General features: G+C 54.9%; 83 protein-coding genes and 2 pseudogenes (2 of these 85 cut by a window edge). 45 read left to right on the forward strand and 40 right to left on the reverse strand.

Annotated features, from left to right (window positions below; genetic code table 11):
• From add to malX, 3 genes are all read right to left on the reverse strand, one after another.
• Positions 1 to 148 carry the beginning of an adenosine deaminase gene (gene add / locus EA20_RS0117155; RefSeq protein WP_024967997.1) on the reverse strand. 851 nt of this gene lie to the left of the window's left edge, so 148 of the gene's 999 nt are visible here — the first part of the coding sequence; the start codon lies at positions 146 to 148; the stop codon falls past the left edge of the window.
• Positions 149 to 1,195: 1,047 nt separating this feature from the next.
• Positions 1,196 to 2,374, reverse strand: a complete 1,179-nt coding sequence (locus EA20_RS0117160; RefSeq protein WP_024967998.1) for a MalY/PatB family protein — start codon at positions 2,372 to 2,374, stop codon at positions 1,196 to 1,198.
• 42 nt (positions 2,375 to 2,416) lie between these two features.
• Positions 2,417 to 4,006 (reverse strand): maltose/glucose-specific PTS transporter subunit IIBC, encoded by a 1,590-nt coding sequence (gene malX / locus EA20_RS0117165; protein WP_024967999.1) that lies wholly within the window; start codon positions 4,004 to 4,006, stop codon positions 2,417 to 2,419.
• Positions 4,007 to 4,198: 192 nt separating this feature from the next.
• Between malX and malI the strand changes: the two genes are divergently transcribed.
• Entirely contained in the window at positions 4,199 to 5,230 is a 1,032-nt protein-coding gene (gene malI / locus EA20_RS0117170) for a Mal regulon transcriptional regulator MalI (RefSeq protein WP_024968000.1), read from the forward strand.
• 44 nt (positions 5,231 to 5,274) lie between these two features.
• Here the strand turns inward: malI and EA20_RS0117175 are convergent, their stop codons facing one another.
• Together EA20_RS0117175 and manA are read right to left on the reverse strand one after the other, a co-directional pair.
• Positions 5,275 to 6,774, reverse strand: coding sequence for a YdgA family protein (locus EA20_RS0117175; RefSeq protein WP_024968001.1), 1,500 nt, complete (start codon positions 6,772 to 6,774; stop codon positions 5,275 to 5,277).
• Between the two features lie 132 nt (positions 6,775 to 6,906).
• A complete protein-coding gene (gene manA / locus EA20_RS0117180) occupies positions 6,907 to 8,091 on the reverse strand; it encodes a mannose-6-phosphate isomerase (RefSeq protein ID WP_024968002.1) in 1,185 nt (394 codons plus the stop codon).
• 196 nt (positions 8,092 to 8,287) lie between these two features.
• On the opposite strand from manA, the gene fumC reads away from it, so the two are divergent.
• Positions 8,288 to 9,685, forward strand: coding sequence for a class II fumarate hydratase (gene fumC / locus EA20_RS0117185; RefSeq protein ID WP_024968003.1), 1,398 nt, complete (start codon positions 8,288 to 8,290; stop codon positions 9,683 to 9,685).
• Positions 9,686 to 9,744: 59 nt separating this feature from the next.
• Here fumC and tus read toward each other — a convergent pair whose 3' ends face one another.
• Both tus and EA20_RS0117195 read right to left on the reverse strand, forming a co-directional pair.
• Positions 9,745 to 10,674, reverse strand: coding sequence for a DNA replication terminus site-binding protein (gene tus, locus EA20_RS0117190; protein WP_024968004.1), 930 nt, complete (start codon positions 10,672 to 10,674; stop codon positions 9,745 to 9,747).
• Between the two features lie 144 nt (positions 10,675 to 10,818).
• Entirely contained in the window at positions 10,819 to 11,220 is a 402-nt protein-coding gene (locus tag EA20_RS0117195; protein ID WP_024968005.1) for an H-NS family nucleoid-associated regulatory protein, read from the reverse strand.
• A gap of 627 nt (positions 11,221 to 11,847) precedes the next feature.
• Between EA20_RS0117195 and EA20_RS0117200 the strand changes: the two genes are divergently transcribed.
• Complete coding sequence (locus EA20_RS0117200) at positions 11,848 to 12,930, forward strand: AbrB family transcriptional regulator (protein WP_024968006.1); 1,083 nt, start codon at positions 11,848 to 11,850, stop codon at positions 12,928 to 12,930.
• Positions 12,931 to 13,011: 81 nt separating this feature from the next.
• Here EA20_RS0117200 and EA20_RS0117205 read toward each other — a convergent pair whose 3' ends face one another.
• Entirely contained in the window at positions 13,012 to 15,036 is a 2,025-nt protein-coding gene (locus EA20_RS0117205) for a choline transporter (RefSeq protein WP_369699797.1), read from the reverse strand.
• Between the two features lie 223 nt (positions 15,037 to 15,259).
• Between EA20_RS0117205 and EA20_RS21170 the strand changes: the two genes are divergently transcribed.
• Complete coding sequence (locus tag EA20_RS21170) at positions 15,260 to 15,484, forward strand: hypothetical protein (RefSeq protein ID WP_152540251.1); 225 nt, start codon at positions 15,260 to 15,262, stop codon at positions 15,482 to 15,484.
• A 152-nt stretch (positions 15,485 to 15,636) separates the two neighbouring features.
• Here EA20_RS21170 and EA20_RS0117210 read toward each other — a convergent pair whose 3' ends face one another.
• On the reverse strand, positions 15,637 to 15,894 hold the full coding sequence (locus tag EA20_RS0117210) for a DUF1471 domain-containing protein (RefSeq protein ID WP_024968008.1): 258 nt from the start codon (positions 15,892 to 15,894) through the stop codon (positions 15,637 to 15,639).
• A 288-nt stretch (positions 15,895 to 16,182) separates the two neighbouring features.
• Between EA20_RS0117210 and EA20_RS0117215 the strand changes: the two genes are divergently transcribed.
• Together EA20_RS0117215 and msrA are read left to right on the forward strand one after the other, a co-directional pair.
• Complete coding sequence (locus tag EA20_RS0117215) at positions 16,183 to 16,860, forward strand: TetR/AcrR family transcriptional regulator (RefSeq protein ID WP_024968009.1); 678 nt, start codon at positions 16,183 to 16,185, stop codon at positions 16,858 to 16,860.
• Entirely contained in the window at positions 16,857 to 17,387 is a 531-nt protein-coding gene (gene msrA / locus EA20_RS0117220; RefSeq protein ID WP_024968010.1) for a peptide-methionine (S)-S-oxide reductase MsrA, read from the forward strand. The genes EA20_RS0117215 and msrA overlap by 4 nt, the downstream gene beginning before the upstream one ends.
• Before the next feature lie 106 nt (positions 17,388 to 17,493).
• Here the strand turns inward: msrA and EA20_RS0117225 are convergent, their stop codons facing one another.
• Positions 17,494 to 18,720 (reverse strand): MFS transporter, encoded by a 1,227-nt coding sequence (locus EA20_RS0117225; protein ID WP_038381749.1) that lies wholly within the window; start codon positions 18,718 to 18,720, stop codon positions 17,494 to 17,496.
• A 124-nt stretch (positions 18,721 to 18,844) separates the two neighbouring features.
• Here EA20_RS0117225 and EA20_RS0117230 point away from each other — a divergent pair, with 124 nt between their 5' ends.
• The 3 genes from EA20_RS0117230 to bioD all read left to right on the forward strand — a co-directional run bounded on the left by EA20_RS0117230 (position 18,845) and on the right by bioD (position 21,914).
• On the forward strand, positions 18,845 to 19,738 hold the full coding sequence (locus tag EA20_RS0117230; RefSeq protein ID WP_024968012.1) for a LysR family transcriptional regulator: 894 nt from the start codon (positions 18,845 to 18,847) through the stop codon (positions 19,736 to 19,738).
• A 136-nt stretch (positions 19,739 to 19,874) separates the two neighbouring features.
• A complete protein-coding gene (locus EA20_RS0117235) occupies positions 19,875 to 21,092 on the forward strand; it encodes an ROK family protein (protein WP_024968013.1) in 1,218 nt (405 codons plus the stop codon).
• 150 nt (positions 21,093 to 21,242) lie between these two features.
• Complete coding sequence (gene bioD, locus EA20_RS0117240) at positions 21,243 to 21,914, forward strand: dethiobiotin synthase (RefSeq protein ID WP_024968014.1); 672 nt, start codon at positions 21,243 to 21,245, stop codon at positions 21,912 to 21,914.
• A 108-nt stretch (positions 21,915 to 22,022) separates the two neighbouring features.
• Here bioD and osmV read toward each other — a convergent pair whose 3' ends face one another.
• The 4 genes from osmV to osmY all read right to left on the reverse strand — a co-directional run bounded on the left by osmV (position 22,023) and on the right by osmY (position 25,466).
• Complete coding sequence (gene osmV / locus EA20_RS0117245; protein ID WP_024968015.1) at positions 22,023 to 23,159, reverse strand: osmoprotectant ABC transporter ATP-binding protein OsmV; 1,137 nt, start codon at positions 23,157 to 23,159, stop codon at positions 22,023 to 22,025.
• On the reverse strand, positions 23,159 to 23,806 hold the full coding sequence (osmW, locus tag EA20_RS0117250) for an osmoprotectant ABC transporter permease OsmW (protein WP_024968016.1): 648 nt from the start codon (positions 23,804 to 23,806) through the stop codon (positions 23,159 to 23,161). Before osmW ends, osmV begins: the two co-directional genes overlap by 1 nt.
• A 9-nt stretch (positions 23,807 to 23,815) precedes the next feature.
• Positions 23,816 to 24,676 (reverse strand): glycine betaine ABC transporter substrate-binding protein, encoded by an 861-nt coding sequence (locus EA20_RS0117255; protein ID WP_235192674.1) that lies wholly within the window; start codon positions 24,674 to 24,676, stop codon positions 23,816 to 23,818.
• Positions 24,677 to 24,749: 73 nt separating this feature from the next.
• A complete protein-coding gene (osmY, locus tag EA20_RS0117260; RefSeq protein ID WP_024968018.1) occupies positions 24,750 to 25,466 on the reverse strand; it encodes an osmoprotectant ABC transporter permease OsmY in 717 nt (238 codons plus the stop codon).
• 417 nt (positions 25,467 to 25,883) lie between these two features.
• Here osmY and EA20_RS0117265 point away from each other — a divergent pair, with 417 nt between their 5' ends.
• On the forward strand, positions 25,884 to 27,350 hold the full coding sequence (locus EA20_RS0117265; RefSeq protein ID WP_024968019.1) for an MDR family MFS transporter: 1,467 nt from the start codon (positions 25,884 to 25,886) through the stop codon (positions 27,348 to 27,350).
• Between the two features lie 56 nt (positions 27,351 to 27,406).
• Here the strand turns inward: EA20_RS0117265 and EA20_RS0117270 are convergent, their stop codons facing one another.
• Both EA20_RS0117270 and EA20_RS0117275 read right to left on the reverse strand, forming a co-directional pair.
• Positions 27,407 to 27,706 carry a DUF1161 domain-containing protein gene (locus tag EA20_RS0117270; protein WP_024968020.1) on the reverse strand — a complete coding sequence of 100 codons (300 nt, stop codon included), beginning with the start codon at positions 27,704 to 27,706 and terminating at the stop codon, positions 27,407 to 27,409.
• Positions 27,707 to 27,754: 48 nt separating this feature from the next.
• The gene (locus EA20_RS0117275; protein WP_024968021.1) at positions 27,755 to 28,102 is read right to left on the reverse strand and encodes a DUF1283 family protein; all 348 of its coding nucleotides are present in this window, start codon (positions 28,100 to 28,102) and stop codon (positions 27,755 to 27,757) included.
• A gap of 140 nt (positions 28,103 to 28,242) precedes the next feature.
• Between EA20_RS0117275 and EA20_RS0117280 the strand changes: the two genes are divergently transcribed.
• Positions 28,243 to 28,572 carry a YnfA family protein gene (locus tag EA20_RS0117280; RefSeq protein WP_161635084.1) on the forward strand — a complete coding sequence of 110 codons (330 nt, stop codon included), beginning with the start codon at positions 28,243 to 28,245 and terminating at the stop codon, positions 28,570 to 28,572.
• A gap of 73 nt (positions 28,573 to 28,645) precedes the next feature.
• Here EA20_RS0117280 and ydfG read toward each other — a convergent pair whose 3' ends face one another.
• On the reverse strand, positions 28,646 to 29,392 hold the full coding sequence (gene ydfG / locus EA20_RS0117285; RefSeq protein WP_024968023.1) for a bifunctional NADP-dependent 3-hydroxy acid dehydrogenase/3-hydroxypropionate dehydrogenase YdfG: 747 nt from the start codon (positions 29,390 to 29,392) through the stop codon (positions 28,646 to 28,648).
• Positions 29,393 to 29,818: 426 nt separating this feature from the next.
• Here ydfG and guaD point away from each other — a divergent pair, with 426 nt between their 5' ends.
• From guaD to xdhC, 4 genes are read left to right on the forward strand one after another with little or no spacing between them, the layout of a single operon-like run.
• Entirely contained in the window at positions 29,819 to 31,147 is a 1,329-nt protein-coding gene (gene guaD, locus EA20_RS0117290; RefSeq protein ID WP_024968024.1) for a guanine deaminase, read from the forward strand.
• Positions 31,147 to 32,592 (forward strand): xanthine dehydrogenase small subunit, encoded by a 1,446-nt coding sequence (gene xdhA, locus EA20_RS0117295; protein WP_024968025.1) that lies wholly within the window; start codon positions 31,147 to 31,149, stop codon positions 32,590 to 32,592. Before guaD ends, xdhA begins: the two co-directional genes overlap by 1 nt.
• Complete coding sequence (gene xdhB / locus EA20_RS0117300) at positions 32,582 to 34,948, forward strand: xanthine dehydrogenase molybdopterin binding subunit (protein ID WP_024968026.1); 2,367 nt, start codon at positions 32,582 to 32,584, stop codon at positions 34,946 to 34,948. The genes xdhA and xdhB overlap by 11 nt, the downstream gene beginning before the upstream one ends.
• Positions 34,938 to 35,720 (forward strand): xanthine dehydrogenase accessory protein XdhC, encoded by a 783-nt coding sequence (gene xdhC, locus EA20_RS0117305; protein WP_024968027.1) that lies wholly within the window; start codon positions 34,938 to 34,940, stop codon positions 35,718 to 35,720. Before xdhB ends, xdhC begins: the two co-directional genes overlap by 11 nt.
• Positions 35,721 to 35,868: 148 nt before the next feature.
• Here the strand turns inward: xdhC and EA20_RS0117310 are convergent, their stop codons facing one another.
• Both EA20_RS0117310 and yefM read right to left on the reverse strand, forming a co-directional pair.
• The gene (locus EA20_RS0117310; protein ID WP_024968028.1) at positions 35,869 to 36,123 is read right to left on the reverse strand and encodes a Txe/YoeB family addiction module toxin; all 255 of its coding nucleotides are present in this window, start codon (positions 36,121 to 36,123) and stop codon (positions 35,869 to 35,871) included.
• Positions 36,120 to 36,371: a YoeB-YefM toxin-antitoxin system antitoxin YefM gene (yefM, locus tag EA20_RS0117315; protein ID WP_024968029.1), complete on the reverse strand. Its 252-nt coding sequence runs from the start codon at positions 36,369 to 36,371 to the stop codon at positions 36,120 to 36,122. The genes EA20_RS0117310 and yefM overlap by 4 nt, the downstream gene beginning before the upstream one ends.
• Positions 36,372 to 36,617: 246 nt before the next feature.
• Here yefM and dcp point away from each other — a divergent pair, with 246 nt between their 5' ends.
• Entirely contained in the window at positions 36,618 to 38,666 is a 2,049-nt protein-coding gene (gene dcp, locus EA20_RS0117320) for a peptidyl-dipeptidase Dcp (RefSeq protein ID WP_024968030.1), read from the forward strand.
• Between the two features lie 32 nt (positions 38,667 to 38,698).
• Here dcp and hpxO read toward each other — a convergent pair whose 3' ends face one another.
• Positions 38,699 to 39,856: an FAD-dependent urate hydroxylase HpxO gene (gene hpxO, locus EA20_RS0117325; protein ID WP_024968031.1), complete on the reverse strand. Its 1,158-nt coding sequence runs from the start codon at positions 39,854 to 39,856 to the stop codon at positions 38,699 to 38,701.
• 258 nt (positions 39,857 to 40,114) lie between these two features.
• Here hpxO and EA20_RS0117330 point away from each other — a divergent pair, with 258 nt between their 5' ends.
• From EA20_RS0117330 to EA20_RS0117340, 3 genes are all read left to right on the forward strand, one after another.
• Complete coding sequence (locus EA20_RS0117330; protein ID WP_024968032.1) at positions 40,115 to 40,750, forward strand: hypothetical protein; 636 nt, start codon at positions 40,115 to 40,117, stop codon at positions 40,748 to 40,750.
• Between the two features lie 89 nt (positions 40,751 to 40,839).
• Positions 40,840 to 41,286 (forward strand): DUF441 domain-containing protein, encoded by a 447-nt coding sequence (locus EA20_RS0117335; protein WP_024968033.1) that lies wholly within the window; start codon positions 40,840 to 40,842, stop codon positions 41,284 to 41,286.
• 77 nt (positions 41,287 to 41,363) lie between these two features.
• Entirely contained in the window at positions 41,364 to 41,786 is a 423-nt protein-coding gene (locus EA20_RS0117340; protein WP_024968034.1) for a hypothetical protein, read from the forward strand.
• A gap of 66 nt (positions 41,787 to 41,852) precedes the next feature.
• Here EA20_RS0117340 and EA20_RS0117345 read toward each other — a convergent pair whose 3' ends face one another.
• The gene (locus tag EA20_RS0117345) at positions 41,853 to 43,127 is read right to left on the reverse strand and encodes a Glu/Leu/Phe/Val dehydrogenase (RefSeq protein ID WP_024968035.1); all 1,275 of its coding nucleotides are present in this window, start codon (positions 43,125 to 43,127) and stop codon (positions 41,853 to 41,855) included.
• A gap of 314 nt (positions 43,128 to 43,441) precedes the next feature.
• Here EA20_RS0117345 and EA20_RS0117350 point away from each other — a divergent pair, with 314 nt between their 5' ends.
• The 3 genes from EA20_RS0117350 to fabV all read left to right on the forward strand — a co-directional run bounded on the left by EA20_RS0117350 (position 43,442) and on the right by fabV (position 48,001).
• Positions 43,442 to 44,773 (forward strand): D-serine ammonia-lyase, encoded by a 1,332-nt coding sequence (locus EA20_RS0117350; RefSeq protein WP_024968036.1) that lies wholly within the window; start codon positions 43,442 to 43,444, stop codon positions 44,771 to 44,773.
• 206 nt (positions 44,774 to 44,979) lie between these two features.
• Positions 44,980 to 46,638: a kdo(2)-lipid A phosphoethanolamine 7''-transferase gene (gene eptB, locus EA20_RS0117360; protein WP_024968037.1), complete on the forward strand. Its 1,659-nt coding sequence runs from the start codon at positions 44,980 to 44,982 to the stop codon at positions 46,636 to 46,638.
• A 166-nt stretch (positions 46,639 to 46,804) separates the two neighbouring features.
• A complete protein-coding gene (gene fabV / locus EA20_RS0117365) occupies positions 46,805 to 48,001 on the forward strand; it encodes an enoyl-ACP reductase FabV (RefSeq protein ID WP_024968038.1) in 1,197 nt (398 codons plus the stop codon).
• A gap of 173 nt (positions 48,002 to 48,174) precedes the next feature.
• Here fabV and EA20_RS0117370 read toward each other — a convergent pair whose 3' ends face one another.
• Positions 48,175 to 49,074 carry a LysR family transcriptional regulator gene (locus tag EA20_RS0117370; RefSeq protein WP_024968039.1) on the reverse strand — a complete coding sequence of 300 codons (900 nt, stop codon included), beginning with the start codon at positions 49,072 to 49,074 and terminating at the stop codon, positions 48,175 to 48,177.
• A gap of 126 nt (positions 49,075 to 49,200) precedes the next feature.
• Here EA20_RS0117370 and EA20_RS0117375 point away from each other — a divergent pair, with 126 nt between their 5' ends.
• The 9 genes from EA20_RS0117375 to EA20_RS0117415 all read left to right on the forward strand — a co-directional run bounded on the left by EA20_RS0117375 (position 49,201) and on the right by EA20_RS0117415 (position 60,212).
• Positions 49,201 to 50,568, forward strand: a complete 1,368-nt coding sequence (locus EA20_RS0117375) for an NAD-dependent succinate-semialdehyde dehydrogenase (RefSeq protein ID WP_038381714.1) — start codon at positions 49,201 to 49,203, stop codon at positions 50,566 to 50,568.
• Between the two features lie 148 nt (positions 50,569 to 50,716).
• Positions 50,717 to 51,151: a thiol-disulfide oxidoreductase DCC family protein gene (locus tag EA20_RS0117380; RefSeq protein WP_024968041.1), complete on the forward strand. Its 435-nt coding sequence runs from the start codon at positions 50,717 to 50,719 to the stop codon at positions 51,149 to 51,151.
• Positions 51,152 to 51,311: 160 nt separating this feature from the next.
• Positions 51,312 to 51,974 carry a GNAT family N-acetyltransferase gene (locus EA20_RS19850; RefSeq protein WP_051516403.1) on the forward strand — a complete coding sequence of 221 codons (663 nt, stop codon included), beginning with the start codon at positions 51,312 to 51,314 and terminating at the stop codon, positions 51,972 to 51,974.
• A gap of 187 nt (positions 51,975 to 52,161) precedes the next feature.
• On the forward strand, positions 52,162 to 52,587 hold the full coding sequence (locus EA20_RS0117390; protein ID WP_024968042.1) for a DUF2231 domain-containing protein: 426 nt from the start codon (positions 52,162 to 52,164) through the stop codon (positions 52,585 to 52,587).
• Positions 52,588 to 52,599: 12 nt separating this feature from the next.
• Complete coding sequence (locus EA20_RS0117395; protein WP_024968043.1) at positions 52,600 to 53,919, forward strand: sorbosone dehydrogenase family protein; 1,320 nt, start codon at positions 52,600 to 52,602, stop codon at positions 53,917 to 53,919.
• A 386-nt stretch (positions 53,920 to 54,305) separates the two neighbouring features.
• Positions 54,306 to 55,139 carry a siderophore-interacting protein gene (locus EA20_RS0117400; protein ID WP_051516390.1) on the forward strand — a complete coding sequence of 278 codons (834 nt, stop codon included), beginning with the start codon at positions 54,306 to 54,308 and terminating at the stop codon, positions 55,137 to 55,139.
• 71 nt (positions 55,140 to 55,210) lie between these two features.
• Complete coding sequence (locus EA20_RS0117405) at positions 55,211 to 55,750, forward strand: PadR family transcriptional regulator (protein WP_024968045.1); 540 nt, start codon at positions 55,211 to 55,213, stop codon at positions 55,748 to 55,750.
• A 247-nt stretch (positions 55,751 to 55,997) separates the two neighbouring features.
• The gene (locus tag EA20_RS0117410) at positions 55,998 to 57,281 is read left to right on the forward strand and encodes a globin domain-containing protein (protein ID WP_024968046.1); all 1,284 of its coding nucleotides are present in this window, start codon (positions 55,998 to 56,000) and stop codon (positions 57,279 to 57,281) included.
• Positions 57,282 to 57,809: 528 nt separating this feature from the next.
• Positions 57,810 to 60,212, forward strand: a complete 2,403-nt coding sequence (locus EA20_RS0117415) for a membrane-bound PQQ-dependent dehydrogenase, glucose/quinate/shikimate family (RefSeq protein WP_024968047.1) — start codon at positions 57,810 to 57,812, stop codon at positions 60,210 to 60,212.
• A 105-nt stretch (positions 60,213 to 60,317) separates the two neighbouring features.
• On the opposite strand, the gene EA20_RS0117420 is transcribed toward EA20_RS0117415, so the two are convergent.
• From EA20_RS0117420 to EA20_RS0117430, 3 genes are all read right to left on the reverse strand, one after another.
• Positions 60,318 to 62,138 (reverse strand): glycoside hydrolase family 15 protein, encoded by a 1,821-nt coding sequence (locus EA20_RS0117420; protein WP_024968048.1) that lies wholly within the window; start codon positions 62,136 to 62,138, stop codon positions 60,318 to 60,320.
• Between the two features lie 120 nt (positions 62,139 to 62,258).
• Entirely contained in the window at positions 62,259 to 63,152 is an 894-nt protein-coding gene (locus EA20_RS0117425) for an SDR family oxidoreductase (RefSeq protein WP_024968049.1), read from the reverse strand.
• A 288-nt stretch (positions 63,153 to 63,440) separates the two neighbouring features.
• Entirely contained in the window at positions 63,441 to 64,988 is a 1,548-nt protein-coding gene (locus tag EA20_RS0117430; RefSeq protein ID WP_024968050.1) for a methyl-accepting chemotaxis protein, read from the reverse strand.
• Positions 64,989 to 65,719: 731 nt separating this feature from the next.
• Here EA20_RS0117430 and EA20_RS0117435 point away from each other — a divergent pair.
• Together EA20_RS0117435 and EA20_RS0117440 are read left to right on the forward strand one after the other, a co-directional pair.
• Entirely contained in the window at positions 65,720 to 69,505 is a 3,786-nt protein-coding gene (locus EA20_RS0117435) for an NAD(P)-binding protein (protein WP_024968051.1), read from the forward strand.
• Between the two features lie 149 nt (positions 69,506 to 69,654).
• Complete coding sequence (locus EA20_RS0117440; protein WP_024968052.1) at positions 69,655 to 70,041, forward strand: YgiW/YdeI family stress tolerance OB fold protein; 387 nt, start codon at positions 69,655 to 69,657, stop codon at positions 70,039 to 70,041.
• A gap of 71 nt (positions 70,042 to 70,112) precedes the next feature.
• Here the strand turns inward: EA20_RS0117440 and EA20_RS0117445 are convergent, their stop codons facing one another.
• The 3 genes from EA20_RS0117445 to EA20_RS0117455 form a co-directional block, all read right to left on the reverse strand.
• Positions 70,113 to 70,514, reverse strand: a complete 402-nt coding sequence (locus EA20_RS0117445) for a hypothetical protein (protein WP_024968053.1) — start codon at positions 70,512 to 70,514, stop codon at positions 70,113 to 70,115.
• Positions 70,515 to 70,779: 265 nt separating this feature from the next.
• Complete coding sequence (locus tag EA20_RS0117450) at positions 70,780 to 71,280, reverse strand: CinA family protein (RefSeq protein ID WP_024968054.1); 501 nt, start codon at positions 71,278 to 71,280, stop codon at positions 70,780 to 70,782.
• Positions 71,281 to 71,647: 367 nt separating this feature from the next.
• Complete coding sequence (locus EA20_RS0117455) at positions 71,648 to 72,439, reverse strand: MBL fold metallo-hydrolase (RefSeq protein WP_024968055.1); 792 nt, start codon at positions 72,437 to 72,439, stop codon at positions 71,648 to 71,650.
• Between the two features lie 399 nt (positions 72,440 to 72,838).
• On the opposite strand from EA20_RS0117455, the gene EA20_RS0117460 reads away from it, so the two are divergent.
• Positions 72,839 to 73,867 (forward strand): LLM class flavin-dependent oxidoreductase, encoded by a 1,029-nt coding sequence (locus EA20_RS0117460; RefSeq protein ID WP_024968056.1) that lies wholly within the window; start codon positions 72,839 to 72,841, stop codon positions 73,865 to 73,867.
• Between the two features lie 91 nt (positions 73,868 to 73,958).
• On the opposite strand, the gene EA20_RS0117465 is transcribed toward EA20_RS0117460, so the two are convergent.
• Entirely contained in the window at positions 73,959 to 74,363 is a 405-nt protein-coding gene (locus tag EA20_RS0117465) for a hypothetical protein (protein WP_024968057.1), read from the reverse strand.
• 136 nt (positions 74,364 to 74,499) lie between these two features.
• The gene (gene yddG / locus EA20_RS19855) at positions 74,500 to 75,381 is read right to left on the reverse strand and encodes an aromatic amino acid DMT transporter YddG (protein WP_038381716.1); all 882 of its coding nucleotides are present in this window, start codon (positions 75,379 to 75,381) and stop codon (positions 74,500 to 74,502) included.
• 379 nt (positions 75,382 to 75,760) lie between these two features.
• On the opposite strand from yddG, the gene treZ reads away from it, so the two are divergent.
• From treZ to glgX, 3 genes are all read left to right on the forward strand, one after another.
• Positions 75,761 to 77,548: a malto-oligosyltrehalose trehalohydrolase gene (treZ, locus tag EA20_RS0117475; protein WP_024968058.1), complete on the forward strand. Its 1,788-nt coding sequence runs from the start codon at positions 75,761 to 75,763 to the stop codon at positions 77,546 to 77,548.
• Complete coding sequence (treY, locus tag EA20_RS0117480) at positions 77,545 to 80,076, forward strand: malto-oligosyltrehalose synthase (RefSeq protein ID WP_024968059.1); 2,532 nt, start codon at positions 77,545 to 77,547, stop codon at positions 80,074 to 80,076. The genes treZ and treY overlap by 4 nt, the downstream gene beginning before the upstream one ends.
• 65 nt (positions 80,077 to 80,141) lie before the next feature.
• Complete coding sequence (gene glgX / locus EA20_RS0117485) at positions 80,142 to 82,217, forward strand: glycogen debranching protein GlgX (protein WP_024968060.1); 2,076 nt, start codon at positions 80,142 to 80,144, stop codon at positions 82,215 to 82,217.
• 114 nt (positions 82,218 to 82,331) lie between these two features.
• Here glgX and EA20_RS0117490 read toward each other — a convergent pair whose 3' ends face one another.
• Positions 82,332 to 83,030: a class I SAM-dependent methyltransferase gene (locus EA20_RS0117490; RefSeq protein ID WP_024968061.1), complete on the reverse strand. Its 699-nt coding sequence runs from the start codon at positions 83,028 to 83,030 to the stop codon at positions 82,332 to 82,334.
• Positions 83,031 to 83,241: 211 nt separating this feature from the next.
• Positions 83,242 to 84,129, reverse strand: coding sequence for a LysR family transcriptional regulator (locus EA20_RS0117495; protein WP_235192665.1), 888 nt, complete (start codon positions 84,127 to 84,129; stop codon positions 83,242 to 83,244).
• Positions 84,130 to 84,254: 125 nt separating this feature from the next.
• Between EA20_RS0117495 and EA20_RS0117500 the strand changes: the two genes are divergently transcribed.
• From EA20_RS0117500 to EA20_RS21175, 6 genes and pseudogenes are all read left to right on the forward strand, one after another.
• Positions 84,255 to 85,505: an alpha/beta fold hydrolase gene (locus EA20_RS0117500; protein WP_024968063.1), complete on the forward strand. Its 1,251-nt coding sequence runs from the start codon at positions 84,255 to 84,257 to the stop codon at positions 85,503 to 85,505.
• Positions 85,506 to 85,995: 490 nt separating this feature from the next.
• Positions 85,996 to 87,656 (forward strand): annotated as a pseudogene (locus EA20_RS19860) (ShlB/FhaC/HecB family hemolysin secretion/activation protein).
• 139 nt (positions 87,657 to 87,795) lie between these two features.
• Positions 87,796 to 98,826, forward strand: a complete 11,031-nt coding sequence (locus EA20_RS19865) for a hemagglutinin repeat-containing protein (protein ID WP_051516392.1) — start codon at positions 87,796 to 87,798, stop codon at positions 98,824 to 98,826.
• Positions 98,827 to 98,840: 14 nt separating this feature from the next.
• Positions 98,841 to 99,119 (forward strand): contact-dependent growth inhibition system immunity protein, encoded by a 279-nt coding sequence (locus tag EA20_RS20905; protein WP_152540252.1) that lies wholly within the window; start codon positions 98,841 to 98,843, stop codon positions 99,117 to 99,119.
• A gap of 526 nt (positions 99,120 to 99,645) precedes the next feature.
• Entirely contained in the window at positions 99,646 to 100,674 is a 1,029-nt protein-coding gene (locus EA20_RS19870; protein WP_235192666.1) for a VENN motif pre-toxin domain-containing protein, read from the forward strand.
• Positions 100,671 to 100,916 carry a hypothetical protein gene (locus tag EA20_RS21175; RefSeq protein WP_152540253.1) on the forward strand — a complete coding sequence of 82 codons (246 nt, stop codon included), beginning with the start codon at positions 100,671 to 100,673 and terminating at the stop codon, positions 100,914 to 100,916. The genes EA20_RS19870 and EA20_RS21175 overlap by 4 nt, the downstream gene beginning before the upstream one ends.
• 479 nt (positions 100,917 to 101,395) lie before the next feature.
• Here the strand turns inward: EA20_RS21175 and tyrP are convergent, their stop codons facing one another.
• The 3 genes from tyrP to EA20_RS19880 all read right to left on the reverse strand — a co-directional run bounded on the left by tyrP (position 101,396) and on the right by EA20_RS19880 (position 105,149).
• The gene (gene tyrP / locus EA20_RS0117525; RefSeq protein WP_235192667.1) at positions 101,396 to 102,547 is read right to left on the reverse strand and encodes a tyrosine transporter TyrP; all 1,152 of its coding nucleotides are present in this window, start codon (positions 102,545 to 102,547) and stop codon (positions 101,396 to 101,398) included.
• 262 nt (positions 102,548 to 102,809) lie between these two features.
• Positions 102,810 to 103,526: a two-component system response regulator DcuR gene (gene dcuR / locus EA20_RS0117530; protein WP_024968066.1), complete on the reverse strand. Its 717-nt coding sequence runs from the start codon at positions 103,524 to 103,526 to the stop codon at positions 102,810 to 102,812.
• Positions 103,527 to 103,532: 6 nt separating this feature from the next.
• Positions 103,533 to 105,149, reverse strand: a complete 1,617-nt coding sequence (locus EA20_RS19880; RefSeq protein ID WP_051516394.1) for a sensor histidine kinase — start codon at positions 105,147 to 105,149, stop codon at positions 103,533 to 103,535.
• 258 nt (positions 105,150 to 105,407) lie between these two features.
• Between EA20_RS19880 and mqo the strand changes: the two genes are divergently transcribed.
• Positions 105,408 to 107,057, forward strand: a complete 1,650-nt coding sequence (gene mqo / locus EA20_RS0117540) for a malate dehydrogenase (quinone) (RefSeq protein WP_024968067.1) — start codon at positions 105,408 to 105,410, stop codon at positions 107,055 to 107,057.
• 200 nt (positions 107,058 to 107,257) lie between these two features.
• Here mqo and EA20_RS21180 read toward each other — a convergent pair whose 3' ends face one another.
• The 3 genes from EA20_RS21180 to EA20_RS0117550 all read right to left on the reverse strand — a co-directional run bounded on the left by EA20_RS21180 (position 107,258) and on the right by EA20_RS0117550 (position 111,187).
• On the reverse strand, positions 107,258 to 107,401 hold the full coding sequence (locus EA20_RS21180) for a hypothetical protein (RefSeq protein ID WP_369699798.1): 144 nt from the start codon (positions 107,399 to 107,401) through the stop codon (positions 107,258 to 107,260).
• 384 nt (positions 107,402 to 107,785) lie between these two features.
• Entirely contained in the window at positions 107,786 to 109,072 is a 1,287-nt protein-coding gene (locus EA20_RS0117545; RefSeq protein WP_024968068.1) for a PAS domain-containing methyl-accepting chemotaxis protein, read from the reverse strand.
• Positions 109,073 to 109,531: 459 nt separating this feature from the next.
• On the reverse strand, positions 109,532 to 111,187 hold the full coding sequence (locus tag EA20_RS0117550) for a methyl-accepting chemotaxis protein (RefSeq protein WP_024968069.1): 1,656 nt from the start codon (positions 111,185 to 111,187) through the stop codon (positions 109,532 to 109,534).
• A gap of 947 nt (positions 111,188 to 112,134) precedes the next feature.
• Between EA20_RS0117550 and EA20_RS19885 the strand changes: the two are divergent.
• Positions 112,135 to 113,481: pseudogene (locus tag EA20_RS19885) on the forward strand (ISNCY family transposase).
• A 70-nt stretch (positions 113,482 to 113,551) separates the two neighbouring features.
• On the opposite strand, the gene EA20_RS20450 reads toward EA20_RS19885, so the two are convergent.
• Together EA20_RS20450 and EA20_RS20455 are read right to left on the reverse strand one after the other, a co-directional pair.
• A complete protein-coding gene (locus tag EA20_RS20450; protein WP_071995445.1) occupies positions 113,552 to 114,502 on the reverse strand; it encodes a toll/interleukin-1 receptor domain-containing protein in 951 nt (316 codons plus the stop codon).
• Positions 114,503 to 115,171: 669 nt separating this feature from the next.
• On the reverse strand, positions 115,172 to 115,343 hold the end of the coding sequence (locus EA20_RS20455; RefSeq protein ID WP_071995446.1) for a 4Fe-4S dicluster domain-containing protein. 368 nt of this gene lie beyond the right edge of the window; only the last 172 of its 540 coding nucleotides appear in the window; its start codon lies beyond the right edge, outside the window — the gene reads right to left on this strand; it ends in the stop codon at positions 115,172 to 115,174.

Here is a 115,343-nt window from a genome sequence, read left to right on the forward strand (position 1 = left end):
TCACCTGGACATGGGGGCGCAGCGTTTCCAGCGTGGTGGCGGGCAGCGTCAGGTTAAATTCACGGCCTAAATCAAGGATGGTTTGCGCACGGATATTGCCGTCAAGGTGGCGATGGATATCGGTGAGGGGAAGCTGGGAATCGATCATGTCGGCGCACTCATTTGTTTATTGTAAAGTGCATAACAGTATAAAAACAATTTGCGCAACTCCGCCAGCGAATTGCGCAATCGGCGCCTCAACTGCGGTTTATTTACGCGTACTGCCGCATCCCTGCGGCAGAGGCCCGGTTTATCTGTCCACTTACCGTCGCCCGTAGGGCGCTGGGTTGTCTGTGGGTTAAGTCCATGAGTGAGTTATCAGTAACATCGCCACACTCTTTCTGAACAGCGAACCCGATGCCTGATTGCCGGAGGTATTGCCCGGATAAACGGACTGTTGAGCGCAGGGATGCGCGAACCAAGCCTACATGGACGTATTCACGGCGTGTCCGTGTTACGGGCAATACCTCTTGCAATTGGTGCGAGCTGACAGCGACATGGTTGCAGGATGCCCTGCACACCGGCTGCTGAGTTGTCTGGATGAGTCATCTGCGGTAGCGGAGACCGGCTCCGGTATGTGGCAGAACACCGGGACACCGTAAATCCCTCCCTGGAGGCTTCGCTGCCGCATCCGTGCGGCAGAGACCCGGCTTATCTGTCCACTTGCCGTCGCCCGCTGGCTGCGGCGTTGTCTGGAGGAATCTGGCGGGGTAGCACTCTTCTCATTCGCAGTCAGTTTAAACAGCGACGCTGGAGCCCATCTGCGGAAGGCGTTGCCCGGATAAGCGGACTGTTGAGCGCAGGGACGCGCGAACCAAGCCTACATGGACGTATTTACGGCGTGTCCGTGTTACGGGCAACACCTTCAGCTTTTGCACGATCTTACAGCGACACGAAGATCTACTGAGTCAAGTCTGAAGGGAGGGATTCACAATGTGCCCGTGTTATAGGCATCGTCTTCAATTTTGCCACCACTCTGAAGCAACACGGCCTCAATTCAGCATCGTAAGATCTGCTCCGGAGAACGGCTCCGGTAAGTGGCAGAACACCGGAACGCCGTAAATCCCGCCCTGGAGTCTTCGCTGCCGCCTCCCTGCGGCAGAGACCCGGTTTATCTGTCCACTTGCCGTCGCCCGTGAGGTAATGAGTTATCTGCTCATGCCTTCAGGCAGGATCGGATTCCGGCAATCAGCCGGGTCAGCCCGTCATCCAGCTTGCTGCGAGGGCAACCCGCATTCAGCCGCAAATAGCCTTTGCCCTCTGGCCCATAGGTCAGCCCGGGCATCATCGCGACTTTTTGCTGTTCAATCAGTACCTTATGAAGTTGCGCATCATTAATGCCCAGCGGATTCAGATCGATCCAGGCCAGATAAGTGGCTTGTGGCGGCAGCCAGTTCAGCACGGGAAAGGCGTCATTCAGCCGGGCTGCTATATGCTGCAAATTAGCAGCAAGATAACGGAGCAGGGCATCAAGCCATTCGCCTCCTTCACGGTAGGCGGCGATATGGGCCGCGACCGCCATCACTGCTGGCGAAGAAAGGCCGTCAGTCTGCTTCAGCGCCTGAAACCAGGCTGCCCGATCCTCCTCATCGCTGATAAAACCATAAGCGCCGGTCAACGCGGGTACGTTAAAGCTTTTTGAGGCGGAGGTGAAAAGCGCGAAGCGATCTTTTGCCACGGCGAGCCAGGGCGTATGCTTCTGGTCGCCGAACACCATATCCATATGGATCTCGTCGCTGATCACCCGCACATTGTAACGCTGACAGATAGCGGCCATCTGTTCCAGCTCTTCACGCCGCCAGACTTTTCCGGTGGGGTTGTGGGGGCTGCACAGCAGCAGAATGCGGCATTCACCCTGTGCCAGCAGCGCTTCAAGTTCATGCATATTGCACTGCCATTCCGTACCCACTTTGCGTAAGGGTAACGAGAAACAGCGGCGATGGTTGCCCTCAATCGTTTTATAAAAAGCATCATAGGCTGGGGTATGCACGGCTACCCCTTCGCCGGGCTGCGACCAGTGCTGAATCAGCCGGGAGATCATGTAAATCACCGAGGGGCCGTAAACAATTTGCTGAGGCTCAACACTGAGTTGAAAACGCTGCTGATACCAGCCGGTAATGGCGGAGAGAAAATCGTCATGCTGCCAGCGGCTGTAGCCAAAAACGCCGTGTGCCAGGCGCTGCTGCAACGCGGTCAGGATGCAGGGGGCGGCGGGGAAATCCATATCGGAAATGGTGAAGGGCAATAAATCGTTCTGGCCGAAGCGATCGGCGACAAAATCCCACTGGGTACACCAGCTGCCGCGGCGATCGGTCACGCGATCGAAATCAAACATAACAACCTCAAGGCTGGCGGGAGCCGCAGCTCCCGGTCATTATCAGGACGATGCGGGCTGCATCATACTGCTTATCTCATCTTTAACTGACTGCACCTGCGGGCCAAAGACGACCTGCAAATTATGCTGGTTAAGATGGACTACCCCAATGGCGCGATTGGCTTTCAGGGCGGCATCATCGACCAGAGACATATCTTTTACCGAAAGGCGCAGGCGGGTCAGGCAGTTATCCAGAGAGGTAATATTCTCCATTCCGCCAAGCGCGGCCAGAATCGCAGGCGTGTTATAGCCGGACTTCCCTGTAACAGTGGTGGAAACGCTTTTCTCAACCGCGCCGGTTTCAATATCGCGGCCTGGCGTGCGGAGATTAAAACGGGTAATGGCAAACCGGAAAATCAGGTAATACCCGACGAACCAGATCGCCGCCACAACCGGCACCATATACCAGCGGGTGGCGAGGCCGTGCAGAATGCCGAAAACCACAAAGTCGATAATATTGCCGTCGGTATTACCGATAGTGACGCCAAGTACCGCCATAACGGTAAAACCGAGACCGGTTAACAGGGCGTGGATCAGGTAAAGCACCGGCGCCACGAAGAGGAAAAGGAACTCAACGGGTTCCGTGGTGCCGCCCACCACACAGGCTACGACGCCAGAAATCAGCAACCCTTTTATTTTATGGCGGTTTTCCGGGCGTGCGCAGTGATACATGGCCAGCGCAGCACCGGGCAGGCCACCCAGAAAGGCGGGCATTTTTCCCTGAGAGAGAAAACGGGTCGCGCTTTCGCTGAAGCCGCCGGAAGTTGGGCAGGAAAGCTGCGCCTGGAAAATCGTCAGCGCGCCGCTCACCGTATGGCCGCACACTTCCTGACTGCCACCCGCATCGGTAAAGCGGATAATCGCCACCAGAATATGCTGTAACCCGAAAGGCAGCAGCAGGCGCTCCCCGGTGCCAAACAGCATCGGCCCAAAATCACCTGCGCCGTTGATCACCCAGCCCAGACCGGTGATAGCGGCGGCGAAAACTGGCCAGATGAGTGGAATAACCAGCCCGACCAGGCCCATTACCAGCGTGGTGATAATAGGCACAAAGCGGGTGCCGCCAAAAAACGCCAGCGCGTCCGGCAGGCGGACAGTATGAAAGCGTTCGTGCAGATAAAAAACGATAATCCCGACAATGACCGCGCCCAGAATGCCGGTATCGATCGACTGAATACCGATAATATTCTGGATATTGTTGGCTTTCAGCACGGCAGCATCGGTGGTGGGCAGGATCGCTTTGGCGGTGAGCCAGAAATTGACCGCGAGATTCATGACCGCAAAGCCCACAAAACCCGAGAAGGCCGCCACGCCTTTATTCTCACGGGCCATCCCCAGCGGAATGGCGATCGCAAACATCACTGGCAGATAGCTAAAGGCGAAAGAGCCGATCTTACTCATCCAGGTAAAGATCAGCTGAAGAACGGGATTTCCCAGAAAGGGCAGCAGGGTAATCACGTCATGACTGCTTAACGAACTGCCGATACCCAGCATGATGCCGCAAAACGAGATCAGGGCAACGGGCAGCATAAACGTTTTTCCGAGGCCCTGGAAAAATTCCCAGAGCGTGATTTTGGGTTTGGCTGACGACATAGAGTCTCCTGGCAAAAATGCTCAGCCGCTGCTGAGGTGAAAAATGATAAAACGTTTTATCAAGTCTGAATGCGCGACAGATCACACTCTTAGTGGAGGTCACACCTGACAAAGTCCATAATGAGGATATAACGTTTTATCTGCGGCCAGGGTCATAAGACGACAGGCAAAAATTGCAACGAATGAGTAACGATGTCACATAAGAAAATCACGATTCATGATGTTGCCGGCGAAGCGGGTGTCTCTGTGACGACGGTGTCGCTGGTGCTCTCCGGCAAAGGCAGGATCTCATCAGGCACGGCCGACAAAGTTAACCGGGCGATTGAAACCCTGGGGTTTGTACGCAACCGCTCAGCTTCCATGCTTCGTGGCGGAGAGAGCGGCGTGGTGGGACTTATCGTCAGGGATATCTGCCATCCTTTTTATGCCGAAATGACTGCTGGCCTGAGCGAAAGCCTGGAGAAGCAGGGGAAAGTACTGGTGCTTACCCAGAGCGGTGCCCAGGGACAGAACATCGATCGTTGCTTCGATACGCTGGCTGCACAAGGGGTGGAAGGCATAATACTGGGCGGCGGGGCAGAAAAAGCGGGCCATCTGGCGAGCCGCGCCCGCGAACAGGGGATCGCGCTGATATGCGCATCGCGGGCCAGCCACCTGGAAGAGACTGACGCTGTCAGACCCGATAATCTGCAGGCGGCGCAGATAGCGACCGAGTATCTGATTAAACGCGGCCACCATTGTATCGCCTGGCTCGGCGGCTCCGGTTCATCTCTGACCCGCGCTGAGCAAATTGGCGGCTATTGCGCCACGCTGATGCAATACGGTTTACCGTTTCGTAGCGAATGGATTATTGAATGCGGACCCTCTCAGCGGGACGTGGCCACGCTGACCGAAACGCTGATCCATCATTATCCGACCATTACCGCGATCCTCTGCCATAACGCCTCAGTGGCACTGGGGTGCTATTTTGGGCTCCAGCGTACCGGCAGAAGCATCGGTAAAGGTGGCGTTGACAGTTACTACGGACAGACGATGGCGCTGGTGGGCTTTGGTGACGTGCCGGAAGCGGAGCTTACCGATCCTCCGCTCACCTTTGTCAGCAGTTCTGCGCGGGAGATAGGCCGCCGGGCGGCACAAAAACTGCTGCAGCGTATCGCCGACAGGGAAGGCGCCGTGGAAAGCATCATTCTGCCTCCGCTGTTGATTGAACGCGGATCCGCATAAAAAAAGGGCGCGAATGTCGCGCCCTCATGGAGTCAAAAAAAGGTTTACTGAGGCAGCCCCAGTGGCATGGTACTGCCCAGCATATAACGCGCCAGGAACTGATCCAGCGGCATTTGCTCACCGTTCATCGTTACCTGACCGGTAGCGTACTGCAAACTGGTAACGATATTATTATCCTGCTGCTTCGTCAGCTTAAACATCTGGCCCATTGCCGCAAGGCCTTTCACCTGCTGTTCTGCCAGCTTAGCGGCTTCATCCTGCTTGTAGCCTTCCGTCATCGCTACGCGGGTCATCAGCTCAGTTGCCATATCCATCGAGATATTCAGCTTCGCATCCAGCGTTTTCAGGACGTTATCCGCTGCCTGGCCGACATTTTGCGGCTGCGCGTTACCGGTTGCCGGATCTTTGAAGTGTACCGCAAGGTTGAAGCTGCTCTCGCCCTTATCATTTTTCCAGCTGATCGGCGCGATGTTCACCACCGGGTCTCCTTTAAGCAATAAAGGCAGATTATCGGTCAGCGCCTGACTCATACGCTGCTGATAAATCAATGGATTTTCAACGGCGGCAGGATCGTTCATCAACGCCTGCACCTGGCGGTTATAGCTTTCAGAGAACGCTTTCATCGCGTTGGCATCAAACTGAGAAAGCTTAACCGACACTTTCCCCTCGCCGAACGCCTGGTTCTGCACCTTCAGGGAGTCGAGCGTATAGTCGATGTTGCCGGAAATCAGGCTGTTTTCGGCGTTAAAGGCGGATTTACCGTTCAGCCCTTCCGCGGTGAAAGCCTGCTTACCGTTGACGGCGGCAGTCAGTTTATCCAGCTTAATAGTCTGGTCGCCAATGCGCATGCCTTCAGGCGACAAATGGGTATTACCGTCCATCTTCAGGCCGTTAACCGTGAACAGCACGGGCATATCGAGCTGGTTTTTGGTGGTCAGCAGCACGCTTTCAAGGTCGCCGTTAAACTTCACTTCATCGCCTTTCGCATCGGCGCTGACCATAAACGTACCGCCGTTAGAAGCGAAGCGTTCGCCCGTCTGGCCGTTGTGGTAATCCAGGGGAAGAAGATGAATGTCTGACGCCGTTGCGCCGCTATAGCCCACGCGGGTTTCAGCCTGCACAATCGATTTGCCTTTAGTCATTTCGAACAGCTTGCTCACCGCATCGGTGTTTTCCAGTTCGCTGTGCACTGAGGCCATACTTGGGATCAGGTTGAATTTTTTAAGCTGGGCCAGAGGGAAGGGGCCATGATCGATCTTTTCATTGAAAATGACGCTCTGACCCGGCTTAAGAAGACCGTTATCTTCGGTCTGAGAACTGGACTGCAGTACCAGACGCGTCGTGCTGCTGAAAATGCCGCGCTGAAAATCCTGCCAGCTCAGCCGCAGACGGCTTTCCGGAGACGCCGCATTGATGCGGGCGTTCGCGTCCTGAACCAGTTTGTCCATATTTTGTTCCAGCTGTTTGCCGGTAAACCAGGCTGCTCCTGTCCAGATTACGCCGAGGGCAATCACCACGCCGACTGCTATCTTGGTTTTTTTCATCTGTTATGTCGTCCTTTTTCATCACGGGTGCCGGCAAATCCATCCCGCTGGCAAATGCCCGGCGAATAAAAAACGCCCCTGAGGCGTTTTTGTTTAAAATCCGGTTAATCATAGCAATTGAGGCTGTTAACGTCAGCCGCATTCGCTTAAATCGGTGTAAACACGGGCCAGGCTTCCGCTGCCGCTCAGGCTCAGCGGTGCGTCATCCGCGGCCACAAAACAGGACTCGCCAGGCTGTAACATCAACTGAGTTTCTCCACAGGTCACACAGGCATGCCCCTCAACGCAGAACAGAATCGCTGCACCTTGCTGGCTGAGCGAAGAGGGCATTTCGTCCAGGCGGTGAAGCGAAAAAGCAAAATCGTCGACCGGAATCGGAAAGGTCACCGTATTACCCGCCTGTTCAGGTTGCGTTAACAGGCTCTCATAAGGCCTGGGCTCAAACTTGAGATTGGCCATCAACTCAGGAATATCAATGTACTTAGGCGTCAGTCCGGCGCGCAGTACGTTATCAGAGTTGGCCATTACCTCCAGCGCCACGCCTTTAAGGTAGGCATGCGGCGTTTCGGCGTAGAGAAACATCGCTTCGCCAGGCTGTAGCTCAATGACGTTCAGCAGGAGTGGAGAAAAGAGTCCGCAGTCGTCAGGGTAGAATTCGGCGATTTGCTTAACGGTATCCCAGGGTTCGCCGTGCTGAGTATGCAGCGTGGCTTTGAGCACATCCAGCGCCAGCGCTTTTTCTTCACCGCTGGCGGAAAGCAGCGCGGTAAAGAGCGTTTTCAGTGCCGCCATATCTGCCGACTGGAGGAAGTGCGCTATCGCAGGATGCGCGCCCGCCACTGGCTGCAGTAAGGAGACGGTTTCATGCAGCTCACGAAAGCCATTGATCGCTTTAAACGGCGTCAGTGCATAAACCAGTTCGGGTTTGTGATTGGCATCTTTGTAGTTACGGTTGGGGGCGCCAGGATCGATTCCTTGCGCATTTTCCCTCGCGTAACCCGCTTCAGCCGCGGATTTGCTGGGATGCACCTGAATCGACAGCGGCTGATCGGCGCAGAGCACTTTGAACAGAAACGGCAGCTCACCAAACCGATCGGCCACCGTTTTGCCGAGCCATTTTTCCTTATCAGCATCAATGACGTCACGCAGTGAGCGCGGCTCACCATCCATGTCGATAAGGGATGAGCTTTTAGGATGAGCACCCATCCACAGTTCAGCCATCGGCTGCTGCTGTGGATTGGCAATGCCGTAGAGGTCTGTCAGGGCTGTCCGGCTGCCCCATGTGTAATTTTGCAGCGTATTGATTAATTTTTGCATGATTACTCACAGTGAATTCGGGGTTACTGCCTGTATTAAAGCAGAAAATGACCGCAAAAAGACACCACGTCATGTAATAAGGACGAGCAGGTCGCATAATGTTAAATTATTGTATGTCACACTATGGCCCGCGCTAAACGCCCGGATGGGCGATGAAGGGTTTACTCACCATATTATTGTGCTAAAGGAGACAGTCATGGCCGCCAACCGCATTGAAAAAGACTCAATGGGTCCTATTGAAGTACCGGCAGATAAACTTTGGGGCGCGCAGACGCAGCGCTCGCTGGAACACTTTCGCATCTCCACTGAAAAAATGCCCGTCGAGCTCGTTCGCGCGCTGGCGCTGACCAAACGCGCCGCAGCAAAGGTCAACAGCGATCTCGGCCTGCTGCCCGCTGAGCGCGCAGAAGCGATCGTTAGTGCGGCAGACGAAGTGCTGGCAGACAAGCACAGCAGCGAGTTTCCGCTGGCGATCTGGCAGACCGGTTCCGGTACCCAGACCAACATGAATATGAATGAAGTGCTGGCCAACCGCGCAAGCGAGATTCTGGGTGGCGAACGCGGCATGTCACGCCTTGTACATCCAAACGATGACGTGAATAAAAGCCAAAGCTCCAATGACGTTTTCCCGACGGCGATGCACGTCGCGGCGGTGGTGGCGGTTAAGGAACATCTGATCCCGCAGCTGAAAACGCTGCATAAAACCCTGAGTGACAAAGCGGAAGCGTTTAAAGATATTGTTAAAATTGGCCGTACCCACCTTCAGGACGCCACGCCGCTGACGCTCGGGCAGGAGATTTCCGGCTGGGTGGCGATGCTGGAACATAACCTCAGGCATATTGAACAGAGCCTGCCGCATGTGGCGGAGCTGGCGCTGGGCGGTACGGCAGTCGGCACGGGCTTAAATACGCATCCGGAATATGCGGTGCGCGTGGCTGAAGAGCTGGCGCGTCTGACCAGCCAGCCTTTCGTTACCTCCCCTAACAAATTTGAGGCGCTGGCCACCTGTGACGCCCTGGTTCACGCCCACGGATCGCTGAAAGGACTGGCGGCGTCACTGATGAAAATCGCCAACGACGTGCGCTGGCTCTCCTCCGGCCCACGCTGCGGTATCGGTGAAATCGCTATTCCTGAGAACGAGCCAGGCAGTTCCATTATGCCCGGTAAAGTGAACCCAACACAGTGTGAAGCCATGACCATGTTATGTTGCCAGGTGATGGGCAATGATGTGGCGGTAAATATGGGCGGCGCTTCCGGTAACTTTGAACTTAACGTTTACCGTCCGATGATTATTCATAACTTCCTTCAGTCTGTCCGTATGCTGGCTGACGGCATGGACAGTTTTAATCATCATTGCGCTACCGGTATTGAACCCAATCGCGATCGTATTACTCAGTTGCTGAATGAATCGCTGATGCTGGTGACGGCACTGAATACCCATATTGGTTATGACAAAGCTGCAGAAATTGCCAAAAAGGCGCATAAAGAAGGGCTGACGCTGAAAGGCTCGGCACTGAAACTGGGGTATCTTACTGAAGAAGAGTTTGATGCCTGGGTGCGTCCGGAAGATATGGTTGGCAGTATGAAGTCCTGATATCACCCCAGGGAAAAGAGCGGACTATTCCGCTCTTTTTTTCGTTCTGATGTGGGTAATTAACCTAATCTGTCACTGAACAGGTGCAGCCGCGGGATAACCGGGTAAAGCACATTCGCCTGCGGCTTATAGCGATGAGACACTTTTTTCGCATCGTAATTGAGCAATTCACCTATTTTGGGTACCTCTGCGGCATTTGCGCAAATCACTATCAGAGGAGAAGGGCAGGCTAACTGAGTTTGTTTCTGGCTCTCTTTATTCCAGACGCGTGCGACGGGCTGGACCTTTACCGGGCGTTTTATTTTAAGTTCCGCCGAGGCAGGAAGGGAATTAACAGCCGCGGTTTCTTCCTCCAGCTTTTCTGCCCATTGTTCGCGGCTCCAGGGCGCCATCGCCCGGCCAGATTCCCTGCTTTTTTTCAGTTTTTCCAGAATCGCTTCCCGACTCACTTTCTGAATAATATGCTTATTTGCCCAGCCGAAACGAACGGAATCGGCAGCGTCGAGTAGTGTAATAGCGCGGTAGGCATTAAGCGTAATTAACCCGCGTTGATGGGTATGCACAAACTCAAACCTTTCCTCACTGGGTAATCCGGAATCGACGGTGATAATCTGCTCCAGACGACGCTTGAGCCTGTTTATATTATCAACGAGCTGACGCAACCGGTTTGCTTCATCTGTGGAGGCTTCCAGACATATAACGCCCGGCAGTCTGACGGCCGCTTTGGTACTGAGGGTTTCTGACTGATCCTGCATAAACAGGCGGCAATAATGCTGTAATGCACGCGTTAAAGCCGCCTTCGCGAGATGTTGCTGAACATTAATTTCCATTACCGGCTCATGCTCCTGACCTTTATAGACGGGCGGAAGCTCAAAGACTCTGGCCGCCAGCAGACGAAGGGCAGGCAGCTCTTGTGCCAGAACCGCAAGCGCTTCCTGCAAAGAAGCAACACAGCGATGCAGATTGTCAACGGCGTCATATTTGCTCATGGCAGACCCTAAGTAACAACATTTTTTCAAGGTTAACAGAATGCAAATAACTATGCGAAAGCAGGATAGACAGGGAAGGGGAAAAAATACAGGGCAGGAAAAAGTTAAAAAACCACGCCGGAATAAATCCAGCGTGGCGGGAGATTAAATCAGGAAATCTTCCAGCTTTTTACCCTGTTCCAGCGCCTGCTTAATCACTGCCGGGGTACGGCCCTGGCCAGTCCAGGATTTAGTTTCACCATTTTCATCGGTGTACTGGTATTTGGCCGGACGCGGTGCACGCTTAGCACGGGATTTGCCCGTGGTATTTTCGGCAGAGGTCAGCTCGCTTAAATCGATACCGTCATCGAGGAGCATCTGACGGTATTTCGCCAGCTTCTCTTCTTTTTCTTTGATTTCAGACGCGATAGCCGCTTCGGCTTCACGGCGCTCATTAACGACCGCTTCGAGTTTTTCCAGCATCTCTTCAAGCTCAGATAATGAAACTTCACGAGCCTGTGCACGAAGGGTTCGAATGTTATTTAATACTTTCAGCGTTTCGCTCATAAAGGAATCCGTAGCGTTGTGTGGTTTAAATTTAATCAACGTATGTTTCGGGAGATAGTGTACATAGAAATTGTAGAGTAAAAAACACCTGATTAAAAAAATGAAGGCTTATTTTTGTCTTTTTCATCTGTTTTTTGCAGTTGCTCACTCATCATTCCTGACTTTATATTTACGTTATTGAGACAAATCTTAACAAAAAAAAGTCGCCAGCAGCGACCCCTGTGCGGATTTGCAGAATTAATCGCCGTTAATAGCGCTAATCGCACGGATTGATAAATAATAAATTACGCTTACCATCGATGAATAGCGCTGTGCAATGGCAGGCAAGTTTCTTATAAAAGCCTTCTACACCTACCCGGTGAAGGTTATAAGAACGTGAACGACAGGCAGTTATTGAACAATAACGCCTCAACGTTGCACAGTTAATACGTTCGGACGTAGCGGTGTTTAAGCAGTAAGCCATAAATAAAGCCTGTTATTTTTAGTTACAACATACTGATGACAATCTGATTGGCTGTCGCTGATAAAATGTGGCACTTTGGTGGCACCCGATCGCGATAATATTTTCAGGCAGGGAAGACTGATACCGTGCCAGAATAACGTTAACTTCACTGAGCAGGAACCAGAATGCATCCAATGGTTGTCCGCTGGGCCGCTATGATTCTTTTCTCCGGCCTTATAGTTGCAGGTCTGGAAATTCTGCATCTGCCTGCCGCACTGCTGTTAGGACCAATGGCGGCAGGAATTTTATTTGCTATACGCGATAAGCCGGTCGTTATTCATCGTTCGCTACTCTATCTGGCTCAGGGGGTGGTCGGCTGTATGATCGCCAGATCGATACCGCTATCCATCTTTGCGGAAATAGGGAAAAGCTGGCCGCTGTTCGCGTTTACTATTTTGTCAGTTATCGCCACCAGTACGCTGCTGGGATGTCTGCTGGCCCGCTGGCAGATATTGCCCGGTTCAACAGCTATCTGGGGTGCTTCTCCAGGCGCGGCGACCGTGATGACGCTTATGTCTGAAAGCTACGGGGCGGATAGCCGACTTGTGGCGTTGATGCAATATATGCGGGTCATGGTGGTCGCTATTATTGCAACGCTGGTGGCACGCATAGGAACACCGCCAGACGTGGCAGAAACGAGTGCGGGTTTTGATATCCTTTCGCCCGTTATCTGGCCAGCATTCAGCGGAACACTCTTGCTGATTATCTGCAGCATTATGCTTAGCCTGCTGTTACGTATACCTGCCGGTCCTTTATTGCTCTCCCTGGCGGGTGGCGTAATAGCCCAGGATAGTGGGCTGCTGCAGATTGAATTACCGCCCGCGTTACTGATGAGCGCGTATGCCATTATTGGCTGGAGTATTGGCCTCCGGTTCAACCGCGCAATTTTGCTTTATGCGGCAAAAACAGTTCCCCGCTTGCTGATTTCCATTGCGGTACTGGTGGCAATCTGCGGCTTTTTTGCCTGGCTGCTGGTGCGATTTGCGGGAATTGATCCATTAACGGCTTATCTGGCTACCAGCCCAGGCGGTGCGGATTCGGTGGCGATTATCGCTTCCGCCAGCCAGGTGGATATGCCTTTTGTAATGGCGATGCAGACAGGGCGGTTTATTCTGGTACTGATTACCGGACCCGCGCTGGCGCGCTGGGTGACGAAAAGGATGTCATCACGCTGGGAAAAAAAGGAGAAGAGTCATTACAAGGAATAGCCTTGCGCTGTAGCCGGGCAAACTATCCTATAAAAAAGGCCACTCATCACAGAGTGGCCTGTCGATGATTTTATCAACCTGTCAGGTTTCAGGGAAAGGCATGGTATTTCCCGGCGCTTCCCGGTGAATATGCAGGAAGGTTAAATGACGCTCATACTGATCGAGGATGTCATTAATAATCTGTTCCCGGGTGAAATCCATCAGATCATTTCCCTGCGTGCCTTCCAGCAAAAACGTTTCCAGCCGGAAATAATCCGTTTTGCCGCTGCGCGCACGGTAGGTGAAGGCCGGTACTGAATAACGCTGAGGCCAGATCTGATAGATAAAACTCTGTTCTTTACCCAGGTTCACCAGCATCTCCAGATGATTAAGGCGTTCATCTTCAAGCGGGGGGCGTTCGCTAACCTGGACTTTTGCGCCGCGGCGCTCAAGCTCCGTTGCCACTTCTTCCATGGCGGGACGACAGACGGTATCGATCATTTTTTTCGTATGCGTGCTACCCGGATAATGCATTACGCGGGAAATGCGCTGCTTCCAGTTCAGCCGATCTTCGCGGGTTACCGGAATGGGCGGCGTGCTTACCGTCGTACTTGCCCGGCGGTGATCTTCGACCTTGAGCGACTTATAAAGCCCGGCCATTACAAAGAACATCACAAAACTGAAGGGCAGACCCATGATCACCGTGGTTTTCTGTAATGCGCTGATACCGTTGACCATCAGCATTCCCAGCGTCAGCAAACCAATCGCCAGCGACCAGAAAATACGTAACCAGTTAGGCGCATCATTATTAATATCGGCCAGGCGTGACGTGAAGTTGCCCAACACCAGCGAGCCTGAATCCGCTGAAGTCACATAAAACAGCAGGCCGGTAATAGTGGCAACCGAGGCGCTGAAGGTAAAGGCAGGATACTGCGCCAGCAGGCTATAGAAACCGCGCTCCGGGTGCGCCAGCGTTTCCTGGGCCAGCGCAGCGTTGCCATGGATAATCTCATGCAGGGCGCTGTTGCCAAAAATCGACAGCCACAGCAGGGTGAAGATAAAAGGGATTGTCAGGGTGCCGACCACAAACTGGCGGATGGTTCTGCCGCGTGAAATACGGGCGAGGAACAGCCCAACGAACGGTGACCAGGCGACCCACCATGCCCAGAAAAACAGCGTCCAGTTGTTCATCCATTCCGTGGGACGGTCAAAGGCAAAACTGTTGAGCGTCATGCCCATAAAGCGGTTGACGTAATCGCCAACGTTCAACACCAGCGCATTCAGCAGAAAGCTGGTATCGCCCATAAACAGTACAAACAGGATAAGGCCCAGCGCCAGCAGGACATTCAGCTCTGAAAGCAGACGAATGCCTTTATTCACCCCAGAGGTTACGGAAATTGTTGCCATAATAACTGACAGCGCGATCAGGGCGGCCTGAGCCGAAAGCCCTTCCGGGACATCAAAGAGCACGTTAAGCCCATAGTTCAGCTGAACCACCCCAATGCCCAGCGTTGTGGCGATGCCGAATATAGTGCCGATGACGGCCGCTATATCCACTGTATGGCCGATGGGACCATTAATCCGCTTACCGAAAATAGGGTATAACGCGGATCGAATGGTCAGCGGCAGCCCGTAACGATAGCTAAAGTAGCCGAGCGCTATTCCCATTAACGCATACATCGCCCAGCCGGTAAGCCCATAGTGAAACAGCGTCCAGACCATCGCCTGACGTGCCGCCTCCATCGTTTCTCCCTGGCCTTCTGGCGGCATCATATATTGCGTCACTGGCTCCGCAACCGAGAAGAACATCAAATCGATGCCGATGCCGGCGGCAAAAAGCATTGCCGTCCAGCTCATCAGGCTAAATTCCGGTTTTGACTGCTCGGGGCCAAGCTTGATTGATCCAAAGCGGGAGGCGGCAATAAATACCACGAAAACAATATAGAGCGTTGCCGCGAGCAGATAATACCAGCCGAACGTATTTGAAACCCATTCAAGCACATGATCGATACCGCGATCGGCATAATCGGTAAAAAAGATCGTGGTAAAAGAAAATAGCAGGATCAGCAATGCTGAAGAGTAAAAAACCACCGGGTTGATACGGTCTTTTTGAGGCGTTTCTTGCATGACAGTCAGGGGCATAGTTTCTCCAATAACATGCAAAAGAATTGACCTGACCTTCACAAAGCGTGCCTTAGCGCATACTGGGAAATCCGCCGCATATCCGCTAATTACACTGGGGAAGCCTTCAGGGTGACGTTTAACTGCTTGTTTTAACTGCTTTAACTATAAGATTTAACCATTTGTACATCTCTTTGCGGAAAATTGTTAACGACAAGCATAGTTTTTATTGATTGAGCATTCAATTAAAAATAACGCCAAAGTGAAAACAGGTCCTTATAAAGTCCTCTCTGAATACAAGGGTATTGATGATTTGAATTACTGCCTGAGCGGAACTCAAGGCTATATCGTTAACCTGCACGATCAAAGCGAAAAGAAGGGCGGGGATTTATTTCATAGTAGAGCAGGAGAGAATAATTTTTACTCAGAACGTTCTAAGTGGAATGACAAATAAAGGATTAGTTCTTTAGCCAGACGTTAAGTTTGGCGCGGGAGATAACAGGGTAACGTTGATGGTTATTCCAGGGTGAAAAAGAATCTATCAGGGAAAAGGAGAGAATGAAGCCGCCAGCGTTAACCTGCAGGCGGCTTTCAGGGAGGCGGGAATTAGTTATAAATGACGGCGGTGCCGTGTAAGTTGTTCTGTCCGGAAGTCGAGGTAATGCGGAAGGATTTAGCGCCAGCCTGTTCAGCTTTTTCTGCCAGCTGCGATTCTAGCGAGGTCAGATTAGCGCCAGCAGTGGCGCTAATTACGCCGGCTTTCTGCTGATCCGACGGCGCGCTATCGACCTGCACAACGGCGAAGCTGTTGAAAGATAGAGCGGTAAGTGCCAGAGCAGCCAGGGTCATTTTTACGTTTTTCATGATGCGATCTCTCTTCAATTCAGGTGAGTTATTCGTCTTATTTGCTATTTACTAGCAATCGTTAAGTAAATGCTATGCCTGATAGAAAGCGCCGTCAACAGTATTTTATTACTGATCGTTAATATAATTAGCAAGGGATTGATCTTGTTGATTTTAAATTTTAAAAATTTCTTACAAGTCAGGAGGGAGTGGACTGGAGCGCTATAAGAGAGGCCTCGACAGATGCCCATTAAGTTTTTATAGTGATCGGTAATATATTGCGGTAACGCATCTGCTAAGCGAGGGTGTATGACTGACCAACCACATGGTGCGCCGAAAAATCGGGGACGGCCAAAAACCTTCAACAGAGAAGCTGCGCTGGACAAAGCGCTTGAGCTTTTCTGGCGGCATGGCTATGAAGGAACATCGCTGTCAGACCTGGTTGAGGCGACGGGCGCCAAAGCGCCAACGCTCTACGCAGAGTTCACCAATAAAGAAGGGTTATTCCGCGCCGTCGTCGGGCGTTATACGGAAAAATTCTCCGGCCAGCGGAAATCGGTTCTTCATTGCCCGGAAAGCAGCGTGCAGCAAGGCGTGGAAAACTACTTCCGCGCCACAGCGGCCTGCTTTACTGACGGTCAGAATCCGGCAGGCTGCTTTTTTATCTGTACCTCGGCAGCACTCTCGGCAGAGTCGACCGGCGTTGCCGATATGCTGCGGGAGCGGCATCTCAGCCAGGAACATGAGCTGACAACTTTTCTGCTTGAACGTCAGCAGCGCGGTGAACTGGCTGCCGGCACGAATGTGCACAGGCTGGCAACTTTTCTGGTCTGTCTGCTCCAGGGGATGTCCGTGAGCGCGCGCGAAGGCGCCACCCGCGCAGAACTGGAGGAGATCGTCACGACACTTATGCAGCAATGGCCTACGCTTAGCCAGCTGGGCGCTGAAGTAAACGAAGCCGTAAGGCCAACACAGGAGTCATTATGACCTTAGAATATGCAACCATCGCCGGAGGCTGCTTCTGGTGTACCGAAGCCGTGTTCAAACAGATTAACGGCGTCGAGACCGTTGAAAGCGGCTACACGGGCGGGAAAATCGCTAATCCTACTTATCGCCAGGTTTGTAATGGCGATACCGGCCACGCAGAGGCGATCCGGCTTGGCTTCGATCCGGAGAAAATCAGCTACGGTGAGCTTCTTGATATCAGCTTTGCCACTCACGACCCTACGCAGCTTAACCGTCAGGGCAATGATGTCGGTACGCAGTATCGCTCCGCGATATTTCCAGCGAACGAGGCGCAGGCTGTCGAAGCCAAAGCCGCCATCGCGCGTGCTCAGGCCGATCACAGTGACCCGATTGTGACCACGATTGAAGCCGCCGCGGAATGGTATCCTGCTGAGGATTATCATCAGAACTACTGGGAAGGCGAAGGGCAGGAGAATCGCTACTGCATGGCGGTCATTCCACCGAAGCTGCAAAAACTCCATAAGCGTTACGCAGACAAAACGAAGTAACGATAACGTATGTTTCCACGCCAGCGCCGTTGCAGCGGCTGGCGTGATTTTACGCAGCTCTTTAATAAGGGACCCGCAAGCGTGCTCAGCATCGTTTCCCTGCCGCTTAAAGATACTTTCTTCTCAGCCTCAACCCCACCAGCAGCGCCATTACCAGCATGGCTGTGATAAAAAGCGTGATGCCGTTCCAGCCAAAGTGCATCCAGAAAACCCCGCCCGGCGTGCCAGCCAGGCTGGAACCCAGATAGTAGCTGAAAAGATAGAGCGAGGAGGCCTGGCCTCTGGCGCGTCTGGCCCTCGGGCCTATCCAGCCGCTGGCGACGGCATGAGCGGCGAAAAAGCCGGCGGTAAACAGCATCATTCCTGCCAGGATCACCCAGATATGGCTAAATAACGTCAGTAATACGCCAGCCAGCATCACGGTGGTGGAGAAAAGCAAAACCGGCGCCCGGCCATACCGGACCGTTAAGGCGCCTGCACGCGGAGAACTCCATGAGCCGGTCAGATAAACAACTGAGAGCAGACCCACAATCGCCTGGCTCAGCGACCACGGCGGCGCCATCAGCCGGTAGCCAATATAGTTAAACAGCGTGACAAAAGCGCCCATCAGCAGAAAACCTTCGGCAAAAAGGAGCGGCAGACCCGGATCGCGCCAGTGCAGGCGAAAGTTAAGCAGCAGGCTGCGCGGCTTCAGCGAAGCGGGCCGGAAGTGGCGAGACGGCGGCAAAATTTTCCAGAAGAGCAGGGCCGCCGCCAGCGCAAAGCAGCCGGTGACGGCCACGGCGGCCCGCCATGAACTGAAATCCGCAATAAGGCCGCTCAGTAACCGGCCGCTCATGCCGCCGATAGAATTCCCGCTGATATAAAGCCCCATCGAAAAGGCGAGCGCAGAGGGATGCACTTCTTCGCTAAGCCAGGTCATTGCCACAGCCGCTACGCCGCTCAGCGCCAGCCCGGTCAGCGCGCGGAGAATCAGTAAGCCGTGCCAGCTGCTCATGGTGGCGGCGATCAGCGTGAAAACGGCGGCCATCAGTAGCGCCGTCACCATGACCGACTTACGTCCGACGGCATCTGACAGCGGCCCGGTAATCAGCAAGCCCAGCGCCAGCAGGCCGGTGGATACCGAGAGCGAAAGACTGCTGGCGGTGGGCGATACGCCAAACTGCTCAGAGAGCGCGGGCATCAGAGGCTGAACGCAGTAGAGCAGCGCGAAGGTGGCGAGGCCAGCAGAAAAGAGTGCCAGCGTGGCGCGAAGCCAGACGCGCGTTCCACGTTTAATATACTCATCGCCGGAGACATCGTAACGACGCCAATGTTGGCCGAGATTTTTCAGGGCGACGAGTGGCGAAAGGAGATTCACGTCATTTCCTGATAACCAGACTGGGAATCCGGTCACTGTAATCAGCCACTAATATACTGTCTAATATATTAATACTCTTAATTGATATCTTTAATATATGAATATTGAGCTGCGTCATTTACGTTACTTTATCGCCGTGGCGGAAGAGCTCCATTTTGGGCGCGCGGCACAGCGACTGAATCTCTCACAGCCGCCGCTCAGCCAGCAGATCCAGATCCTTGAGCAACAGATCGGCGCACGGCTTTTTGCCAGAACTAACCGCAGCGTGCAACTTACCGCCGCCGGAGAGGCTTTTCTGACGGATGCCCGGCAGATTATGCACAGCGTTACCCTCGCCGCCGGTAAAGCCGCGCGCCTGCACCGGGGAGAGGAAGGGGAACTGAGAATCGGTTTTACCTCCTCAGCACCTTTCATTGCTGCTGTCTCCGATGCGCTATTTACTTTCCGGCAGCGGCATCCTCAGGTGCAAATCCAGATGCAGGAAATTAATACCCGCCAGCAGCTTGAGCCACTGATCGAAGGCCGGCTGGATTTGGGCGTGATGCGAAATACGCCGCTACCAACGTCTCTACAGCACCAGTTAATTCTGCGGGAACCGCTCTATGCGGTGGTGCACCGGGCACATCCTCTGGCGGAAAAAACGTCGCTTTCCATCACAGAGCTGAGCAGGGAACCCTTCGTTTTCTTCGATCCTGGCGTGGGAACGGCGCTCTACAGCGACACGCTGGCGCTGCTGGCGCGCTATCATATTGTGCCGGACATCGCACAGGAAGTGGGTGAAGCGATGACCATCCTTGGCCTCGTCGCCACTGGCCTTGGCGTTTCCATTCTTCCCGAGTCTTTCCGTCGCGTCCGGCTGGATGAGCTCTGCTGGATCCCACTCCGGGAAACAGACGCCTGGTCGGAAGTCTGGCTGGTCTGGTCGGCGAAACGTGAAATGCGGGCAGTCACAGGTATGATGAAAACCTTGCTTTTGCCCCGCTCCGCCTGATGATTTTTCGGGCATTACCACGATTTTATGTGCGGCTAATCACAATCCGAATCAAATATTTGACGCCGTGTCGCGAAGTGTTTCACCATGACAGAATGGTTTATTTTGAAGCGCGAAAATAAGTGGGAGCAGGGGTGTGATAACGGACGGTCAGCCTGGCCATATTGACCAGATCAAACAGACCAATGCGGGAGCCGTTTACCGGCTTATCGATCGGTTCGGTCCGATCTCACGCATTGACCTCTCCAAAAAAGCGCAGCTCGCGCCAGCCAGCATCACCAAAATCGTCCGCGAAATGCTGGAAGCTCACCTGGTGCAGGAGACCGAATTCCAGGATGCGGGAAGCCGCGGACGTCCGGCGGTCGGCCTGATCCTGGACACCGTCGCCTGGCACTATTTATCGGCCCGCATCGGCAATGGCGAGATTACTTATGCACTGCGCGATCTGAGCAGCGCGCTGGTGGTGGAAGAACGCTGCCCGCTGCCGGTGGAGGATGATGAGCCGCTGCTTGCCCGCATTGTCGCCGGTATCGACGCTTTCTTTATTCGCCATCAGCAGAAGCTTGAGCGTCTGACCGCCATCGCCATTACGCTGCCGGGGATCCTCAATACGGACAAAGGTATCGTTCACCGTATGCCGTTCTACCAGGTTGAGGATATGCCGCTTGGCCCCGAGCTGGAAAAGCGTACCGGCCTGCCGGTCTACATACAGCATGATATCTGCGCCTGGACCATGGCGGAAGCGCTGTTTGGCGCATCAAAAGATGTCAGAGACGTTATTCAGGTCGTTATCGATCACAATGTGGGCGCGGGAGTCATTACCGGCGGCAGGCTGCTGCACAGCGGAAGCAGCACGCTGGTCGAGATAGGCCACACGCAGGTCGATCCGCACGGCAAGCAGTGCTACTGCGGTAACCATGGCTGCCTGGAAACTGTCGCCAGTACGGAGAATCTGCTTGATCTTGCCGCGCAGCGCATGCGGACCACGGCAGAATCCAGTTTGCACAATTATCCGCTCAGCCTGGATACGCTTTGCGACGCGGCGATGAACGGTGACCGGCTGGCGAACGAGATTATCACCGGCGTAGGTCAGAGCGTCGGACGTGTGCTGGCGATCATGGTCAACCTGTTCAACCCACAAAAAATTCTGATAGGTTCGCCGCTCAACCGGGCGAAAGAAATTCTCCATCCGGCCATTACCGATGCAATTCACCGGCAGTCTCTGCCCGCTTACAGCGATCATATCGAGGTGACCGCAACTCACTTCTATAACCTCGGCACCATGCCCGGTGCGGCGCTGGTAAAAGATGCGCTCTACAATGGCACGCTGCTGGTGAAACTCCTTCAGGGCTGATTTCTCCCGCTGTTGCGGTTGCAGAACCGCACTTTGTGACAATATATTGCGCTAACGCAAGCTGCCTCGTTACGCACTGCCCTACTATTTCCCGCTAGGAATGTTAACCAGTGTTTATCAATGATGGTCAAAGCTGGCCTGGAGTGGAGCATGTTAAAGCGTTTATTTGTCACGGGCACCGATACTGAAGTCGGGAAAACGGTAGTCAGCCGGGCACTTTTACAGAAACTGGCTGAAGGGAATAAACGTACGGTGGGCTACAAGCCCGTCGCCAAAGGAAGCCAGCAGACCCAGCAGGGATTGCGTAATAAGGATGCGCTGGTTTTGCAGGCATCCTCCTCTCTTGAGCTGCCGTATTCCGCCATTAATCCTGTTACCCTGATCGAAGACGTTATCAGCGCCAGCCAGGACAGGCCGATCGATTATAAAGTGCTGAGCCAGGGGCTGGCATCGCTGCATGCTCAGGCAGATCACGTGGTGGTGGAAGGGACCGGCGGCTGGCGTAGCCTGATGAACGACCTGCGGCCCCTGTCAGAATGGGCAGTAGAAGAGCGGCTACCGGTAGTGCTGGTGGTCGGCATCAAGCTGGGTTGTATCAGCCATGCACTGCTGACGGCGCAGGCGATTCAGCAGGATGGCCTGCCGCTGTTGGGTTGGGTTGCCAACCGGATCAATCCGGGACTGGCGCATTACGCGGAAATCATTGAGGTTCTAAGCCAGAAAATAGGCGCGCCGTTGCTGGGCGAGCTTCCCTATCTGCCGAAAGCAGAAGGGCGGGAGCTGGGAAAATATCTCGATCTGAGTTTAGCAGCACAGGGCTGAAAAAGATCGGTGCAGGATATAAAGATTAAATAAGTACCAGGATAAAGCGCCCATGGGGCGCTTTTTCTTGGTTATGTAGCCGTGAATACTGGCCTGTTAACCGGAATTTCAGCCCTGATTCAGCGCACGGCGGGTTCGACCCGAACTCAGATAGCCAGCGATGTAGTCCTGAGAGATTTCACCGCTGTAGCGGCCTTCCTCATCGACGATCGGCATCCAGACGAGGTTATGCTCGTAGAGTTTGGAGAGCACCACGCGCAGATTCTCTTCAGCGCGGCCAGTGACGGTAAATTTATTCAGCATATCGGCACACTGGCCGGTCGCGCCGCGCGCCTCGCGTCGTTTAACAAAACCGAGCGGCTTACCATCATCGTCAACGACCGTGATAAAGCGTATATCGTTATCGTCCATCATGGTAAAAGCTTCGGCAAGTGGGGTAGATTTTCTCACCGTAAGGGTGGGCTGCTGGTCGGTGACGTCGCCAGCCTGCACCAGCAGCAGACGCTTCAGCGTGCGGTCCTGACCTACAAAGGATCCCACGAACTCATTAGTAGGTTTAGCCAGCAGCTCGTCCGGGCTGGCACACTGCACGATTTTGCCCTGGCCGAAAACGGCAATGCGATCGCCCAGCTTCAGCGCTTCGTCGATATCATGACTGACCAGCATCACGGTTTTCTTCAGCTGGCGCTGCATATCCAGAAACTCATTCTGAATCACTTCCCGGTTAATGGGATCCACCGCACCGAAGGGTTCATCCATCAGCAGGACCGGCGGATCCGCTGCCAGTGCCCGGATCACGCCAATACGCTGCTGCTGACCGCCGGACATTTCGCGGGGGTAGCGATGCAGGAATTTTTTTGGATCGAGCGCCACCATGCTCATCAGTTCAGTGGCGCGATCGCGACAGCGCTTTTTATCCCAGCCGAGCATACGCGGCACTACGGTAATATTTTCCTCAATGGTCATATTGGGAAAGAGGCCGACCTGCTGAATCACATAGCCGATATTACGGCGCAGCGTCACGGTATCCAGCCCGCTGGTATCTTCGCCATTGATAAAAATTTTGCCGCTGGTCGCAGGAATAAGGCGGTTAATCATCTTCAGCGTGGTGGTTTTCCCGCAGCCGGAAGGGCCGAGCAGCACGCACATTTCGCCTTCCGGCACGTTCAGGCTGACATTATCCACCGCGTTAAACGATGTCCCCTTCTGGGTAAAGGTTTTGGTGAGGTTTTCCAGCTTTATCATTATCGAATCCCCTTAGGAGTCAGCGCCAGCTGCAAACGGTGCAGCAGCCAGTCGAGAATTATCGCCAGCAGGCAAATCATTACGGCGCCTGCAACCAGCTTGCGGATATCACTGCCGCTGATGCCATCCAGAAGCAGCAGCCCAAGGCCGCCAGCACCGATGACGGCAGCAATCGCCATCACGCCCACATTCATGACCACGGCGGTGCGGATTCCGCCGAAAATGACCGGCAGCGCCATCGGAATTTCAACCCAGCGCAGACGCTGCCAGAAGGTCATGCCGATGCCGCGACCCGCTTCCCGCAGACCGTCAGGCAGGTTTTCCAGCGCCGTGTGGGTATTGCGTACGATGGGCAGCAGCGAGTAGAGGAAAACGGCGGACACCGCTGGCACCACACCAATTCCCTGACCGATCATCGAAAATAATGGAATCATCAATCCAAACAGGGCGATTGACGGGATAGTCAGCACGATGGTCGCAATGCCAAGCACTGGCGTTGCCAGCCATTTCGCCCGCACGATCAGAATACCCAGCGGAACGCCGATAAGAATTGCGAGGCCGACCGCCACGCCGACCAGCCAGAGATGGTGAAAGGCAAGGGCGGCGATATAGCCCCAGTTATCCATCATGTAATTAATCGTTTCCATACCCTCTCCTCAAAGCAGGCCGTTGGATTTCAGGAAATCGCTGGCCACCTTCTGAGCGGACTCATGGTCAACGTCGACGCGTTTATTCATTTCAGTAATGGCTTCGTTAGTGATCAGCGGTGTGAGCGCATTCAGCGCCTCGGCAAGGCCTGGATTCGCATCCAGCGTCTCCTGGGTAGCGACCGGCGTCGCGGCATAGCTGGGGAAAAAGCCTTTGTCATCCTCAAGGACCTTCAGATCGAAGCCGTTGATCCGGCCATCCGTGGTGTAGACCAATCCGGCCTGCACAAAGCCATCGCGAATGGCGTTGTAAACCAGGCCTGGGTCCATCTGCCGAATCTGTGGCCGGTCGAGCTGCATATTGTAGGTCTTCTGTAGCGGCTTCATGCCGTCAGAACGCCCGGAAAACTCCAGATCAAGTCCCAGCATCCAGTTCTTATCGGGATCGTTTTTGCGTACCTCATCCATTTTCGCCACCAGCTGAGAAATGGTTTCGATCTGCTCTTTCTCGGCGCGCTTTCGCTGCATGGCGAACGCGTAGGTATTATTCATCGGGGCGGGGTTGAGCCAGACCAGGCCGAGTTTGGCGTCCAGTTTTTTCACTGTTTGATAGGCTTCTTCCGCCGACATAGGTTTATTAATGTGGTTATAGATAATCAGCGAGGTGCCGGTATATTCCCAGGTCAGATCAACCTGTCGGTTTACCATCGCGTTACGGCCGATAATGGCGGCGATATTAGTACGGGGTTCGACGGCAAAGCCTTTTTTACGCAGATATTGTGTGGTCATCGCTGACAGGATGTGCTGTTCGGTGAAACTTTTTGTCGCGAACACGATAGGTTCGGCGGCAACGGCACTCCATGTCATCATGGCGCTCAGCGCAAAGGCGACAGGAGAGAACCAACGGGTTAGCAGGTTTCTGCTCATAGGTAACTCCTTCTCTTCAGGCGGCCGCATGCGGACTTAAAAGGCGGCCTAATCCCGCCAGCAGCAGATCCAGAACGAGCGCAAAAAGGGCCGTGGCGGCCGCGCCGAGGATAAGCGTCGGAAAATCGTTAAGGTAGATGCCGGGAAAAATCAGCTCCCCGTAGCTGCTGGCGCCAATCAGGAAGGCCAGCGGCGCCGTGCCGACATTAATTGCCGTCGCGATGCGGATACCGGAGAGCATCACCGGCCAGGCGTTGGGAAGCTCAACCTGCCACAGCCGCTGGCGTTTGGTCATGCCGATGCCATTGGCCGCTTCGATCAGCGAAGCGGGAACAGAGCTTAAGCCGGCATAGGTATTCCGTACGATAGGAAGTAATGAGGCGAGAAACAGCGCGATAATGGCAGGGCGGTCGCCAATGCCGATGATCACCATGGCCAGCGCAAGCACGGCTAGCGGCGGCAGGGTGTTGCCCACATTAAAAACCTGCATCACATATTCCGCCCAGCGGCGGGCGGCAGGACGGCTGAGAACAATACCGCTCGGAATGCCAACCAGTAGCGCAAACAGCATTGACCAGAACACCAGCAGCATGTGCTGCTTACCCAGATAGATAAGGTCAACACGTCGGGCCTTAATGGTTTCCAGACCCAGACCATAAACCAACAGGCCCAGCACCGCTGCGATAAACAGGATGGCAAGCGCGGCACGCCTGAGGAGCGTTGCGTTTTGCATGAATTTGACTCTCCCTGAAGATCGGATTATCAGGGCGTTTCTGCAACTGCGGGTCACATAAACGCCGTTGTTATAGGTTATAACGAAGCGGAACAGCCTGATTACAGACGCCTTTTTTTCCGCTCCGGTTTCATACTGACCAAAAAAACCGACACTTTTTCGCTATCCAGATGCACAGGGAGGAAGAAAGTGCCTTAAAATCTATAGCAGCCTCCACCGTCAGGTGCCAGTTTCTGGCGGAAAATCAGCAGGATAGTTTTTATTCATATCCCGTCTGAGCCGTTGCTGTTACAGGCCTCGCGCGGGATCGAATTATTTACCGCCTAATATGTGACAATGTCACATAGAGCAGAGCACAATTCGGAAACTTCCTCCTGAAAATCAGGCCAGGATGAAAGGAACAGAGGAAGGAATTCAATGACAGAACCAGGTAAAAATCAGGTGGCACATCGCCACTGGATACTGATTGCCGCCATGCTGGCGATGTTTATGGCCGCAATAGAAGTGACGATAGTCGCCACGGCAATGCCGACAATCGTCGCTGAATTAGGCGGGTTTTCGCAGTTTGGCTGGGTGTTTTCGATCTATCTGCTGACCCAAGCGGTCAGCGTACCTATTTATGGCAGGCTGGCCGATTTGTGGGGACGTAAACGCGTTTTCTTTATCGGCACCGCGCTCTTTCTGATCGGTTCGGTACTTTGTGGCTTCGCCACCAGTATGGCCTGGCTGATCCTGTTCCGCGCCTTTCAGGGGCTTGGGGCGGGCGCGATTATGCCGCTCACCGCAACCATTATTGCGGATGTGTATGAGCCTGAGGAGCGGGCGGGCATTCAGGGCTGGCTTTCCAGCGTCTGGGGGATTTCCGCCATCGTCGGGCCGCTCAGCGGCGCCTGGATCGTGCAGCATTTCAACTGGGCGCTGATTTTCTGGGTTAACGTACCGATCGGCATTATTTCGATGCTGATGCTGGCCCGCTGGTTCCCCGAGTCGCGTAATGAACAGGGCCAGAAGCTCAATCTGACGGGAAGCGGCCTGTTAATGCTGACCATCACCGCGCTGCTGGCGGCGCTGCTACAGGCAGAGTCGCTGGGTTACTGGGTTATCGTGCTGCTGGCGATCGCCGTGCTGTCGGGCATCGCGCTGTTGCGGCATGAGAAACGTTCAGCCGAGCCGCTGTTTCCGCTGGCGATCTGGCAGAGCCGTACCATTGTGGCTGGCAATGCAGGCAATCTGGTGATTGGCGCTGCGATGATGGGCATCAGTGCCTTTCTGCCCACGTGGATCCAGGGGGTGAATGGCGGTACGCCACTGCAGGCGGGAAGCGCGCTGGCGATGATGTCAATAGGCTGGCCACTGGCCAGTACCCTTAGCGGCAGGCTCATGCTCAGAACATCCTACCGTTTCACCGCACAGCTTGGATCGCTACTGCTGATTACCGGCACGGCGTTGCTGCTGACGCTAAACAGCAACAGTGGGATCTTACATGCGGGAGTTTCTGCCTTTGTGATCGGGACGGGAATGGGCATGACCAGTACCACCTTTCTTATCGCGGTCCAGAACAGCGCAGAATTTCATATTCGCGGTATCTGTACGGCCTCAATTATGTTCAGCCGGATGTTAGGTTCCGCGCTGGGAACGGCGGTAATGGGCGCGGTGCTGAATTACAATCTGATGATCCGTCTGCCGGAGCATAGCGATCCGGTTCAGCAACTTATGTCTCATACGCAGCGTGAGGCGCTGACGCAGGGAAGTCTGGGAGAGATGGTGACGGAAATTGCGGCGTCGCTGCACTGGGTCTTTGCGGTGTCGGTAGCAATCGCCATCTGTAGTTTGCTGATAGCCAGAATGATCCCGGCGCAGAAGCCCGCCCGCAGCGAGGCGTAATCAGCTGGATCTGACAAGGGTAATGAAAAAAGGGCCGCATCTGCGGCCCTTTTTGATCAGGATGTCGGGGTATCCTCTGAAGAACCCGCCGCAGCTGGAACGGACGCATCACTCTCCATGCTGCCACGCTTGTAGACGATTTTATGAGAGTCATTCTCACAGTGACCGACTACCTGACCGCCAGCCTGTTCAGCCTGATCGTTGGGCACAACCTCCAGCGTAAAGCCAGACTCAGGCACGCCGTTATTGATAATTTTCTGACTGATATCTGCCTTCACTGATTCGCATGATGCCTGCGCAGCCAGCGGAGCAACAACCAGCAGGACGGGGAAAATCCACTTTATACCTTTCATCATCTTATCCTGTGCAATGAACTAGTCATAACTATAGCAGTCCTGAGCGGATCAGGGCACCGCAGGGCGACCAGTACGGCGGTCAAGGCAGCGCAGCGTATTGGGTTCCCAGTAAAGGTTCACGTTCAGGCTTTTCTCACAGCCGTCGCGGGTATCAAAAGCACGATCGGTTTTATCGAACTCTTTTTCAACGCGGGTGTTCACTTTATTACGCAAACGGCGCGTTTCGTCCCACTGCTCTTTTTGCTGCCGGGCTTCTTCAGTGGTCAGGGCGTTATTGCCGTCCTGGATGATCAGCCGGTCAGTTTTCGCCTGTGCCGCGTGCTGAATGCTGAACAGGGCGCTAAAAAGCACCAGCGGCAGAGCCATCCTGGCCAGCGGTGCCTGCCAGTTTTTCATGGTCATTTTCATCTTGAGTTCCTTTATGGCAGAGAAATCGCTAACCGGAGCGGCTGCGATAAACGCTCTAAACAGTATATCATCACTGTAAAAGGGCTCACCAGTGACCGCCCACCCGTTTAGCATTCAGAGACTAATTCATGCTGTTGAAGACCACACTACTGTTTTTCCTGACCGCCCTGGCTGAGATCGTCGGCTGCTTTTTGCCCTGGCTCTGGCTGAAAAAAGGCGGCTCCATGCTGTTGCTGATTCCTGCGGCGTTCAGCCTCGCGGTTTTTGTCTGGCTGTTAACGCTTCATCCGGCGGCCAGCGGACGGGTATATGCGGCCTATGGCGGCGTCTATGTGGTTACTGCGCTTATCTGGTTACGTTTTGTCGATGGCGTGAAGCTGAGCCACTACGACTGGCTGGGCGCCGCGCTGGCGCTGGTCGGGATGATGGTTATTGTGGCGGGCTGGGGACGGGCGTAGCGGTGCGTGACAGTGAAAGCGGCATCTCTGCCGCTTACGAAAAGTCACTTGTGGCGGGCAGACGTTTGCCCGATCAGCCTTTATGCACCTTAAGGCCAGCCATTGTCTGTCCGACAGGCATCATCTCCAGCGTATTGATGTTCACATGTTTAGGCAGGGTCGCCACCCAGTAAACCGCTTCGGTCACATCTTCCGCCGTCAAAGGTTCCGCACCCTCATACACGCTTTCTGCTTTAGCGTCGTCACCCTTAAAGCGCACATTTGAAAATTCGGTGCCGCCCACCAGTCCCGGCTCAATATCGGTCACGCGCAGCGCGGTACCGTGCAGGTCGGTACGCAGATTCAGGCTGAACTGACGGACAAAGGCTTTAGTCGCGCCATAGACGTTGCCGCCCGCGTAGGGCCAGTTGCCGGCGATGGAACCCATATTGATGATATGGCCGACGTTACGTTCCACCATGGCGGGCAGCAGGGCGCGGGTCATATAAACCAGGCCCTTGTTATTGGTGTCAATCATCGACTCCCAGTCCTCAATGCTTGCCTTGTGGGCAGGCTCAACGCCGAGTGCCAGGCCCGCATTGTTGACCAGGATATCTACGTTGCGCCATTCAGCGGGCAGGCTCGCCACCGCTTCTTCAATCGCGGCACGGTTACGTACATCAAGCTGGAGCGTATAGAGACGGTCCCCCAGCTCCTCTTTCAGCGCCTGCAGACGTTCCTGACGGCGGCCAGTAGCGATAACCTGATGGCCCTCAGCGATAAAACGACGGGTGATACTTTCGCCAAAACCGGCGGTGGCACCAGTAACAAATACAATCATCTTATTGTTCCTCAACACATTTGGGTTTATTCCACCATAGCACTTCAAACGCGGAGTGATAAGTGGTCAACGCCATGCAACGCCAGGAAAAACAGCCACAGGCGAATCGGGGGAAATTTCGCACAGAATGAGGGCAGAATAAGCGCGCTACGCTTTATTATAGTGCGCAGCGTCTCGCTTAAAAGCGCATTAGGCAGGCCTGCGGGAGAGAATGGTTGCCAGGTAATCGTTTGCCTGGCAGCGCAACCGGTTGCGTTGCTCAGTGAATGACTTTCCGACGCCTTTGAGATCTTTTTGATTTTAACTCTCTGAATTTTATGTAAAAAATAAATAAATTTACACTGGCATAACTATTGCAACTGCTCACTCAGGGCATTACCTGCAACCACTTATCCGAAAGCCGGGGCTTTTGCACAAGGAATCGTTATGTCAGAACTCGTCAGCCGGGCAATCCGCGGCAGCTTTTTTGATTTTACCGGGACGGCAACACATCCACAGAAACCAGCGGATTATGCACGTTATGTTGAAGAGGGTCTGTTGCTGCTAAATGGCGGAAAAGTCGTCTCACTGCAGACATGGGAAGCGGGGCGACATCTGCTTACCGACAAGGTTGAAGTGACTGACTATCGCGGCAAGCTGATCGTGCCGGGTTTTGTGGACTGTCATATTCACTATCCGCAAACGGAAATGATTGGCGCATTTGGCGAGCAGTTACTCGAGTGGCTTCAGCAGTATACCTTTCCGGTCGAAAGCCAGTATCACTGCGAAGCCCATGCGGCTGAAATGTCGGCTTTTTTTCTCCACCAGCTGCTCAGCAACGGCACCACTACCGCACTGGTTTTTGGCACCGTCCATCCGCAGTCAGTTGATGCACTGTTCAGCGCCGCAGACCGGCTGGGCATGCGTCTGATTGCCGGTAAGGTCATGATGGATCGCAATGCGCCTGATTGCCTGCTCGAAACGCCAGAGGAGAGTTACAGCCAGACAAGGGCGCTGATTACGCGCTGGCACAATCGCGGACGCCTCAGCTATGCGCTGACGCCCCGCTTCGCGCCAACGTCATCTCCGGGGCTGCTGGCGAAGGTCGAGCAGCTGAGGGCGGAGTTTCCGGACACCTGGCTGCATACACACCTCAGCGAAAATCCGCAGGAGGTGGCGTGGGTAAAATCACTGTTCCCCGACCACCAGAGTTATCTGGATGTCTATCACCGTTACCGGCTCACCGGTAAACGCAGCGTGTTTGCTCACTGCATCCACCTTGAAGAGGGCGAATGGGCCTGTTTGCAGCAAACGGATTCCTCAATTGCTTTCTGTCCCACCTCAAATCTGTTTCTCGGCAGCGGGCTTTTCAATCTCAGAACCTGCGGCGAAAAGGGCATCAGGATGGGGATCGGTACGGACGTGGGCGCGGGAACCACGTTTAACATGCTGCAAACATTGGGTGAAGCCTACAAAGTGGGCCAGCTTCAGCAATACCGGCTGGCGGCCTGTGAGGCGTTCTATCACGCCACGCTTGGCGGCGCGCGGGCGCTGGATCTGGACGATCGTATTGGCAACTTTCTGCCGGGTAAGGAGGCCGATTTTGTGGTGCTCGATCCGGCCGTCTCGGCGCTTCAGCAAATGCGCCAGGCAAACAGTCGCGATATCTGGGAAAAACTCTTCGTGCTGATGACGCTTGGTGACGATCGCAATATCGCGCATACCTGGGTTAACGGGCAATGCGTCTGGCAGCCAGTCCCTGAGGAGAATACCTGATGATCCAGTTTTTACTGAACCAGACGCTGGTGAGCGAAGCGCACATTGATCCCAATCTCACCATCCTCAACTATCTGCGGCGCTATCATCACCGCAGCGGCACAAAAGAGGGCTGCGCGTCGGGAGATTGCGGGGCCTGTACCGTGACGCTTGGACGGGCAGACGCGGGCAAAATGATCTATGAAACGGTGAACAGCTGTATGACCTTTATCAGCACGTTACAGGGAAAGCAGCTGATTACGGTGGAAGACCTGCAGGAAAATGGCCGTTTGCATGCCGTTCAGCAGGCAATGGTCGACTGTCACGCCTCGCAGTGCGGATTCTGTACGCCGGGCTTTGTGATGTCGCTGTTCACACTGCAAAAAAACGCCTCTGGCTGGCAGCACGGACAGGCTGAACAGGCGCTGGCGGGGAATCTCTGCCGCTGTACCGGCTACCGGCCCATCCTGGACGCCGCCCGGCAGGCCTGTGAACAGCAGGAAGACGACAGCTTCAGCCGCCAGCAGGCCGCCACGGTACGCCGGCTGGACGCACTGAAAAACTATCCCGACAGGGCGATCGGCACCAGTGACCTCCGCTGCCTGATGCCGGAAACGCCTGAGCAACTGGCGGAACTTTACCTGTTAAATCCCGGAGCCCGGCTTCTGGCAGGCGGCACCGATCTGGCGCTCCAGGTCACCCAGCAGGGGAAAACGCTGCCGCTGATGATTGCGCTTGGCCAGATTGAAGAACTGAAGCGCTGCTATCAGCAGGGAAATGAACTGGTGCTGGGCGCAGGCGCCTCGCTGAGCCGCTGCCATGAAATGCTCGCCACTCGCATACCCACCTTTGCCCGGTTGCTTGAACGCTTTGCCTCACTGCAGATCCGTAATCAGGGCACGCTGGGCGGTAATATCGCCAATGCATCCCCGGTAGGCGATACGCCGCCGGTGCTGCTGGCGCTGGACGCTTTGCTGCTGCTACAGCGTGGAGAAAGGATCCGCCGCCTGCCGCTAAGCGAGTTTTTTCTCTCTTACCGTAAAACAGCGTTAGCGCAGGGGGAATTTATCCGCGCTGTGGTTATTCCAGACGTGACGGCGTCACAAAACCTTCGCGCCTGGAAGGTTTCAAAACGCTCGGAGGATGATATCTCCGCCGTACTTGGGGCCTTTTTGATTAAAACCGACGAAGCGGGAATCGTACGCCGGGCGAGGCTGGCTTATGGCGGTATGGCGGAAATTCCCAAACGGGCGGTGCGCTGTGAACAGCTTATAACGGGCAAAGCGCTTACGCCGGAAACGCTGACGCTTGCCTGCGCTGCGCTTGAGCAGGAATTTGTACCGCTAAGCGACTTCCGCGCCAGCGCCGGTTACCGGCTGCTGGTGGCGAAAAATCTCCTGCGGCGCTGTCACGCTTCGCTCACCGGTGAGCTTAACCTGCTGGAGGTATCAGACTATGTCCCATAATCGTCCCGTTGAAGCCGAAGAGATCCTCGCTGAACAGTCACGCACAGGCATACAGAGCGGCGTGGGCAGAAGCAATAAGCACGAAAGCGCTGTCGGCCATGTTACCGGCGAGGCGAACTATATTGATGACCGGCCAGCACTGCCCGGTATGCTGCATCTTGCGCCACGCCTCAGCGAACATGCTCATGCGCTAATCACCCGTCTTGATGTGACGCCCTGTTACGCCATTCCTGGCGTCATTCGCGCCATCAGCTGGCAGGATGTGCCGGGTGAGCTGGACATCGGTCCGCTTGAACCCGGCGACCCGTTACTGGCGAAGGATCGCGTGGAGTATGCCGGCCAGATCGTGCTGGTGGTGGCCGCTGAAACGCCTGAGGCCGCGCGGCTGGGGGCGGAGGCTGCCATCATTGACTACCAGCCGCTGCCACCGGTGCTTGACGTCAGGGACGCGCTGGAGAAGCAGCACTTTGTTCAGGCTCCTCATCAGCACCGGCGGGGCGATGCTGACGCAGCGCTGAAAAGCGCGGTACACCGGATCCAGGGCGAGTTCCATATTGGCGGCCAGGAACATTTTTATCTGGAAACCCAGATCGCCATGGTTATTCCTGGCGAGGCGCAGTCGCTACAGGTTTACTCTTCCACGCAGCATCCGACCGAAGTACAAAAGCTGGTGGCGTCTGTGCTGGGTATCAGCATGAACAAAGTCACCATCGATATGCGGCGTATGGGCGGTGGTTTTGGCGGTAAGGAGACGCAGGCCGCTGGCGTCGCCTGTCTCTGCGCGGTGGCGGCCCGTCTGACCAACAGGCCGGTGAAAATGCGGCTTTCCCGCCGGGATGACATGCGTATCACCGGCAAACGGCATCCGTTCTTTGTCCGTTATGATGTGGGAGTGGATGAAGATGGACGCTTCAGCGGCGTGAAAATCGATCTGGCGGCGAACTGTGGTTATTCGCTCGATCTCTCCGGTTCAATCGTCGACCGCGCGATGTTTCATGCCGATAACGCCTATTACCTCGGTGATGCCCTTATCACGGGCTATCGCTGCCGGACCAATATCGCGTCCAATACCGCCTATCGCGGATTTGGCGGGCCGCAGGGCATGGTGGCGATAGAGCAGATTATGGATCATATCGCCCGCACGCTGAGGCTCGATCCGCTTGAAGTGCGTAAGCGCAACTATTACGGCAAGTCCTGCCGCAACATCACGCATTATCATCAGCAGGTTGAGGATAACCTGCTGGAAGAGATGACGGCGGAGCTGGAAACCAGCGCCTCTTACGCGCAGCGCCGGGCAGAAATCGCCACCTTTAACCGCCACAGTCCCTGGCTGAAGCGGGGCCTCGCGCTGACGCCGGTAAAGTTCGGCATCTCCTTTACTTCAAGCTTTCTGAATCAGGCTGGCGCGCTGATCCTGATTTATACCGACGGCACGGTGCAGCTGAATCACGGCGGCACGGAAATGGGTCAGGGGCTTAACACTAAAGTGGCGCAGATAGTGGCGGAAGTGCTGCAAATCGATGTGGATCAGATAGCGATCACCGCGACCGATACGGGAAAAGTCCCCAATACTTCGCCGACCGCCGCCTCAAGCGGCACCGATCTGAACGGTAAAGCGGCGCAGAACGCGGCGCAAATTCTGCGTGACCGGCTGACGGAAATGCTCTGCACACGTTATCAGTGTACGGCGGAGGAGATCGTTTTCAGTAACGGTATCGTCAGGGTGAAAGAACAGGCCTTCACCTTTGCCGATGTTGCGCAGATGGCCTGGCTGAATCAGGTGCCGCTGTCAGCCACGGGCTACTACAAAGTGCCGGGCATCCATTACGATCGCGAGGCCGGTCGCGGCACGCCTTTTTACTATTACGCCTTTGGCGCGGCCTGTGTGGAGGTGATTGCCGACATGCTGACCGGCGAATACCGGTTGCTGCGGGCGGATATCCTGCACGATGTCGGGGCCTCGCTGAATCCAGCTATCGATACCGGCCAGGTCGAAGGGGGCTTTATTCAGGGCGTAGGCTGGCTGACCTGCGAAGAGCTGGTCTGGAACGCGCAGGGAAAACTGATGACGGATGGCCCTGCAAGCTACAAAATCCCGGCTATTGGTGACGTTCCGGCCGATCTGCGCGTCAGGCTGGTGGAGAACCGTAAAAACCCGAAGGAAACGGTATTTCACTCCAAAGCGGTGGGCGAACCGCCTTTTATGCTGGGCATTGCCGCCTGGTGTGCGTTGCAGGATGCCATCGCGAGCATCTGCGACTATGAGTGTCATCCGGGGCTGGATACGCCCGCCACGCCGGAAAGGGTGCTGCTGGGCGCGGAAAAGCTGAAGCGGGAGTGTGGCTATGTACCCTGATGAATGGATCACTTTGCTCGCCGCGCTAAAAGATAAACGGGAAGCCTGCGTATTACTGACAGTGCTGGAGGAGAAGGGCTCGGTGCCGCGCGATCGGGGAAGCAAAATGGTGGTGACCCTGTCACACAATTATCTCACCATTGGCGGCGGTAACCTCGAATATCAGTGCATCGCCAGCGCAAGAGAAATGCTGAGCAATCCGCAGGCGCGGCCTGAAATCCAGCGTTTTAATCTCGGCGCCTCGCTTGGGCAGTGCTGCGGTGGCATGACCAGCGTACTGTTTGAACCGCTGATTCAGCCTCAGCCGCAGATTGCCGTATTCGGTGCCGGACACGTCGGCGCGGCGCTGGTCGCTATTCTCTCTACGTTACCCTGTCACGTATACTGGGTGGATGAACGTCCTGAGCGCCTGACTGCCGTGCCGCCAGGCATCACGGCCTGCCTGCTGGAGGATCCCACCGAACAGGTGGAGCGGATGCCGCCGGAGAGCTATTTTGTGGTGATGACCCATCATCATCCGCGCGATCTGGCGCTGTGCGAAGCGATTCTCAGGCGGGGCGACCACCGTTATTTCGGCGTGATTGGGTCAATGACCAAGCGGCAGCGTTTCGACTACCGGCTGACGGGCAAAGGATTCAGTCCGGCACAGCTTGCGGGCATGCGCTGTCCTGTCGGACTGCCGGACGTGAGGGGCAAACTGCCTGCTGAAATCGCGGTGGCGATAGCAGGAGAGATCATCGCCACTTACTGCGTGCCGAAGCCGTTGGCCTGAGCCGCTTCACCTTTCAGTACCAATAGGGAATTTCTTAGCGAGTCTGAAACAACAACGCCATGAAATCCTCAGTCCTGATCTGAACAGACATGGTACCGGAATTGCCCCGGACGTGAAAAAGGCGCTTATAAGCGCCTTTCAGAAAGCATCAGTAGTGATAGCGACAGGAGGCTATAAGCAACGCATCATCACTGACGGCATAGACAAGGCGATGCTCTGAAGTGATTCTGCGTGACCAGAACCCCGCAAGGTTATGCTTCAGCGGTTCGGGCTTCCCCTTGCCTTCAAAGGGGGTTCTGCTGGCATCCTTAATAAGTTCGTTGATCTTCTTTACCGTTTTTTTGTCTGTGTCCTGCCAGTAAATATAGTCCTCCCAGGCTTCAGCGGACCATATAAGTTTCACTCTATGATATCCCTTTCCACACCCTTACCACTTTTCAGACTTTCCACGGAGTCCATAAGTCTGCGTGCGTTTTTCGGTGATCTCAGCAGGTAGGCCGTTTCTTCGAGTGAGTTATATTCTTCCAGAGACATCAGCACACATGCTTCGCCGTTCTGTCGGGTTATCAGCACGGGCGCTCTGTCTTCGATGGTCTGGATCATGGTGGCAGAAAGATTCTGTCTTGCTTCGCTATAACTTATTGCTCTCATAATAATGCCTCCAACTTAATGTACAACAAATTGTACAATGATTCAGTCTGGCTGTATATGCCGCTGTTCACCATAGCAGCCTCTTCAGAACAACTGGAAATTGTCATCAAACGCCTGTGCGGTAATCGCAACCTTTTCGCCCGGTTGGAGCGGGCGAGATCATCGCCACCTACAGCGTGCAGAAGCAGTTGGCCTGAAGCGCATCACGGCCTATGCTGAAGGTTTCGGGATAAGGAAACCGGCGCCATGCAAAATAACCCTTTTAGCCAGCCCTCCACGCTGCCGTATCAGGCTCCTCCTTTTGACCAGATCCTGGATGAACATTACCGGCCTGCGCTGGAAGAAGGGATACGGCAGAAACGGGAGGATATCCGCCGCATCGCAGAGAATCCTGCTGAACCCACCTTTGCCAATACTTACGAGGCGCTGGAGGAGGCCGGACAGATGTTACGACGGGTGGTCAATGTCTTCAGTGCCATGACCGCTGCCAACACCAGCGATTTTCTCCAGGCGCTTGATGAAGAGATGTCGCCCGCGCTGGCCGCGCTGGATGACGATATCAAACTTAACCCACGGCTCTTTTCACGACTGGATGCGGTCTATCAGCAGCGGCACCTTCTCGACCTGCGCCCGGAGTCGCTGCGGCTGGTGGACGTCACCTGGCAGACCTTTCAGCTGGCTGGCGCCAGCCTCAGCGAACAGCAGAAAACAGCACTCAGGGCGCTTAATCAGGAAGCTGCCACGCTGACGACCCGCTTCAGCAATCATCTTCTCGCGGCGGCAAAAGCAGCAGGTCTGCTGGTGGCCGACAAAACGCTGCTTGCTGGCCTGAGCGAGCCTGAACTTGCTGCCGCAGCCCAGGCCGCCCGCGAACGGGGTGTTGAGGGCTGGCTACTGGTATTGCAGAACACGACTCAGCAGCCCGCGCTGCAAAATCTCAGCAACCGTGTCACCCGAAAGGCGCTATTTACCGCCGCCCGCGATCGTGCCGAAAAGGGCGATGCCAGTGACACCCGGCAGCTGGTTTCCCGTCTTGCGCAACTGCGGGCGGCTCAGGCCGCGCTGCTGGGCTATGAAAGCTATGCGGCCTGGAAGCTTCAGGATCAGATGGCCAAAACGCCGCAGGCCGCGCTGGCGTTTATGCGTCAAATTGTACCTGCGGCGACCGCCAGAGCCAGGCGCGAGGCGGAGGCAATACAGGCCATTATCGATACTGAGCAGGACGGTTTTCCCCTGGCGCCCTGGGACTGGCTGCGGTATGCAAACCAAGTGCGACGCGAGCGCTATGATCTTGATGAAGATGAAATCAAACCCTACTTCAATGCCTGGAACGTACTGGAGAAGGGCGTTTTCCATGCCGCCAGCGAACTGTTTGGCCTCAGTTTCCGGGAATGTACCACTATCCCGGTTTACCATCCGGACATGCGCGTCTATGAAATCTGTGACCATGATGGCGCGGCGATGGCGCTGTTTTATATCGATCTGTTCAAGCGTGACAATAAAAGCGGTGGCGCATGGATGGGCAATTTTGTGGAGCAAAGCACGCTGCTGGAAACGCAGCCGGTTATTTATAACGTCTGTAATTTTGCCAAACCGGCTGCGGGTCAGCCCGCGCTGATTAGCTGGGACGAGGTGATCACGCTGTTTCATGAGTTTGGCCATACGCTGCATGGCTTGTTTGCCACTCAGCGCTATCCGGGCCTTTCCGGTACCGAAACGCCGCGTGATTTTGTTGAATTTCCTTCCCAGTGCAACGAACACTGGGCCAGCCACGATCGGGTCTTTGCGCATTACGCAACTCACTCTCAGACTGGCGAAGCGATGCCCGCAGCGCTGCGGGAAAAACTGACCCGATCCAGCCGCTTTAATAAAGGCTATGAGATGACTGAATTGCTGGCCGCTGCGCTGCTCGATCAGCACTGGCATGCCGTTGCGGCAGAGGCACCGCACCAGGAGGTGGCGCAGTTCGAGCAGACGGCGCTGGGACTGGAAAAGATCGATCTTGACGCCGTGCCACCGCGTTACCGTTCCAGCTACTTTCAGCATATCTGGGGTGGCGGTTATGCGGCAGGCTATTACGCCTACATCTGGACGCAAATGCTGGCCGATGACGGCTTCGCCTGGTTTACCGAGCGCGGCGGTCTCAGTCGGGGGAACGGGGAGTGCTTCCGTCAGGCGATCCTCTCCAGAGGTAACAGCGAGGATCTGGCTGCGCTTTACCGTAAATGGCGGGGAAGAGAACCGGTGATTGAACCGATGCTGGTTAACCGTGGACTGGCGGAGAGCGAAGAGTAAGAGACAACAGGGGGCCAGAACGGCCCCCTGTTTCAGGCGAGCGGGCCACCCTGAATGGTGTCACACATGCCGCGAATAATACGTTCGCCGGTTTCGCTCTCCAGTTCCTGATACCACTGCCGGGTTATGGTCATCTCTTTGCCGTGCGTGACGTCGCAGCGTTTTCGCGCTTTAAGCACCAGATCCCTGACGCGGCCCGCACGTTTTTCCTGATAGCGAAGCAGCGCGTCCTCAATCCCTAACGAGTTGGTTTGCAGCACGTTGGCCAGCACCACGGCATCTTCCATAGCAGCACAGCCGCCCTGACCGATATCCGGCGTGGTGCTGTGCGCGGCATCCCCCAGCAGCGCCACGCGACCTTTTACCAGCTGGCTGAAAGGATCGATATCGTGAATTTCAATGCGGTTGGTGGTTTCCGGAGTAATCTGGTCAATCAGCCGCTGCACTGGTGCAGCCCAGCCGCTGAAATAGCGCTTCAGATCGGCGCGCAGCGTGGTGCGATCTTCCGCCAGGCCCGCCGGTAGCGGAACGTCGAAAAAGAAATAGAAGCGGTTACCTGCCACCGGCATCAGCGAAACGCGTTTGCCCTCGCCGACAAAGGTCGTCCACTGCGCGGGTGGCGCGATAGCGGTGTCCATCTCAACCAGGCCGTTCCAGTTAACGTAGCCAGCATAACGGCGCTCGCTCTTTTTTCCCAGCACATAGGGGCGCACGACCGAATGGGTGCCATCGCAGGCGACCAGAAGATCGCCCCGGTCGCTGCTGCCGTCGTCAAACCAGGCGGTCACGCCGCTGTCATCCTGCTCAACCTGCACCACGCGCTTGCCGAAGCTGACCTGTTCACGACCGTAATGATCCAGCAGCATCGCCTGAAGTTCGGCACGTGCAACCGGGTAGGGCCGCTCACCGGTATTTGCCACCAGCGGATCGAGACTGAACTCGGTTAAGGTCGCGCCGGTCAGATGCGCTTTGTACGCCATCGTACGCATTGTGCCGCCCAGCGCGCGCAGCGGGGCTTTCAGTCCCAGAAAATTCAGGCACTTTACGCCGTTGGGCCAGACAGAGATCGCCGCGCCGGCAGGGCGGATCGTCCTCACCGCCTCGAAAACCGCCGTCTCAATTCCAAATCGCTTCAGGGCGATCGCCGTACACATTCCGCCGATGCCGGCGCCAATCACAATTGCTTTCATCCATTTCTCCTTTCAGGCCTGTCAGGAGTAAAGCAAGTTATGTACCAGGTCACGCGCCGGCCGCCTGGCGGGCAGTGAAGGGAAAAATAAGCAAAGACGGGGGGTACTGGAACAAAGGTTTCACCACGCTGAGGCATTCTTGCGGGGCACTGCACGATAATAGTGACAAAGTCATGAAACTTTCAGGTTATACCTGCGAGCAGTTGGCAGCGACGAGGATATTTGTCACAGTGGAGAAAACCCACAAGGAGATATCCCATGACCGTTATTGCCTGTCTGCATGCTGCGCGAAGTAATATCGCCGTGTTTGAAGCGGCGTTGCATGCGCTGGACTATGACGATATTGAACTTCTGCACCGTGTGGAAGAGGGACTGCTGACCAGCGCGATAGACGCTAACGAAGTTACGCCAGCCATTGCCGCCGCGACGCGCCAGGCGATAGACGAACTCTGCGAGTATGCCGACGCGGTGATCGTCACCTGCACCACCTTAGGCGTGGTGGCCTGGGAAGCGGACAGCTTCAGCAGACCGGTTTACCGGGTGGACGCGATGCTGGCGAAAGCGGCCTCCCGCTATCACGGCTCTATCCTGGTTCTCTGCACTGCGCACGCCACGCTAGAAGCCACCACCCATCTCTTTAACGCCTTTATTCCCGGCGACCGGCTGGCGGTTGAGCTTATTCCCCGCGCCTGGGCGTTGTTTAATGCTGGTGACCACGAGGGCTACCTGCGGGAAATCGCCCATTATCTTCAGCAGCGTCCTGAATGCGCGCTGGGCTGCATTGTGCTGGCCCAGGCCTCAATGTCCGGCGCTGAAAAATATATCAACACCACGCTGGCGGTACTCACCGCGCCAGGCGTTGCGCTGCAGGGCGCGATCGAAGCGCTGGCCTGACGGAAAGAGTTAAAAAGGTGGAGCGAAGGTGGAAAGCGTTTTATGCTGTAACGACAGTCACTTAGCTCTTATCTCCTTCAGGACACTCTATGTTTGATCTCACGCTGTTTATCTTAATCGTGCTGGCGGGGCTGAGCTGGTTCAGCCATAACATCACCGTTGCGCTGGCGCTGCTGGTGTTAATTGTGGTGAAAGTGACGCCGCTGAACGCCTTCTTCCCCTGGATTGAAAGACAGGGCGTGACGGTCGGCATCATTATTCTTACCATCGGCGTGATGGCACCCATTGCCAGCGGCGCGATCCCCACCAGCACGCTGATGCATACGTTTATGAGCTGGAAATCGCTGCTGGCGATTGCCGTGGGCGTTTTCGTCTCCTGGGTCGGAGGCCGTGGCGTGACCCTGATGAGTGGGCAGCCAACCATTGTAGCCGGCTTGCTGATTGGGACGCTGGTGGGCGTTTCCTTATTTCGCGGCGTGCCGGTCGGGCCGCTGATCGCCGCAGGCCTGGTCTCGCTGTTGATCGGTAAAACCTGAGTGCCGGCTCGTTCTGAGTCTGTTTTTCACCATCCGCTCTGCTATCATGGCGCTCTTTTTCAGAGGGGAGCGAGACGGTGAGTGGTAAACAGGATAAACGCAGCAAACGGGCAAAAATGAAAGCCAGACAGGCGAATAACGCCCGCGCCCGTGGACGCCAGCTGGATGCCGTCGGGCGTCAGCACTACGTGGCCACGCCGGAAATGGCGGCGCTTTTTGCCACGCTGCCCGCGCTGGATGACGAGGGGGCGATGCCTTTTGTCGCGGATATCTACCGCTGGGCGGCGGCAGAATATGGCTTCGAAGAAAGCAGCCGTGAAAACGATCGGCTCCAGGTGGCGGCACTCTGCGTGCTCTATATCCACTGGTGCACCAGCGATGGCGGTCTTTCCCTGATGCAGAATGAGATGATCGAAGCCGCCATCCGCTTAACGGATGAAAACGAAATCTTTAAAGCGGCGTTGCAGCAGGCCGAAGCCGGCGAGATCAAACCGGTATAACTCAGGATCGGAAAGAAAAAGGGCGGGTCGGTAATCGGGCCGCCCGTTGCGGGCGGCCATCCGGCATCAGCCAGGATAAATACCGCGATCCTTACGGGCCATCAAAATGCGTTCGCAGGCCACAATATAGGCCGCAGTGCGCAGGCTGCACGATTTTTCCTTCGCCTTCTCCCAGACGTGGACCATCGCTTCGGTCATCAGCTTATCCATGCGATCGTTGATTTCACTCTCGCTCCAGAAGAAGCTGGCCATATCCTGTACCCATTCGAAATAGCTGACCGTCACGCCGCCGGCGTTGCAGACGACGTCCGGCACCACGGTCACGCCGCGTGAGGTAAGCACATCATCTGCATCGGGATAGGTTGGACCGTTCGCGCCTTCCAGCACCAGCTTGCAGCTGAGTTTTTCGGCACGTTCACGGGTGATCTGGCCTTCCAGCGCCGCCGGAATCAGAATATCCATCTCCACCGTCCAGAAGGCTTCACTCTCAACCTCTTCTGCGCCAGGGAAGCCCGCGATATTTTTATGGCTGGTCTGCCACTCAGAGAGCGCGCTCAGATCGATACCTTGCGGATTGAACAGGGTGGCGGAGTGGTCCTGGATCACCACGACACGCGCGCCAGCGGCGACAAAGAGGCGCGCGGCTTCGCTGCCAACGTTACCGTAACCCTGCACGGCAATTTTCGCGCCTTCGATTTCTATGCCGGAACGACGGGCTACTTCACGGCCAGTAATAAAGACGCCGCGCCCGGTCGCTTTTTCGCGTCCCAGCGAACCGCCAAGATGAATCGGTTTGCCGGTGACCACGCCGGTCACGGTTGTGCCGTGATTCATCGAATAGGTATCCATCATCCAGGCCATCACGCGGGCGTTGGTGCCGACGTCCGGCGCTGGGATATCTTTCTGTGGGCCGATGATCAGTCCAATCTCGCTGGTATAGCGACGCGTCAGCCGCTCAAGCTCGCCTTCGGAGAGCTTAAAGGGGTCGACGCGAATGCCGCCTTTGGCACCGCCGTAGGGCAGGTTTACCGCCGCACATTTGATGGTCATCCATGCCGAAAGCGCCATCACTTCGTTAAGGTCAACGTCAGGGTGATAACGGACACCGCCTTTCCCCGGACCACGCGACAGATTGTGCTGTACGCGGAAGCCTTCGAAATGGCGAATGGAGCCGTCATCCATCTGCAACGGAATATCAACAATCAGCGCGCGCTTGGGATGGCGAAGCGTGTCGATCCAGCGCGTCAAATCACCCAGGTAAGGGGCCACGCGGTCGATCTGCTGCAGATAGGTTGACCAGGCCGTTGTGCTGCCTTCAGATACGTAAGAGAGCTTGTCCATAACAAACCTTTAAATTAGTTATATGTGCTGCGAAACCGGGGAAGTGTTAGTGCATATCACTTATGCGCGGCTAAATTTATCACTAATTCCTCTCGCTGAACTTTTTAAATTTATGTGAAAAATGTTGCGGGTGTGTTTTTATTAAGGGGTTAACGAATAATTAATTACTTCCCGGTCTGCGTTCATCACCAGAAGCGATTAATGGGTCATAATTATGCATAAAAAGTGCATAATGGCGTTTTTGGCGTTATTTTTCAGAACTTTGAATGCGATCAAATTTTGCCAGCAACGGCGGACCGTTATGGAGGCGATGGATGGATGAGGCAGCACGGCAACGTTTAAAAACGCAATTCCCGCTGGTCAACACGCTCTGTGACCTGGAGCCGGTCACCTGGATTAATACTAGTGCGACCTCTGCTGAAGAAGGGCTGAAGCATGTAGGTCTGTCAGCGGCCCAGGTAGAAGATGCCGCCAGGCGGCTGCAGCGCTTCGCGCCCTGGCTGATGAAAGCCTTCCCCGAGACTGCGCCGGCGAACGGCATCATTGAGTCGGCGCTGGTGGCACTGGCGCAGGCAGGCGCGGCGCTGGATGCCCGCTATGGCGCTGCGGCGGGAGGGCGGTTGCTGTTGAAAAAAGACAGTCACCTTCCGATTTCCGGCTCCATCAAGGCGCGGGGCGGAATTTATGAAGTGCTGACCCACGCAGAAAAGCTGGCGGTAGACGCTGGGCTGCTGAAAGAGAGCGATGATTACAGCCAACTTATTTCCGAAAGGTTCCGGACCTTTTTCTCGGGTTACCGCATCGCTGTTGGCTCTACCGGCAATCTGGGGCTGTCCATTGGCATCGTCAGCGCCAGGCTGGGCTTTTCGGTCAGCGTCCATATGTCGGCAGATGCCCGCAGTTGGAAGAAGCAGAAACTGCGCGAGCATGGCGTAAAGGTGATTGAATATGCGCAGGATTACGGTGTGGCGGTGGAGCAGGGCCGCCGTGAAGCGGCCAGCGATCCCCGCTGCTTTTTTATCGATGATGAAAATTCCCGTACACTTTTCCTGGGTTATGCGGTGGCGGGCGAACGCCTGAGGCAGCAGCTGATCCAGCAGCAGATCCGCGTTGACAGGACGCATCCGCTTTTTGTCTATCTGCCCTGTGGTGTGGGTGGTGGCCCTGGGGGAGTGGGCTTTGGCCTGAAACTGGCATTCGGTGACAGCGTGCATCTTTTTTTTGCTGAACCCACGCATTCGCCTTCAATGCTGCTTGGCGTGCATACGGGCCTGCACGAGGCTATTGCCGTGCAGGATCTGGGGATCGATAACCAGACTGCGGCGGATGGCCTGGCTGTTGGCCGCCCGTCGGGCTTCGTCGGCAGGGCAATGATGCGGCTGTTGTGCGGCTTCTTTACTGTGAGCGATCGGGAGATGTATGCGCTACTGGGAATAATGGCGCAGCAAGAGGGGCTGCTGCTTGAACCCTCCGCACTGGCAGGTCTGCCTGGTCCGTGGCGTTTGCGTCAGCAGACAGCAGCGCTCGCGGCCCAGGGGATCAGCGAAGAGATGCTCAGCAACGGCACGCATCTCATATGGGCCACCGGTGGCGGTATGGTACCGCCAGAAGAGTGGCAGAAATATCTTTTGCTGTCTGAAACATAACCCTCTGAAAGTGCCGGGAAATCCGTTTTACCCAGGCGCTGCCTGACTTCACATTTTTTGTTACAGTCTAACGTCATCTTTTCTGTTACAGGTGTAAACTCCTGCGGCTTTAGCCTGTCAGAGCATCTGCATCTTTACCAGAGGGCCTGACGCAGAAAGAAAAGCTGTTTCCAGCCCGCCATCCATTCGCGATAACGAAAATTTAAATGAAAAAACTGCACTTTCTGACCCAGAGCCGGGTCTGCTGCTTTATTGCCTTTTACATCGGTGTTCTGCTTAACCTGCCAATATTTCTTCGCCGCTTTCATCAGCTTCACGCTGACGCCGCGCTTTCTACCGGCATTGAAGTGCTTGCCGCCTTCGCGCTGGTGCTGTTTACCACGCTGCTCGCCTCACTGGCGGGGCGCCTGCTGTTTCGCATACTGACCACGCTGCTGGTGGTGTTTTCTGTCGCCGCCAGCTATTACATGATTTTCTTCAACATCACCATCGGCTACGGCATCGTGGCGGCGGCGATGGCGACGGACAGTCTGGATCTCTCCCGTGAATCCGTTGGCTGGCACTTTTCCTCCTGGCTGGTATTAGTGAGCCTGCTGCCGGTGCTGCTGATCTGGCTTGCGCCGATGCCGGAAGCCGCGCTGCGTCGCCGTAACGGCGGGGCCTTTTTACGCCGTAGCGGCGTGATGCTGGCGGCGGGCCTCTGCTGCTGGGTTCCCCTGAAAGTGATGGGCGATCATCAGGATGAGCAGGATCGCGTCAATAACCGCATGATGGCAAGCTATGGCGGCGTGGTGGCGGGAAGCTATTCGCCCTCTAACTGGCTGTCGGGCATGGGGCTGCTGGCCTACAGCAGCTGGAGCAAAGCCGAGGACAATCGCAATCTGTTCGATCCTGCGGCGCACTTCACCTATACGCCGCCGAAAGACGTTAACGATCTTTATATCGTGTTTGTCATTGGCGAGAGTGCCCGCCGCGACCATATGGGGATCTACGGCTACGATCGCGACAATACGCCGAATCTGGATAAAGAGAAAAACCTTGCCGCATTGCAGGGCTACTCGTGCGATACCTCCACCAAACTCTCGCTGCGCTGTATGTTCGTACGGGAAGGCGGCGCGTCGGAAGCACCGGAACGTACGCTGAAAGAGATGAATGTTTTTTCCGTGCTGAAAAAGCAGGGCTTCTCTTCAGCGCTTTTCTCCATGCAGAGCGAAGCGTGGTTCTATAATAAAACCCAGGCGGATTATTACGCCCTGCGTGAAACCATTCAGTCAGAGAAGCGCAATGTGGGCAAGCCTATCGACGATATGGCGCTGGTCAGTGAGCTTAAGGATTCCGTAGAGCGTCATCCTGAGGGCAAGCATCTGGTGATCCTGCACACTAAAGGGTCGCACTATCTTTATACAGAACGTTATCCGCGTGAATGGGCTCGCTATAAGCCGGAATGTCAGGGGATTGACGACAAGTGTTCGACGCAGGAGATGGTCAACTCTTATGACAACAGCCTGCTTTATACCGACCATGTGCTGAAGTCGGTCTTTGATCAGCTCAGAAACCGTAACGCTATCGTTTTTTATGCCTCCGATCACGGTGAATCCATCTCCGAAAATATGCATTTTCACGGCACGCCGCGCAACATTGCCCCAATGGCCCAGCGCACCATTCCGCTCATGGTATGGGCCTCGGATAAGTTTCTGCAAAAGCCGGATCACGCGGCCGCCTTTGCCGAACTGAAGCAGCTTCAGAAAGCGAAAACGCCGGTCTTTCATGAGAAGCTGTTTGACAGCATTCTGGGTTGTGCAGGCTTTACCTCACCGGATGGCGGTATCAATGAACTGCGCAACTGGTGTCATGCAAGTTCCTGATAACCTGAACAGCGCCGCCCGGGACGCTGTTTCGGGCGAAGAATAAGCAAACAAGGGCGGCAGATGCGTCGCCAGCAGTGATAAGCGGCTGTCGGCTTTGCCTGAATCGTCACAAGCAGGTATCCTACTGCCCGTATTTACTCAGACAGTTTCTATTGAGGTCAACATGATTATTAAACCACGCATTCGTGGCTTTATCTGTGTTACTGCCCATCCGGCGGGTTGCAAAGCTAACGTTGAAAAACAGATTGAGTTTGTTACCAGCCACGGCAAAATTGCCAATGGCCCGAAAAAAGTGCTGGTGATCGGCGCGTCTACCGGTTACGGACTGGCGGCCCGCATCTCTGCCGCTTTTGGCTGTGATGCCGCTACGCTGGGCGTCTTTTTCGAACGTCCGGGTGAAGAAACCAAACCTGCCACCGCAGGCTGGTATAACTCAGCGGCCTTTGAAGAGCTGGCGGAAGCGAAAGGCCTCTATGCGAAAAGCATCAACGGCGATGCTTACTCAGATGAAGTGAAACAGAAAACCATCGAGCTGATCAAAGAAGACCTGGGTCAGGTCGACCTGGTTGTTTACAGCCTGGCGGCACCGCGCCGTACCCATCCGAAAACAGGTGAAGTGTTCAACTCCACGCTGAAGCCGGTTGGCAAGTCCCTGACCACCCGTGGTCTGAACACCGATAAAGAAACCATCACCGACATCACGCTTGAGCCTGCTTCTCAGGAAGAGATTGACGGTACTGTGGCGGTCATGGGTGGTGAAGACTGGCAGATGTGGATTGACGATCTGAAAGCGGCCGGCGTGCTGGCAGACGGCGCAAAAACCACCGCCTTCACCTATCTTGGTGAGCAGATCACGCACGATATCTACTGGAACGGCTCCATCGGCGAAGCGAAAAAGGATCTGGACAAGCGCGTGCTGACCATCCGCGATACGCTGGCTGAGCAGGGCGGCGATGCGCGTGTTTCCGTGCTGAAAGCGGTGGTGACTCAGGCGAGCTCCGCGATCCCGGTAATGCCGCTTTACCTGTCGCTGCTGTTTAAAGTGATGAAGGAAAAAGGCACGCATGAAGGCTGCATCGAGCAGGTCTACGGCCTGTTTAAAGATAGCCTCTACGGCGCGTCACCGGTGATGGATGAGACGGGCCGCCTGCGTGCAGATTATAAAGAACTGGCGCCGGAAGTTCAGGATGAAGTGGTTAAGCTGTGGCCAATGGTTACAAATGAAAACCTCAATGAAATCAGCGATTTTGCTGGTTACAAGCGTGAGTTTATGCACCTGTTCGGTTTCGGTCTGGACGGCGTGGATTACGATGCTGACGTCAACCCGGATGTGAAAATCAAAAATCTGGTTCAGATGTAATTGTCTGCCGCCAGCCTGACGCTCGTCAGGCGGTAAACTGCACCCCAAAGGCGTTAATCCCGCTGAGTAAGGTGCAGTTTTTTTATGCACGCTGCACAGCCTCTGTGCGGTTAGCCGTTCGTGGCTTGCGATATTTTCCGTTACAGGAAACAGGGCGTACTCACTTTCTGCATTCACTCCTCCTGCGCTGCAAAAACAGTCGCGCCCTCAGTCGGTGACTGCCTGTTCAGCAGGCCGATCATCGCCCGCAGATTAGCCGTTTCGCCATTTTTCCGCCAGACCAGCCAGATAGCGAGCCTGCCCTGATCGTCTGCCAGCGGCCAGGCCTGCACGCTTTTTCTGCCGGGCATCGTCTCCAGCATACTCCGGGGGATCAGGGCCAGCCCGGCACCGGCGCTGACGCAGGCCAGGATGCCATGATAGGACTCCATCTCAAAAATTTTCCCCGGCGCGGCATCTTCGCGGGCAAACCAGTTTTCAAAGCGGCGGCGGTAGGCGCAGTTGGCCCGGAACGCGTAGATCCTTGCGCCGGAGATCTGGGCGGCATGCGTAACGGGTGGATGATTCAGCGAGGAGATAAGCACCAGCTCTTCATCAAATACCGCAACGCCCTCCAGCTGAGGGTGCCGGGGCGGCCCGTCGATAAAGATGGCGCTGTATCTTCCCCCCAGCAGCCCTTCGATCATCTCCCCCGACGGGCCGGTTGACAGATCGAGATCCACGGCAGGCCAGGTCTGGTGATAGCGGGCAATCAGAGGAGGGAGCCTCACGGCGGCGGTGCTTTCGATTGCGCCCAGCGTGAACACCCCGGACGGGTGCTGGCCGGAAACCCGCTCTTTCGCCTCACTGGCGAGGGCGAGCAGGCGGTCAGCGTAATCCAGCAGGGTCCTGCCCGCATCGGTGATGTGCAGCCGGAGCTTCTCCCGCCGGAACAGCTCAACGCCGAGTTCCTCTTCAAGCTGCCGCAGCCGGGTTGAAACATTAGAGGGTACACGGTGTAGCTTACCGGCTGCGGCGGTGACGCTTCCTTCCTGCGCAATGGCACGGAAGACTTCCAGCTGGGTCAGATCCATACATTCTCTTTTCAGGATAATAATCTTCTTAATTATTCATTTTTCAGAAAAGGGTGGCAAGTCTATCATTATCTCTGTCACCCAACCCGACTTTGCCAGGCACATCGCCTGCTAACAGGAGTCCAGATGTCAGCCACGCTTTCACGAAATCCTTTTACCGGCGAAGAAATCCGCCAGACCCCGCTTGCCACGGAAGCGGAGGTTGAAATCGCCCTCAATGCCACCAGCACCGCTTTTCAGCACTGGCGAAACAGCGAGATCGGTGAGCGCAGCCAGCTATTGCGCGCCATTGCCGGGGCACTGCGCGATGGGGCGCGCCCGCTGGCAGAGATGATGGCCGATGAGATGGGCAAACCCATCACCCAGGGGCTGGCTGAGGTGGAAAAAAGCGCGCATTTATGTGAGTGGTATGCGGCGAACGGCCCGGCGTTTCTGGCACCTGAACCTGCCATGGTTGAAGACAATAATGCCTGGGTTCAGTATCTGCCACTAGGCCCGGTGCTGGCCGTCATGCCGTGGAATTTTCCTGTCTGGCAGGTGCTACGCGGTGCGGTGCCCATTATCCTGGCGGGCAACAGCTACCTGCTGAAACCAGCTCCCAATGTGATGGGCTGTTCGCTGTTGCTGGCGGAAATACTCAGAAAAGCGGGCGTGCCGGAGGGGGTTTTTGCCGTAGTGAACGCGGATAACGACGCCGTGGCCAGCATGATCCGGGATCGCCGGATTGCTGCTGTCACGCTGACCGGCAGCGTGCGGGCCGGTGCGGCGATTGCCGCGCTGGCGGGGGCGGCAATCAAAAAGAGCGTGCTGGAGCTGGGCGGTGCTGACGCCTTTATCGTGCTGGCCGATGCGGATATGGATGCGGCAGTGAAGGGCGCCATCGCGGGCCGCTTTATGAACGGCGGACAGATCTGTATCGCCGCCAAGCGGATTATCGTTGAGGCGCCGGTTTATGAGGAATTCCGCGACAAATTCGTAGCCGCAGTGAAAGAGATGACGCTGGGCGACCCGCATGATGAAAATACTTATATTGGCCCGATGGCGCGCTACGATCTGCGCGATGAACTGGATGAGCAGGTGCAGGCAACCATTGCGGAAGGGGCCGAATGTCTCACCGGCGGTTTTGCCATGCAGGGCGAGGCGAACTTTTACGCGCCTACCGTGCTGAGCAACGTCAGGCCTGGCATGACCAGCTTCCGTCAGGAGCTGTTTGGTCCGGTAGCTTCATTGATTCGCGCAGAAGACGCCGATGAGGCTATCGCCATGGCCAATGACTCTGATTTTGGTCTCGGCGGCAGCCTCTGGAGTCGCGATCGGGAGAAAGCGGCGGCCCTGGCTGCGCGTCTGGAGACCGGCGGCGTGTTTATTAATTCCCCGAGTTTTTCCGATCCCCGCGTACCGATCGGCGGCGTGAAACAGAGCGGCTTTGGCCGTGAACTTTCCCATTTTGGTATCCGGGAGTTCACCAACGTTCAGACGGTCTGGAAGGCGTAAACCTTCTCTGCATATCCAATCCGGGCAGCGGAAACTGTTCATCCGCCGCCCGTCCTGCTTTCCTTATGCCACACCAGGCTAGACTTACCCTAAGTCGTTCAATAACGGCGGCAGGTCCTGCCGTTACTTACAACAGTCTGGTGATTTTATGGCATCTGTCTCTACCGATAATAAACGTATCCTCCTCTATGACGGCGTCTGCAAACTCTGCAACGGCTGGGTTCGCTTCCTGATCCGGCATGACCGTTATCACACCGTGCAGCTGGCGGCGGTACAGACGGAACCCGGCGCTGAACTGCTGAAAAAGGTGGGTATGACGCCTGAAAAGGTGAATACGCTGGTGCTGATGGAAGGGGATAAGACCTGGTATCGCGCACAGGCGATTTTCCGGGTGATGAACCGGCTGCCCTGTCCATGGCGGCTGTTCAGCGTGCTGCGCTGGTTTCCCGACGCTATCAGCAATCGCTGTTACGATCTTATCGCCAGCCGCCGCTACCGGTTGTTTGGGCGTTACGATGAACTTCAGCGCCCGGAAGCGGACTATCCCGGACGCTTTCTGGCCCGGGAGCCTGAGGGGAAGTGACAGCAGGCTGCATGACGTTAACGGCATCGTCCCTTAAGGCAGAATTGTTCAGCAAGTAGTAAGCCTGATACAGTGCCTTTACACCCAGGTGGTGTCTGACAACATTCAATGGAGGTCTCTTTTGCCGCTTAATGACTATCAGCAGCCTGTCGGCGAACCGATGGAAGGATGGTGCACCCGTCCCTGGCCGGAGCGCGTCACGATGCAGGGCCGTTTCTGCCGTCTTGAACCGCTGGATGGGGTGGCCCATGCGGAAGATCTCTGGCTGGCCTGGCAACACGCAGAAGATGGCCGTGACTGGACCTGGCTTCCGGTCGGCCCCTTTGAGGATGCAGAAGGGTTTCGCCAGCATCTCAATGCGGCGGCGGGGAGCAGCGATGCCAGGCACTATGCGGTCATCGATCTGGTCAGCAACCGCGCCGTCGGCTCGCTGGCGCTGATGCGCATCGATCCCGCGAATGGCGTAATGGAAGTGGGTTATGTGACGTTTTCACCCTTACTGAGGCGCAGCCCGCTTTCGACGGAAGCCCATTTCCTGCTGATGAAATATGCTTTCGATCAGCTTGGTTACCGGCGCTACGAGTGGAGGTGCGACAGCCTGAATGCGCCGTCACGCCGTGCAGCAGAACGGCTTGGCTTTCGCTTTGAGGGGATATTTCGTCAGGCGGTTGTCTACAAGGGACGTACGCGGGATACGGCGTGGTTCTCGCTTATTGATGCAGAATGGCCCGCTGTCCGCAGCGCGCTGGAACGCTGGCTTGCTGCCGATAATTTCGACCAGCAGGGCATACAACAGCAAAGCCTGGCCTCACTGCGTGGCTGAAACTGGCGAAAATTCAGGCGCCGAAACGGGCGTCTGAACCCGTTCGCTGGCGGCGCAACGCGCCTAACCATTCATTTTTATTCACATTAATCCACACAATGTCATTCCATTAACTAACCTTTTACAGGACCGCGTGACGGTTGCCGACGTTTTAGCTGACCTTTCACCCTTGTTAAGGAGCTTATGAATGACTGCCCAAGTTAACCCCCGGCATTCTGCTTTTGCTGTGGCCGTTTACTCCCTGCTTAATCCAGTGCCGTTAGGCTTTTTTGTCGCGGGCTGGATCTTCGACATCATCTATGTCTACAGCACGGAAATCAGCTGGATGCGGGGTGCAAGCTGGCTGATAACCCTGGGGCTGGTGCTCTCCATTATTCCACGCCTGATCAATCTCGTTCAGGTCTGGGTCGGGGCATCCTGGCCGCAGGGCTCCGCCGTTAAAGTTCACTTCTGGGCTTATCTGGTCGCCATCGTGCTGGCGATTTTAAATGCCTTTATCCATACCCGTGACGCTTACGGCGTTGTTCCTGAGGGCGCGATCCTCTCCACGCTGGTGGTGCTGCTGATGCTGTTCGCCAATGTCCAACTCGCCTTGCGCGATCGTACTGTTTAAGGAGGCGAACTGATGAAAACGCAAAATCTGCTCTCCCTGCTTGCCGTTTCTGTGGCGCTGGTGCTTGCCGGTTGTGACGACAGCACCCAGGAGAAGGCCGTTCGCCAGACCGGCCCTGACCCGGAACTGCCACCCGCCGAATCCTTTCTTATCCCGCCTATGAAGGTGCCATCCGGCACGCAGTGGAAAGAAGGTGAAACGCCGAAGGTGGCAGAAGGACTGAAAATTGAAAAAGTGGCGGGCGATTTTAAACATCCCCGTCAGCTTTATACGCTGCCCAATGGTGATGTGCTGGTAGTTGAAGCGGCCGGTCCTAAAACGCCGGTCAGCATGCCGAAACAACTGGTGACCGGCCTGGTGAAAAGCGCCTCCGGTAAGGGCGGCGAGGGCGGTAACCGTATCACGCTGCTGCGCAATACCAGCGGCGATGGGAAAACCTGGGAAAGGCATATCTTTCTGGAAAACCTGAGTTCGCCTTTTGGCGTTCAGCTGGTGGGCAACACGCTCTATGTGGCGAATGCCGACAGCCTGGTGACCTATCCCTATACGCCAGGCGCGACGCGTATCAGCGATCCCGGTACCGTGCTGACTGAACTGCCTGCCGGCATCAACCACCACTGGACCAAAGCGCTACTGGCCAGCCAGGACGGCAGTAAGCTCTATGTCGGCGTCGGTTCCAACAGTAATATTACTGAAAACGGCATCGGCATCGAGTACCGCCGTGCGGCGATTCTGGAAGTGGATGCGGCTTCTGGTGCCAGCCGCATTTATGCCAGCGGTCTGCGCAACCCAACCGGCATGCAGTGGGAGCCGCAAACCGGCAGGCTCTGGGCCATTGTGAACGAGCGGGATGAAATTGGGGCCGATCTGGTGCCGGATTATATGACGGCCGTTGAGGAAAATGGTTTCTATGGCTGGCCTTACAGCTATTTCGGTAAGCATCTGGATCCCCGGGTTCAGCCTCAGCGTCCCGATTTAGTAGAAAAAGCGATTAAGCCCGATTATGCGCTGGGTTCCCATGTCGCTCCGCTGGGCCTCTGGTTCTATACCGGCACCAATCTGCCCGAGAAATACCGCGGCGGTGCCTTTATCAGCGAGCACGGCAGCTGGAACCGTAATCCGCTGAACGGCTATCGCGTCTCCTGGGTGGCGTTTGAGAACGGCAGGCCGGTCGGCGAACCTGAGCCGGTGGTTACGGGGTTCCTCACGGATGACCATGAGCAGGTACGTGGCCTGCCGGTTGGCCTGACCATGGATAACCAGGGCGGCCTGATGATCGCGGATGATGCGGCCAACGTGGTCTGGCGCGTGACCAATGCCAGCGCACCCTGACAGGGCGGGTTTACAGGTTATAACAGCGTAAAAGTAGCAATTCTAAAGGATCCCTTGCGGATCCTTTTTTTTGCATTAAGCCCCGTTGTGTCGTGATTACTGCTTTAAATGATATCTTTTTGAATAAAAGTCACACGGGTAGCGTCATTAAGATCCATGTTAGCGGCCAGATTTAGCGGCTGTCTGCTTACGCTCCTGGTTGTAACTGATAGTAGTGATGAAAACATCGGCGGTTCCGGCATAAACCCTGTCTGGCAGAAACAGTCTGAATTTGCATTACTGCTTTCCCAGACGAGTTCTGTACCGCACAAATTCGCACATTCCCCGTTCGTTTCCGCTTGCGCTTAAGATATATCATAGATATATTTTCACCACCTGAAATGAGAATGATTCTTAGTTCTAGCTTATTTCCGTACAGCAGGAGATCCACCGTGTCAGAAACTCAACAATCTTCCCGCCTGCCGCACCGGGTGAGAAATGAACTCGCTATCCGCCCGGTCACCGTGATCAGCAAAGCCTTTATCGCTGGCCAGTTTTACCGCGTTGAAGTTGGGGGAGAAGCGTTAAAAGGCTTCAGCTCCGCAGGCTTCGACGACCACGTAAAACTCTTTTTCCCTGACGCCGAAACCGGGGAGCTGCAGCTGCCAACCATCACGCCGGAAGGGGTTGAATGGCCGGCGGGTGCCAGACCGGCCGCCCGTGACTATACGCCGCTCAGCTTTGATGCTGAAAAGGGCCTGCTGACGCTTGATTTTTACCTCCATGAAGCGGGCCTGGCCAGCGACTGGGCAGTGCAGGCGAAGCCTGGCGATAAGCTTGCCGTGGGTGGCCCTCGCGGATCGCTGGTGGTGCCTGAAGATTATGCTTTTCAGCTTTATGTCTGTGATGAAACGGGCCTGCCCGCTTTTCGCCGTCGCATGCAGACGATGTCGGGACAGACGCTCAAACTCTTTGCATGGGCCGATGAAGCGGCGGGCCAGGCTTACCTTGGCGATGTGGGAGCAGTTGAGGTGACCTGGCTCGGTAGCGGGAAGATAAACGCTGTTGCGGTAAAGGAGCTGATCGCCCGCTTCGATGAGATAACGCTGCCGGATGACGATTACTTTATCTGGCTGACGGGCGAGGGAGAGGCGGTGAAGACGCTGCGCGATTACTTTATCACTCTGCGCGAAAGAGAGGCGGAAAGGGTGCGCGCGGTGGCTTACTGGCATCAGAAGTAGCCTGGCGCTCATATTGAGCTTTCACCCCGGGAGGGTACGCTCACTCTCCCTTTCACTACGGCGGGCAGAAAATGAAACAACCCCATCACGACCGCGTTGATGTTCAGAATGACGGCGGGCAAAGTCACTGCGCTTTACGCCGGAAGCGCCGGGAAAAGATGCTGGACGCCGCAGATATCCGCCTGTTGATGCTCCATTTCATCTCGCAGGGCGCCGCGCACGGCTACGAGCTTATCAAATCGATTGAAGAACTCTCGAAGGGGGAATATACGCCAAGTCCGGGCCTGATCTACCCCAATCTGACGCTGCTTGAAGAGATGGAGTGCATCAGCGTGGTGGAACCGCAGGCCGTACGTAAAGCCTGTCGACTTGAAGAGAAAGGCAGGCAGCTGCTTGAACAAAACAGCGCCTTGCTGGCGGCCACGCTTGAACGCCTGAGCTCGCTGGCCGTGCTGGTCACCAATCGCCGCCGGCCCGAGGTGGAAAGGGCGATCGCAAATATGAAAACCGCCCTGAACAGCCGCCTTTCCGGCGCCACGCTTTCCACGCAGACGCTGCACGCCATTATTGATGCACTCGATGAGGCTACCCGGAAAATCGAACGCTGCTGAGGCGTTACTTCCCGTTTTCTCTCCTGAAACCAGACTTTCTTGCCCCTCATCATCAGGGGCTTTTTAATGACCCGCCTCTGTTACAGCTTCCGCTTTTTTTGCCTCTGAACCGCCCACTCAGACAACGCATAACCTGCTAGACTGTGGGGAAATAGCGTTAGTAAGCGCGGCCGCCCTGAAAGTGCTATCAGGTCCGGTCCGGCGACTTCTAAGCCTGAATTCATCCTGACAGCGACCCGAGGTAACTATGTTAAGTGAAAAGCAGAAAGAAGCAGTGAAGGCAACGGTGCCCGTACTGAAGGAAAACGGCGTGGCGCTGACGGACTATTTTTACAAGCGAATGCTGAATAACCATCCTGAGCTGAAGGAAACGTTTAATATGGGGCACCAGCGCAGCGGTGCCCAGGCGAGAGCGCTGGCGGGTGCCGTACTGGCCTACGCTGAAAACATTGATAATCCGGGCGTGCTGGCGCCGGTCATTGAGCTTATCTGCCATAAGCACGTCAGCCTGAATATCCAGACGCCTGATTATGATATTGTCGGAGAAAACCTGCTTCACTCCATCAGCGAAGTGCTTAATATCCCGATGGAAGACGACCTGATTGCGGCATGGGGAGCTGCCTATAAGCAGCTGGCTGATCTCTTTATCGCGACAGAAAACAGACTCTACGAAGAACATCGAAACAGCCGCGGCAGCTGGGTCGGCTGGCGAAATTTTATCGTAGAGAGAAAAGTCAAAGAGAGCGCGGAAATCACCTCTTTCTACCTTATCCCCGAAGATGGCGGAGCGCTGCCTGACTGGAAGCCCGGCCAGTATATTACCCTGCGGCTGCTGGTTCCCGATCTGGGCATTAAACAGCCCCGCCAGTACAGCTTATCGAACAGCCCGACAGATAACTATTTACGTATTTCGGTCAAACGCGAAGATCCGCGCGTGGCAGGACAGGATCCCGGATACGTTTCTTCTACGCTGCATAATTCGGTTGAAGAGGGCGCTGTGGTGGAGCTGAGCGCGCCGACCGGCAATTTCTATCTGATGAATCCCGACGCCACCAATGTGCTTATCAGTGCCGGCGTGGGGCTGACGCCGATGATCTCCATGGTCAACCATCTGCTGGCCGCACATGCCGATCCCCATTCCCATCCCGCAACAGGTCAGGGCACCGATCGGGAAGCGGCACTCAGCGCAGAGACGAAGAAAGCGATCTATTTTATCCACGCCGCCCGTAGCCCTGAGGTGCACGCCTTGCGGGATGAACTGCAAAATCTGGCCAGGCTGAATGATAATCTTCATCTCTACATTGCTTATGAAGAGGTGAATGAGGATGTGATTTCCGGTCAGGATTATCACCGGCAGGGAAGGCTGGATCTCAACGAGCTGCCCGCGGATTATCTGCCTGAGGATGCCGATTACTACCTCTGCGGTCCGGCGCCGTTCATGCAGGAGCAGCATCGTGCGCTTATCGGGAAAGGCGTTCCAGCGGAACGCATTTTCAGTGAGGCGTTCAGTACCGGCGGGCTGCAGCTGTAACACCGTCATTGCGTGACAACGTCACATTTTCGGCATTCTCCTGGCCATTAGCTGTGTCTGCCTTCGGGCGCCGCAGCGGTAGCTCAATGTTATCTGTCGCTCTGGCTACTCGCCCGGCGGCAGATAGACTCTCCAGCCTGTGAAGCACATCACAACGCCAGCGCGTCACTTATGAAACACACAAATTGCTAAAGCGAAAACGGCAAGCGTTAACCCCACAGCACGCTTCCATGGCCTTTAGCAGCCACCATTTGCCGTAAACAGGCTGCTTTATGAACATCGTAAGGCCAGTCTGAAAGCAGGGTTTCAAATTAAGTTGTTGATTATTAATGGCTTAATCTCCATTTTTCGCGGCCTTCATACCTTCCGTCCGGCTAAAATAAACTGGCACCGTGGCGAAACTGTCACTCATGATTCATAAATTAAACGGATTATTCAATTAACCTCTTTTTAGTTAAATTTACATTATCCTTTTGTAATGGACTGTAAGGGTAAGAGTTGTTCAAATGTATACTCTGAGAGACAAAAATGCTTAAATTAACCAGTATCATCATAGCGATTGTCGGTATCGCTATGCTCTTTATGGGTGGCAAGCTGCTGCTCATCGGGGGAACGCCCTTTTACGTGGTGATGGCGCTCGGGCTGCTTATCACTGCGGTTGCGCTGTTCAAAAATAAACGAATTGCCCTTTCCATTTATGCCGTACTGATGTGGATCGTGCTGGCATGGATGATCTATGAAGTTGGCTTTGATAAATGGCAGTGGATCCCACGCGGCGACCTGATCGGTCTGTTTGGCCTCTGGCTCGCTATGCCGTGGATTGTCCGCCCCCTTAACCGCGCGCAGAATCCTGCCGATCGTCGCGGCTTCCATCCTTTCCTTGGCACGACGGTAATTGTGATCGTTGCGCTGGTCATTGGCATGATGTTCTATGACCCTTACCCGCAGGAAGGCAACATTACCACCAAGCGTAATCCTGCCGACGGCGATATCGCTCAGAACGACTGGGCGGCTTATGGCGGTACCAATAACGGCCAGCGTTTCTCCGGTCTGAAGCAGATCACCAAAGAGAACGTCGATAACCTGGAAGTGGCATGGACATACCACACCGGCGATCTGCGTAATGCTGAAAAGGACGCGACTGAATATACCTTCGAAGCGACCCCGCTGAAGGTGAACAACACCTTATATTTCTGTACGGCACATAACGAAGTTCACGCACTGAACCCGGAAACGGGGGAGATGAAGTGGAAATATCAGCCGGAGAAAGATCGCTCTTACCTGCAGCAGCACCAGACCTGCCGTGGCGTGAGCTACTATGCGCCACAAAGCGCTGAATCCACAACGCAGCCTGCTCAGCCAGCGGCAACGGTCGCTCAGGCTACCGCACCCGCAACCTGCCGTAAGCGCATCTTCAACGCTGCCAACGACGGTAAACTGCTGGCGCTGGATGCTGACACCGGTAAGCTGTGTGCCGATTTCGGTAACAACGGTATCATCGATCTCAGCGACAATATGGGCAAAATCCGCCCTCATGCGCTGATGGAAACCTCTGCGCCGCTGGTGGCCGGTAACCTGGTCATCGTGGGCGATTCCGTGATGGATAACGGCTATAACTCGGGCAACCCATCCGGGGTTATCCGTGCTTATGACGTGATCAGCGGTAAACTGGTCTGGAACTTCGACCCGGCCAACCCGCAGAGCACTGACCCTATTGCGGCGGACGGCATCTATCCTCAGGATACGCCAATCGCCTGGGCCACGCTGAGCGCTGACGTGAAAAACGGCCTGGTGTATGTGCCGTTTGGCAACGCCTCACCGGATGAGGTCGGTCTGAACCGCGATCCTAACAGCAACACCGAGAAATTCCGTGATGCGCTGGTGGCGCTGGATCTGAAAACCGGCGCCTTTAAGTGGCTTTTCCAGACCTCAAAACACGATCTCTGGGACCGCGATATCCCGTCACAGCCGTCGCTGCTGGACATTGACTACCAGGGCAAAAAACAGCCGGTGGTGGTGATGCCAACGAAGACCGGCAACCTGTTTGTTCTCAACCGTCTGACCGGTCAGCCTGTCTATCCGGTAAATAATGTTGATGTCTCGACCAAAGGCATCAAGGGCGAGAATTACTCGCCAACCCAGCCGGTCTCTGCGCTGAACTTCATTCCCGATCCGCTCAGCGAAAAATCGATGTGGGGCGTGACCCCGTTCGATCAGATGGCCTGCCGGATGGACTTCAAATCGCTGCGCTATGACGGCAACCCATGGACGCCAGCAACTGAGCAAGGGTCGATTATCTTCCCGGGTAACATTGGTGCGTTCAACTGGGGATCGGTGGCTGTTGATCCGGAGCGTCAGATCCTGATTGCTGCGCCGGTTCGCCTGGCTTACAAATACACTCTGATCAAACGTACTGCTGAAACCGCAGACAAGCGTATGTTTACCAAAGAGAATACGCCGTACTGGAACGAAAACTTTGAGGGTGATTACGCCATTCATATTCAGCAGCTCTCTTCCAGTCTGGGTATTCCCTGCATTGCTCCGCCATGGGGTCGTCTGGTGGGCGTGGACCTGACCACGGGTAAAACCGAATGGCTGCGTCGCATCGGTACTACTAAAAACCTGAAAACCTCTTTCCTGCCGGGACGCTTCCCGATTGGCTTCCCGATGGGAATGGTGGCACACGGTGGCCCGCTGACCACCGCAGGCGATCTGGTGTTCCATGGCGCAACGGCGGATAACTTCTTCCGCGCCTACGACATCAACACCGGTGAACTGTTATGGCAGACCGAGCTGCCAGCGGGTGGACAGGCAACGCCAGCCACCTATATGGGCGTCGATAACAAACAGTATGTGGTGATTGCCGCAGGCGGGCATGGCTCGCTGGGCACCAAAGAAGGTGATGCTGTAGTGGCATACCGTCTGAAATAAGTTATCCCACCGGATGGATAACGCAGAAAGGGACAGCGAACGCTGCCCCTTTCTTATTGTCGTCCCTAAACCACCGACTGATTCCGGCCCGGGCTTCCCTGGCGTTCACCGCTCATCTTCCTCGCTGGAGATGGCATGCGCGGCGCAAATAAGCGCCAGATGGCTGAGGCCCTGAGGAAGATTTCCCCGCCAGCTGTTGGTCCGCACATCAAACATTTCGTTGAAGGTTTCAACGTTGCCCTGACGGCAAATCAGCTCAAGGATCGCCTGCATCGTCTCCTCCGCACGCGCCTTTTTGCCCATGGCAGCCCAGGCTTCTGCCATCCAGAACGAACAGGCAACAAAGGTGCTTTCTTCGCTTTCCACGCCCGAATAGCGGTAGACCATCGGGCCGTTATGCCCCAGCTCCTGATGGATCGCCTCCAGCGTCGCCAGCATCCGGTCGGGAGAAACGGCACGGCCATAGTCATGCGTCAAGGCGATAGCGGCATCAAGCGAGTCACTGCCGACGTAAAACGTATAGGCCTGGCGTTTTTCAGACCAGCAGTGCTCCTCAATCCAGTCACGGATCCGGTCACGCTCCCGCTTCCAGCGCTCAAGCCATGTCGGCTCGATATGCGTTCCTTCCGCCAGCTTCACCGCCCGGTCCAGCGCCATCCAGCATGCCATTTTTGAATGGGTATAATGCCGCTCCTCCGGAAGCTCCCAGATACCTGAATCTTGCTGGCGCCAGTTGTCGGCGCAGTGATTGGCCAGCTGTCCCAGCAGACGGGAAGTGGAGAGATCGAGTACATGGCCGGCTTCAATAAAGAGCTGCGCGGTGGCCAGCATATCGCCATACATGCTCAGCTGAGTCTGATCGCGGGCATTATTGCCGACGCGCACCGGCTGCGACCCCTGATAACCTTCCAGCGGCATAAAGCGCTCAGCGGGCACGATTCCGCCCTCCAGGGTGTAACAGGTGCGCAGCGGACAGCCGTGTTTGAGGATCGTTGCCGAAAGCCAGGAAAAGGCAGCCTTACAATCTTCGAGCGCGCCGAGATAGACGAAGGATTTAATGATCAGGCAGGCGTCGCGCACCCAGGCGTAGCGGTAATCGTAATTCTTGCTGCCGCCAATCCCCTCCGGCAGTGAGGTGGTGGCTGCCGCAGCCAGCGCGCCGGTCGGAGAATACCAGAGGAATTTCAGCGCCAGCGCCGAGCGGTAAACGTGTTCGGTGAAGGTGCCCTCATAGCTCAGGCTCTTGATCCAGTCCCGCCAGGCGAGATCGCTGGTTTCAATACGCTGGTCGATCGACTGTAGTGTCGGCACCGCCAGCGGCTCTTTCTCCGTCGCCAGCAACGCGACCAGTGACGATGAGCCTGGCGAGGTCTTCAGCGTACCGCTAAAGCCTGCATCATGTTCCTCATTTTGCCGGACATCTTCAGAATGCCTCAGCATGATCAACAGATCGCCAACGTGAAATACCGGACCGTGCTGCGTCTCGTTCAGCCAGGGACTGCGTGTTTCCGCCATGGTGCCCAGCTTTAACGTGATCCGCAGCGTAACGCTGCCCTTTACGCCGTCAATACGTCGGGCGATTTCGCTCCAGGGCAGTCGGCCTGCCAGGGTGCTGTTAATGGATTCCGTCAGCAGTACCGTCCCTTTTTTCGTTTCAAAACGGGTTTCCAGCACGTTGCTGTGTTCGCGGTAGCTGCGTTTAACGGTGTAAGGCTCGTCAGGTTCGATCTGAAAAAAACCGCCAATTTTGCTGTCCAGCAGGCGGTCAAAAAGCGGGGGGGAATCAAGGTTCGGTGAGCACCACCAGTCGATGGCGCCGTCTGGCGCAATCAACGCGACGGACCTGCCTTCGCCAATGGCAGCATAATCGCCGGGATCGGCAAATCCGTCGCGCCTTTCTGGCTGGCGATAAACGGCATTTTTCATCGTTGTTATTTCCTGGGTTATACCGGGATGGATCAGCAACCGGGCGCTGTACCCGGCGGGCAAAACCAAAAATGGCCGCCAGTTGGCGGCCACGAAGCGTTACGTCAGGACAGCGCTGAATTACAGCGTGCCGGTACCGCCGTCAGAACACCAGACCTGACCGGAGGTGAAGCTGCTTTCCGTTGAGGCCATGGTGACGTAGAGCGGGGCGATTTCCGCCGGCTGGCCCGGACGACCCAACGGGGCAGTGCCGCCGAACTCCTGCACTTTCTCCTGCGGCTGGCCGCCGCTGGACTGGAGCGGCGTCCAGTAAGGGCCGGGCGCCACGGCGTTCACGCGAATGCCATCCTCGCCCAGCTGCTTAGCCAGCGCCTTGGTAAAGGCGACGATAGACGCTTTGGTCTGCGCATAGTCGAGGAGGATCGGGCTTGGGATATAAGCCTGCACCGAAGAGGTATTGATAATCGCGGCACCGCGCGGCAGGTGCTCCAGCGCAGCCTTGGTGATCCAGAACATGGCGTAGACGTTAGTTTTGAAGGTGGCGTCAAAATCCTCCGTGCTCAGGGTGCGGATCGATTCATTAAACTGCTGACGTCCGGCGTTGTTCACCAGAATATCCAGGCCACCCAGCTGGCTTGCCGCGTCGCTGACCAGTTTTTTACAGAATTCTTCAGAACGGATATCGCCCGGCAGCGCAACGGCTTTACGGCCCTCCGCCTCAATCAGTTTGATCACCTCGGCGGCGTCGGACTCTTCCTCTGGCAGATAGCCAATCGCCACATCAGCGCCTTCACGGGCATAGGCGATAGCGACCGCACGGCCAATACCGGAGTCACCGCCGGTGATCAGCGCTTTTCTGCCCTGAAGGCGACCGGAACCGCGGTAGCTTTTCTCCCCATGGTCGGGAACAGGCGTCATTTTGCTCGCAAGACCTGGCGGCTGCTGCGGCTGTTCCGGAAACGGCGGGGTGGGATAGTCAATGGTAAGCAGGGATTTTTTAGTCTGTTCACTCATTCTTTAGCTCCTTCTTCTCAATGATTTCACAGTCATAAGCGTAGTAGAGATGTGAGCATTGTCACGCTTGAGCGTGAGCGCAAAGGCTAATGAAGAGTAAAGCAGGGCGCTGCAACCCGCGCTGTGACGGGAAAACAGGGCGAAATAAAGAATAATCCTGGAGTGCCCGGGCGGGCGTTGCGTTATCTGCCGCCGGGAGAAGCGCCGGCAGATTCTGCGAATAAAAGCGCGTGTTTGCCAGCCGGTTTACTCACGCCGCGCGCAGGGAAACCGGCCGGAAAGCTATAATCACTCCGCAGCGAGGCGGAATGCAGAGACGGCACGCGTCAGCGAGTGCACCTGCTCTTCAAGCGAGGCGGAGGCGGAGGCGGACTCCTGAACCAGCGCGGAGTTCTGCTGGGTCACGCTATCCATCTCGGTAACGGCCTGTTCGATCTGCGAGATGCCGTGGCTCTGCTCACCGGAAGCGGTGGAGATATGTTCCATCAGCACATCAACCTGCGTGACCGAGGCGATAATCGCGTTAATCGCTTCGCCGGTTTTGCTCACTTGGTCGGAGCCCGCTTTGATATTAGAGACCGATTCAGAAATCAGTCCCTCAATCTCTTTGGCCGCCAGCGCGCTGCGTTGCGCCAGAGAGCGCACCTCACCGGCCACAACGGCGAACCCGCGTCCCTGTTCACCCGCTCTGGCGGCTTCTACCGCGGCGTTCAGCGCCAGGATATTGGTCTGGAAGGCGATGCCGTTGATAACGTTGATAATGTCTTCAATCTTCTTCGAGCTGCTGTTGATAAGACCCATAGTGACGATGACCTCACGCGAGACTTTTTCACCCGTCTGCGCATTTTTCACCGCTTCCTGAGTCAGGCGACTCGCCTCAACGACGTTTTCGGTATTCTGCTTCACCGTCGCGCCCAGCTCTTCCATGCTGGCTGCCGTCTGGGTCAGTGCCGCCGCCTGTTGCTCAGTACGTGATGCGAGATCGATATTTCCGGCGGCGATCTCCTGGGATGCGCTGGAGACGGTATGCGTGGAGTCACGTACCTGACGAATAATGCCGGTCAGCGCCAGGCGCATCTGCTCCATTGAGTGCATCAGCGTCTGAATTTCATTGCGCGACGACGCCTTCACCGGCAGCGGATTATCCAGAATACCCTCGGCAATCTTCGTGCAGTGATCGCGGGCCTCAAAGAGCGGCGTGAGAACGTGGCGACGCAGCAAAATCAGCACGGCGGCAATCACAACAAGGAACAGCACGCCGAAGGTGACAATCAGGCCAAGACCAAAACTGAAATTACTCTGCGCATCGCTGTTCAGGCGTTTCGCATACTGCTCATGCAGCGTCAGCACATTGTCCAGTACGATCTCATACTGTCTGTCGAGGCGAATAACGTTCGCTATCTGCCTGTCAAACGCGGCGCGGTTATTTGCTTCCGCGGCCTTAAGCAAGGGCAGTAATCCTTCCTGACGGTAGGTCAGCCAGGCGCTGCTGTATTGATCCGCCAGCGCCTGCTCCCCCGGACGCTTTGGCGCATCGACGTAGGACTGAAAAGCACCATCCGCTTTCTTCAGGACCTCATTGACCCCGTCGAGCGTCGGCGCGGTGGACGACAGCGTATTGTCTTCCACCATTTTCATATATTCCATCAGCCGCACCCGCAGCGTGCGGCTGTGGTTGATAGGATCGATAATGGAGAGGACGACGCGAATTTCTTTATTCACGTCGTCCAGAGAGTCGTTACTGCGCGTCAGCAGCCAGAGATTGGAAAATATGCTGGTAAAAAACAGAATAAACAGCAGTAAAAGGGCGAGCAGGGATGACTTTTTGAGCGACATCAGGACTTCCTTAACGGTTCGTGAAGTCAGTGGTATCGGCAAAACAGCCGGAAAAATTAGCCTCATCCCGCCCGGAAAGGCTGCAAGCTTACCTTAGTAAAGTGAATGTGATTGAATAATAAAGTATTAAAAGAATAATTCACCATCATCGCCGCTGCGGCAGTGAGAGGTTAGCCAGGCTCACCGACAGCAGCGTCAGTCGACAGCCGTAGCCGGTTAAAGCAGTACTGACCGTGAGGCAGCGATCTTAACAGAGGCATTAACGCATCTGGTATCACGCATTGTGACCAGCATGTATGCCTCTTTGCGGCGTTATCTATCCTTATAAAGCTTCATTTTCCTGCAATAAAGCCGGTATCTTAAAAAATAATTCTGCTCAGTAGTGGCCCGCGCCTGAAAAGGCTAACTCCCGGCCTTTTATCCTCTTTTTCAGGGCGCAGCTTACAGCTCACTGCAATAAGCCGGAAAACCTGCCCACAATCAGTACCAGAAAATGCGTGATAACCCCATTGCACGCCCGCCTGAACCCGTAAGGGCTATACTTTTAACAGCCTTTCAATTGCGCTGCGTTATCTCTTTGCGTGGCGAAAGCTGTTCCCAGCATCTCAACTAATAAAGCTTCGTATCTTCCGACAGCGTGAAGTTTCAGCACCGCTGTCTTTATTGATCATTGTATCGATAGAATTGGCGATCCTGATGGTCGCTGAATTTTGCATCACCGGGGGTAGGGGATGAGGGACAACGGGCAACAAAAATATGCCGGTTCGCCTTACGTTTCTTTCTGGCAGGGAGGATTCGAAGGGGCCGATCATGTGACGCGGCAGGGCATCGCGTTGTCGATGACGGAATCAAACGACCATTTGCAGCAGGCCGCTGATGATTATCGTGCGCTTGCCGCCATGAATATCCGCACGGTGCGTGAGACTGTCGGCTGGCGACTGTGCGACACCCCTCAGGGTTATGATTTCAGCAGTGTTCATGCGCGTATGCGCGCAGCCAGTGCAGCGGGCGTGCAGATTTGCTGGACGATCTGCCATTACGGCTGGCCCACAGGTATCGATCCGTTCCATCCGTTCTTTATTCCGCGGTTCGCCCGTTTCTGTGGCGCGCTGGCCGCCACGCTTGCCTCAGACTATGACGCTCCACCAGTCTACTCGCCGGTCAACGAAATCTCTTTTACCAGCTGGGCGATGGCTGTCGGGTTCTTCCCTTCGTCCATCGGGCCAGGTCATAAAACAGGTCTGCTGGCCCGCCAGCAGCTGGTAAGAGCGACCCTGGCTGCCTGTGATGCCATCTGGCAGGCGGATCCGGGGGCGCGGATCATGCACTGCGATCCGCTGATTCATATCGGCTCACCCGGCGACGATCCCGGGCTGGTCGCTGTCGTCAAAGAAGAGAATGAGGCTCAGTTTCACGCGTGGGATATGATCTGTGGCAGGCGGGAACCGGCGCTGGGCGGATCTCCCCGCTATCTGGATCTTATCGGGGCCAACTACTATCACGACAATCAGTGGGAGTACGGCAGCAATCATCGCTACTTCTGGCATCTTGGCGATGCCAGAAGGATCCCTTTTCATCAGATGCTTACCACCCTTGCCCGGCGGTATGAGCGGCCCGTCCTTATCGCGGAAACCAGCCACGTTGGCAGCGGCAGGGGGGCCTGGCTGCAGCATATCGGGGCAGAAGCCGCTCAGGCCATCAGCCAGGACGTTGAGCTGCTGGGCATCTGTCTTTATCCCGTCATCGACCGCCCCGACTGGGAAGATGCCAGCAGATGGCATCAGAGCGGTCTCTGGGATGTCAGCCAGGATGGGACATTTCAGCGCAATAAAGTCCTGCATTATGCAAATGCGCTGGTTGAGGCGCAACGTCAGCCTGGTCAGTTTCAGTCCCGACTGGCCTTTGGCTCTGTCAGTAAGGAGAATGTGATGAAGGTTAATACTATTATTGTTTTCAGCCATCTGCGTTGGGACTTTGTCTTTCAGCGTCCGCAGCAGATCCTTACCCGCCTCGCCAGAGATTTTGAGGTTATCTTTATTGAGGAGCCGGTCTTTCAGGAGGGCGAAGCCGGGCTGCACCTCTCTTATCCCTGCGCCAATGTCACCGTCGCGCGGCCACACACTAACGTGCGGCAGCCGGGGTTTCACGACGATCAAATCGCGGCGCTGCAACCCTTGCTGACGCCGCTTTGTTCCGGTGATGCGCAACCTGTGGTCTGGTTTTATACGCCGATGGCGCTGCCGCTGCTCAGCGAACTGACCCCGTCGCTGGTCATTTATGACTGTATGGACGAGTTGTCCGCTTTCGATAATGCGCCCCGGCAGCTGCTACAGCGTGAATCCGCGCTGCTTAAACGCGCCGACCTGGTTTTCACCGGTGGACCAAGCCTCTATGAAGCCAGGCGCAAAAAACATCCCGCCGTACACTGTTTCCCGAGCAGCGTGGATGTGGTGCACTTTGAGCAGGCGCTCGATCGCAGCAATGAACATCCTTTGCAGGCGGATCTTCCTCATCCACGCCTCGGTTACTACGGTGTGATCGATGAACGGATCGATATGGCCCTGATTGCGCAACTGGCGGAGCGTTATCCTCACTGGCAGTTTATTTACGTGGGCCCGGTGGTCAAAATCGATCCGGCGTCGCTGCCGGTACGTGAAAACATCCACTACCTGGGGATGCAGCCTTATCAGGCGCTGCCGCAGTTTCTTGCGGGCTGGGACGTCTGTCTGATGCCGTTTGCCCTGAACCCTTCGACACAATTTATCAGTCCGACCAAGGTACTGGAATATATGGCCGCTGAACGCCCGGTGGTCAGTACGAATATCCGGGATGTGGCACAACCCTATGGCGATCTGGTGATGGTTGCGCAAGATCGCGATGATTTTGTGCGGCATTGCGCCAGCGCCGTTAATCTCAATGAGGACGAACTGGTACTGATGGCACAGCGGATGAAGGCGGTAGTCAGTCAGACCTCCTGGCGACACACCGTTGACGCAATCACTGCCCTTATTACCGACGCGCTGGCAAAAGCGCAGGAAGTCAGGCTGGCATTGTCACTTACCCAGGCCGTGGCCAGCGTTGACCAAGGTCGGGGAAGCGGCACCATCAGGACGCGACACCTTATCCTCGGTGCCGGACCGACGGGGCTGAGCGCTGCGCTTCATCTGGGCGAGGATGCGGTATTGCTGGAACGAAATAGCGGGGTAGGCGGCTGGTGCCGGTCCGTTGATGAAGCTGGCTTCGTGTTCGATTACGCGGGTCACATTATGTTTTCTAACGAACCTTATGTGCTGGAAATGTACAAGCTGCTGCTGGGCGATAATCTGCACTGGCAGGCGCGGGAAGCCTGGGTTTACACCTCTGGCGTCCATACCCGTTATCCTTTCCAGGGCGCGCTTTATGGCCTGCCACCGGCGGTGATTAAAGAGTGCGTGCTGGGCGCGATTGAGGCGCGCTACGGAGAAGTTGGCGCAACGTCGGCAGATGGGCCAGAGATCCGGGATTGTTGTGCCGATGGTAGCGTCGCGGCAACCGCTTCCTGCACCGCGAAAAGCCTGGGGCAGGGTACGGAGAACTTTGAACAGTTCATCCTGCAGACCTGGGGGCGAGGTATTGCCCGCCATTTTGCCATTCCTTACAACCAGAAATTATGGAAAGTACCGCTGAACGAAATGGAAACCTCCTGGCTGGGTGGACGGGTACCGTTGCCCGATCTGGCACAGATCATCGACGGCGCACTCGAACCGGTCAGTAAACCCGTCGGGCCGAATGCGCGTTTCGGCTATCCGCTTCGCGGCGGTTTTCAGGCGCTGATGAACGGTTTTCTGCCCCTGCTGAAGGGGACGCTTGAAACTAACGCCGAGATTGTGCAGCTCTTTCCGCAGCAGCACATTGTTGTACTGAATGATGGACGCCGCTATCAGTATGAACAGCTAATCAGTACCCTTCCGCTACCGTCGCTGGTGGCCATGCTGGGTAGCCAGGCGCCAGCTGAGGTTCAGGCTGCGGCGGCGGGTCTGCGTCACACCTCAGTCCGCTGCGTCAATCTGGGCATTGGCCGCGCCGATCTTTTGGAAAAACACTGGATCTACTATCCCGGTGATACGTTGTTCCATCGCGTGTTTCTTCAGGGTAACGCCAGCCCGCACTGTAATCCCGAGGGGGGCTTTGGGCTGATTTGTGAAATGACCTATACGGACGATCACCCTTTGCCGCTGGAAGGAGAGGCGTTGAATCAGCGCTGCATTGAAGATTGCATTCGCGTGGGATTATTCACCGCAGAGGATCCCGTTCTTACCGCCTCTCAGACGGATATCCCCTGCGCCTATGTTATCTACGATCATCAACGGCTCAATAACGTTACGCTGATCCGCGAGTGGCTGCTTAAGTACGACATCTCTCTCGCCGGGCGCTACAGCGAATGGGAATATTACAATTCCGATCACGCGTTTCTTGCCGGGAAAAAGGCGGCGGAAAAACTCATCATGCAGCCTGCGTCGCGTGGCGCGGTCTCCTGAGCCTCGTTTAACGCCCGCGGCTGGGAAAGCGTTATCGCCTTTCCAGCCGCAACTTTTTCTTTGTTAATCTGTACTTATGCAGACTCTCTGCCAGGCTTAAAGAGAACGATATTGTGACAGGACCTGCTCATCCCATAAGGAGAAAGAGAATGAAAAAGACGCTCGCACTCGCTGTGCTTTTTGCTGTCAGCTTTTCCGGCTTTGCCCAGGAAGGGGGATTTAAGGGCGGAGAACCACCACCGCAGCAGAAAGATGCTGGCTCTAAGGGCACTGAGGATACCGGTGAGAGCAAAATCAGCCAGATCCGCGATATGCGTATAGATGCCTGGGTAACGCTGGAAGGGCACATCCTGAAGAAAACGGCGGATGAAACCTACACGTTCCGCGATCAGACGGGAACGATTACCGTTAATATTCCTCAGGCGACCTGGAAAGGCAAAGAATTTAACGCCGATGATATGGTTCGCCTTAGCGGCTACGTCAAAGGAAAGGGCGAACAAACCGAGCTTAATGTTGAACGGGTAGACCTCCCTTAAACGAAGGCCACGCCTGTGATAGCGCGCCCCATCGCGGGCGCGGATCCGTCACAATCCTTTGACGTATTATCCTAATATCTTACCGATAAATGGGAAGAATTGTAGGTGGCCGCTTCTGAAGCTCTCCCCGTCCAGCCTGCCACCGTTACGCTGCTCTGCCTGTAAGAAGAGGCTTCCGATCTTATGGCACTTGCCAGCAGTCGCTCCTCATTGTCAGTGAGCGCCTCGTTTGTTTTCTCCGGCTCGTAATACGCCTCCAGCCAGCGCTGATAACGGGCAATGACCCCCTGCTTATCGTTCTCATCTTCAAGACGGCAGATAAACAACCACGCGGCAGGTTCGCGACCATCGCAGAGATAAAGTTCCATTTTTTGCGGGTCGGCAGCCTCGTGCGGGAGCTGGACAACTTTGATGCGGGAAAAACGGATGCGGGACCATTTGTTAAGCAGGGAATATAAACGCAGTCTGGCCATGGGCGCTCCATATCAATGCAATCGAAAACCCGTGGCGAAACAGTCTGGACTGTTGCCACACTAAGGTATGATCCCTGATATAAGCCGGTTAAGCCCGACCAAAATAAACGGCTGTCATTGAACTTCCCCGTTGAACGGGTGAGGTAAGAAGGTAAAAAAAGGCGTGCCCTAAGTCCAATTTTAAATCGGCAATACGCCTTTTTTAAGAATACACCTGGAAATAAAGGGTTATTTCTGGAAATGCCTTCCCTGGCATGCCAGCTGTTCAGCGGCGGGGTGGGTTAGACGACAGAAGTTCAGTGCAGTGCTGAAGTGCGAAAAGCGCTGCGTCGTTAATAACGGTTTCGCTGTCACCCTCAAAATGGCGCACAAGACTCACCACCTTATCCGGCAATCCCCAGGCGAACCAGATGGTTCCGGCCGGGGTGCCATCCTCGCCGCCATCGGGACCGGCATAGCCGCTGACGGCAATACTGACCGCTTCGCCCGTCAGCGCCTTTGCCCCCGCAACCATCTCTCTGACGGCGGCTTCGCTGACGGCGCTCTCTTCGCGCAGGGTGGTTTCACTTACCTGCAGTACGCGATGCTTGGCGGTGTCGGTGTAGGTGACGAGCGCAGTGGTAAAAAACTCCCCGCTGCCGCTGGCGGCACCCAGTGACATGCCAACCAACCCGGCAGTGCAGGACTCTGCCGTCACCACTTTGATCCCATTGGCCTTCAGCACCTCACCGAGCGCCTGGGCTGCATGCTGTAATGCTTTGTTCATTGCCGTCTCCTGTTGATGAAGCAAGCGTCGGGCTGCGTTTCCGCCCTCTCTCAGGCCCGGCTGCTGTCTGGTGCTCTGTAGCCATCGTCTGGATAAATACAGGGCGAAATAGCGGGGCGCTTACCCTATTTTGGCAGGGCAGTGATGCGGCTATTTACCTTGCAGGCTGGTGGAAAGGTCCCGGTGCAGCCAGGCATACTGATATCGCTTTCCGAATGTCAGGAAGTGTAGGCTATCCGTCAAAAGAGGAAAAACAACCCGATAAAAATGTGATCTGTTTCAAAATATCGGCCTGTATTATCACGTTGCCGGGCTGACACTATCAGGATTCCTGTATTGCCATGCCTTAAGCGCGAAGTCAGCGCGGCTACTCTCTGGTAAGACAATCAATGTATTTCTGGGCAGATTCACTCACAATTTTTCCCGCTTGTGCCTTGATATCCTGGCCTGCAAAAGCGCCATAGAGACGATCAAAATTGAGCTGTTGTGCTTTTTCTGCCATGGAACCGACCACAGTGGCGGGTAACGGCAGCAGATTGGGGTAGCTCCACATAAACGAGACTCGATCGGCACCCGGCGTGACCTGAATGATATCGCCCGCCAGCAGGACGCCATCGCCCTTATGCCAGTGAAGCACGGTTCCGCCGGCAAAATGCCCTCCCATGCGGATCAGGTCAACCTCAGCATTTAAACGCAGTGACTCTCCCTGCCACAGCTGGATAAATGGGCTGTCACGCTGTATCCACTCCCGGTCTGACGCATGTAACCAGATAGGAACATTGAACGCCGCCGCCCAGTCCTGCATGCGGGTATAGTAATGAGGATGGGAGATGGCGATGCCGCTCAGGCCGCCCAGCGCCTCGATAAGGGTTTGTGTAGCGTTATCCAGCAGGGCGATACAGTCCCAGAGCAGATTACCTTCCGGCGTTCTCAGCAGAAAAGCGCGCTGGTTGATGGCAAAGGCAGGAACGGTTTGCAGGCTGAGGAGCTGCGTTTCATGCTGGGTCCACTTATTGGCGTGCTTTGCGTTCAGTTCCTCAACGTTTGTCCATTTCTGTCCGTCCGCGGGCACGTACTGCCGCTCTTCTTCGCATATTGCGCAGCAGGAAGGGTGAGGGGGAGTATCGTATGAGGTGCCGCAGGTGATGCAAATGCTCATGTTTTACCTCTGAAGGGCCGCTGATTTTAATGAACAATGTAGCTGACAGTGACGGTTTGCGCTGGTGGGAAGGAAGAGTAAACGTAGAGTAGTTACAACATACAAATCACTGATTATAACGATGCCTGGAGATCGGTGAAGTGGGTTACGCCTCTTAGTCAGGCAGGGGTAAAGCACGGCTGCTAATCTTGCAAAGGCAACGCTTTCTCGGGTGATGTTATCTGGAAAGTACTTTCGTCCCGGTATGCGACTGAGCAGAGACACAATCCGTTAAGCTCATCTCCAGCCTTGCGTGTCAGAATGCAGGCTGGCGTCCCGTTACAGCATTGGTTCTGTCTAAAAACGCCTCAGCGACAGAAAACGACCTGCCTGTATCCCGAACTAAAAGGCTCTCAAGCAATGAAAAAAATTGGTTTCTTGTCATTTGGCCACTGGACACCCTCAGCGCAGTCGGCCACACGCTCTGCCGCCGATGCGCTGCTGCAGTCGATCGATCTCGCCGTTGCTGCAGAAGAGTTAGGTGCAGACGGCGCCTATTTTCGCGTACACCATTTTGCCCGTCAGCTCAGTGCGCCTTTCCCATTACTGGCAGCGGTGGCCGCCCGCACGACATCTATCGAGATCGGTACCGGCGTCATTGATATGCGCTACGAGAATCCGCTTTATATGGCAGAAGAAGCCGGCATTGCCGATCTGATAAGTGGGGGACGGTTACAGCTGGGTATCAGCCGGGGTTCTCCGGAGCAGGTCGTGGAAGGCTGGCGCTATTTCGGCTATCAGCCAGAGGCGGGAGAAAGCGCCGCTGAAATGGGGCGTCGCCATACCTTAAAGCTGCTCGACGTGCTGCGCGGAGAAGGTTTCGCCACGCCGGAGCCGCAGCCTATGTTTCCCAATCCGCCAGGATTACTGCGTCCTGAACCTTATTCAGAAGGTCTGCGGGAGCGCATCTGGTGGGGATCCGGTTCTAACGCCACCGCTGTCTGGGCAGCGAAACTCGGCATGAATCTGCAAAGCTCCACGCTGAAAGATGACGAAACCGGCGAGCCTTTTCATCTTCAGCAGGCGAAGCAGATCCGCGCTTACCGCAAGGCGTGGCAGGAAGCGGGGCATAACCGTTCACCACGCGTTTCAGTAAGCCGCAGTATCTTCCCGCTGGTCAACGAACGCGACCGCGCCTGGTTCGGCAGCAGTGGGGAAGGTGGCGACCAGATTGGCTACCTGGATGAACAAACGCGGGCCATTTTTGGCCGTAGCTATGCCGCTGAGCCTGAAAAACTGATTGAGCAACTGGCGCGGGATGAGGCTATCGCCGAAGCCGATACGCTTCTGCTTACTCTGCCTAATCAGCTTGGCGTTGACTACTGCGCGCACGTTATGGAAGCCTTTTTGACGCAGGTTGCACCCGCGCTTGGCTGGCGTGATAAATAACGCGGTAGTGAGAAACTCATAGCATGATGGTGACAGCCTTTAGTCACCGCGAACCTACCGGAGGCCAGGGCGGCCTCCGGTAGCAAAAAGATTAGCTTCGTTCGTCCTGAGAGGGCGCCCGTTTTTCAAAGACCGGCTTATCACGGGTGACCGAATAAGCCACGTGGGTGACTTCGGTGGGGCTGGTTGTGATTTCAATCGGCTGGATCGTCACCCGACCAATGCCAAACAGCGTGGGGACATATCCACCCAGCTTATGCTCTCCCGGAGGAAGCCGAAGTTCAGTGCTCTCACCGCGGGCGAGTGCGCCAGCTTCGTTACCATCCACCGTCAGCATGACTGCTGAGCCATCATCGGCCTGTGTTACCAGATGCGAAATATTGACCCGGGTTGGCCCGTTAAAAAAGTCGGGCGAAACCTGCGTGGCCTGCTTAGGCGCACAACCTGTTAATAACATGGCGGCCGTCACTGCGGCCAGGGCGAAACGAAAAATCATTATACCTCGCTTACCTCTGCATCTTCAGAATCGGCTATTTTAGCCTTATCCCACCACAGTTAACAGCCAGACCGGCTCAGTATCGTCTCAAAAATTCGGGGCGAGCCGCAGTATAAAGCAGCTATTTGTGACAGCGTCACCTTTCCCGCGTTGCCCCCCAACAGAGCAGTGACCCCAGGCTCACCATCGCTGCACCCTGCCAGAAAGGAGCAGAAAGTGGTGCCTGGAGAATAAACGAGGCCAGCAGCGCAGAAAATACCGGAATGAAATAGGACGCCGTGGCCATCACGGTAACGTTGCCATGCAGAATGCCAAAATTCCAGGCGGCATAACCAAATCCTATGGCGGCGGTTGCCAGAATAAGGCTGATTAGAACGGATAAATTGACCTGCATTTCCGGCTGGGGCGCAGAGAAAAACTTAAGCCACAGTACCAGCGCGGTTAGCAGAAAAAACAGCGTGATCCCGTTGCTGCCGCGGGCCATTTTCTTTGTCACCACACAATAAACAGCCCAGATAACGGCACCGCTGAAGGCAAGCCCGTAGCTGAGCGGATTGCTGTACAGGTTGTCCCTGATGCTGGCAAATGAGAAGCCTGCGCTGCCACCCAGCACCCGACATATTCCGGCCAGGGCAACCAGCAGACCGGGAATAAGCCACAGGCGCACTTTTTGCTGGTTAACGCAGACCGCCAGCAGGATGGTCATGCCGGGCCAGAGATAGTTAATCATGCCGACCTCAATCGCCTGGGTGCGGGAGGCGGCGTAGCCGAGCGAAAGCGATAGACAGAGCTCATAGCTGACAAAAAGCAGGCTCCCGACAATCAGATAACGGCGCGGGAAGTTGCTCAGCCTTGGCATGCCGACGGTGAACATAAGTAAAACTGCGCTCAGCGTATAAATCACCGCCGCACCGCCGACGGGGCCAAGCCCTTCGCTAACGCTGCGGATCAGGCCAACCAGCGCGCTCCAGAGCAGAATCGCGGTCAGGCCGACTAACGTTGCTCGCTGCTGTGTCATCAGGAAAAAACCTCAGAAAACGTCATGTCCGCTGTTGGCGTTAACGCGACGGGAAAGGGTAACCGGATGATGTGAATAACATTTATGCGTTGAGCCTGTAAAGCCCTGCGGCAGTTTAAAGCGCTGATTGCCTCAGGGAACGCTGCAACAGAGCGGGCCAGGCGGAAGCGAGTTCAGGCAGAGCGGATCGTAAAGGGGATACAGAGAGGAAAGCCGGGGATAATTTAGCGTGCTGAATAGCGCCATGAAGGTTCCTGACTACTACCGGTACCGATCCGGCGACGTTTTGCACGACCATTCGGTTTTTACATATTCGACTATGATTGATTTCTGGCGCTTGACGTTCAATGTTCACTTTCAGTCTTAACGAGGCAATCGAATGGAGTCCAAATCATTTTCTGGAAGTTGGGGGGCCAGCTATGTGGCTGAAGACGAGGTTTGTTTTCGGCTCTGGGCGTCTGGTCAGCAGCGCGTGGCACTGAGACTTTCCGGTGAAGACCGTGAGATGAAACAGGCCGGTGATGGCTGGTTTGAACTGCAGGTTTCCGGCGTTTCGCCGGGTGCCGAATATCATTTCGTCCTGGCTGACGGCATGGTGGTTCCTGACCCGGCATCACGGGCGCAGAAAGCGGAGGTGAATGGGCCATCGCTGGTCACCGATCCTACCCGTTATCGCTGGAAGAATACCGCATGGCATGGCCGACCGTGGATTGAAACGGTGGTCTATGAAATGCATATCGGGACGTTCACGCCCGAAGGCACCTATAAAGCGGCAATCGAAAAACTGCCTTATCTCGCCGGGCTTGGCATCACCATGATTGAAATTCTGCCGCTCTCGCAGTTTGGCGGTGACCGGGGCTGGGGTTATGACGGCGTACTGCTTTATGCGCCGCACGCCGCCTATGGTACCCCTGATGAGTTCAAAGCATTTGTGGATGCGGCACATGGTCATGGTCTCTCTGTGGTACTCGATATTGTGCTTAACCACTTTGGGCCAGAAGGGAATTATCTGCCGCTGCTCTCGCCTGAATTTTTCCATAAAGAGCGGGTGACGCCATGGGGCGCAGGTATCGCCTATGATGTTGACGCCGCCCGGCGTTATATCCTCGAAGCGCCGCTTTACTGGCTGGAAGAGTATCATCTCGACGGCCTGCGCTTCGACGCCATCGATCAGATTGAAGACAGCGCCAGCGAGCATGTGCTGATTGAAATCGCCCGGCGCATCCGCGAGCGCATTGTCGATCGACCGATCCATCTCACCACGGAGGACAGCCGCAACGTCATTTTCCTGCATCCTTACGAAGAAGATGGCACCGCGCCGCTTTTTACCGGCGAATGGAATGACGATTTCCATAACGCTGTGCACGTCCTCGCCACTGGCGAAACCCACGCCTATTACGCTGATTTTGCCGATGAGCCGGAAAAACGTGTGGCGAAGATCCTGACGGAAGGTTTCGCTTATCAGGGTGAAATTTCCTCGCAGTCGGGGGAGACGCGCGGGGTGCCGAGTGCCGGACAGCCGCCGGTCGCCTTTGTCGATTTCATTCAGAACCACGATCAGGTCGGCAACCGCGCTCAGGGCGAAAGGCTGATTACGCTGGCGGGTGCTGACCGTACCAAAGCGCTGCTTGCCACGCTGCTTCTCTCGCCGCATATCCCTCTGCTGTTTATGGGCGAAGAGTATGGCGAAACGCAGCCGTTCCTCTTTTTCACGGATTTCCATGGCGATCTCGCCAAAGCCGTGCGTGAAGGGCGCGCCAGAGAGTTTGCCGGCCATAGCGGTCATGAAGGCGAAAGCGTGCCCGATCCTAACGATGCGCAAACTTTTATGATGTCGAAGCTGGACTGGCAGAAAACGGCAAGCGACGAGGGGCAGGCCTGGCTGGCGCTCACCAGAACGCTGCTGGCGTTGCGTCAGGAACGCATTGTGCCCTTGCTGGCTACCGCTGGCGGCCACAGTGGCAAGGTTGTCGCCACCGCAAAAGGTTTCCTCGCGGTCTGCTGGACGTTCCCACAGGGGACGCTCTCAATCGCCCTTAACGTTGGCGAGGATCCCCAGCCGCTACCCGACTTGCCTGGCGAAACAATTTTTAGCTGGCCGGAAACAACAGACAATCTGCCGCAAAACGCGGTCATGGTTCGCCTGATGACAGGAGAATCCGCATGAGAATCCCAACCTCGACGTACCGGATTCAGTTCCGTAACGGCATGACGTTTGACCGCGCTGCGGGTTTGGTTCCCTATCTCAGGCAGCTTGGTATCAGCCATCTTTATGCGTCGCCGATTTTTACCGCCACACCCGATTCGACGCACGGTTATGATGTCACCAATGCGAACGAAATCGATCCGACGCTGGGCGGGCGTGAAGGCTTTGATCGTATGGTCAGCGCGCTGAAGCAGGCTGGGCTTGGCCTGATCATCGATATCGTGCCGAATCATATGGCTGCTTCGCTGGAGAATGCCTGGTGGCGTGACGTGATAGAACATGGCAGCAAAAGCCGTTATGCGCACCACTTCGATATTGACTGGTCAAGACGGCTGACTCTGCCTTTCCTCGGCGATAGTTTTGAAAGCGTGCTGGAAAGTGGCGATATCAGCGTCAAACCCGATCCAAAAACCGGCAAACCGGCGCTCGCCTATTTTGAAAACTACTATCCGCTTGTGCCGGAAAGCTGGCAGGGGCGCGAAGCGGAAGTGCTGGCCATCACCGATAAGGCGGCCCTTGCTGCGCTGCACGATCGCCAGCCATGGCGCCTGATGTCCTGGCGTGACGCGCCTAACGATCTCTCCTACCGGCGTTTTTTTGAGATAACCGGCCTTGCTGGCGTCAGGGTAGAGGATGATGCGGTATTTGATGACTGTCATCAGCTGATCCTCGAACTTGTTCACTCCGGCGCCGTCGATGGTCTGAGAGTGGATCACGTGGATGGGCTGGCCGATCCGAAAGGCTATCTTCAGCGTCTGCGCCAAAAAGCGGGGCCGGATTGCTATATCACCGTCGAAAAAATCCTCGGTAAAGGTGAGCATCTTCCGGAAGAATGGCCGGTTTCAGGCACTACCGGTTATGAATTTATCGCGTCGCTCTCTGATGTGCTGGTTGATGATGAGAAGATCAGCGACCTGCGCAAGGCCTGGAATGATGTGGTCGGCAAGCCGGTCGATATGAAAGCTGAACTGCGCGCAGCGAAGCTGCTGATGGCGGACAGAAACTTTGCGGGTGAATTTTCCACATTGCTGAAACTCGCCTGCGCTATTGCTGAGAGTGAAGGTGTGGCGCAGCAGGAAACCGCGCTGCGGGCTGCGTTACGCGAACTGCTGGTTGCCTTTCCGGTTTACCGCACTTACGGCACGGAGACGGGCCTGCCGCCTGCCAGCGCCGCATTGCTGAAACAGATCCTCGATAAGGTCAAAACCAGCGATAACGCTCCCGAGCCAGCCGCTCTCGACTTTATTGCCGCACTGCTGACGGGCGATGTCTCTGACGAAGCGTCCGGCGATGCTGCCAGTTTCCGAACGCGGTTCCAGCAGCTTACCGGCCCGCTGATGGCGAAATCGGTGGAGGATACGCTCTTTTTCCGTCAGAACATGGATCTGGCGCTGAACGAAGTGGGCGCGGAACCGATGCCGCGCGTCTTCTCCCTCAGCCGCTTCCATCAGGAGATGAAAACCCGCCTCGAACGCCAGCCCGATGCGCTGTCAGGCACGTCAACCCACGATACCAAACGCGGTGAGGATGCCCGGGCGCGGCTCTATACGCTGACGGAAGCGCCGGACCTCTGGGCAGAAAGCGTTGCGCGCTGGCGCGACATGAACCAGTCACAGGTGGTGACCCTCGATGACGGCCCGGCGCCGAGGCCCGCCGTTGCCTGGATGCTTTATCAGGCGCTGGCTGGCGTCTGGCCGGTCACGCTTCGTCCTGACCAGGCGGAGGAATTGAGAGAACTGGAGGGGCGCTTCCTGGCATTTGTTGAAAAAGCCCTGCGCGAAGCGAAGCTGCGCACCGACTGGGCCGACAGCAATGAAGCCTACGAAAAAGCGGTACTTGATTACGCCAGCCACCTGCTATCTCCTGATAACCAGCTATTCTTAAATGACTTTTGTGACACGCTTCAGCCCTTTATCCGGGCGGGACTGGTTAACGGACTCACCCAGACGGTAATCAAACTGACGGCACCGGGCGTCCCCGATATCTATCAGGGAAGCGAGGCGCTGAACTTCAGCCTTGTCGACCCGGATAACCGCCGTGAGCCCGATTTTGCCGGTCTTGAGAAGATGTTGTCTGGCTATGAAAACAAGCCTGTTATGCAAGCAGGCCGGCTGAATGGAGAGCAGAAGCAGCATATTATCGCCCGCGTACTGCATTTCCGTCAGCAGCAGCCTCTGCTGTTTCGCCAGGGAGGTTATCTGCCGCTTACCGCGACAGGCAGCCAGGCGGATAACGTGATTACCTATGCCCGGGAGGTTAACAATACGGCGTTGATTGTCGTTGCGCCGCGTCTTGTTTTTGGCACAACTGAGGAAAGTCCTGAGACGCCTCATCATACCGGCTGGGCACAGACGCAAGTCAGCCTGCCTGCAACCCTTGCTAACCGACGCTATCGTGACATTCTCAGCGGAGAAGAAATCGGGGTCACCGACGCCATTCAGCTTGATGCTGCCGCGCCCGGATCGCCCCTCATTCTGGTAACGATATAAGTTTGTGAACAATAACAACGAATCGCCTGTGCGAGTAAAACGCAACATTCGAAGGAGAAGAATGAATGTCTGACGGTAAGCATTTTGAAATTACAGCAGGGTCTGGCCAGCATCTCGGGGCCAATTATGACGGTGAAGGGGTTAACTTCGCTATTTTCTCAGCGCATGCGGAACGCGTGGAGCTTTGCCTGTACGATCCCAGCGGAGAAAATGAAATTGCCCGGCTGACCCTGCCGGAATATACCCATGAAATCTGGCATGGTTATGTGCCGGGCCTGCAACCCGGCGCGCTGTATGGCTATCGCGTGCATGGCCCTTACGATCCTGAAAACGGCCACCGCTTTAATCCAAACAAGCTGCTGATTGACCCCTACGCACGCGAACTGGCGGGTGATATTGAGTGGAACGAGGCGCACTACGCCTATGATCTGCTTCACGAAGATAAAGATCTGACGTTTGACGAGCGTGACAGTGCGCCGTTCATGCCGAAATGCCGGGTTATCGATCCCAACGAGTTTGACTGGGAAGACAATAACCGGCCCTCAATTGCCTGGCCGAATACGGTCGTGTATGAAACGCATGTAAAAGGGTTTACCCAGCTTAACTCCGCAATACCTGCTGAACTGCGCGGTAACTTTGAAGGGATGGGCCATAAAGCCTCCGTCGACTACATCAAAAGCCTGGGCATTACTTCGGTAGAGCTTATGCCGGTTCACTGGTTCCCGGACGATCAGCACCTGCTGGATCGTGACCTGAAGAACTTCTGGGGCTATAACACGCTTGCTTTCTTTGCGCCTGCATCACGCTATTACGGGCCGAAAGGGATTCAGGGCTTCCGCGATATGGTGCGCGCTTTCCATGACGCCGGTATCGAAGTGATCCTCGACGTCGTTTATAACCACACCGCGGAAGGGAATGAGCTTGGGCCAACGCTTTCGCTGAAAGGCATCGATAACTTCTCTTACTACCGCACCATGCCCGATCAGCACCGTTACTACATCAACGATACCGGCACGGGCAACACTGTAAATACCTCACATCCGCGCGTATTGCAGATGGTGATGGATTCGCTGCGTTACTGGGCCGAATCGATGCACGTTGACGGTTTTCGCTTCGACCTGGGCACCATTCTTGGGCGCGAGCCGGAAGGGTTCAACGAACGCGGCGGCTTTTTCGACGCGATGATGCAGGATCCGGTCCTCTCCAAACTGAAACTGATTGGCGAACCCTGGGATATCGGGCCGGGTGGCTATCAGGTTGGCGGCTTCCCGCCGGGCTGGGCAGAGTGGAACGACAAATACCGCGACACGGTGCGTGAATACTGGTTAGGCAATAATGTCTCAACTGATTTTGCGGCACGCCTGCTCGGTTCTGGCGATCTTTACGACCAGCGCGGCCGCCGCCCATGGTCCAGCGTTAACTTCGTGACCGCGCATGATGGCTTCACGCTCAACGATCTGGTTTCTTATAACGAGAAACACAATGACGCGAACGGCGAAGACAATAACGACGGGCACAACGATAACCGCTCCTGCAATTACGGCGCGGAAGGGCCGACAGAAGAGGCGGAGATCAACGCTATCCGCGAGCGGCAGAAGCGCAACTTCCTGGCCACGATGATCTTTTCCCACGGTACGCCGATGCTGCTGGCGGGTGATGAGTTTGGTCGCAGCCAGCTGGGTAACAATAACGGCTACTGTCAGGACAGCGAGATCTCCTGGGTGCACTGGGACGATCTGCCGGAAACCTGCGAGGCACTGCGGGAGTTTACCCGTCACATTATCAGTCTGCGTGCCGCTCAGCCGCTGCTGCGCCGTGAGAACTGGCGCGACGGCATGGTGATCGAATGGTTTAACGCCGGCGGCGGTTACCAGCAGGAAGAGCAGTGGGATGAAGGGTCAACGCTGGGTCTTTATATCAGCCGTGACGACCTGAAAGGTCAGGAGGGGATCTGGCACGATGTGCTGATGCTTTTTAACCCGTTTGAAGGCACGGTGCCTTTTGCCATTCCGCAGTCAGGCGAGGGCGGCTGGGTGCTTGAGCTGACCACCTCTGAAGCCCTTGAAAAGGGGCTGGTGATCAACAAAGAAGTGGACTTCGAACTTGAAGGCCGCAGCATCGCGCTCTTCAGACGCCCGTAGTCTTTTCCGTTTAGCATAATGTAACAGCAGGCACTGATAACGCTATCAGTGCCTGGATTCACTGGAACGGCATCAGCTCAGGATCAGCCTGAAAGACAGGACCTGGAGAGGGATTCAGTTCGCCGGTTTTGTTGCCACCCAGCCATGGATCAGCAACGACTGAAAAAAACGCTGCGGCGTCAGAAATCCGGATGCGGTAATCAGGCGTTCGGTCTGTTCTGGCGGCAGCAGAAGCAGACGTTGTTCCATTTGCGCTTTCAGTTCCTGAGGCGTGCGTTTGGTGTTGCTGGCAAGGGAATGCATGCCCGCCCAGGCAACCAGTTTCTCCTCAAAATCTTGCGCAGCCATATCCCCAGCAATTTCAGCGGTAATCATCTTAGCACCGGGTAGCAGCTGGGCGTGCATTTGCTGATAGATCCCATTGCGCGTATCTGACTGAATAAAATGGGTAACCAGCAGGCAAAGGGCAGCATCATAGTCACCGCTGACCGGCATATCGCCAAGATAGCCTTCGGTCAGCATGCAGCGTTCACTTAACCCTTTGCGTTGCAGCTTTTCGGCGCATACGGCGAGCATATCAGGAGAGGGAGCCACGCCCGTAAAGCGCCAGCCCGGGTGCGTTTCAGCCAGGCGAACTATCTCCGATCCGGTGCCCACACCTACGCATAAAATCCTCGCATCTTCAGGGAGATCGCGCAGCAGGATCGAAATAAGCAGATGGAGATTATGCGAAATTGCGTCCATCGCGGCATTATAAGCGTCGTATTGCCGGGAAAATTCGCTATTAAAGATATCATTAGTGTCATTGTTCATCAGGATCCTCGCAGTGCACCCACGGCTAGTCTTAGACTGATATAGCTTATACGGGTAATGCTTTTTGTGCCGGATAACCAATACCCAGCGATCGAGGCACTCTGACGCGTTCAGGATGCGTAGGCTACGTTCAAATTATCGATACGATAAGCGTGGAGACAGAACCAGTTAGCCGATGCCAGAGTTCACTATTGGTCCACTAACCCAGTTTTTAGCGCAGCTGTGCCTCGCTAAGCATTTCCAGCAGGAAATCACTGACGGCCCGCACGCGCGTGGAGGCTGTGAGATCGGCATGGCTGACCAGCCAGATATCCTCGGCAAAAACCTTCTCTGCTGGCAATACCTCAGTCAGTTCTGGGTAATGTGAAGCGATAAAACAGGGCAGTACGGCCAGTCCAAGCGCCGCTCTGACGGCGGCAATATGGGAATCGAGGCTGGTGACCACCAGTGCCGGCGTGTGCTTCGGGCATGTTTCGCTGAGCCATCTGGCCGCCGGAAGATGGGCATAAGCTGTATCCCAGCTGATAAATCTTCTGCCGCTAAGCGGCTCCGCTTCAGGTGCCGGATGCTGACGCAGGTAGGCTTCGCTGCCATAAATCGCCGATCTGATGCATCCCGCCCGGCGGATCTTGAGCGTCTGCTGGACAGGCCGGATCAGGCGAAGCGCCAAATCCGCATCATGACGACTGACTGAAACCGTGTTTACCCCGGTGATGATCTCCAGCGTGATGCCGGGAAACCGGGCGGCAAAACGCGGCAGGGCGGGAATAATAAGATGGCTTGCCAGCGTTGACGCGGTAGCCAGGCGAACCGTACCGGTCGGGTGCCGATCGTAGCCCGCTATATCGCTTTCGAGCTGGAGCACTTTCTCTTCGACTTCTTCCGCATAACGCATAAGGTCCCGTCCGGCGTCGGTCAGGAAATAGCCAGACTGATGATGGATAAAAAGCCTGACGCTGAGCGCCGTCTCGATCATACCGATCCGCCTTGAAACCGTAGACTGACTTACACGGAGCGCTTCCGCCGTTTTTGTCAGGCTCTGCGTTCTGGCCACGGTAAGAAAAAATCGCAGATCGTTCCAGTCCATCTTCTGAGCCATTTTTATTTTCTGTTTATGGAAAATGATTCCCCTATTTTATCCCTGTTTATCCCCCGTCGGTAGAAATAAACTGCCCAGCATCAGCAGCCCCGTTTTGGCGGTGCTTTCTCTACCGGAGTGAAATAATGACATTGATAAACAAGCAGCAGACAGCGGCAGCAAAACCCACTGATGTGGTGAAAGCCTATCTGGAAGCATTTGCGTGCGAAGCGTGGGATGAGGCCGTCGCGCTGCTGGATAAAGAGGTTGTGTGGCATGTGGATGGGGATGTAAAGGTGCAGACGGTAGGCGTGCTGAAGGGGGCTGAACAGGTAAAAACCTGGCTAGAACGTTTCCCTGAACACTTTACGCCGCTGGACTTTACGCTCAGCGAGTTTATTGAACAGGATAATAACGTTCTGGTGCTGGGACGTTTTCGTCACCGGATAGCCCTGACGGGAAACAGCGTTGGCAGCGATATGATTATCCATTTTCAGGTAATGCGGGGCAAAATTACCCGCTACCAGATATTTGAGGATTCCGCGCTTCTGAGCCGGGCATTCAATCCCCACGACGACTGGCAGCAGCAGCAAATTAAACTCAACGGCAGGGTTTATCATTACCGTGAACGCGGAGAGGGGCCAACGCTATTTTTTGCCCATGGTCTGTTTGCCGATCACACTATTTTCACCGAACAGGTGAACAGGCTGAGCCAACATTTTCGCTGCATTGTGATCGATATGCCGGGCCACGGGCAAAGCGGCTACGATCCCGAAGGCTGGACGCTTGATGCGATAAGCCAGGATTTTGCTCTGATGATCCAGGCGCGCTCGCTGGGTAAGGTGATTTTTATTGGCCAGAGCCAGGGCGGGATGGTGGGGATCAGGCTGGCAGCCCGTTATCCGGAATGCGTATCGCGGCTGATCCTGATTGGTACCAGCGCCAGAGCTGAATATCCGGAACGCCTCGCGGAATGGCAAACGCGGCGGGAAATTTTATCCGAAGGAAATGCGCAGGATCGTGAAGCCGTGTTGAGGGCGATGCAGGCACAGATTTATGGCGAACAGGCGTTATTGACTCAGGCGGATTTTCTTTCAGAAGAACGCGGCAAGCTGATGGCTTTACCGCCTGTTGGCCTGGCGCTGGCGATTGACGCCGCCGTTTTTACCCGTGGCGATATACGGGCGCTGCTGCCTTCTGTTGCTATTCCTGCGCTGATCCTCTGCGGTGAAGAGGACCGGGCAACGCCCGTGGCATTAAGCCAGGAAATAGCAGAGGCGTTGCCGTTTGCCTCGCTCGTCATTATTGCCGGGGCAGGCCATCATCCTGTGGTGGATGCCGCCCGGGAAGTGGCGGAGGCGATTGAGCGTTTTTTACTTCCTGAAGGCGACGTTTAAACCGGGATTACTTTATTTCGAAAAATACGTAAGGCATTAATGCATGTTGGTTGTGTAAACAGGCAGCGGGATCGTAATAAGGGCCATCCCACTTACATATAATTTTACCACCAGCGTCTGCCACCAGTATACCAGGTGATGAAATTAGTCAGATACAAAAAAATAGCGCTGGATTAATTTTCTTAAAATCCTCTTTATTAGTTACGTGTTCCTGTTACGGAAATAACACGTTAATCGTTTCCGGGTGAAACCATTCAGGCGCTATTAGTCACCGAGATATCAAAGAATGCTTTTATAAGCACTCAAACCGCAAATTGCAGGATTTAACACTGGAAGTTTTCCTTGTTGCAGGAAGTGATCGTAATTTAAATGAACTTGATTCCACAATAATGCTTTTATTTTAAAACAGGAACTTTCTGATTATTATGGTGATATTATAGCGATAACGCATTAGCTACATTACCTTTTCATATTCTTCAGATTCCTAAAAATGATAAAACAGACAGGGACGTTGCTGGCGACGGCATGGTTCGTTATAAGCTACGCCGTGGCCGCACCATTAACACCAGGCGACCGCGATTTTATTCAGAATGAACAGCAGGAGCGTCTGCAACAAAACCAGCATCAGCGCGAAGCCCTGTGGCAAGCCATCTCGCCGGAAATAAAGAGCGCGGTTTCGCCCGTTGAGACAGGTACATGTTTCAATATTCACCGCATCTCAATACTTAATGCCTCACTTATATCTGACAGCGAGAAGCAGGCGCTTGCCAGGCTCTATACCAGCAAGTGTCTTAACTTAACGGAGGTTAACGCGCTGGTTCATGCTATTTCTGACTGGTATATGCAGCGTGGGTATATTACCAGCCGGGCCTATTTAACGGAGCAGGATCTGTCACAGGGCGAATTATCCATTGCCGTCCTTGAAGGGAAGCTGGATACCATCCGGCTTGAAGGTAAGCATCCGCGAATGCTTCATATGGCCTTTCCCGGCCTGGAAGGAAAAGTGCTGAATCTGCGTGATATCGAACAGGGAATGGAGCAAATTAACCGTGTTCGCGTCACGCCGGTACAGATTGAAATTCTGCCCTCAACTAAAGTGGGCTTTTCGGTAGTGAATCTCACTGCAAAGCCGGAATTTCCGTTAAACGCCTCGGTCGGTTTTGATAATAGCGGACAGAAAAACACGGGCGTCGGCCAGCTGAACGCTGCACTGACTGGCAATAATCTGTTGGGGCTCGCTGACCGCTGGTTTATCAGCGGCGGGCGCAGTAGCGCCTTCAGCGAGTGGCGTAATGCAGAGAATGTTCAGGCGGGGTTGAGCATCCCTACGGTTACGGCCTGATTGATTACAGCTACAGCTGGAGCAGTTACCACAGCAGTTTCATCAATAATGACTTCACCTGGCTGAGTAACGGCGACAATATTGCCCACCGCCTTAACGGCAGCTGGGTGCTGTTTCGCAACGGCGACATCAAAACCGGCGTACAGCTTGGCCTCAGCCACTATTCCAGCCACAACTTTCTCAACCACACCTTACTCCAGAGCAGCAGCCGCAAAATCACCAGCACCCAGCTGGGCATTAACCACACGCAAAAGGTCTTCGGCGGCGTGGCCACGCTAAACCCGACCTTCAGCCGCGGCATGCCGTGGTTTGACGCCGAGCGTGACGCCGGTAAAAACGGCGATCTGCCGAAAGCCCAGTTTCGTAAGTGGAGCCTCAGCGGCAGCTTTCAGCGTCCGGTCACCGACAAACTGTGGTGGCTGAGCAGCGTCTATGGCCAGTGGTCGCCAGACCGGTTGTACGGTAGCGAACGGCTGACGATTGGCGGCGAAAGCTCGGTACGAGGCTTTAAGGAACAATACCTTTCAGGTGATAACGGCGGCTATCTACGCAACGAACTGAACTACAGCCTCTTTACAGCGCCGTTTCTGGGCGAGGTCAGCGCCACCGCGGCCCTTGATGGCGGCTGGCTGAAAAGCGACGCACAAAACCGTGAATTCACCGGCACAATCTGGGGCAGCTCGGTAGGGGTCGGCACCCGTAATAACGCTTTCTACACCCAGTACACCCTGGGCATTCCGGTCCGCTACCCAGACTACCTGCAACCGGACCACGTCAGCATTTACGCCCGTATCGGGCTCTATTTCTAAGAGGCAATGATTATGGACGATCGTCAACCTGTTTCCCTGGCGCGGCGCGCGTTGAGCTACGCGATCTGTTGCCGTACAGCCGATGCTGCCAGCCGCGGCCGCGGCGGCGGCGATTACGCCAGTGACCCCAGGTACAAAAATGGATGCTGCCGGCAACGGCGTGCCGGTGGTCAATATAGCGACCCCGAATCAGGCGGGGATTTCGCATAACCAGTATCAGCACTATAACGTGGGCAAAGAAGGGCTGATTCTGAACAATGCGACAGGGCGCTTAACGCCAACGCAGCTGGGCGGTCTCATCCAGAATAACCCACACCTGAAAGCCGGCCATGAAGCCCAGGCCATCATCAATGAAGTCACCGGTGCCAGCCGCTCACAGCTGAAAGGTTATACCGAAGTGGCGGGGAAAGCCGCCAATGTTATGGTCGCTAATCCTTATGGGATCACCTGTAACGGCTGCGGCTTTATCAACACGCCCAACGTGACGCTTACGACCGGCAAGCCAAAGTTCGATGCAAAAGGTAACCTTGCCGCGCTCGAAGTCAGTAAGGGATCGGTAATTGTCGAAGGGCTGGGGCTGGACGGCAGTAATGCTGACGCGGTAGCGATCGTGGCGCGTGCCACGGAAATCAACGCCGGGATCCATGCGAAAGATTTGTCGCTCACGTTGGGTGCCAACCGGGTTGGAGAGGATGGCGCAGTGACGCCGCTAACCGGGGAAGGTGCGGCACCGGCGGTGGCGGTGGATACCGGCGCGCTGGGCGGCATGTATGCCAACCGCATTCACCTGGTTTCAAGCGAAAAGGGTGTTGGGGTGAATCTCGGCAACCTTAACGCGCGGCAGGGCGATATGGTGCTGGATGCCCGCGGCAGGCTGGTACTGAATAACAGCCTGACCAGCGGAGCGCTGTCGGCGAAAGGGGAGAGTCTGGTGCTGACTGGCGATCATAAGGCCAGCGGTCCGGTAACCCTGACCGGGCAAAAAGATATCACCCTCAGCACGGGTGCCGTGGTCAGCGACAACAGTATTATCCTGAGCGGAAACAATACCGTGTCGCTGAGCGGTGCCAAACTGACGGCCGGAAAAGATATCCAGCTCAGTGCTACAGAAATTAAGAGCGACAAGGCAAGCACGGCGGACAGCGGCGGCGACATCGGACTGACGGCGAATGAGGTGAATAATGGCGCACAAATCACCGCGAGCGGCGTGCTTTCTCTTAGCGCAAAACAGATAAAAAACAGCGGCGCCCTGCTGGCGAAAGGGCAGCAAAAGATTATCGCCACGGAGTCGCTGGAAAACAGGGGGCAGATTCAGGGTGACGAGGCGCTTGAACTCACCGTCGGCAGGCTGATTAACAGCGGGCAGGCACAAAGCAGACAGAGCCTGTCACTGACGGCTGACGAGACGGAAAACAGCGGTACGCTCACTGCCGACAGCCAGATCATTAAAAGTCACAAGCTGGCAAACAGCGGTGCGATTGTCGCTCATGATGCGCTCGCTATTACCAGCCTGAGCCTCTTTAATACGGGCTCGCTGAGTGCGCCACGGCTCCAGCTCAGCAGTACAGGGCTTACCAACAGCGGCCTGATTCAGGGCAGCAATGCTTTAGCGATCGCAGCTGACCGGCTCGACAATCTCAGCGGCGGCAGCATCGCCTCACACAGCGGCTTCACGCTGGATCTGCCGGAGCTGTATAACGCAGGCCTGATAAAAAGTGATGGTGGCCTGACGCTGGGTGGCGACACGCTGGTTAACAGCGGAGAGCTTAGCGCCGCCACGCTCATCGCCAGCCATAACAGCCTGCTTAACGTGAAAGATGGGCAGCTGCTGGCACAGGACGCAATGCAGGTTCGTCAAAAAACGTTCACTAATCAGGGGGTAGTGTCGGCTGATGCTCTGACTGTTAAGGCAGATAACCTGAAAAACGACGGTACTTTGCAGGGCAGCCAGCGGTTAAACATTACCGGGAACACTCTTAGTAACAGCGGTACTGCGCTTAGTGCTGGCGCCTTAGCGCTACAGGGCGTCAGGCTGGCTAATCAGGGCTTGATACAGGGCGAGAAGCTGACAGTAACGGCCAGTGACTGGCAGAATAGCGGCAACGCGCTCAGCGCCAGTGATGCCGATCTCCGGAGCAAAACGCTGCATAACAGCGGGAAAATTTTAGGGCAGCGCGATATTCAGATTCAGGCTGACAGTTCGAATAACGACGGCTGGATTATGGCGCAGGCGCTGACGCTGCAAGGGGATCTGATCAACAGCGGCCTGCTTCAGGGCGACGATCGCGTTGCGCTGAACGGCGATACCATAAGCAATCACAGCAACGGACAACTGCTGAGCACCGGCACGCTCGATGTGACGGCCGCACAGCTGGATAACCAGGGAACGCTCCAGGCGGACAGGATGAACCTTAACGCCGGGGAGTGGCTTAACAGCGGCAGCGCCAGGGCCGCCTCGCAGCTTACTGCGCAGGTCACGGGCACCATTAACAACGGTGGAAGTCTGACGGGCGAGCAGTTGCTGGACTTACAGAGTAGCCAGGTCCTTAACCGGGGCAGGCTGATGGCGGATCGTCTCAGTGTTACCGCGCCACTGCTCTCCAGTAGCGGCCTGATACAGGGCAGTAGTGCGCTGACGCTCAACAGTACACAGCTATCAAACCAGAACCAGGGCGAACTGCTGAGCGGCGGACCTTTGTCGTTAACGCTGGATCGGCTGGACAACGCCGGACTGCTGCAGGTGAATGGCGCGCTGGAGGTGACGGCTCGTCAGCTCACTAATGATGGCAGGATGCTGGCCGATACGCTTAGCGTCGGGGCCGGTAATGCGCTGATCAACCGGGGTGAACTGCTGGCCCGGCAGCAGGCCACGCTCAATACCCAAATGCTGGATAACAGTGGCGTGATTGCCGCCCGAAAAGTGGGGCTGAACGCCGATACGTTTTCTAACCGTGGTGCGGTGCAGGGCGATAAAAGTGTGGAGGTCGCCGCACAGCAGCTCGATAACCAGAGTAACGGGACGATGCTGAGCGGCGAAAATATGACGCTGCGCGGCGACAGCATCAGCAACAGCGGCGGCTTGCAGAGCCAGCAGATGGATATCACCGCTAATGCGCTGGTTAACCAGGGCCTTATTAACAGCACGGGTCAGCTTACCGCCAGCCTGCGCGATAAACTGGATAACGGTGGCAGCCTGCTAAGCCAGGCAGAAGGCAGGCTTTCGGCACATCAACTGCTGAACAGCGGAAAAATCATGGCTGACGGCCTGACGCTGCGTGGACAACGGCTGGAGAACAGCGGGTTGTGGCAGGGCAATTCTCTGCTGGATGTGCAGAGCGGTACGCTAGTCACCGCCACAGGAAGCCGCACGCTGAGCGGTGGACTGCTGAGCCTGGATGCCGATCAACTGACTACCGGCGGTAATTTACAGGGGGAACAGGCGCAGGTTACCGCTGGCAGCTGGCAGCACCAGGGGACGCTGACTGGCACCAGCGGACTGGAGGTCAGCGTCGCCGGGCAGTTGACCAGTAACGGCGAGTTACTGAGCCAGGGCGCAGCGCAAATAGGTGCGCAGACCTTGGTCAACATGGGCAAGCTGCTCAGCACGGGCGTGATGACGCTAACCGGCAGTACGCTGAACAACAGCGGGGCGGTGCAGGGGCAGACGCTGACGATCTCGCCCGTAAAAGTGATCAATCAGGGCAGTCTGATCGGACTACAGGCGCTAACGCTGGGCGCACTGCCGCAGACCGCCGGACGCATGATGCTGATGGCGATGGCTGTGCCTGCGAGAGAATTGACCAATAACAAAGGCGGTGCGCTGCTTACCCAGGGTACGCTGACTGTTAATGGCGATACCGTCACCAATAATGGCAGCTGGCAGGGGCAGCAGATTTTGCTGAACGCTCAGCGGCTAAATAATGGCGGCGCGATCCAGAGTGCAGATGGAATGCGGCTGATCCTGGCTGATAAGCTGGACTCGACCGCTGGCAGTAAAATTACCGCTAACGGCGCGGCCGCGCTGCAGGCGCTGGCGTTAACCAATCAGGGGCAATGGATCGCCAGAAACCTGACGCTCAACGGCAATACGCTGAACAACGGCGGCGATATCAGCGGCGTGGACGGCCTGACTACCACACTTACCGGCGCGCTGACCCAACAGCAGAATAAAACGCTGCTGACGGCGGGCAAGCTGGATCTGCAGGCAGTATCAGTGAACAACGCAGGCCGGATTCAGGGTGGAGAACTAAACGTCACCAGCGGCGCGCTGGAGAATAGCGGCGCGCTTCAGGGCGATAAAAATCTACTGCTAACGCTGAACGGCCGGCTGACCAACGCCGCCAGCGGCACCCTGATCAGCCAGCACGGGCTGACGGTGACCACGCCGGAACTCTATAACTACGGTCTTATTCAGGGCAACGGGACAACCGGTGTTCGCGCCACCACGCTTGCGAATAATGCCGGAAAAATTCTTTCCGGCGGCGAGCTGACGATTGAGACGCCGCAGCTGCTCAATAACGGCTGGCTGCAGGCGACTCAACTGATGCTTACTGCTGCCAGCGCCAGCAACAGCGGGACGCTACTGGCTCAGCAGCAGGCAACCCTGACCGGCAACGGCTTCACTAATCAGGGAAGCGCTCAGGGCGGCACCCTCAGGGTTAACTATCAGCAGCTGAACAACAGCGGCACCCTGCTGGGCAACGATCAGCTGAACGTGACCGCCACACAGATAAACCAGCAGGCGGCGGGGAAACTCTTCAGCGGCGGCGCTATGGTGCTCAGCAGCAATGGTTTCGATCAGCTGGGCCAGGTAGTGGCGCTGGGCGATGCGACGCTGAAGCTGATTAACGGTTTCACCAATAAAGGTACGCTGGCGGCGGGCAAACGGCTGAGCGTGACCAGCAACGGCGCGCTGGAAAACCAGGGCACCCTGCAGGGCCAGGCGCTGACGCTGGGCGCAGGCGGTAACCTGATCAACCAAGGCCAGCTCACCAGCGGCAGCGGCGACAGCACGCTAAGCGGCAGCCGTATCGCCATGAACGCCAGCGGCACGCTGCAGGGCGGCGGCAACATTAATCTGACCAGCCGCAGCGATATAACGCTTGATGGCTTTACCGGCACGCTGGGCAATCTCACGCTCAGCGCACCGGGCAGCATCGTAAATACCGCGCTGCTCTATGCGGCAAATAATCTCTACCTCTACGCCAACAGCATCAAAAACCAGCAGGGCGATATGCTGGCCGGCAACAACCTGTGGATACAGCGCGACGCGGCGGGGAATGCTAATACAGAGGTGGTGAACAGCTCAGGCACCATTGAGACGCAGAAAGGGGATATAACGGTTAAGACCGCCCATCTGGTTAATACACGTAATGGATTACATGTGACAGAAACCAGTAAATCGTCACCAACCCGCGCTGGCGTTGGCGATGCGACAATGAAAATTTCCATCTGGGACCTGGCGGTGGGGGATTATGGTTATTACACCGTTACCCGAACGACAGAGAGCGGCGGTGGTTGTGCAGGCGCTGATGGCGGTTGTTCATCACATACTACCCGTAAAGATTACTATGCTCCGACCCGGGAGGCAGCAACGCAAAAATTTGCGCTCTCCAGTACCACCGTAGATGTTGTCAGCAATGGCGGAGCAGCACGTATTGCATCAGGCCGTAATCTCATCATTAACGCCGGCAGCCTGGAAAACCAGGCCAGCAATTTGCTTGCAAATGGCAATATTCTACTCTCCGGAAACCAGCTTAATAATCAGAGCTGGCAGGCAGGCACCCAGAATGACTACGCTATTTATCAGTATAAAGGGCCGCTGGCCAAATGGACGTTTGGCGACGAGAGAACCCGCAATGCTACCAAAGGAAGTCTGTTTACCTATACGCTGTCTGGCCATGAAAACGTCTTTACACCAGGTCTGCTGTACCGCGCCGTCATCCAGGCCGGTGGCACTATCTCTGCTAACTTTAGCGGCGATATCAGCAATACCAGTACGACGGCCAATGCCGGTTGGGACGGCAACAGGCTGGCAGCTCCGGCTCTCAACCGCTTCAGCGTACCGGGCAGCGTAGCCGCCGTACAACAGCAGCAGCTTGCCGCCGCAGGCAACGTGGCGGTTAACTCACCGCAGTGGCGCGACCAGTTGCTAAACGCGATCCAGCAGGTTAACGGTGCGGCGGGTCTGGATGATGTACCGACAACGGGCGTATCGCCTGTCGGGTATGATTTTAATGCAGTTGGCAATGCCAAACCCGGCAAAGCTGCTTTGCTGAAACCAACCGGGGACAACGCTGGTCAGACGCTGAACTCATACACGCTCTCCCACGTAGACCTCAGCGCCTATCCACTCCCTTCTGGCAGCAATGGATATTTTGTCGCCTCTGACGACAGCAAAAGCCCGTATCTGATTAACCTCAATCCCAAACTCGACGGGTTGGGCCAGCTCGATCAAAACCTGTTCGGCGATCTGAATGCGCTGCTGGGTAAACGCCCTGGCAGCGCGCCACAGGAAAACAGAAAACAATATACCGACGAGAATACTTTTCTCGGTTCTTCCTACCTGCTGGGTCGTCTGAATCTGAAGCCAGAGTACGACTACCGCTTCCTTGGCGATGCAGCTTTTGATACCCGTTACGTCAGCAATACGGTACTGAACCAGACCGGCAGCCGCTATCTCAACGGTTTGGGGTCTGAACTCGATCAAATGCGTTATCTGATGGACAACGCCGCAGTCAGACAGCAGTCGCTCGGCTTACAGTTTGGCGTATCGCTGAGCGCAGAGCAGGTGGCTTCGCTGGATAAAAGCATTATCTGGTGGGAAGCGTCCTCGGTGAATGGCGAAACGGTAATGGTGCCGAAAGTCTATCTTTCCCAGAAAGACGTAAGCCTGCAAAACGGCAGTGTGATTACCGGTAATAACGTCTCGCTGCAAGGAGGCAACATCACTAACAGCGGCAGCACGGTGGCTGCGCAAAACGATCTCGAACTGGACAGCGGCAACCAGTTCAGCAATCTCAGTGCGGGCCTGCTACAGGCCGGGGGCAACCTGCAGCTGAGCGCCCTTGGCGATATCAATAATGTTGGCTCCACCATCAGCGGTAAAACCGTAGCGCTGGAAAGCGTTAACGGCGACATCAGTAATATCACCAACACGCAACAGTGGACGCTGGACGCCAGCAATAACTGGGGTCAGCATAAATTTTTCACTGAAACATTAAGCGGACCAGTGGCCAGTATCGCCGCGCTTGATTCCCTCAGCCTGAAAGCCGGTAATGACATCAGTGTCACTGGCGCGAAGCTCAGTGCGGGCGGTGATATGCGGATGGCTGCCTGGAACGATATCGCCATCACCAGCAATAAAATCGAGACAGGTAATGCGCAGTCGGGCTTCAGCCATGGCTGGCAAAAGGCTGATGCTATCCGCAACAGTTCTCTCTCCAGTCAGGGCAGTCAGCTCAGTGCTGGCGGCAATCTTGCCATGCAGGCTGGTCACAATCTGGACGTTACCGCCAGCGCGTTGAAAGCAGGTGGAGATGCCCAGCTGGCAGCCGGCAATGATATTAACCTCAACGCCGCCGCTACCCGGCAGAGCAAGCAGAACGGAAATTATGAATCCCATTCCTCCGGCGTGGATCGTACAACGATCTCCGGCGGTGGCGATCTGCAGCTGGCGGCCGGACGCGATCTTAACAGCCAGGCGGCCGGTATCGCGGCAGAAAAAGATGTGGCACTACAGGCGGGACGCGATCTCAATCTGCAGGCAGAAGCTACCCGTTCCGGCAACAGCTATAAGGCGGGCAAAAAGCAGGAAATCAACGACCATGTGCGCCAGCAGGGCACGGAAATCGCCAGCGGTGGAGATACCGCATTGCTTGCCGGACGCGATCTGAACAGCGCCGCAACCCAGGTAACTGCCCAGCAGGATATTACGGCCACTGCGGGTAATAACGTCACGCTTACCACGGCCACTGAAAGTGATTACCACTACAAAGAAGAGACCAAAACCAAAAAAAGCTTTCTGAAGAAGAAAACCACGCACACCATCGAAGAAGAGAGTGCGACGCGTGAAAGCGGTACGCTGCTGAGCGGTAACAACGTTTCGGTCGCGGCGGGAAATAATCTGCTGGTCAAAGGTTCACAGGTGGTCGGTGATGGCAGCGTTGCGCTTGACGCTGGCAACGATCTGAATATTGAGGCCGCCACCAACACCGACTCCAGCTGGCACTTTAAGGAAACCAAAAAGAGCGGCCTGATGGGTACCGGCGGCATTGGCTTTACCATCGGCAGCAGCAAATCCGTTCAGGACCGGCGTGAGAAAGGCATAACCCAAAGCCAGAGCGTGAGTACCGTTGGCAGCACCAGTGGCGATGTGTCACTGACATCCGGCGGGCAGGTGAAGATACTGGGTGCCGATCTGGTGGCGGGCAAAAACCTGGCGATTAACGGCGATGCGGTGATAATTGAGCCGGGTCATGACAGGCGTACCAGCGATTTCAAATTCGAACAGAAAACCAGCGGGTTGTCACTGGCGTTATCGGGGGCAGTGGGAGAGGCAGTCAACAGCGCCGTGGCGACCGTACAGACGGCAAAAAATGAAAGCGATGGACGGCTGGTTGCGCTACAGGCTACCAAAACCGCGCTTTCCGGCGTGCAGGCGGCGCTGACGGCACAGCAGTCGCAGGCCAGTGGAGAGCCTGCAAATATGGTGGGCGTCAGCATCTCCCTTAGTACGCAAAAATCGAAATCGTATCAGCATCAGGCTTCTGATACCGTTAACGGCACCACGCTCAATGCCGGAAAAGATCTTTCTGTTATCGCGACCGGCAGGGGCGGCAGTGCGCACAGCGGAGATATTCTGATCGGCGGCAGTCAGATGAAGGTCGCCGGCGACAGTACGCTGACCGCCGCCCGGGATATTCTGTTAACCGGTGCGGCCAGCAGCCAGCAAACATCGGGTAATAACAGCAGCAGCGGCGGCGGCGTGGGGGTCAGTATTGGCGCCGGCAATGGTGGCGCGAACATGAGTGTCTTTGCTAACGTCAACGGCGCGAAGGGTAAAGAGCAGGGTGACGGCATCCGCTGGAGTGAAACCACGCTGGACAGTGGTGGCAGGGTCGCGCTGAACAGTGGGCGCGATCTCACGCTGGCAGGCGCGCAGGTCAGTGGCAACCGGGTCACGGCGGAAGCCGGACGGAACCTGACGCTCAGCAGCCAGCAGGACAGCGATAACTACGACTCCGGGCAGACCAGCTTCGGGGCGGGCGGTAGCTATGGTTTCGGCAGCATGCCGGTATCGGGCTACGTCAGCCTGAGCCGGGACAAAATGCGCAGCCGTTACAACAGCGTGCAGGAGCAGAGCGGGATTTTTGCCGGTGACGGCGGCTTTGATATCATCACCGGCAATCACACCCAGCTGGACGGTGGCGTGATTGCATCAACCGCTGCGGCGGATAAAAACCGTCTTGATACCGGCACGCTGGGCTTCAGCGATATCGGGAATAAAGCAGATTTCAGCGTCAGCCACAGCGGTGTCAGCGCCGGGCTTTCCAGCGGCGCGTCGCTGGGCAAACAGCTTCTGGCCAACGGCATGGCTAATGCCGCCGGAACGGTGCTGGCCGGGCTGGGCGGCAGTGGGCATGCCGAAGGCACCACGCAGGCGGCAGTGGCAGAAGGCACCATTATTATCCGCAATCAGGCCAGCCAGGAACAGGATCTGGCAGGGTTGAGCCGTGACACGGACCATGCCAACGGCAGCATCGCGCCCATTTTCGATAAGGAGAAAGAGCAGAAGCGGCTGCAGATGGCGCAGATGGCGGGTGAGATAGCGGGTCAGATGGTGAGCATCGTCCAGACGCTGGGCGATGTCAGGGGTCTGGAAGCGGCGAAGAATAAGGGAGTGACAGGCACCGCGAAGGAACTGCGCGACAGCGCGGCGTACAAAACAGCGCAGCGCGATTATGGCACCGGCGGCAAGTACCAGATGGTGACACAGTCCGTGAGCGGTATCCTGAGCGGACTAGTGGGCGGCAACGCCATGCAGGCAGCGGCAGGCGGTCTCAATCCGTGGGTGGCGCAGGTCATCAGGCAGCAGACCACCGACGAAAACAATCATGTGAACGTGGCGGCCAATGCGGCAGCGCATGCGGTGTGGGGCGCGGTAGCAGCGCAGATGTCGGGCGGGAACGCGGCGGCGGGTGCGGCGGGTGCCTTCAGTGGCGAGCTGGCAGGGCGGTTTATTGCAGCGCATCTTTACGGCGCTGATTCGGCGGAGAAAGTTGCCGGGCTGAGCGAGGAGCAGCGGCACGAGCTGAGCCTGATGAGTACGCTGGCGGCAGGTTTAGCGGGAGGGCTTGCGGGTAACAGTACGGCGGCCACCACTACCGGTGCGCAGGCCGGGAAGAATGCGGTTGAAAATAACTCCCTGAGTGATGGCTGGAGCAGTTTACTGCCAGCAGGGACCGCAGACTACGCACAGGCACAGGCCTTTCGCGGTGTTTCCATGATTAAGAATGGCGCGACTGCTGATGAAATCTCTGCTGCCTTGGCTAAAGCGGCTGAAGGTGATATGCCGGAAGGCCAGGATGCGGCGAAAGGGTTAATTACTGCGTGGGGTAACTTTTTTGGAATGCCGTTAGATCTTATCATGTCTAACGAAAAGATGACGCCGGAGAAAGCAGCAGAAATCATCTCAGGTGGTGTACCAACATCTGAAGCTAAGTTGTTGCAATATGTGGCAGCTAAGGCATTTTTTGCGATTACTAAAAGTACGACTATTAAAGCCGAAACTGGTAATTCATTAATCTATCATGAGAATTTTGGTGGGCATGTAATAGAGAAGCATGTGAATAAGTCTGATGCCGAATTACTGGCCCGTCTTCAAGCTGAACCTCGTCTCGGTGCTACTTCTACATTTTTCGATAGCGCAGCAGCAGACAGAGCCATAGGAAATGCTTTTGCAGATAAATCTAACCAGAGGAAGCTTACTGAATGGTTAGTTGGTGATCAAACTAGATTAGTGTTAACGCATGAAGAGATGTTTAATGTCGGTAGAGTTATAAATAAAGGGGATGGTTCATCTCATTTATCTAATAAAATCATACTGGTGGTTGATAAAGATCCTTTGATGCCAAAGGGCTATCGAGTACATACGGCATATCCGAAATGATTATGGTGATTAATATGAAAGTTGAAAATTTTACATATTTATTAGGTGCTTACTTCCATCAGGATTGGTTTTTAGATGCCCCTGAACCTGATGATGTAATCAGATCTTTTGTAGCAAGAGAATCTCCTGAAAGAGTTAATGCTCTTGAGCAGGAAATTAAATTTATACTGACTAGTAATAGTGATGAATTATCAGGCAGCTTTATAACTGATAACAACGGATATTATGATCCTACCCCAGATGGCTTTACAGTAAAAAAATGGTTACAACATATATTAAGTGTGTTGCCATAAGCTAAAAAATCCCGGCCATCGAGCCGGGATTTTACGCTATACACCAGTCAGTTACACCTTAGTCGCCCGCTTCTGCGGCCCCGCAATCACCTGGATAAACTCGGCGATCTGCTGCTGTGTGCGTCTCTGGCTTATGATGTGTCTCAGCCATAATCAACTCCTTATCAGTTGGTTGTGGTCAGCGGGCTGTTGGTGTTCCACCACCTTCAGCCCGCGCTAATAATCCCTTGTTACGTGCTTCCTGTTCTGTTTTTACCTGTTTAAATATACACCTTTTGCTGTATAACTTCGGCGAAAGCCAGGCAATAAACAGCGGGGTGTCTCTGAAAAACGGATGGTTTTTTTCCGGGCTGCATTTCACTTATCCCTTTTTCCTGTGGCCATCTGTAATACTGTTGCGGCGGACTTGCAAAGAAGTCAAAAAGCGGCGCAACAGCCAGTATTATCAGGACGTCATAGGTGAGTATGGCATCGGCAGCAAAAATCAGATGGTGTTCAGGCCATCGGTGGCGTGCTGCAGGGGCTGGTGAACGGCAGTATATCGCAGGCGGTGGCGGGCGGCGTTAACCCGCTGATGGCACAGACGATTAAGGCGTACACGACCAACCCGGATAACACGACTAATAAAGAAGCTAACCTGATGGCGCATGCGGTCTGGGGCGCGGTGGCGGCACAGATGTCGGGCGGGAATGCCGGAGCGGGCGCAGCGGAGGCCTTCAGTGGTGAGCTGGCGGCGCGTTATATAAGCGAAAACTACTACAACGCCAGGACAGCTGAGGAAATCAGCCGGCTGTCGGAAAGCGACCGTCAGGAAATCAGCCTGCTGAGCACCCTGGCGGCAGGGGCGGCAGGCGGGTTGATTGGTGACAGCAGGGCTGCTACTGTGACCGGTGCTCAGGCCGGGAAGAATGCGGTTGAGAATAACCTGTTGGGCGGTAACGAATGGAGTCAGGGAGAGAAAGCCAGAGAGCATGGTGCGGATGTTTTTTCTTGTTCGGACAATCCGGGAGGAGCAGCCTGTCAGCGAGGGATCGCGGAAAATAAAGCTTATGCAGGTGCGCTGGCTTCTGCCGGGCTGATTTATCTACCAAGTGGGATGAAGATGACAGCAGCGATTGGTGGAACAGCAAATGCCGGTATTCAATATGCGATTAACGGAACGATTAATCCAGCAGATGTATTGATAGCCAGTTATGTTGGAGCTACCACAGCCAGAACGGGCCTATGGGGAACTATGGGCTGGAATGCAGCGGGTGGTGCGACATCTAACTGGCTGAAAGGTGATGATCCGTTGACAGGCGGAGCGATTAGCGGCCTTGGAGCAGGTCTGGGTTATGGCATTGGTAGTAAGTTAATCAAGCCTGGATTAGATAAATTTATCAATCCTAACTGGAAAAACTGGGAATGGGTGGATGTTGGAATGGGAATAAGTAAACCTATGCCATTGAATCCACTGTCTGGGATTTTAGGAACTGCTGGCGGAGGCATATTTACAGAGATCTTTAATGATCAGGCTGGGAAAGGTGTGGAGAAGCTGAAGAAGGACGTAAAATGAGTCATAAACGGTGGTTTATTTTATTTACTTATTTAATAGCAGCCAGCGTTATGGGGATGATCATTTTAGCATTAGCTGCATTCATCTTTAGCCGGTTATTTTTACTTATCTTTCACGGAATTCCGCTTGCTTTGCCTTTTAGTGATCTGATCCGATATCTAAAAGCAGCCTCTTTAGCAGGAACGGTAATCGGATGTGGATGCTGGTATATCTATTACCGTCATTATCGTAAACAGAAATAACGAGAATCCCAACCCTTGCGGTTGGGATTTTTTTACCAGTCAGCCACTCCTCAACTCAACTGAACTCAACTTCCACGCAGGCGGTCGTTTAGCGGTGATCATCTCAATAAAATCAGTGATCTGCTGTTGCTTGCGAACGGAGAGCTTACAGACCTTCTTCAGCGTCTGCATCGGCGTGGCGCACAGCTTCGCTCTGCTGTCAGCTTATGCAGCCGTTCTTCAGCATCGCAGTCGCCGCCGTCCGTGGCGGCTCCGTGTTCACATCGGCATCTTCTTCGTCTTCCACCTAAAAGCATAAACGGAGAAGAGTCGCCAGACATATCTCAACAACAAACAGAACCTGACGCCAGAAGAGCAGAAAGATAAGGTTAGCTCAGTCCCTGTGGGCGGTGTTATTCCATGCACGGCAGAACCCGGGGGCTTGCCTTTATCACATTCAGTGCATGCGGGATCAACATTCCAGGTCTGCGTTGAGCGCCTCAACCCACCTCAGGCAGCCAGCCGAGCGCGATCAGAATCTGGATCGCTATCACGCCGATGCCGCATAAAAAGACTATCAGCAATAAAGGCGCGCCGCCCGCCACGCGGTAAGCAGCGGTGCCGTGCTGCCTGCGACTCCGCCAGGCCAGCAGCGAGGGGATAATTAACGCCAGTACTGCCAGCGCAACGCCGGCATAGCCCAGCGCCAGAACAAATCCCTGCGGATAGAAGAGGGCGAAGAGCAGCGGCGGCAGAAAGGTCATCACGCCGCTCTGCATCCGGCCTGTAACGCTGGCGTTACGCTTAAGGAGATCGCTCAGATAATCGAACAGCCCCAGCGACACGCCGAGGAACGAAGTCGCCAGCGCCAGCGCCGCAAAAAGATGTATCGCCAGCTCGACGTGGGGAGAGGCCACAACTTCACGGATCGCCTGTAACAACCCGTTCAGGCCGGCATGGCTGGCGAGCAGGGCGCTGAAGGCATTTTGATCGATGGCGCCAAGCGTCGCCAGCTGCCAGAGGATATAGGCCACCAGCGGAATGGCGCTACCGGTAATAAAGACCCAGCGCAGCTTCCGCACATCGCCATTCAGATAGCTGACGATGCTGGGCACGCTGCCGTGAAAGCCAAAAGAGGTAAAGATCACCGGGATAGCGGAAAGCACCAGCCCCTGTTCCAGCGGCAGCGTCAGCAGATTCGTTTGCTGAATATGCGGCATCATCAGCCCCAGCATCAGAACCAGCATCACGATTTTAAGGCTGAACAGGACGCGGTTAACCCTGTCCACCATATGGGTTCCAACACAGACAATCCCACCGGCAATCACGGTAAACAGCAGGACCCCGTTGCCGGGTGACACGCTGGCAGAGAACCACTGGCTCAGACTGGCCGCCAGCAGCTCGCCCGCGCCGCTGATATAGGCAGCCGTTAAGGCATACATCAGAAACAGCATTCCCACGCCCGTCAGCCACTGGCCTGGCCGGCCAAGATAGCGGCGCGTCAGCGTTCCCAGCCCGGTGCTGGCTGGCGCGTGCTGATAGACTTCCACCATCAGCAGCGCGGTGTAGCACATCAGCGCCCACAGCCCCAGCAACAGCAGCAAGGTGATGCCAGGCCCGACGCCCGCTGCGGCCAGCGGCATCGCCAGCATACCGGCGCCAATTGTGGTGCCGGCTACGATAAAAATACTTCCTGTGGTGCGGTTCTTCACGTCGTCCTCTGAACGTAGGGTTCCCCTGTAAACAGTACGCGCAGGGTAAGCGAAGCTTTACAGAGCGTCAAATATTCATGACAAAAAAGGCCCGCCATGCCTCCGGTTTACGCCGCAGGGCGTTATAAGCGATGCGGGCAGGGCGGCTTCAGGGCAGGCACTGGCGATAACGGCAGGTGAAGGCGAGGGGCTGGCAAAAGAGTTAACAGTAATGTCGGAGCAGTGAATGATACTCTGGCTGCAAACGGTAACGATAAACTGGCCGGCCGGTGGCACCGTACTGAATAGTGGTGAACAGGATTTTAATTTCGGCCAGCCAGATAAGATATTTACGACAGGAGACGCGCGAGATATTTACTTCGCAGGCTAGCTCATCGGTGGAAAACTCACTTTCAGGGTGCGCATCTATCCACTGACAAAGGGTGCGCAGCGTCTGCGGCGTTAATCCTTTAGGCAATCTTCTCTCTTTATTGCCCTCAGTCGTATTACCATGAAGTAGCCGGTCCAGTTCTGCTTGCTGATAATAGTGCTGATTCTCCATTTGCGATCGTTTTTGCTGCCAGTGAGTTAACGCCTCTTCGAAACGTGAAAACTGGAAAGGTTTGATCAGATAATCCGCCACACCATAGTTGAGCGACGTTTTGATGCTGGCCGCATCCGCCGCGGAAGAGATAATAATTACGTCAACATGATGTCGGGAATGACGCAGTTCCGCCAGAAGGTCGAGGCCGTTCTCCTGCTGCATATAAATATCCAGTAAGATAAGGTCGACCGGTGAGTCAGTTTGCTGTAACCGTTCTTTCGCCTGTTGCAAGGTCGAGGCGGTGCCACAGCAGGTGAGTCCTGGAATCTGACCGATATAGCAGCGGTTCAGTTCCGCAACCATAGCATCATCATCCACCACCAATACATTCATCATAAAACGTTATCCTTTATCCCACGGGATTTGCACAAAAAACTGGGTATAGACGCCTGGCTCAGATTCCACGCTGAGGTGACCGCCGAGCAGGTCGGTTTGCTGTTGTACCAGAAACAGCCCCATACCTCGCTGGTCACCTTTGGAAGAAAATCCTTTCCTGAAAATGGTGGTTACCAGCGGGGCCGGAATGCCCGGACCGTCATCGCTGACCTCACAAGACAACCAGCCGTTCTGGTAATGCAGCAGCAGATGAATTTCACCTTCCTGCTGCGCCAGCGCTTCCAGCGCATTTTCAATCAGGTTACCCAGAATCATTACCAGCGCCGTCACCTGCTGTTCATTGCCGCTGTCGGGCAGGTAACAGTCATCGCTGAGCAGTAGACGATGGCCTTTATCGGAGGCCCGGTTGATTTTACTTAATAAAAATCCGGCAATCACCGGGGATTTAATCCGTTGCAGCAGAGAGCCTATTTCCGTCTGATAATTATTCGCGGTTTTTAATATATAGCTTTCCATCTGCGCATAATTTTTCATATGGAGCAGGCCGAGGATCACATGCAGTTTATTCATAAATTCATGGGAATGCTCCCGCAGCGCATCGACGTAGTTTATCATCCCGTCCAGGCGCTGCATCAGCTGGCTGATTTCGGTTTTATCCCGAAAGGTACATACCGCGCCGATAATTTTACCCCGGCTGCGAACCGGCACCGTATTGCTGATCATTATACGATCCTGCACCTGAATCTCTTCATCATGCCGGGAAACACCATCGTGCAGCGCTTGCCGGAGGTGGCTCAGCATCAGCGAATCTTCCGGGATGGGGTCGCCGCTGAGGGGCGCCTCAATGGCACTCTGTTGCAGAAGCTCCTGCGCCGCCTGATTGATCAGCGTAACACGCGCCCGGGCATCAACGGCGATCACCCCTTCTTTAATCGCATTCAGAATGGCTTGCCGCTGCTCAAACAGGCTGGAAATTTCATGGGGTTCCAGACCCAGCAGGATCCTTTTCAGGCGTCTGACCAGTATCAGGACGCCCAGCAAGCCTACCGAACCGCCCAGCAGGACGGTCCAGAAAATATTCCAGCGGCTTTTATGGGTCTGCGCCGTGACGTCGCTCAGGGAAATGCCAATCGCCACCACGCCAATCTGCTGATGCTGCGCGTTAAAAACAGGCGTAAAGACGCGCAGCGCTTTTACCAGCGTCCCCTGGTTGTAGGCAATATTTTCATGGCCAGCCAGCGCGGGCAGCAGGTCATCTCCCTTAAAGCGTTTAGCGATCAGGCTGCTGTTTGGGTGGGAATAGCGAATCCCGTTCATATCGGTCACGGTGACAAACAGTAAGTTGTTACGTTTTTGCACGGCCTCCGCGATCGGCTGAATAAGTCTGGCGCTTGCGGGCAGAGCCAGGCTGCGCTGAATTTCCGGATCTTCCGCCAGCGTTCGCGCTACGGCCAGCGCCTTATCCTTAACGTGCGCATGCGTAAAATTATCGATCTGCATCAGATAGAGGAGGTGGACGCTGACAAGCACCGTGACGATGACGGCGGCCATCATCACGGTCGCCAGAGTACTGAGTTTCACCGGGCGCTTAGGGGTAATGTCTGGCTGCTTTGCTGGATTCATTATGTTTTGCAGAGGGTGACGTTGATTAACCTGTGAAACATACGCTAAAGCGCCTGGCCAGTACAGGGATGCGCCATTTGTTAGCGAAAGCGCCCCGGCAGAAACGCCATCGCGCCACCCTCTGCATTTTGTAACTAAAGTCACCGTTGGGCCTGTTTTTTTAATTATATAACTAAAAATAAAACAACTATTCGGTAACAATAATTTAAAATCATCGGACTTTTCTTACCCATTCCAGCAACAGATTGAAGATTACGCATGATAAAATCCACAAAAGTTCTGCCTTCGCTTTCCCTTTTGGCGCTGTTAGTCACCTCCGCGACTCACGCTGAAACCGCTCCTGAGAAGACCGATGTTCTGCTGATTGGCGGCGGCATCATGAGCGCTTCGTTAGGCAGCTTCATTGAAGAACTGCAGCCTGACTGGAAACAGATCATGGTGGAGAAACTCGACGGCGTTGCGCTGGAATCCTCCAATGGCTGGAATAATGCGGGTACCGGCCACTCGGCGAACATGGAGCTGAACTACACGCCAGAGCGTGAAGACGGTTCAATCGATGTGACCAAGGCGCTGCAGATTAACGAAGCCTTTATGATCTCACGTCAGTTCTGGTCAGAGCAGGTTAAGCGCGGCGTGCTGAATAATCCGCATTCCTTCATTAACTCCACGGCGCATATGAGTTTCGTCTGGGGCGATAAGAACATTGATTATCTGAACCGCCGTTACCAGGCGCTGCAAAAAACCGTGCTGTTCCAGGGCATGGAATACTCTACCGATCATAAGCAGATTGAAAAATGGTCGCCGCTGATCATGGAAGGGCGCGATCCGCAGCAGAAAGTTGCCGCTACCTGGACACCAGTCGGTACCGATGTGAACTATGGTGAGATCACCCGCCAGCTGATCGGCAGCCTGAAGAAGAATGATAACTTCACGCTGAAAACCTCTTCGGAAGTGACCGAGTTTAAACGTAACAGCGATAACTCCTGGCACGTCAGCATCAAAGACGCGAAAAGCGGTGAAATGCGCGCAGTGGATGCCAAATATGTCTTTATCGGCGCGGGCGGCGGTGCACTGAAGCTGCTGCAGGAGACCGGTATTCCTGAAGCTGATAACTATGCGGGTTTCCCGGTCGGCGGTTCTTTCCTGGTAACGGAAAACCCGTCGCTGGCGAACCGTCACAAGCAGAAAGTCTATGGTCAGGCTTCTGTCGGTGCGCCGCCAATGTCTGTTCCGCATCTGGATTCCCGTTATCTGGACGGCAAGCAGGTTATTCTGTTTGGCCCTTTTGCGACCTTCTCTACCAAGTTCCTGAAAAACGGCTCGCTGTTTGATCTGTTAAGCGCCACCACCACCCACAACGTGGGGCCAATGATGAATGTGGGCGTTGATAATTTCGATCTGGTGAAATATCTGATTGGTCAGGTTATGCTGAGCGATGAAGATCGTTTCGAATCACTGAAAGAGTACTATCCAGACGCGAAGAAAGAAGACTGGAAACTTATCCAGGCGGGTCAGCGCGTGCAGATCATCAAGAAAGATCCTGAGAAGGGTGGCGTGCTGAAGCTGGGAACTGAAATTGTGACCGATCAGCAGAAAACCATCGCCGCCTTGCTGGGCGCATCGCCAGGCGCATCAACCGCCGCACCGATCGCGCTGAATGTGGTGAAAGAGCTGTTCCCTGAGCAGTTTAAATCTGCGGAATGGCAGGAGAAAATCCATCACTTAGTGCCAAGCTACGGTAAAAAGCTGAATGATGATGCCGCGCTTGCTCAGAAAGTCTGGGATGACACTGCCGCCACGCTGCAGCTGACCAAACCGCCAGTCATTAACATGAGCGGCAAAACTGCTGAAGCACCGGCAGCACAGGTGCAGAAAGCACCAGAGCCACAGCACGATATGGCGCTGTAAGGTTTTTCGCTAGCGATTGAGTTCACCTGATGAAAGGCTGGTCATTGACCAGCCTTTTTTTATGGCACTTTTTAATCCCGACGACCTCATACCGTTTGAAAAAGTCGTCTGAATCTTTTTAACATCGCCCCGGAAGAAAGGGCCATTAAGCTAATTCGAAAGGGAGTCTTCTTCCGATCGCGGTTTGTGATTCAAATGACTCAGATGGCGCTCAGGTCTTTATTGTGATTAACAGGCAAAGGGCCGCGGAATGCCCGACGCCATTCACCTGGGCTGACGCTGAATCTCGCCTTAAAACGCTGATGGAAAGAAAAGGGCGACTGAAACTTTGTTATGTCTGACACGATTTCGGTACTGATTTAAGCCTTACACTTTGTTAACGCTGGACACTCTGGCATTGAATCTCCCCGCGTGGGATGGGTTTGCGCCAGATAGCCTCTGACTTAATATGCTTCCGGTATTTGGCGTCAGTGCATTATGGATGGATACAGGCGTAGAGCTTCAGGCAATTGGCCATGAAATCTGGATAAAAAGAAAGCAATTCAGGCGTCGCTACGTGAAAAGCAGACAGCAAATGGCAGGCAGGAGTCACAAAATTCTTTCAGCGCAACCTGGTGTTTAGCGCTATTGCCTCATCACTGAGGACATTTATAACCGCCAGAGTGCTGAGACAGCCGGGTTGATAACCAAAGGGGAGGGAAGCGATACCGCTTCCCTTGCGGTCTGGCTTACACATCCAGCCGGTGGATTACATTGACGAACTGGTGCACGCCGCTATTAATTTCTCGCAGGCTGCGCGACAGTTCGCTGATTTTATCCTGTTCTGCGGTCATAAAGTGTTTCACCGTATCCAGCTGCTGATGCATCTGCTTGATCAGCTGCGTGTTGAGTTCCACGACGCAGGTGATCTTTTGGGTGGCGCTCGCCGTTGAAGCGGCAAGGCGGCGGACTTCGGCCGCGACCACGCTGAATCCCCGTCCGGCCTCACCAGCCCGTGCGGATTCAATCGCTGCATTCAGCGCAAGGATATTAGTTTGTGCGGCGATAACGTTAATATTATCGACCACCTCGCTGATGTTTTTCGCTGACGCATTCAGCTTCTCGCCGATTTCGGTGGCGGCATTGACTTTACCTGCAACCAGTCCGGAATTGCGTACCGTTTCTTCCAGTACCTCATTGGCGTTATGGGTGATTTGCGACGTTTCTTCCGAGGTGGTAACGGCGATATCCGCCACGCGTTTTGCCGCTTCAACCCGCGCGGTGATGTCCGAGGCAATTTTGATCACTTTACAGACGTGACCGTCGGCATCGTAAACGGGGTTGTAACTCGCTTCAAGCCAGATGCGCTCGCCGTCCGCCGTTTTACGCTCAAAGCGGCCAACAAAGTGCTGACCTTTGCCGATCTTTTTCCAGAAGTCCGGGTTTTCCCGGTAGAAGCTGTCATAGCAGAAAATACGGTGATGCTGCCCGGCGAGGTCGGCCAGGCTATAGCCCATATGGGTGAGGAAATTGTCGTTGGCGGTAATGATTTTGCCGTCGGTGGTAAATTCAATCACTGCCATGGAGCGATCAAGCGCGGTAATAACCGCTTCTTTATGCTCCAGTTCCTGATGCCTTGCGGTGATATCGGAGGCCACTTTGATGATTTTATAAACGTGGCCTTTGTCATCACTGACGGGGAAATAGGTCGCGCTGAGATAAAAGCGCTGATGCTCCTTACTGAACCGCTCGAATATGCCCGTCTGCGATTCACCCGCGGCCAGCGTTTGCCAGAAGGTTCTGTAATCTGTTGAGCGGCAGTAATCCGGCTGACAGAAAATCCGATGATGTTTGCCCTGGATTTCGCTCAGCGTGTAACCGCTAAGCTCAAGGAACTGCTGGTTGGCGCTGAGAATTTCCCCATCGGGCAAAAATTCAATCCATGCGACATGTTGTTTAATCGCATCGATGTCCTTTGCGATGCTGCCGCCTTTACTTAAGGGCAGGGAAAGGCCCGATTTTTTGACACCAAACATATATAACCCCAGGAAGTTATCATTATCTCGACGCTCTCTTTGCCGCCGGACATCGTGAATGTCACCACGCTGGCAAAGGGAACCTGTACGGCCACTTCGGGTCCGCAGTTTTTCCCGGCGGGATACTTTTATTCTTCGCCTGTGCACGGCGATAGCCTGTATCTCTGAACGTTATGGTGCGTATGCCGGATGCTGTAGTTGTAACTTACCTGATGTACAGAAGTGACAGACTCGTTAAGGGCTGTCCTGAACCTGATATCGGCAGGGCGGCGGAAAGTTTGAGGGGTTTCTGTAGAAAATGGGAGCGGCTGCACAGTAGCGAGGGAGGAGGGTGAAAAGTGCAAGTTACGGGATGTTAATTATCTGAAAGACGGCCCGGCAGGCGGAAAGAAAACGCCCGACGGGTCCGTGTAGTCAGGGAGAAAATGTGCTTCCCGCCATGACGGGCGGGAACCGTTCTCAGAATTTTACCCAATTGGTGGACGCCAACACACCTGCATTATGACTGACAACAGGCTCAGGGCGGTTATTTTCACTTTTGGAAGTGCTATTACATGTGGACATGTCTGCTTCATTGCAGGTAAAAACCTGAACGCTGTTCAGCAGTAAGCGGGCCTGATCATTGAGAGAGGCGCTTGCTGCTGAAGATTCTTCAACCAGGGCAGCGTTCTGCTGCGTGGTGGTATCAATCTGACCCATGGCAATATTGATCTGAGTGATGCCATCGCTTTGCTCGGCGCTGGCCCGGGCGATCTCATCGACCAGTTGCTGAACACCTGAAACATTATCGACGATACCCTTCATACCTTGATCAGCCTCATCAACCAGCACACGACAGCTCTTGATCTTACTGAGAGAAGAACTAATGATCTCCCTGATCTCTCTTGCTGAAGAAGAACTGCGCTGGGCGAGGGTACGAACTTCACCGGCGACGACGGCAAAGCCACGTCCTTGTTCCCCCGCGCGTGCCGCTTCAACCGCGGCATTAAGTGCCAGGATATTTGTCTGGAAAGCGATACCTTCGATGGCTGTAACAATATCCGTCATTTTGGCGGACGCATTATGAATATCCTGCATGCTGAGTAAAACATCATTCATGCGTTCACCGTTTTGCCTGATGACTTCTCCGGTTTCGGCAAACAGTTGATTAACATTATGAGAATTGTCGGCCGAACGCTTGATGGTGGAAGTTAGTTGTTCAAGTGTTGCTGCAGTTTCTTCAACACTGGCGGCCTGTTCTTCGGTTCGGGATGCAAGATCCTGATTACCCGCGTCAATCTCATTAGCTGCATGAGAAATAGTGACGGCGCTATTTTTTACGTCAGCAACGGTACTGGCGAGCCCTGCGACCATCTCTTTCAATGACTGCATCATCATACCAAGCTGATCTTTTGAGCGGACATGCACATCCACGGTCAGATCCCCGGCAGAAACCTTACTCGCCACCATCACCGCCTCCGCCAGCGGCCGGGTAATACTACAGGTGATATACCAAGCGATGAATATGCCAAGAATGATACTCGCAATAATAAACGTAAGAATAATAATTTCCGAGCGCTGTGCATCGCTGAGGATGAGCGAATAATTATTATCGATAAGTTCCTTTTGGAAATCCCGCAAATCTGTTAGCGCATGGGTATAGTCTTGAGTTGCCGGATAAAAACGATTAAGTATAAAAGGAATTGTTTTTTCAAACTGGCCACTTTCTGCCATTTGAAAACCTTCATGACGTAATAAAGTATATTTCTCGCGTGCCTTAGTCACATTTGCAAGAAGACGCTGACCGGTGGGTAATCTTAACAATGGCGTAAGTTGTTCCTGGATATGCGCAATTTCAGCCGCGCTTGTCGTTAACGTTTGTTGGAGCGAGTTTCTCAGGGCAGGATCGGAAGCGTTCATCGCTGTCATAGCTAAGCCGCTGTTAGCATTAAGAAGTCTTGTCCAGTCCTCGATCATTCTTTCTTTTTTGAGATGCCAGGAGATTAATTCATCTACTTTTTTTTCACTACTCATGGTTAGCCAAAATGCACAGCTGCCCATTATCACTGACATAAGCAACAGTAGGGCAAACCCAGTACCCATACGCATGCCAACACTCATATTATTTAGCTTCATGTTCATTCCTCAAAAGTGCCGTTGCTTCTGACCAGCGGAAGCGAAGCAAATAGCCATCTCTTATATACATAATTCCATATCGGCTTTGATGAGAAATTCTGTACAGTCATTTCTGTATGATTCAGGCATAAAGAGCGAATAAGCATGTAACCATGATTTAGATCATGAAACATGAGGTTGTGATTGTAAAAAAGTGGGACAGGTCCTTTTTCGCCATCTTAAAAACCTGGTAATTGAGTCAAACTTTCACGGAAAAAATTAATCGCGACGTGTGGTGGCGCAATAATCACTGGGTAACTCACTGCTTCTGGCTTGTGGGTGTACTGATTATCGAAACCCGTATCCGATGTCTGTAAACGGGCAGAAGAGTTTCATTAGTTAAGTCCGAAGGTGCCGGGAAAGGACGGGCATAACGCCGTTCGTGGGATGATGGAATACCTCAGAATCGCTTCGCCGGACCGGTAAATCTCTAAGCATGGTTCAGGATCATGCTACGTACGACGATATGCCCGATCCTGGTGCAGGCCTGGTATTGTGAATGAGCCGGGCAGGAACTGGATGATAGTCAACAAATTGTCTACAACGTCGCGCCGCATGGGTGGGGAGTCGCTTCACTCGTTAACTTGTTCAGTTGAGCGGCTCGTAATTTTTAATGGCGGAACGCGATCATCCTCACGAGTGCTGCCGGAAATCATTGGCATAAATATGAACACTAAATACCGAATAGTGAACGCCAGTCACGGGAGGGAAGCCGGGATTACCGGGTAACGCGGATATGACTTGCGAACATATTAACCATGCACTCAATTTAACATAATATACATTATGCGCACCGACATTATAACTCCAATATTCTGATGTCACTTTTAACCCATTTAGTGATGTCACTTTTTCTGGCATAAAGGATCCAATCCTCAGGCCATGGAGACATCAGGATGCTTGTGACCATGTCAGATAAAGAACTTAGTCGGATCAACGTCATTCAATCAGTCGTTGAAAAGCGCATGCGCCGTCGTGATGCTGCTCATCAGCTTGCTTTGACCGAACGTCAGACACAGCGTTTAATGAACCGCTTTCGCGAGTCTGGCGCTGCAGGACTGGCAAACCTGCGGCGTGGACGCCCAGGTAATCACCGGCTTCCTGAGTCACTGAAGCTGCGTGTTCTTTCGTTAGTTCACGATCATTACAGCGACTTTGGACCGACACTGGCCGCAGAAAAATTACGCGAACGCCACAACATCAGAGTATCTGTTGAAACGCTCCGAAAATGGATGACAGCTGATGGACTCTGGGTTCCTTATTCACGTCGCAGACCCCGAGTTTATCAACCCAGATACCGACGTGACTGCCTCGGAGAACTTGTTCAGATTGATGGTTCTCCACACGACTAGTTTGAAGGCCGTGCGCCGAAATGCTGCCTGCTCGTCTTTATTGATGACGCGACTGGCCGCCTGATGCACCTCCGTTTTGGTGAGACTGAATCAGCCTTTGATTACATGATGGCCACTCGCGAGTATCTCGAGCAACATGGCAAACCACTTGCGTTTTACAGCGATAAGCACGGCATTTTCAGGGTAAATAATGGTGGCTCCACTACGACCGGAGTCACCCAGTTTGGCCGTGTACTTTCTGAACTTGGGATCGAGTTGATTTGTGCCAACAGTCCACAGGCTAAAGGCCGTGTGGAGCGAGCAAATCAGACACTTCAGGACCGGCTTATCAAGGAGATGCGTCTCGAGGGAATCAGCAGTATCGAAGCAGCCAATGCCTGGCTGGATATCTTCATCGCTGACTTCAATCGTCGCTTCGCAAGACCAGCAAAATACCCCAAAGATCTGCACCGACCCGTGGCTGAAAGCAACGAAGAGCTCGATGATATTTTTGCCTGGCAGGAACAGCGTAAGCTGTCTAAAACGCTGACATTCCGCTATGACAAAATGATATATCTGGTTGAACCTACTGAAGAAAATACTCGCATCGCTGACGAAAAAATAACAGCCTACGACTATCCGGACGGCACGCTGTCATTCAAATACGGTTACCGTTCACTCAAATATCAGGTTTTCGACAAACTGGAATGTGTCGACCAGGGACAAATCGTTGATAACAAACGTCTTGGGGCTGTTCTGAAGCTGGCGCAAAGCAAAATGGATGAACTCGAACGCGAGGGTAAGCGTGATCGGAGCAAAAAGATGCCTAAACGACGTGCACAGGCCAGGGTTCAGGAGCAATCGAGGGCCATTAATCCCGCGCTGGCTAACCCTGAAGAGTTCAGAGCCAGCCTTAAACGTTAGCGCCCTCCCCATTCCAAAGGCATAACCCCGCACTCCTCTGAAGTTAGGGGTTATCGTCGATGAATGAAGTTTATACGTGCCTACTAAACGATATATTTTTGGCAGGTGCAATTACGTAGCTAAAAATTAATTCATCTCTATCATCAGCATGTCTACCACGATAGAGAACTCGTTCTATTTTTACTGCTAAATAATATCCATTTTTATTTTGCAATACAGCCAATTCCCCTTCATTCAACGAAGTGGAACTATCTTCATTGTAAAACGAGTTACATTCGGCATTATTAATTTGTTCAATTTCAGTAATTCCAGTTGGAATACGCAAGGAATGAATGCTTTCTTGTCTATTGTATATCCATATACTTCCTTTACTGCATCTGGACCAGGATAGCTCGAAAGCCATATCTCCAGCACCAACCCAGAATTTTCCGTTGTTCAACGTAGGGTTGAATGTAACAGTATTCGTTAAGGCAGGACTAACAAAGCTCTCTGGAACATCAAACACTATAGGTTCAACTGCCACAGGTTGCCGATTAAAAGGGTTCTCACCACGTGGTGGCCGTGGTTGAACACTTTCTCCCCACAAATCTGCGATAAGTTGTCTATAGCTTTGTTCGTAATTTTCTGATGAAAAATCTAACCATAAACGCGTTGCTACAAATGTCGGCACATTTGATTGCTCGTTATTAATAACTATAGGTATGACTCTATTGCTTCCTAAGTCTCTCATAATTTGCGAAGTAATAATCATTTTTTCATAGCCCACCCCACCACTTTGCATGGCATTTGCTTTTCTGACATATTCATCAGTGCAAACAACAATTACACGGTCCGAGTCACTAAGCCCTGATTCCATAAAATGTGGTAAATCACCTCCGATTTTCAAGTCCCATTGGTCAAGAGTAACTGCAACACCATTTCCCTCTAATCTGGTTGCGAGAGTAAGAACCCAGGCCTTATGAGCAGTTGAATCATGAGAATATGATATGAATACTTTTGGTGTTGGTTGAGATTGAAGCATAGAGCCCTCCAGGCAAAATAATACTGATAATCGCGCTTAATGAGTGTGGGTACAAGGGGGCTGAGTGCTTAGAAAGTGACATTTCAAACTGGCTGAATCAGGTGACATTTTAAGCTTGCAATAACAGACATGCAGGAGGTTCAATATTAATGTCCGATCGTGGCTCAATGTGTCCTGCTGTAGTTTTCAGATTTGCAGGTCTGGTCAACGACTCGCTTTTCCTGATTAGTCATCTACTGAACCGCTCTCGTCGGCCTGGACCGCCTGGCATCACCAGAAGCGCGGCCGCACGGAAATCGTTTATTGCCTGACTCACTGACGATCCTTGTGCTGAATACCATCCGGGAACGTGACCCGAATCTGACCAACGTAAGGAATCCATCAGGCGCCCAATGATAAACGCCGGACTCTTGATTTCCCCAGACAACCGCCACCGAAAATTTATTAGTCTCTTTACCGACGTCCATGTACTGGAAAGCTGATACATATTGATGGCTACATTGGCCCTTTACTGCTCTGTTCTATGTTGACGCTACCACCAGTCGCCTGATGTACCGATTATTTGTTAAACCTGAATCCACAAGCTCAATTATCCCAGGCGCACCCTCGCCTTTCACTACGAGCATCGGCTCCTTGATACCTAAAAGTTTACCACTCTGGCAGACAGGGTTATCTCACCGGATGTAGCGTCACGGCCTGACGATCGCACTGAACCAGACATTCGCCGCAGCCGTTACAGCAGTCGGCGTCGGCGTCAGGCAGCCTGGCGTCGCCAATAACACAGGCTCGTTGCGGGCAAACTTCCACACAGCGCTCGCATCCCCGCGAGCCGTGGATGCAG

It is taken from the genome of Pantoea sp. IMH, assembly GCF_000599885.1.
Taxonomy (GTDB): Bacteria; Pseudomonadota; Gammaproteobacteria; order Enterobacterales; family Enterobacteriaceae; genus Erwinia.

What these genes read in the sequence shown, in the direction of transcription:
- EA20_RS0117435 (WP_024968051.1), top strand. Translation starts at nt 65,720, where the DNA reads ATGAGGGACAACGGGCAACAAAAATATGCCGGTTCGCCTTACGTTTCT.
- EA20_RS0117370 (WP_024968039.1), bottom strand. Translation starts at nt 49,074, where the DNA reads ATGGATCTGACCCAGCTGGAAGTCTTCCGTGCCATTGCGCAGGAAGGA.
- EA20_RS0117550 (WP_024968069.1), bottom strand. Translation starts at nt 111,187, where the DNA reads ATGAAGCTAAATAATATGAGTGTTGGCATGCGTATGGGTACTGGGTTT.
- EA20_RS0117490 (WP_024968061.1), bottom strand. Translation starts at nt 83,030, where the DNA reads ATGAACAATGACACTAATGATATCTTTAATAGCGAATTTTCCCGGCAA.
- manA (WP_024968002.1), bottom strand. Translation starts at nt 8,091, where the DNA reads ATGCAAAAATTAATCAATACGCTGCAAAATTACACATGGGGCAGCCGG.
- EA20_RS0117420 (WP_024968048.1), bottom strand. Translation starts at nt 62,138, where the DNA reads ATGAAAAATGCCGTTTATCGCCAGCCAGAAAGGCGCGACGGATTTGCC.
- EA20_RS0117440 (WP_024968052.1), top strand. Translation starts at nt 69,655, where the DNA reads ATGAAAAAGACGCTCGCACTCGCTGTGCTTTTTGCTGTCAGCTTTTCC.
- osmY (WP_024968018.1), bottom strand. Translation starts at nt 25,466, where the DNA reads ATGCAAAACGCAACGCTCCTCAGGCGTGCCGCGCTTGCCATCCTGTTT.
- EA20_RS0117445 (WP_024968053.1), bottom strand. Translation starts at nt 70,514, where the DNA reads ATGGCCAGACTGCGTTTATATTCCCTGCTTAACAAATGGTCCCGCATC.
- hpxO (WP_024968031.1), bottom strand. Translation starts at nt 39,856, where the DNA reads ATGAAAGCAATTGTGATTGGCGCCGGCATCGGCGGAATGTGTACGGCG.
- dcuR (WP_024968066.1), bottom strand. Translation starts at nt 103,526, where the DNA reads ATGATGAATGTATTGGTGGTGGATGATGATGCTATGGTTGCGGAACTG.
- treY (WP_024968059.1), top strand. Translation starts at nt 77,545, where the DNA reads ATGAGAATCCCAACCTCGACGTACCGGATTCAGTTCCGTAACGGCATG.
- yddG (WP_038381716.1), bottom strand. Translation starts at nt 75,381, where the DNA reads ATGACACAGCAGCGAGCAACGTTAGTCGGCCTGACCGCGATTCTGCTC.
- EA20_RS0117425 (WP_024968049.1), bottom strand. Translation starts at nt 63,152, where the DNA reads ATGAGTGAACAGACTAAAAAATCCCTGCTTACCATTGACTATCCCACC.
- EA20_RS0117415 (WP_024968047.1), top strand. Translation starts at nt 57,810, where the DNA reads ATGCTTAAATTAACCAGTATCATCATAGCGATTGTCGGTATCGCTATG.
- fumC (WP_024968003.1), top strand. Translation starts at nt 8,288, where the DNA reads ATGGCCGCCAACCGCATTGAAAAAGACTCAATGGGTCCTATTGAAGTA.
- EA20_RS0117430 (WP_024968050.1), bottom strand. Translation starts at nt 64,988, where the DNA reads ATGTCGCTCAAAAAGTCATCCCTGCTCGCCCTTTTACTGCTGTTTATT.
- glgX (WP_024968060.1), top strand. Translation starts at nt 80,142, where the DNA reads ATGTCTGACGGTAAGCATTTTGAAATTACAGCAGGGTCTGGCCAGCAT.
- malX (WP_024967999.1), bottom strand. Translation starts at nt 4,006, where the DNA reads ATGTCGTCAGCCAAACCCAAAATCACGCTCTGGGAATTTTTCCAGGGC.
- EA20_RS19865 (WP_051516392.1), top strand. Translation starts at nt 87,796, where the DNA reads ATGGATGCTGCCGGCAACGGCGTGCCGGTGGTCAATATAGCGACCCCG.
- treZ (WP_024968058.1), top strand. Translation starts at nt 75,761, where the DNA reads ATGGAGTCCAAATCATTTTCTGGAAGTTGGGGGGCCAGCTATGTGGCT.
- EA20_RS20450 (WP_071995445.1), bottom strand. Translation starts at nt 114,502, where the DNA reads ATGCTTCAATCTCAACCAACACCAAAAGTATTCATATCATATTCTCAT.
- xdhA (WP_024968025.1), top strand. Translation starts at nt 31,147, where the DNA reads ATGATCCAGTTTTTACTGAACCAGACGCTGGTGAGCGAAGCGCACATT.
- EA20_RS0117545 (WP_024968068.1), bottom strand. Translation starts at nt 109,072, where the DNA reads ATGTTTGGTGTCAAAAAATCGGGCCTTTCCCTGCCCTTAAGTAAAGGC.
- EA20_RS20905 (WP_152540252.1), top strand. Translation starts at nt 98,841, where the DNA reads ATGAAAGTTGAAAATTTTACATATTTATTAGGTGCTTACTTCCATCAG.
- EA20_RS0117375 (WP_038381714.1), top strand. Translation starts at nt 49,201, where the DNA reads ATGTCAGCCACGCTTTCACGAAATCCTTTTACCGGCGAAGAAATCCGC.
- EA20_RS0117210 (WP_024968008.1), bottom strand. Translation starts at nt 15,894, where the DNA reads ATGAAAAACGTAAAAATGACCCTGGCTGCTCTGGCACTTACCGCTCTA.
- EA20_RS0117280 (WP_161635084.1), top strand. Translation starts at nt 28,243, where the DNA reads ATGCTGTTGAAGACCACACTACTGTTTTTCCTGACCGCCCTGGCTGAG.
- EA20_RS0117205 (WP_369699797.1), bottom strand. Translation starts at nt 15,036, where the DNA reads ATGCAAGAAACGCCTCAAAAAGACCGTATCAACCCGGTGGTTTTTTAC.
- EA20_RS0117175 (WP_024968001.1), bottom strand. Translation starts at nt 6,774, where the DNA reads ATGAAAAAAACCAAGATAGCAGTCGGCGTGGTGATTGCCCTCGGCGTA.
- EA20_RS0117265 (WP_024968019.1), top strand. Translation starts at nt 25,884, where the DNA reads ATGACAGAACCAGGTAAAAATCAGGTGGCACATCGCCACTGGATACTG.
- malI (WP_024968000.1), top strand. Translation starts at nt 4,199, where the DNA reads ATGTCACATAAGAAAATCACGATTCATGATGTTGCCGGCGAAGCGGGT.
- EA20_RS0117410 (WP_024968046.1), top strand. Translation starts at nt 55,998, where the DNA reads ATGTTAAGTGAAAAGCAGAAAGAAGCAGTGAAGGCAACGGTGCCCGTA.
- EA20_RS0117255 (WP_235192674.1), bottom strand. Translation starts at nt 24,676, where the DNA reads ATGATGACATGGAGTGCCGTTGCCGCCGAACCTATCGTGTTCGCGACA.
- EA20_RS21175 (WP_152540253.1), top strand. Translation starts at nt 100,671, where the DNA reads ATGAGTCATAAACGGTGGTTTATTTTATTTACTTATTTAATAGCAGCC.
- EA20_RS0117405 (WP_024968045.1), top strand. Translation starts at nt 55,211, where the DNA reads ATGAAACAACCCCATCACGACCGCGTTGATGTTCAGAATGACGGCGGG.
- xdhB (WP_024968026.1), top strand. Translation starts at nt 32,582, where the DNA reads ATGTCCCATAATCGTCCCGTTGAAGCCGAAGAGATCCTCGCTGAACAG.
- EA20_RS0117200 (WP_024968006.1), top strand. Translation starts at nt 11,848, where the DNA reads ATGCATCCAATGGTTGTCCGCTGGGCCGCTATGATTCTTTTCTCCGGC.
- EA20_RS19880 (WP_051516394.1), bottom strand. Translation starts at nt 105,149, where the DNA reads ATGAATCCAGCAAAGCAGCCAGACATTACCCCTAAGCGCCCGGTGAAA.
- EA20_RS0117465 (WP_024968057.1), bottom strand. Translation starts at nt 74,363, where the DNA reads ATGATTTTTCGTTTCGCCCTGGCCGCAGTGACGGCCGCCATGTTATTA.
- EA20_RS0117270 (WP_024968020.1), bottom strand. Translation starts at nt 27,706, where the DNA reads ATGATGAAAGGTATAAAGTGGATTTTCCCCGTCCTGCTGGTTGTTGCT.
- mqo (WP_024968067.1), top strand. Translation starts at nt 105,408, where the DNA reads ATGATAAAATCCACAAAAGTTCTGCCTTCGCTTTCCCTTTTGGCGCTG.
- bioD (WP_024968014.1), top strand. Translation starts at nt 21,243, where the DNA reads ATGTTAAAGCGTTTATTTGTCACGGGCACCGATACTGAAGTCGGGAAA.
- EA20_RS0117495 (WP_235192665.1), bottom strand. Translation starts at nt 84,129, where the DNA reads ATGGCTCAGAAGATGGACTGGAACGATCTGCGATTTTTTCTTACCGTG.
- EA20_RS0117350 (WP_024968036.1), top strand. Translation starts at nt 43,442, where the DNA reads ATGGATGAGGCAGCACGGCAACGTTTAAAAACGCAATTCCCGCTGGTC.
- EA20_RS0117380 (WP_024968041.1), top strand. Translation starts at nt 50,717, where the DNA reads ATGGCATCTGTCTCTACCGATAATAAACGTATCCTCCTCTATGACGGC.
- osmW (WP_024968016.1), bottom strand. Translation starts at nt 23,806, where the DNA reads ATGGAAACGATTAATTACATGATGGATAACTGGGGCTATATCGCCGCC.
- EA20_RS0117395 (WP_024968043.1), top strand. Translation starts at nt 52,600, where the DNA reads ATGAAAACGCAAAATCTGCTCTCCCTGCTTGCCGTTTCTGTGGCGCTG.
- eptB (WP_024968037.1), top strand. Translation starts at nt 44,980, where the DNA reads ATGAAAAAACTGCACTTTCTGACCCAGAGCCGGGTCTGCTGCTTTATT.
- EA20_RS0117195 (WP_024968005.1), bottom strand. Translation starts at nt 11,220, where the DNA reads ATGAGCGAAACGCTGAAAGTATTAAATAACATTCGAACCCTTCGTGCA.
- EA20_RS0117345 (WP_024968035.1), bottom strand. Translation starts at nt 43,127, where the DNA reads ATGGACAAGCTCTCTTACGTATCTGAAGGCAGCACAACGGCCTGGTCA.
- EA20_RS0117335 (WP_024968033.1), top strand. Translation starts at nt 40,840, where the DNA reads ATGTTTGATCTCACGCTGTTTATCTTAATCGTGCTGGCGGGGCTGAGC.
- EA20_RS0117390 (WP_024968042.1), top strand. Translation starts at nt 52,162, where the DNA reads ATGACTGCCCAAGTTAACCCCCGGCATTCTGCTTTTGCTGTGGCCGTT.
- EA20_RS0117455 (WP_024968055.1), bottom strand. Translation starts at nt 72,439, where the DNA reads ATGAGCATTTGCATCACCTGCGGCACCTCATACGATACTCCCCCTCAC.
- tyrP (WP_235192667.1), bottom strand. Translation starts at nt 102,547, where the DNA reads ATGCTGGCGATGCCGCTGGCCGCAGCGGGCGTCGGGCCTGGCATCACC.
- xdhC (WP_024968027.1), top strand. Translation starts at nt 34,938, where the DNA reads ATGTACCCTGATGAATGGATCACTTTGCTCGCCGCGCTAAAAGATAAA.
- EA20_RS0117450 (WP_024968054.1), bottom strand. Translation starts at nt 71,280, where the DNA reads ATGAACAAAGCATTACAGCATGCAGCCCAGGCGCTCGGTGAGGTGCTG.
- ydfG (WP_024968023.1), bottom strand. Translation starts at nt 29,392, where the DNA reads ATGATTGTATTTGTTACTGGTGCCACCGCCGGTTTTGGCGAAAGTATC.
- osmV (WP_024968015.1), bottom strand. Translation starts at nt 23,159, where the DNA reads ATGATAAAGCTGGAAAACCTCACCAAAACCTTTACCCAGAAGGGGACA.
- fabV (WP_024968038.1), top strand. Translation starts at nt 46,805, where the DNA reads ATGATTATTAAACCACGCATTCGTGGCTTTATCTGTGTTACTGCCCAT.
- EA20_RS0117275 (WP_024968021.1), bottom strand. Translation starts at nt 28,102, where the DNA reads ATGAAAAACTGGCAGGCACCGCTGGCCAGGATGGCTCTGCCGCTGGTG.
- EA20_RS0117215 (WP_024968009.1), top strand. Translation starts at nt 16,183, where the DNA reads ATGACTGACCAACCACATGGTGCGCCGAAAAATCGGGGACGGCCAAAA.
- yefM (WP_024968029.1), bottom strand. Translation starts at nt 36,371, where the DNA reads ATGAGAGCAATAAGTTATAGCGAAGCAAGACAGAATCTTTCTGCCACC.
- EA20_RS0117460 (WP_024968056.1), top strand. Translation starts at nt 72,839, where the DNA reads ATGAAAAAAATTGGTTTCTTGTCATTTGGCCACTGGACACCCTCAGCG.
- EA20_RS0117500 (WP_024968063.1), top strand. Translation starts at nt 84,255, where the DNA reads ATGACATTGATAAACAAGCAGCAGACAGCGGCAGCAAAACCCACTGAT.
- EA20_RS0117230 (WP_024968012.1), top strand. Translation starts at nt 18,845, where the DNA reads ATGAATATTGAGCTGCGTCATTTACGTTACTTTATCGCCGTGGCGGAA.
- tus (WP_024968004.1), bottom strand. Translation starts at nt 10,674, where the DNA reads ATGAGCAAATATGACGCCGTTGACAATCTGCATCGCTGTGTTGCTTCT.
- EA20_RS0117330 (WP_024968032.1), top strand. Translation starts at nt 40,115, where the DNA reads ATGACCGTTATTGCCTGTCTGCATGCTGCGCGAAGTAATATCGCCGTG.
- EA20_RS19850 (WP_051516403.1), top strand. Translation starts at nt 51,312, where the DNA reads ATGGAAGGATGGTGCACCCGTCCCTGGCCGGAGCGCGTCACGATGCAG.
- msrA (WP_024968010.1), top strand. Translation starts at nt 16,857, where the DNA reads ATGACCTTAGAATATGCAACCATCGCCGGAGGCTGCTTCTGGTGTACC.
- EA20_RS0117400 (WP_051516390.1), top strand. Translation starts at nt 54,306, where the DNA reads ATGATTCTTAGTTCTAGCTTATTTCCGTACAGCAGGAGATCCACCGTG.
- EA20_RS0117160 (WP_024967998.1), bottom strand. Translation starts at nt 2,374, where the DNA reads ATGTTTGATTTCGATCGCGTGACCGATCGCCGCGGCAGCTGGTGTACC.
- dcp (WP_024968030.1), top strand. Translation starts at nt 36,618, where the DNA reads ATGCAAAATAACCCTTTTAGCCAGCCCTCCACGCTGCCGTATCAGGCT.
- guaD (WP_024968024.1), top strand. Translation starts at nt 29,819, where the DNA reads ATGTCAGAACTCGTCAGCCGGGCAATCCGCGGCAGCTTTTTTGATTTT.